General features: G+C 59.4%; 116 protein-coding genes, 1 tRNA gene and 1 pseudogene (2 of these 118 cut by a window edge). 53 read left to right on the top strand and 65 right to left on the bottom strand.

The features are described from left to right. The 3 genes from RA26_RS14370 to RA26_RS14360 all read left to right on the top strand — a co-directional run. Positions 1-344 carry the final stretch of an argininosuccinate synthase gene (locus tag RA26_RS14370; protein WP_039184540.1) on the top strand. Its footprint begins 883 nt before the window's first position, so only the last 344 of its 1,227 coding nucleotides appear in the window; its start codon lies off the left edge, out of view; the stop codon is at positions 342-344. After that, positions 341-805, top strand: a complete 465-nt coding sequence (locus tag RA26_RS14365) for a DUF1810 domain-containing protein (RefSeq protein ID WP_039184539.1) — start codon at positions 341-343, stop codon at positions 803-805. The genes RA26_RS14370 and RA26_RS14365 overlap by 4 nt, the downstream gene beginning before the upstream one ends. A gap of 79 nt (positions 806-884) precedes the next feature. Beyond that, positions 885-1,169: an SCP2 sterol-binding domain-containing protein gene (locus RA26_RS14360; RefSeq protein WP_039184663.1), complete on the top strand. Its 285-nt coding sequence runs from the start codon at positions 885-887 to the stop codon at positions 1,167-1,169. A 69-nt stretch (positions 1,170-1,238) separates the two neighbouring features. Here RA26_RS14360 and RA26_RS14355 read toward each other — a convergent pair whose 3' ends face one another. Next, positions 1,239-1,952 (bottom strand): sulfotransferase-like domain-containing protein, encoded by a 714-nt coding sequence (locus tag RA26_RS14355; RefSeq protein WP_039184537.1) that lies wholly within the window; start codon positions 1,950-1,952, stop codon positions 1,239-1,241. Continuing rightward, positions 1,952-2,860 (bottom strand): D-amino acid aminotransferase, encoded by a 909-nt coding sequence (locus RA26_RS14350; protein ID WP_039184536.1) that lies wholly within the window; start codon positions 2,858-2,860, stop codon positions 1,952-1,954. Before RA26_RS14350 ends, RA26_RS14355 begins: the two co-directional genes overlap by 1 nt. A gap of 148 nt (positions 2,861-3,008) precedes the next feature. On the opposite strand from RA26_RS14350, the gene msrA reads away from it, so the two are divergent. Then, a complete protein-coding gene (msrA, locus tag RA26_RS14345) occupies positions 3,009-3,674 on the top strand; it encodes a peptide-methionine (S)-S-oxide reductase MsrA (RefSeq protein WP_039184661.1) in 666 nt (221 codons plus the stop codon). A 17-nt stretch (positions 3,675-3,691) separates the two neighbouring features. Here the strand turns inward: msrA and RA26_RS14340 are convergent, their stop codons facing one another. Together RA26_RS14340 and RA26_RS14335 are read right to left on the bottom strand one after the other, a co-directional pair. Then, complete coding sequence (locus RA26_RS14340) at positions 3,692-4,564, bottom strand: ribokinase (RefSeq protein ID WP_039184535.1); 873 nt, start codon at positions 4,562-4,564, stop codon at positions 3,692-3,694. 6 nt (positions 4,565-4,570) lie between these two features. Further along, a complete protein-coding gene (locus RA26_RS14335) occupies positions 4,571-6,826 on the bottom strand; it encodes an NADP-dependent malic enzyme (protein ID WP_039184534.1) in 2,256 nt (751 codons plus the stop codon). A gap of 297 nt (positions 6,827-7,123) precedes the next feature. Between RA26_RS14335 and RA26_RS14330 the strand changes: the two genes are divergently transcribed. Together RA26_RS14330 and mutS are read left to right on the top strand one after the other, a co-directional pair. After that, positions 7,124-7,957: a flagellin gene (locus RA26_RS14330; RefSeq protein ID WP_039184533.1), complete on the top strand. Its 834-nt coding sequence runs from the start codon at positions 7,124-7,126 to the stop codon at positions 7,955-7,957. A 101-nt stretch (positions 7,958-8,058) separates the two neighbouring features. Beyond that, complete coding sequence (mutS, locus tag RA26_RS14325) at positions 8,059-10,689, top strand: DNA mismatch repair protein MutS (protein ID WP_039184531.1); 2,631 nt, start codon at positions 8,059-8,061, stop codon at positions 10,687-10,689. An 87-nt stretch (positions 10,690-10,776) separates the two neighbouring features. On the opposite strand, the gene RA26_RS14320 is transcribed toward mutS, so the two are convergent. After that, the gene (locus RA26_RS14320; protein WP_039184530.1) at positions 10,777-11,340 is read right to left on the bottom strand and encodes a nucleotide exchange factor GrpE; all 564 of its coding nucleotides are present in this window, start codon (positions 11,338-11,340) and stop codon (positions 10,777-10,779) included. Positions 11,341-11,349: 9 nt separating this feature from the next. Continuing rightward, positions 11,350-12,414 carry a heat-inducible transcriptional repressor HrcA gene (gene hrcA / locus RA26_RS14315; RefSeq protein WP_039184529.1) on the bottom strand — a complete coding sequence of 355 codons (1,065 nt, stop codon included), beginning with the start codon at positions 12,412-12,414 and terminating at the stop codon, positions 11,350-11,352. Positions 12,415-12,557: 143 nt separating this feature from the next. On the opposite strand from hrcA, the gene rph reads away from it, so the two are divergent. Genes rph through RA26_RS14295 form a run of 4 tightly spaced genes read left to right on the top strand, consistent with a single transcriptional unit; the run spans position 12,558 to position 15,387 of the window. Continuing rightward, the gene (gene rph / locus RA26_RS14310; protein ID WP_039184528.1) at positions 12,558-13,271 is read left to right on the top strand and encodes a ribonuclease PH; all 714 of its coding nucleotides are present in this window, start codon (positions 12,558-12,560) and stop codon (positions 13,269-13,271) included. After that, on the top strand, positions 13,268-13,882 hold the full coding sequence (gene rdgB, locus RA26_RS14305) for an RdgB/HAM1 family non-canonical purine NTP pyrophosphatase (protein ID WP_039184527.1): 615 nt from the start codon (positions 13,268-13,270) through the stop codon (positions 13,880-13,882). Before rph ends, rdgB begins: the two co-directional genes overlap by 4 nt. Further along, the gene (gene hemW / locus RA26_RS14300) at positions 13,875-15,029 is read left to right on the top strand and encodes a radical SAM family heme chaperone HemW (protein ID WP_039184526.1); all 1,155 of its coding nucleotides are present in this window, start codon (positions 13,875-13,877) and stop codon (positions 15,027-15,029) included. Before rdgB ends, hemW begins: the two co-directional genes overlap by 8 nt. A gap of 4 nt (positions 15,030-15,033) precedes the next feature. Further along, positions 15,034-15,387, top strand: a complete 354-nt coding sequence (locus RA26_RS14295; RefSeq protein WP_039184525.1) for a YbaN family protein — start codon at positions 15,034-15,036, stop codon at positions 15,385-15,387. Here RA26_RS14295 and RA26_RS14290 read toward each other — a convergent pair. The 7 genes from RA26_RS14290 to RA26_RS14260 all read right to left on the bottom strand — a co-directional run bounded on the left by RA26_RS14290 (position 15,377) and on the right by RA26_RS14260 (position 22,818). After that, on the bottom strand, positions 15,377-16,270 hold the full coding sequence (locus RA26_RS14290; protein WP_039184524.1) for a ParB/RepB/Spo0J family partition protein: 894 nt from the start codon (positions 16,268-16,270) through the stop codon (positions 15,377-15,379). The two genes, RA26_RS14295 and RA26_RS14290, sit on opposite strands and share 11 nt — an antisense overlap. Before the next feature lie 26 nt (positions 16,271-16,296). Continuing rightward, positions 16,297-17,106, bottom strand: a complete 810-nt coding sequence (locus RA26_RS14285; RefSeq protein WP_039184523.1) for a ParA family protein — start codon at positions 17,104-17,106, stop codon at positions 16,297-16,299. After that, positions 17,099-17,716, bottom strand: a complete 618-nt coding sequence (gene rsmG / locus RA26_RS14280) for a 16S rRNA (guanine(527)-N(7))-methyltransferase RsmG (RefSeq protein ID WP_039184522.1) — start codon at positions 17,714-17,716, stop codon at positions 17,099-17,101. Before rsmG ends, RA26_RS14285 begins: the two co-directional genes overlap by 8 nt. Beyond that, complete coding sequence (gene mnmG / locus RA26_RS14275; RefSeq protein WP_039184660.1) at positions 17,713-19,587, bottom strand: tRNA uridine-5-carboxymethylaminomethyl(34) synthesis enzyme MnmG; 1,875 nt, start codon at positions 19,585-19,587, stop codon at positions 17,713-17,715. The genes rsmG and mnmG overlap by 4 nt, the downstream gene beginning before the upstream one ends. 13 nt (positions 19,588-19,600) lie before the next feature. Next, positions 19,601-20,887 carry a tRNA uridine-5-carboxymethylaminomethyl(34) synthesis GTPase MnmE gene (gene mnmE / locus RA26_RS14270; protein WP_039184521.1) on the bottom strand — a complete coding sequence of 429 codons (1,287 nt, stop codon included), beginning with the start codon at positions 20,885-20,887 and terminating at the stop codon, positions 19,601-19,603. A gap of 30 nt (positions 20,888-20,917) precedes the next feature. Then, positions 20,918-22,189, bottom strand: a complete 1,272-nt coding sequence (rho, locus tag RA26_RS14265; protein ID WP_039184518.1) for a transcription termination factor Rho — start codon at positions 22,187-22,189, stop codon at positions 20,918-20,920. Between the two features lie 173 nt (positions 22,190-22,362). After that, positions 22,363-22,818: a CopD family protein gene (locus tag RA26_RS14260; protein ID WP_039184516.1), complete on the bottom strand. Its 456-nt coding sequence runs from the start codon at positions 22,816-22,818 to the stop codon at positions 22,363-22,365. Between the two features lie 410 nt (positions 22,819-23,228). Between RA26_RS14260 and RA26_RS14255 the strand changes: the two genes are divergently transcribed. From RA26_RS14255 to dnaQ, 4 genes are read left to right on the top strand one after another with little or no spacing between them, the layout of a single operon-like run. After that, positions 23,229-23,828 carry a Maf family protein gene (locus tag RA26_RS14255; RefSeq protein ID WP_039184514.1) on the top strand — a complete coding sequence of 200 codons (600 nt, stop codon included), beginning with the start codon at positions 23,229-23,231 and terminating at the stop codon, positions 23,826-23,828. Continuing rightward, positions 23,825-24,658 (top strand): shikimate dehydrogenase, encoded by an 834-nt coding sequence (locus RA26_RS14250; protein ID WP_039184512.1) that lies wholly within the window; start codon positions 23,825-23,827, stop codon positions 24,656-24,658. Before RA26_RS14255 ends, RA26_RS14250 begins: the two co-directional genes overlap by 4 nt. After that, complete coding sequence (coaE, locus tag RA26_RS14245; RefSeq protein ID WP_039184511.1) at positions 24,655-25,248, top strand: dephospho-CoA kinase; 594 nt, start codon at positions 24,655-24,657, stop codon at positions 25,246-25,248. The genes RA26_RS14250 and coaE overlap by 4 nt, the downstream gene beginning before the upstream one ends. Further along, the gene (gene dnaQ / locus RA26_RS14240; RefSeq protein ID WP_039184509.1) at positions 25,241-25,969 is read left to right on the top strand and encodes a DNA polymerase III subunit epsilon; all 729 of its coding nucleotides are present in this window, start codon (positions 25,241-25,243) and stop codon (positions 25,967-25,969) included. Before coaE ends, dnaQ begins: the two co-directional genes overlap by 8 nt. Positions 25,970-26,039: 70 nt before the next feature. On the opposite strand, the gene secB is transcribed toward dnaQ, so the two are convergent. After that, positions 26,040-26,528, bottom strand: coding sequence for a protein-export chaperone SecB (gene secB / locus RA26_RS14235; protein ID WP_039184507.1), 489 nt, complete (start codon positions 26,526-26,528; stop codon positions 26,040-26,042). A gap of 56 nt (positions 26,529-26,584) precedes the next feature. Next, complete coding sequence (locus tag RA26_RS14230) at positions 26,585-27,085, bottom strand: FxsA family protein (RefSeq protein ID WP_039184505.1); 501 nt, start codon at positions 27,083-27,085, stop codon at positions 26,585-26,587. Positions 27,086-27,199: 114 nt separating this feature from the next. Between RA26_RS14230 and RA26_RS14225 the strand changes: the two genes are divergently transcribed. The 3 genes from RA26_RS14225 to RA26_RS14215 are packed head-to-tail and all read left to right on the top strand — an operon-like array spanning position 27,200 to position 29,493. Further along, positions 27,200-27,856 carry a Tim44/TimA family putative adaptor protein gene (locus tag RA26_RS14225; RefSeq protein WP_039184504.1) on the top strand — a complete coding sequence of 219 codons (657 nt, stop codon included), beginning with the start codon at positions 27,200-27,202 and terminating at the stop codon, positions 27,854-27,856. Then, positions 27,853-28,905: a murein transglycosylase A gene (gene mltA, locus RA26_RS14220; protein ID WP_039184502.1), complete on the top strand. Its 1,053-nt coding sequence runs from the start codon at positions 27,853-27,855 to the stop codon at positions 28,903-28,905. Before RA26_RS14225 ends, mltA begins: the two co-directional genes overlap by 4 nt. After that, positions 28,906-29,493: a Smr/MutS family protein gene (locus RA26_RS14215; RefSeq protein ID WP_039184501.1), complete on the top strand. Its 588-nt coding sequence runs from the start codon at positions 28,906-28,908 to the stop codon at positions 29,491-29,493. Positions 29,494-29,499: 6 nt separating this feature from the next. Here the strand turns inward: RA26_RS14215 and RA26_RS14210 are convergent, their stop codons facing one another. From RA26_RS14210 to hslV, 4 genes are all read right to left on the bottom strand, one after another. Further along, a complete protein-coding gene (locus tag RA26_RS14210; RefSeq protein WP_039184499.1) occupies positions 29,500-30,615 on the bottom strand; it encodes an alpha/beta hydrolase in 1,116 nt (371 codons plus the stop codon). A gap of 81 nt (positions 30,616-30,696) precedes the next feature. Then, a complete protein-coding gene (gene hslU / locus RA26_RS14205) occupies positions 30,697-32,007 on the bottom strand; it encodes an ATP-dependent protease ATPase subunit HslU (RefSeq protein WP_039184497.1) in 1,311 nt (436 codons plus the stop codon). Between the two features lie 13 nt (positions 32,008-32,020). Next, positions 32,021-33,091 carry a hypothetical protein gene (locus tag RA26_RS14200; protein WP_039184495.1) on the bottom strand — a complete coding sequence of 357 codons (1,071 nt, stop codon included), beginning with the start codon at positions 33,089-33,091 and terminating at the stop codon, positions 32,021-32,023. 1 nt (position 33,092) lies between these two features. Next, positions 33,093-33,656 carry an ATP-dependent protease subunit HslV gene (hslV, locus tag RA26_RS14195; protein WP_039184493.1) on the bottom strand — a complete coding sequence of 188 codons (564 nt, stop codon included), beginning with the start codon at positions 33,654-33,656 and terminating at the stop codon, positions 33,093-33,095. Positions 33,657-33,877: 221 nt separating this feature from the next. On the opposite strand from hslV, the gene RA26_RS14190 reads away from it, so the two are divergent. Next, positions 33,878-34,069: a DUF1127 domain-containing protein gene (locus RA26_RS14190; protein WP_039184491.1), complete on the top strand. Its 192-nt coding sequence runs from the start codon at positions 33,878-33,880 to the stop codon at positions 34,067-34,069. Between the two features lie 53 nt (positions 34,070-34,122). On the opposite strand, the gene RA26_RS14185 is transcribed toward RA26_RS14190, so the two are convergent. The 10 genes from RA26_RS14185 to regB form a co-directional block, all read right to left on the bottom strand. Then, positions 34,123-34,494, bottom strand: coding sequence for a Lin0512 family protein (locus RA26_RS14185; RefSeq protein ID WP_039184490.1), 372 nt, complete (start codon positions 34,492-34,494; stop codon positions 34,123-34,125). Continuing rightward, positions 34,491-34,838: a Lin0512 family protein gene (locus RA26_RS14180; RefSeq protein ID WP_039184488.1), complete on the bottom strand. Its 348-nt coding sequence runs from the start codon at positions 34,836-34,838 to the stop codon at positions 34,491-34,493. The genes RA26_RS14185 and RA26_RS14180 overlap by 4 nt, the downstream gene beginning before the upstream one ends. 151 nt (positions 34,839-34,989) lie before the next feature. Continuing rightward, positions 34,990-35,310 (bottom strand): thioredoxin, encoded by a 321-nt coding sequence (trxA, locus tag RA26_RS14175; protein ID WP_019295334.1) that lies wholly within the window; start codon positions 35,308-35,310, stop codon positions 34,990-34,992. A 62-nt stretch (positions 35,311-35,372) separates the two neighbouring features. Continuing rightward, positions 35,373-38,726 (bottom strand): double-strand break repair helicase AddA, encoded by a 3,354-nt coding sequence (gene addA, locus RA26_RS14170; protein WP_039184485.1) that lies wholly within the window; start codon positions 38,724-38,726, stop codon positions 35,373-35,375. Then, positions 38,723-41,656, bottom strand: coding sequence for a double-strand break repair protein AddB (gene addB / locus RA26_RS14165; RefSeq protein WP_193747621.1), 2,934 nt, complete (start codon positions 41,654-41,656; stop codon positions 38,723-38,725). The genes addA and addB overlap by 4 nt, the downstream gene beginning before the upstream one ends. Next, complete coding sequence (locus RA26_RS14160) at positions 41,646-42,338, bottom strand: nucleotidyltransferase family protein (RefSeq protein ID WP_241482653.1); 693 nt, start codon at positions 42,336-42,338, stop codon at positions 41,646-41,648. The genes addB and RA26_RS14160 overlap by 11 nt, the downstream gene beginning before the upstream one ends. Further along, positions 42,338-43,336: an aminoglycoside phosphotransferase family protein gene (locus tag RA26_RS14155; protein ID WP_039184481.1), complete on the bottom strand. Its 999-nt coding sequence runs from the start codon at positions 43,334-43,336 to the stop codon at positions 42,338-42,340. The genes RA26_RS14160 and RA26_RS14155 overlap by 1 nt, the downstream gene beginning before the upstream one ends. Further along, positions 43,333-43,809, bottom strand: coding sequence for a tRNA (adenosine(37)-N6)-threonylcarbamoyltransferase complex ATPase subunit type 1 TsaE (tsaE, locus tag RA26_RS14150; RefSeq protein WP_039184479.1), 477 nt, complete (start codon positions 43,807-43,809; stop codon positions 43,333-43,335). Before tsaE ends, RA26_RS14155 begins: the two co-directional genes overlap by 4 nt. Before the next feature lie 49 nt (positions 43,810-43,858). Continuing rightward, positions 43,859-45,406: a PAS-domain containing protein gene (locus RA26_RS14145; protein WP_039184478.1), complete on the bottom strand. Its 1,548-nt coding sequence runs from the start codon at positions 45,404-45,406 to the stop codon at positions 43,859-43,861. Between the two features lie 89 nt (positions 45,407-45,495). After that, positions 45,496-46,890: a sensor histidine kinase RegB gene (regB, locus tag RA26_RS14140; protein WP_039184475.1), complete on the bottom strand. Its 1,395-nt coding sequence runs from the start codon at positions 46,888-46,890 to the stop codon at positions 45,496-45,498. 116 nt (positions 46,891-47,006) lie between these two features. Between regB and RA26_RS14135 the strand changes: the two genes are divergently transcribed. Together RA26_RS14135 and RA26_RS14130 are read left to right on the top strand one after the other, a co-directional pair. Next, positions 47,007-47,627, top strand: coding sequence for an SCO family protein (locus RA26_RS14135; protein ID WP_039184472.1), 621 nt, complete (start codon positions 47,007-47,009; stop codon positions 47,625-47,627). 79 nt (positions 47,628-47,706) lie between these two features. Further along, complete coding sequence (locus RA26_RS14130) at positions 47,707-48,261, top strand: ActR/PrrA/RegA family redox response regulator transcription factor (protein ID WP_039184470.1); 555 nt, start codon at positions 47,707-47,709, stop codon at positions 48,259-48,261. Between the two features lie 336 nt (positions 48,262-48,597). On the opposite strand, the gene RA26_RS14125 is transcribed toward RA26_RS14130, so the two are convergent. Then, the gene (locus RA26_RS14125; protein ID WP_039184468.1) at positions 48,598-49,194 is read right to left on the bottom strand and encodes an HD domain-containing protein; all 597 of its coding nucleotides are present in this window, start codon (positions 49,192-49,194) and stop codon (positions 48,598-48,600) included. A gap of 229 nt (positions 49,195-49,423) precedes the next feature. Here RA26_RS14125 and RA26_RS14120 point away from each other — a divergent pair, with 229 nt between their 5' ends. Together RA26_RS14120 and ahcY are read left to right on the top strand one after the other, a co-directional pair. Next, positions 49,424-49,738, top strand: a complete 315-nt coding sequence (locus tag RA26_RS14120; protein ID WP_039184465.1) for a hypothetical protein — start codon at positions 49,424-49,426, stop codon at positions 49,736-49,738. A 150-nt stretch (positions 49,739-49,888) separates the two neighbouring features. Beyond that, a complete protein-coding gene (ahcY, locus tag RA26_RS14115) occupies positions 49,889-51,277 on the top strand; it encodes an adenosylhomocysteinase (RefSeq protein ID WP_039184464.1) in 1,389 nt (462 codons plus the stop codon). Between the two features lie 68 nt (positions 51,278-51,345). Here ahcY and RA26_RS14110 read toward each other — a convergent pair whose 3' ends face one another. The 6 genes from RA26_RS14110 to tsaD form a co-directional block, all read right to left on the bottom strand. After that, the gene (locus RA26_RS14110; protein WP_039184460.1) at positions 51,346-51,618 is read right to left on the bottom strand and encodes a DUF4242 domain-containing protein; all 273 of its coding nucleotides are present in this window, start codon (positions 51,616-51,618) and stop codon (positions 51,346-51,348) included. A gap of 384 nt (positions 51,619-52,002) precedes the next feature. Continuing rightward, positions 52,003-52,392, bottom strand: a complete 390-nt coding sequence (locus RA26_RS14105; RefSeq protein WP_039184459.1) for a DUF1761 domain-containing protein — start codon at positions 52,390-52,392, stop codon at positions 52,003-52,005. A gap of 46 nt (positions 52,393-52,438) precedes the next feature. Beyond that, on the bottom strand, positions 52,439-52,861 hold the full coding sequence (locus RA26_RS14100; RefSeq protein WP_039184457.1) for an EVE domain-containing protein: 423 nt from the start codon (positions 52,859-52,861) through the stop codon (positions 52,439-52,441). Then, positions 52,861-53,133 (bottom strand): YciI family protein, encoded by a 273-nt coding sequence (locus tag RA26_RS14095; RefSeq protein ID WP_039184456.1) that lies wholly within the window; start codon positions 53,131-53,133, stop codon positions 52,861-52,863. Before RA26_RS14095 ends, RA26_RS14100 begins: the two co-directional genes overlap by 1 nt. Position 53,134: 1 nt before the next feature. Continuing rightward, positions 53,135-54,097 carry an NAD(P)H-dependent glycerol-3-phosphate dehydrogenase gene (locus RA26_RS14090; RefSeq protein WP_039184455.1) on the bottom strand — a complete coding sequence of 321 codons (963 nt, stop codon included), beginning with the start codon at positions 54,095-54,097 and terminating at the stop codon, positions 53,135-53,137. Beyond that, positions 54,094-55,191, bottom strand: coding sequence for a tRNA (adenosine(37)-N6)-threonylcarbamoyltransferase complex transferase subunit TsaD (tsaD, locus tag RA26_RS14085; protein ID WP_039184452.1), 1,098 nt, complete (start codon positions 55,189-55,191; stop codon positions 54,094-54,096). The genes RA26_RS14090 and tsaD overlap by 4 nt, the downstream gene beginning before the upstream one ends. Before the next feature lie 74 nt (positions 55,192-55,265). Between tsaD and RA26_RS14080 the strand changes: the two genes are divergently transcribed. The 3 genes from RA26_RS14080 to RA26_RS14070 are packed head-to-tail and all read left to right on the top strand — an operon-like array spanning position 55,266 to position 58,821. Then, positions 55,266-55,991: a uroporphyrinogen-III synthase gene (locus RA26_RS14080; protein WP_039184451.1), complete on the top strand. Its 726-nt coding sequence runs from the start codon at positions 55,266-55,268 to the stop codon at positions 55,989-55,991. A 51-nt stretch (positions 55,992-56,042) separates the two neighbouring features. Further along, positions 56,043-57,335 (top strand): COG4223 family protein, encoded by a 1,293-nt coding sequence (locus RA26_RS14075; RefSeq protein WP_039184449.1) that lies wholly within the window; start codon positions 56,043-56,045, stop codon positions 57,333-57,335. Positions 57,336-57,345: 10 nt separating this feature from the next. Next, the gene (locus RA26_RS14070) at positions 57,346-58,821 is read left to right on the top strand and encodes a heme biosynthesis protein HemY (RefSeq protein ID WP_039184655.1); all 1,476 of its coding nucleotides are present in this window, start codon (positions 57,346-57,348) and stop codon (positions 58,819-58,821) included. Positions 58,822-58,964: 143 nt separating this feature from the next. On the opposite strand, the gene RA26_RS14065 is transcribed toward RA26_RS14070, so the two are convergent. Continuing rightward, positions 58,965-59,051 (bottom strand) — tRNA-Leu (locus RA26_RS14065). 217 nt (positions 59,052-59,268) lie between these two features. Between RA26_RS14065 and hemN the strand changes: the two genes are divergently transcribed. Continuing rightward, entirely contained in the window at positions 59,269-60,624 is a 1,356-nt protein-coding gene (gene hemN, locus RA26_RS14060; protein ID WP_039184445.1) for an oxygen-independent coproporphyrinogen III oxidase, read from the top strand. Between the two features lie 145 nt (positions 60,625-60,769). Here the strand turns inward: hemN and RA26_RS14055 are convergent, their stop codons facing one another. Both RA26_RS14055 and nirK read right to left on the bottom strand, forming a co-directional pair. Then, entirely contained in the window at positions 60,770-61,564 is a 795-nt protein-coding gene (locus RA26_RS14055) for an SUMF1/EgtB/PvdO family nonheme iron enzyme (protein ID WP_039184443.1), read from the bottom strand. 75 nt (positions 61,565-61,639) lie between these two features. Continuing rightward, a complete protein-coding gene (nirK, locus tag RA26_RS14050; RefSeq protein WP_039184442.1) occupies positions 61,640-62,764 on the bottom strand; it encodes a copper-containing nitrite reductase in 1,125 nt (374 codons plus the stop codon). A gap of 295 nt (positions 62,765-63,059) precedes the next feature. Between nirK and RA26_RS14045 the strand changes: the two genes are divergently transcribed. From RA26_RS14045 to RA26_RS14025, 5 genes are all read left to right on the top strand, one after another. Beyond that, the gene (locus RA26_RS14045) at positions 63,060-63,896 is read left to right on the top strand and encodes a flagellar motor protein MotB (protein ID WP_039184441.1); all 837 of its coding nucleotides are present in this window, start codon (positions 63,060-63,062) and stop codon (positions 63,894-63,896) included. A gap of 124 nt (positions 63,897-64,020) precedes the next feature. Continuing rightward, positions 64,021-65,328: a flagellar hook protein FlgE gene (locus RA26_RS14040; protein WP_039184440.1), complete on the top strand. Its 1,308-nt coding sequence runs from the start codon at positions 64,021-64,023 to the stop codon at positions 65,326-65,328. Between the two features lie 47 nt (positions 65,329-65,375). Then, on the top strand, positions 65,376-66,824 hold the full coding sequence (gene flgK / locus RA26_RS14035; protein WP_039184438.1) for a flagellar hook-associated protein FlgK: 1,449 nt from the start codon (positions 65,376-65,378) through the stop codon (positions 66,822-66,824). Positions 66,825-66,827: 3 nt separating this feature from the next. Then, complete coding sequence (locus RA26_RS14030; RefSeq protein WP_039184436.1) at positions 66,828-67,835, top strand: flagellin; 1,008 nt, start codon at positions 66,828-66,830, stop codon at positions 67,833-67,835. Next, positions 67,832-68,938, top strand: coding sequence for a flagellar basal body P-ring protein FlgI (locus tag RA26_RS14025; protein ID WP_039184433.1), 1,107 nt, complete (start codon positions 67,832-67,834; stop codon positions 68,936-68,938). The genes RA26_RS14030 and RA26_RS14025 overlap by 4 nt, the downstream gene beginning before the upstream one ends. Before the next feature lie 408 nt (positions 68,939-69,346). On the opposite strand, the gene fliP is transcribed toward RA26_RS14025, so the two are convergent. The 4 genes from fliP to fliF are packed head-to-tail and all read right to left on the bottom strand — an operon-like array spanning position 69,347 to position 72,651. Continuing rightward, a complete protein-coding gene (fliP, locus tag RA26_RS14020) occupies positions 69,347-70,090 on the bottom strand; it encodes a flagellar type III secretion system pore protein FliP (RefSeq protein WP_039184432.1) in 744 nt (247 codons plus the stop codon). Next, positions 70,087-70,383 (bottom strand): FliM/FliN family flagellar motor switch protein, encoded by a 297-nt coding sequence (locus tag RA26_RS14015; protein WP_019295234.1) that lies wholly within the window; start codon positions 70,381-70,383, stop codon positions 70,087-70,089. Before RA26_RS14015 ends, fliP begins: the two co-directional genes overlap by 4 nt. Beyond that, positions 70,376-70,975: a hypothetical protein gene (locus RA26_RS14010; protein ID WP_039184431.1), complete on the bottom strand. Its 600-nt coding sequence runs from the start codon at positions 70,973-70,975 to the stop codon at positions 70,376-70,378. The genes RA26_RS14015 and RA26_RS14010 overlap by 8 nt, the downstream gene beginning before the upstream one ends. Continuing rightward, entirely contained in the window at positions 70,975-72,651 is a 1,677-nt protein-coding gene (gene fliF / locus RA26_RS14005; protein WP_039184653.1) for a flagellar basal-body MS-ring/collar protein FliF, read from the bottom strand. Before fliF ends, RA26_RS14010 begins: the two co-directional genes overlap by 1 nt. 119 nt (positions 72,652-72,770) lie before the next feature. Here fliF and RA26_RS14000 point away from each other — a divergent pair, with 119 nt between their 5' ends. The 10 genes from RA26_RS14000 to RA26_RS13955 all read left to right on the top strand — a co-directional run bounded on the left by RA26_RS14000 (position 72,771) and on the right by RA26_RS13955 (position 82,589). Next, complete coding sequence (locus RA26_RS14000) at positions 72,771-73,295, top strand: flagellar basal body-associated FliL family protein (RefSeq protein ID WP_039184429.1); 525 nt, start codon at positions 72,771-72,773, stop codon at positions 73,293-73,295. A 9-nt stretch (positions 73,296-73,304) separates the two neighbouring features. After that, a complete protein-coding gene (locus RA26_RS13995) occupies positions 73,305-73,754 on the top strand; it encodes a hypothetical protein (RefSeq protein WP_039184427.1) in 450 nt (149 codons plus the stop codon). After that, positions 73,754-74,359, top strand: a complete 606-nt coding sequence (locus RA26_RS13990) for a MotE family protein (protein ID WP_039184426.1) — start codon at positions 73,754-73,756, stop codon at positions 74,357-74,359. Before RA26_RS13995 ends, RA26_RS13990 begins: the two co-directional genes overlap by 1 nt. 78 nt (positions 74,360-74,437) lie before the next feature. Next, on the top strand, positions 74,438-75,307 hold the full coding sequence (motA, locus tag RA26_RS13985; RefSeq protein ID WP_039184425.1) for a flagellar motor stator protein MotA: 870 nt from the start codon (positions 74,438-74,440) through the stop codon (positions 75,305-75,307). After that, positions 75,304-77,793: a hypothetical protein gene (locus RA26_RS13980; protein ID WP_193747620.1), complete on the top strand. Its 2,490-nt coding sequence runs from the start codon at positions 75,304-75,306 to the stop codon at positions 77,791-77,793. Before motA ends, RA26_RS13980 begins: the two co-directional genes overlap by 4 nt. A 130-nt stretch (positions 77,794-77,923) precedes the next feature. Beyond that, positions 77,924-78,244: a hypothetical protein gene (locus RA26_RS13975; RefSeq protein WP_039184424.1), complete on the top strand. Its 321-nt coding sequence runs from the start codon at positions 77,924-77,926 to the stop codon at positions 78,242-78,244. A 52-nt stretch (positions 78,245-78,296) separates the two neighbouring features. Further along, positions 78,297-80,330, top strand: coding sequence for a flagellar biosynthesis protein FlhA (gene flhA, locus RA26_RS13970; RefSeq protein WP_446720177.1), 2,034 nt, complete (start codon positions 78,297-78,299; stop codon positions 80,328-80,330). Then, positions 80,327-81,106: a flagellar biosynthetic protein FliR gene (locus RA26_RS13965; protein ID WP_039184421.1), complete on the top strand. Its 780-nt coding sequence runs from the start codon at positions 80,327-80,329 to the stop codon at positions 81,104-81,106. The genes flhA and RA26_RS13965 overlap by 4 nt, the downstream gene beginning before the upstream one ends. After that, on the top strand, positions 81,103-82,194 hold the full coding sequence (locus RA26_RS13960; RefSeq protein ID WP_039184420.1) for an EscU/YscU/HrcU family type III secretion system export apparatus switch protein: 1,092 nt from the start codon (positions 81,103-81,105) through the stop codon (positions 82,192-82,194). Before RA26_RS13965 ends, RA26_RS13960 begins: the two co-directional genes overlap by 4 nt. Further along, positions 82,191-82,589, top strand: coding sequence for a hypothetical protein (locus RA26_RS13955; RefSeq protein WP_039184418.1), 399 nt, complete (start codon positions 82,191-82,193; stop codon positions 82,587-82,589). The genes RA26_RS13960 and RA26_RS13955 overlap by 4 nt, the downstream gene beginning before the upstream one ends. 77 nt (positions 82,590-82,666) lie before the next feature. On the opposite strand, the gene RA26_RS13950 is transcribed toward RA26_RS13955, so the two are convergent. Genes RA26_RS13950 through RA26_RS13910 form a run of 9 tightly spaced genes read right to left on the bottom strand, consistent with a single transcriptional unit; the run spans position 82,667 to position 87,234 of the window. After that, a complete protein-coding gene (locus RA26_RS13950) occupies positions 82,667-83,161 on the bottom strand; it encodes a flagellar basal body-associated FliL family protein (RefSeq protein ID WP_039184417.1) in 495 nt (164 codons plus the stop codon). 8 nt (positions 83,162-83,169) lie between these two features. Further along, positions 83,170-83,910, bottom strand: coding sequence for a flagellar basal body L-ring protein FlgH (gene flgH / locus RA26_RS13945; protein WP_052272432.1), 741 nt, complete (start codon positions 83,908-83,910; stop codon positions 83,170-83,172). Beyond that, positions 83,910-84,332: a flagellar basal body P-ring formation chaperone FlgA gene (gene flgA, locus RA26_RS13940; RefSeq protein WP_039184416.1), complete on the bottom strand. Its 423-nt coding sequence runs from the start codon at positions 84,330-84,332 to the stop codon at positions 83,910-83,912. The genes flgH and flgA overlap by 1 nt, the downstream gene beginning before the upstream one ends. Further along, positions 84,332-85,117 (bottom strand): flagellar basal-body rod protein FlgG, encoded by a 786-nt coding sequence (gene flgG, locus RA26_RS13935; protein WP_039184415.1) that lies wholly within the window; start codon positions 85,115-85,117, stop codon positions 84,332-84,334. Before flgG ends, flgA begins: the two co-directional genes overlap by 1 nt. 10 nt (positions 85,118-85,127) lie before the next feature. Next, positions 85,128-85,844, bottom strand: a complete 717-nt coding sequence (locus RA26_RS13930; RefSeq protein ID WP_039184414.1) for a flagellar hook-basal body complex protein — start codon at positions 85,842-85,844, stop codon at positions 85,128-85,130. Continuing rightward, a complete protein-coding gene (locus RA26_RS13925; protein WP_039184413.1) occupies positions 85,844-86,116 on the bottom strand; it encodes a flagellar biosynthetic protein FliQ in 273 nt (90 codons plus the stop codon). The genes RA26_RS13930 and RA26_RS13925 overlap by 1 nt, the downstream gene beginning before the upstream one ends. Positions 86,117-86,119: 3 nt before the next feature. Next, entirely contained in the window at positions 86,120-86,416 is a 297-nt protein-coding gene (gene fliE / locus RA26_RS13920; protein ID WP_039184412.1) for a flagellar hook-basal body complex protein FliE, read from the bottom strand. 23 nt (positions 86,417-86,439) lie between these two features. Continuing rightward, positions 86,440-86,832, bottom strand: coding sequence for a flagellar basal body rod protein FlgC (gene flgC / locus RA26_RS13915; RefSeq protein ID WP_039184410.1), 393 nt, complete (start codon positions 86,830-86,832; stop codon positions 86,440-86,442). A gap of 12 nt (positions 86,833-86,844) precedes the next feature. Further along, positions 86,845-87,234 (bottom strand): FlgB family protein, encoded by a 390-nt coding sequence (locus tag RA26_RS13910; RefSeq protein WP_039184648.1) that lies wholly within the window; start codon positions 87,232-87,234, stop codon positions 86,845-86,847. A gap of 88 nt (positions 87,235-87,322) precedes the next feature. Between RA26_RS13910 and RA26_RS13905 the strand changes: the two genes are divergently transcribed. Further along, positions 87,323-88,651: a FliI/YscN family ATPase gene (locus RA26_RS13905; RefSeq protein WP_039184409.1), complete on the top strand. Its 1,329-nt coding sequence runs from the start codon at positions 87,323-87,325 to the stop codon at positions 88,649-88,651. 723 nt (positions 88,652-89,374) lie between these two features. Here RA26_RS13905 and flbT read toward each other — a convergent pair. The 5 genes from flbT to RA26_RS23180 form a co-directional block, all read right to left on the bottom strand. Next, positions 89,375-89,779, bottom strand: coding sequence for a flagellar biosynthesis repressor FlbT (flbT, locus tag RA26_RS13895; protein WP_019295212.1), 405 nt, complete (start codon positions 89,777-89,779; stop codon positions 89,375-89,377). A 2-nt stretch (positions 89,780-89,781) separates the two neighbouring features. Continuing rightward, the gene (gene flaF, locus RA26_RS13890; RefSeq protein WP_019295211.1) at positions 89,782-90,153 is read right to left on the bottom strand and encodes a flagellar biosynthesis regulator FlaF; all 372 of its coding nucleotides are present in this window, start codon (positions 90,151-90,153) and stop codon (positions 89,782-89,784) included. 78 nt (positions 90,154-90,231) lie between these two features. Further along, on the bottom strand, positions 90,232-91,041 hold the full coding sequence (locus RA26_RS13885) for a flagellin N-terminal helical domain-containing protein (protein ID WP_039184407.1): 810 nt from the start codon (positions 91,039-91,041) through the stop codon (positions 90,232-90,234). A gap of 203 nt (positions 91,042-91,244) precedes the next feature. Continuing rightward, positions 91,245-91,604 carry a flagellar export chaperone FlgN gene (locus RA26_RS13880; RefSeq protein ID WP_039184405.1) on the bottom strand — a complete coding sequence of 120 codons (360 nt, stop codon included), beginning with the start codon at positions 91,602-91,604 and terminating at the stop codon, positions 91,245-91,247. Next, on the bottom strand, positions 91,597-91,890 hold the full coding sequence (locus tag RA26_RS23180) for a rod-binding protein (RefSeq protein ID WP_241482652.1): 294 nt from the start codon (positions 91,888-91,890) through the stop codon (positions 91,597-91,599). The genes RA26_RS13880 and RA26_RS23180 overlap by 8 nt, the downstream gene beginning before the upstream one ends. 127 nt (positions 91,891-92,017) lie before the next feature. Between RA26_RS23180 and RA26_RS22445 the strand changes: the two genes are divergently transcribed. The 3 genes from RA26_RS22445 (at position 92,018) to RA26_RS13860 (ending at position 95,349) form a co-directional block, all read left to right on the top strand. After that, the gene (locus RA26_RS22445; protein WP_082015834.1) at positions 92,018-93,742 is read left to right on the top strand and encodes a flagellar hook-length control protein FliK; all 1,725 of its coding nucleotides are present in this window, start codon (positions 92,018-92,020) and stop codon (positions 93,740-93,742) included. 4 nt (positions 93,743-93,746) lie between these two features. Further along, entirely contained in the window at positions 93,747-94,424 is a 678-nt protein-coding gene (locus tag RA26_RS13865; RefSeq protein ID WP_039184404.1) for a FlgD immunoglobulin-like domain containing protein, read from the top strand. A 109-nt stretch (positions 94,425-94,533) separates the two neighbouring features. Further along, entirely contained in the window at positions 94,534-95,349 is an 816-nt protein-coding gene (locus RA26_RS13860; protein ID WP_241482651.1) for a phosphotransferase, read from the top strand. Here the strand turns inward: RA26_RS13860 and RA26_RS13855 are convergent. The 5 genes from RA26_RS13855 to RA26_RS13835 form a co-directional block, all read right to left on the bottom strand. Next, on the bottom strand, positions 95,322-96,641 hold the full coding sequence (locus RA26_RS13855; protein ID WP_193747619.1) for an NAD(P)/FAD-dependent oxidoreductase: 1,320 nt from the start codon (positions 96,639-96,641) through the stop codon (positions 95,322-95,324). The genes RA26_RS13860 and RA26_RS13855 overlap by 28 nt on opposite strands. After that, positions 96,641-97,456 (bottom strand): ABC transporter permease, encoded by an 816-nt coding sequence (locus RA26_RS13850; protein WP_039184401.1) that lies wholly within the window; start codon positions 97,454-97,456, stop codon positions 96,641-96,643. The genes RA26_RS13855 and RA26_RS13850 overlap by 1 nt, the downstream gene beginning before the upstream one ends. Next, entirely contained in the window at positions 97,456-98,334 is an 879-nt protein-coding gene (locus RA26_RS13845) for an ABC transporter permease subunit (protein WP_039184640.1), read from the bottom strand. The genes RA26_RS13850 and RA26_RS13845 overlap by 1 nt, the downstream gene beginning before the upstream one ends. Beyond that, entirely contained in the window at positions 98,334-99,461 is a 1,128-nt protein-coding gene (locus tag RA26_RS13840) for an ABC transporter ATP-binding protein (RefSeq protein WP_039184400.1), read from the bottom strand. The genes RA26_RS13845 and RA26_RS13840 overlap by 1 nt, the downstream gene beginning before the upstream one ends. Positions 99,462-99,579: 118 nt before the next feature. After that, complete coding sequence (locus RA26_RS13835; RefSeq protein ID WP_039184638.1) at positions 99,580-100,668, bottom strand: polyamine ABC transporter substrate-binding protein; 1,089 nt, start codon at positions 100,666-100,668, stop codon at positions 99,580-99,582. Positions 100,669-100,810: 142 nt separating this feature from the next. On the opposite strand from RA26_RS13835, the gene RA26_RS13830 reads away from it, so the two are divergent. The 6 genes and pseudogenes from RA26_RS13830 to RA26_RS13805 form a co-directional block, all read left to right on the top strand. Next, a complete protein-coding gene (locus RA26_RS13830; RefSeq protein ID WP_193747618.1) occupies positions 100,811-101,497 on the top strand; it encodes a GntR family transcriptional regulator in 687 nt (228 codons plus the stop codon). A gap of 66 nt (positions 101,498-101,563) precedes the next feature. Beyond that, positions 101,564-102,958, top strand: coding sequence for an aspartate aminotransferase family protein (locus RA26_RS13825; protein WP_039184399.1), 1,395 nt, complete (start codon positions 101,564-101,566; stop codon positions 102,956-102,958). A 354-nt stretch (positions 102,959-103,312) separates the two neighbouring features. Beyond that, positions 103,313-104,413: an ABC transporter ATP-binding protein gene (locus RA26_RS13820; protein ID WP_019295197.1), complete on the top strand. Its 1,101-nt coding sequence runs from the start codon at positions 103,313-103,315 to the stop codon at positions 104,411-104,413. An 80-nt stretch (positions 104,414-104,493) separates the two neighbouring features. Then, positions 104,494-105,594 (top strand): extracellular solute-binding protein, encoded by a 1,101-nt coding sequence (locus tag RA26_RS13815; protein WP_039184397.1) that lies wholly within the window; start codon positions 104,494-104,496, stop codon positions 105,592-105,594. Positions 105,595-105,674: 80 nt separating this feature from the next. Further along, the gene (locus RA26_RS13810) at positions 105,675-106,946 is read left to right on the top strand and encodes an ABC transporter permease (protein WP_039184395.1); all 1,272 of its coding nucleotides are present in this window, start codon (positions 105,675-105,677) and stop codon (positions 106,944-106,946) included. A 14-nt stretch (positions 106,947-106,960) separates the two neighbouring features. Next, positions 106,961-107,806, top strand: a pseudogene (locus RA26_RS13805) (ABC transporter permease); the annotation flags it as partial. A 116-nt stretch (positions 107,807-107,922) separates the two neighbouring features. On the opposite strand, the gene RA26_RS13800 reads toward RA26_RS13805, so the two are convergent. Together RA26_RS13800 and RA26_RS13795 are read right to left on the bottom strand one after the other, a co-directional pair. After that, entirely contained in the window at positions 107,923-109,251 is a 1,329-nt protein-coding gene (locus RA26_RS13800; protein WP_039184392.1) for a lytic murein transglycosylase, read from the bottom strand. A 98-nt stretch (positions 109,252-109,349) separates the two neighbouring features. Next, the gene (locus RA26_RS13795; protein WP_039184391.1) at positions 109,350-110,054 is read right to left on the bottom strand and encodes a helix-turn-helix transcriptional regulator; all 705 of its coding nucleotides are present in this window, start codon (positions 110,052-110,054) and stop codon (positions 109,350-109,352) included. Between the two features lie 133 nt (positions 110,055-110,187). Between RA26_RS13795 and RA26_RS13790 the strand changes: the two genes are divergently transcribed. After that, positions 110,188-110,841 (top strand): glutathione S-transferase family protein, encoded by a 654-nt coding sequence (locus tag RA26_RS13790; RefSeq protein WP_241482650.1) that lies wholly within the window; start codon positions 110,188-110,190, stop codon positions 110,839-110,841. After that, positions 110,838-111,260 carry a DUF1801 domain-containing protein gene (locus RA26_RS13785; RefSeq protein ID WP_039184389.1) on the top strand — a complete coding sequence of 141 codons (423 nt, stop codon included), beginning with the start codon at positions 110,838-110,840 and terminating at the stop codon, positions 111,258-111,260. Before RA26_RS13790 ends, RA26_RS13785 begins: the two co-directional genes overlap by 4 nt. Positions 111,261-111,292: 32 nt before the next feature. Here the strand turns inward: RA26_RS13785 and rnr are convergent, their stop codons facing one another. Further along, positions 111,293-111,668, bottom strand: partial view of a ribonuclease R gene (gene rnr, locus RA26_RS13780; protein WP_039184388.1) — the final stretch only. Its footprint extends 1,898 nt past the window's final position; only the last 376 of its 2,274 coding nucleotides appear in the window; its start codon lies beyond the right edge, outside the window — the gene reads right to left on this strand; its stop codon occupies positions 111,293-111,295.

Genomic DNA, 111,668 nt, shown 5'->3' with positions numbered 1-111,668 from the left:
CCATCACAATGGACCGCGGTGCAATGCACCTGAAGGACCAGCTGATGCCGCAATACGCGGAGCTTATCTACAACGGCTTCTGGTACAGCCCCGAGCGTGAGATGCTGCAGGCCGCCATCGACGCAAGCCAGAAACATGTCTCCGGCACCGTCCGCGTCAAGCTTTACAAAGGCTCAGCGAACACCGTTGGCCGCTGGTCCGAAAACTCGCTCTACTCCGAGGCACATGTGACCTTTGAGGAAGACGCCGGCGCTTACGATCAGAAGGACGCCGCAGGTTTCATTCAGCTCAACGCCCTGCGTCTCAAACTGCTGGCCGCCCGCGAACGCCGTATCAAGAAGTGAGTGACCACGACGACATGGACGGCGAGTTCGAGGACGACTTCGCGGAAGAGCTGGACATGTTCGTCGAAGCTCAGGACACAGTTTGGGCTGCTGTCCTGAGCGAACTCTCTGCAGGTCAGAAGACGAGCCACTGGATGTGGTTCGTCTTTCCCCAGCTGGCTGAACTTGGCCGGTCACATATGGCGCAGCTTTACGGGATCGAAGATCTGGCCGAAGCCACAGCATATTTGAACCACGAGGTACTGCGAGCCCGACTGGTCGAGGTCAGTCGGCTCATACTTTCTCATCAGGGCAAGGATGCCGCGCAAATCCTTGGCGGCATCGACGCAAAGAAACTGCGCTCCTCGATGACGTTGTTTGCCGCCGTACCTGGCGCGCCGACGGAATTCCAAAAGGTTCTGAGTGCATTCTACGGCGGCCAGCCATGCCCGATGACGAAGGCCGCACTTGCCGCTGCGTAATCTACCAGCCTTTCCCTTAGTCAATCTTGTCCGTTATCATGCCTCTGCCTAACCCTCTTGCAAAATGCAGGAGGACAAGATGGCACTGGACGAAATAGCAGCTGGGATCCGGGATGGCTTGGCCGGGAAAAGTTTCGACGGATCGCTGAAATTCGATTGCGGAACGGACGGTGTAATTGTTCTGTCGAATGGAAGTGCCAGCACCAGCGATTGCGAAACAGACTGCACATTGCGGTTGTCTGCTGAGAACTTGAAAAAACTGCTCACCGGAAACCTCAACCCAATGACCGCAGTCATGATGGGCAAGATCAAGATTTCCGGCGACATGGGCGTCGCCATGAAGCTGAGCAAACTGATCGGCTGATCCGTTTCTCTACGCTCGTGGAACTACTTTGCGTGGACGCATGCGCAGTGAACAAAGCCACTCTGCACTTCAGATTTTGGCGTCCTTTAACTGTTCATAATAGGGCATCGCCGCTCGCAAGACGGGCTGCAACTCCTCCGGCACGTCCGGCAACGGTCCTTCGGGACCCGCAAATCCGGTGGAAGTCCAGACAGCGCCGTACCAATGCGCCGCCCAGACGCCGTCGTCCTTGTGGCCGCCTTTGGGCCAGCTCAGCATCTTCGGTGAATAAGGCATCCCGATCATCTCACACAGCTGCTCCAGCTTGGCCGCCGGATCCTCGCGGATGTCATGGCTGTCCACCACTACCGGCACCTGCCCCCAGCTGCGCACCAGATCAAACAGCTCCGCCTGCTGGCGGAAGCCGATGTCCTCCAGCACCGGGCTCTCCCGTTTCGCTGCATAAGACGCGATCACCCGCGCCGGATGGCGGATCAGAAAGACGTTGGTGACATCCCGCATCCAATCCTGCGGCACGCCCGGGATCATATGCTGGGTCATATGCTTCTGATAAAAAAACGGCTTGGCTGCCGGCACCGGCCCCAGCAGCGCTTGCGCCACGGTCTCGGGATCCTCCGGCTGACTTTCCAGAATATCCGCACGCATCGGGTGATCGAGCCCGGTCATCGCGAGATAGGCGGCGTAAAACGGCTCATCCACTACGGCGCAATCGCCGCGGTTGCCAAAAGCGTACATCATTGCCGTCGAGAGATTCCGGGGACCCGACCACATGGCAATCCGCATCAGGCGCACTCCTTCCCGATCAGCGCTTTGTAGAGACCGCGGATGCGCTCTGTCACCGGACCCATTTGCCCCTCGCCGATCTGACGGCCATCAATGCTGCCCACCGGCGTCTGCGCGCCAAAGGTCCCGGTGAGAAAGGCCTCGTCCGCGCCATATGTGTCCACCAGAGAGTAATTCCTCTCGTAAACCGGGATCCCGTTTTCACGGCAGAGATCGATCACCTTTTGCCGGGTAATCCCATTCATGCAGTAATCGCCGGTGGAGGTCCAAACCTCCCCCTTGCGTACGATGAAGAAGTTGCAGGCGTTGGTGGTATTCACAAAGCCATTCATGTCCAGCATCAGCGCCTCATCTGCGCCGGCCTTCTCCGCCGCGATGCAGGCAAGGATGCAGTTCAGCTTGGAATGAGAGTTGAGCTTGGGATCCTGCGTCATCGGCAGTCCGCGAATATGCGGCACTGTCGCCAGCTTGATGGGGCGCGGCAGATTGGGGCGGGAATGCTCCATGATAATGGTTATCGTCGGCCCCTGGCGCGACAGCGAAGGATGCTGGAACGGCCGGGTTTTCACACCGCGCGTCACCATCAGCCGGGCATGGGCATCGGTCGTCATCCCATTGGCATTTTGCGTCTCAAACAAAGCATTTTTTACACCGTTTCGGTCCAGGCCAATGTCCAGATCTATTGCCTTGGCAGCCTCAAACAGCCGGTCGAGATGCTCATCCATGAACGCCCAGGTGCCATTGTACAATCGCAGCCCCTCCCACACGCCGTCGCCCAGCATGAACCCGCTGTCATACACACTAACCTTGGCCTCGGTCTTGGGTACAATTTCACCATTCAGATAGATCAGGATCTCTTCGTTGCGCTGATCTTCCTCAGCCTGATGGGTGCTCATTTTATCGCTCATGGGATCCTCCTTGGCCGGCACGTTAGTAAGATTGGATCCGGAATCCAAACGATAACGTGCTGTCACCAGTCCGTGAAATCCTGACTTGCCGGGTTGAGAGAACCCTCTGCAGCCGGCAGGCTGTCAGCAAGGCAGCATGGAGTCGGAAATGCGAGTTCTGGAGAAACTGAAACCTTTTGTACTTACCAGTCTAATTGCCATCGGCCTTGTCGCGCACAGCAACCCGGCGCGCGCTCAGGCAACAGAAGTTCTGACCGTCGCCGGTGGCTGTTTCTGGTGCGTCGAAAGCGATTTCGAAAGTGTGCCCGGCGTCATCGAAGCCGTGTCTGGATACACCGGCGGCAAGACGCAGAACCCCACTTATATGGACGTTACCCGTGGTGGGACGGGTCATTATGAGGCCGTACAAATAGCATTCGACCCCGCCAAAGTCTCTCGCAAGCGGCTGCTGGAATTGTTTTTCCGATCTGTTGATCCGACAGACGCAGGTGGCCAATTCTGTGACCGCGGGGACAGTTACCGCACCGCAATCTTTGTCTCCAACTCGGAAGAAAAAGCACTGGCGAAAGAGGTAAAGGCCGAAGCACAGCACGCCTTGGGGCAGAACATCGTTACCCCGGTTCTGGAAACCCGAACGTTCTATAAGGCGGAAGACTACCACCAAGACTATTACAAGGGTCAAAGCCTGGTGTTTACGCGGTTCGGCCCCAAACGGCAGGCAGAAGCTTACAAGCGTTACCGCCAAGCCTGCGGGCGGGACGCCAGGGTCGCGAAGCTTTGGGGCAGCGCGGCCCCGTTTGCCAAGGGCCACTGAGTCTAAGCCGTCCTGAATTAGAACGCGGCGGCTTGAACTTCGTCCAAAGTTGGAATGACATCAGCCGTGCCCCGGCGCGTAACCATAAGCGCCCCGGCGCAGCTGGCCTGTTCCATTGCTTCCGCAATGTTAAGACCCAAGTCCAAGCCTGACAGGACAAAGCCTGTGAACGTATCGCCTGCACCGGTTGTATCTACTGGCTTGACCGGCAAGGCAGGAACATCACGGACTGTGCCTGTAACCCCGTCAATGTGCCGCGCGCCCCTGGAACCCAAGGTAATGATCACGTCCTTAATGCCCAACTCCCCGGGCTCCTTTCCCGTGGCCTGCTGAAGCTGTTGGGCCTCGACCTCATTCAGGATCAGAAAGTCCAAATAGGGCAGAACCGCCTGTACGGCATCTGCATCAAACGGGGCAGCGGCGTAACAAACGCGCATGCCCTTTTGCCGGCCCTGCTGCGCAGCCTCTGCCTGCATGCTTGTTTCGTTCTGCAAGACCAGGATGTCTCCGGAATCAGCTTGGGACAGAGCCTCAGCCACCTGCTCTTGGCTCAAAGCCCGATTGGCGCCAGGGAACAGGATGATCTGGTTCTCCCCTTCCGGTTCCACCGCGATAATCGCATGTCCGGTTGGCACCTCAACCTGTGCGATGTGGTCCGTCCCGACACCATACGCGCTCAGACGGTCAATTGCCCATGCACCATCTGGCCCTACGGCGCCGATATGATGCACTCCGCTGCCTGCGCGGGTCGCAGCCACCGACATGTTTGCGCCCTTGCCGCCAAGAAAGCGGTCAAGACTCAGAGCGGCCAGGGTTTCCCCCGCCGCCGGCAGATGCGGCATAGCGTAGACCATGTCCGCATTGATCGAGCCGAGATTCCAGATTGCCATATCAGATCACCCGATGTTGCATGCCGCCAGCACCGCCATATTCAGAATGTCATTGGTGGTAGAAGTGGTCGAGCAGATCTGGATTGGCTTGTCGATGCCGGACAGGATCGGACCGATCACCGTGGCGCCGCCCATTTCCTGCATCAGTTTTACTGAAATGGAAGCAGAGTGGCGGGCCGGCACGATCAGGATGTTGGCCGGGCCGGTCAGACGCTGGAACGGGTAGTACCGCTGCGCACGCTCATTCAAGGCAACATCGACGGTCATCTCGCCTTCATACTCAAAATCCACACCGCGCTTATCCAGAACGGTTGGCGCGACGTGCATCTTTTCAGCACGCTCCGATACCGGATAACCGAAAGTTGAGAAGCTGACAAAGGCCACTCGCGGCTCAAGCCCCATGTGGCGGGCAACCACGGCGGCGCGCTCTGCGATGTTCGCCAGGTGGTTTTCATCCGGCCATTCGTGCACCAGCGTGTCACCAATCAGCACGATCCGGCCCTTGTGCAGCAGTGCAGTCACACCTGCCACACCGTGGTCGGCATCGGCGTCAAACACATGGTTGATCCGGTCCAGCACATGCGCCGACTTCCGGGTTGCACCGGTGACCAGACCATCGCCATGACCATGCGCCAGCATCAAGCTGGAGAACACATGCCTGTCACGGCCTACCAGGCGGTGGATGTCCTTTCGGTCAAAACCTTTGCGCTGCAGGCGGTTGTACAGAAAATCCTTATACATCTCGAAATGCGGCGTGTTGGCTGCGTTAACAATTTCCAGCTCGCGCACCGCATCTCCAAGGCCGGCTTTCTCCAGCTTGACCCGCACGTCTTCCTGACGGCCAACAACCAGCGATTTGCCAAAGCCGGAGCGCTGGTACATCACTGCGGCACGCAGCGCTCTGGGATCGTCACCCTCGGCAAAGATCATCCGTGACTGGGCGGAGCGCGCCCGGGCGTTCAGGCCGCGCAGGATCGACGCCGTCGGATCCATCCGGGATTTCAAGCCAACCTCATAGGCATCCATGTCCACTATGGGGCGCCGCGCCGCACCGGTATCCATACCCGCCTTGGCCACGGCCGGCGGGATCCGGTGGATCAAACGCGGATCAAACGGGGTCGGAATGATGTAATCACGGCCAAAGGTCAGCGACTTGCCATAGGCCAGCGCCACCTCATCCGGCACATCCTCGCGCGCCAGCGCCGCCAGTGCATGGGCGCAGGCAATCTTCATCTCGTCATTGATGGCCCGGGCATGAATGTCCAGCGCACCCCGGAACAGATAGGGAAAGCCCAACACGTTGTTGACCTGGTTCGGGTAATCCGACCGGCCAGTGGCAACAATGGCATCCACCCGCACTTCGTGCGCCTCTTCCGGAGTGATTTCCGGATCAGGGTTGGCCATGGCAAAGATCACCGGATTATCGGCCATGGAGGCGACCATATCCTGGGTCACCGCACCTTTGACCGAAACGCCCAGGAACACATCGGCACCGCGCATCGCTTCCTCCAGGGTACGCAGATCGGTGCTGATTGCATGCGCCGATTTCCACTGGTTCATCCCCTCGGTGCGGCCCTGGTAGATTACGCCCTTGGTGTCGCAGACGATACAGTTCTCATGCCGTGCGCCCATCGCCTTCAGCAGTTCGATACAGGCGATACCTGCCGCGCCGGCACCATTGAGGACAATCTTCACGTCCTCGATTTTCTTGCCAGACAAATGCAGCGCGTTGATCAGACCCGCGGCACAGATTACCGCCGTACCGTGCTGGTCATCGTGGAACACCGGAATGTCCATCTCTTCCTTGAGCTTCTGCTCAATGATGAAACACTCGGGCGCCTTGATATCTTCCAGGTTGATGCCGCCAAAGGTCGGCCCCATCAGCTTGACCGCTTCTATGAACTTGTCCGGGTCTTCTGTGTCCAGCTCGATGTCGATCGAATTGACGTCAGCGAACCGTTTGAACAGAACGGACTTGCCTTCCATGACCGGCTTGGAGCCAAGCGCGCCGAGGTTGCCCAGCCCCAGAACAGCCGTCCCGTTGGAGATCACCGCAACAAGGTTGCCCTTGTTGGTATAGTCATAAGCGGTTTCGGGATTTTCCGCGATTGCCTCACAAGGCACTGCAACACCCGGAGAATACGCCAGCGACAGATCCCGCTGTGTGGTCATCGGGACGGTCGCATTGATCTCCCATTTGCCCGGAGACGGCTCCAGGTGGAACGCCAGGGCTTCTTCATCGGTGATCTTGTTCTTGGGCATTTAATCTCGTGTCCTCTCCTCGTCGCGGACCGTCTTAGCCCAGCCCACGACGCCCCTCAATCCGCGGTTTCAAGAATCTGTATCGCCAGATTTTAGAAAAAAACGGCTAAAAGACGATAGATTCCGTCAGGTTTTCGCCTCAAAGCAGACCGCGGAATGCTGTATTTTCTTAATAGTTATTAATGCGCACCTGTCTTTCAGGTGGCGCTGAGGCCGGGAAATCAGGGGCCTGCAAGCAATGGTCAGAATGGCAACTGTCCGCCCGGTAAGGGCATAGGATCAAAGGAAAAGTGAGGAATGATAAGCTTCCACAACAATTCCGGTGCAATGGTGGCCTTGCAGACATTGGGCGGAGTCAATTCTCAGCTCAGCCAAACGCAAGACAGCATTTCCACCGGTCAGAACATTAATACCGCACAAGACAATGCGGCCCTCTGGGCGATTTCCGAACTGATGAATTCGGATATTTCCGGTTTGCGCTCGGTGTCGGACTCATTGTCGCTGGGCGAGGCCACCGTGGCGGTTGCCTCCGCTGGAGCAGAGCAGATCACCGAAACCCTGACTGAAATGCGGTCACTTGCAATCATGGCCAGCAGCGGCATGGGTGACTTCAGTAAATATGAAGCTGCCATGGCAAAGAAGACCGAGCAGATCAATTCGATCATCTCGTCTTCCGGCTTTAACGGGGTCAACTTGCTGAAGACCGATGTCGACGGTGCCGGCGGCACCGGGCTGACAGTGCCGTCTGCGATTTCCAGCGACGGCAGCCTCAGCACCCTCAGCGTTGACGGTGTGGACTTTGAAAGCAGCCCGCAATTCGATCTCGGCAACCGGACCGCGATCACCGACGGTGCCAGCGCCTTGACCGCCTTGGGCGAAATCGAGGGCTTTCTGGCCTACGCAATCGAAGGATCGGCCGCCCTGGGCTCCAGCGCCAATCAGCTTGCCGGCCAAGGGGACTATGTCAGCAGGCAGTCGGATGCGCTCACACGGGGTGTCAGCTCGATGATCGACACCAGCATGGAGGAAGCTGCGACAAAGCTGTTGGCCCTGCAGGCACAACAGCAGCTGAGCACCCTGTCGCTCTCCATCGTCAACACGATGCCTGACACGCTGCGCAACCTCTACTGACAGCAGGCTGCCGCCGGCTCTCTGGCGGCAGCCATATCCGGGTTTTCCTCGCTCCGCCCCCATTGTAGATGTCTTGCAAAGACGACCCCGGGGGACCTCCAATGACCGTAACGCCCATGATGGCGCAGTATCTTGAGATCAAAGAAGCGCACGCCGATGCGCTGCTGTTTTACCGGATGGGCGATTTCTACGAGATGTTCTTTGAGGACGCCGTCAACGCGGCTGAGGCGCTGGATATCGCACTGACCAAACGCGGCAAGCACAACGGCGAGGACATTCCGATGTGCGGCGTGCCGGTTCATGCCGCCGAAGGCTATTTGCTGACGCTGATCCGCAAGGGTTTCCGCGTCGCGGTCGGGGAACAGCTGGAAAGCCCGGCAGAAGCCAAGAAACGCGGATCGAAATCGGTTGTGAAGCGCGACGTGGTGCGGCTGGTGACCCCAGGGACTCTGACTGAGGATTCCCTGCTGGAGGCGCGCCGCCACAACTTCCTGGTTTCCTATTCTGAGCTGCGGGATGACGCAGCACTGGCTTGGGCCGATATCTCAACCGGTGCGTTCCACGTGATGCCCGTAGCGCGGGTACGACTATCACCGGAGCTGGCCCGCCTGGCACCTTCCGAACTGATTGTTGCCGACGGACCTGCCTATGACGCAGCCCGTCCGTTAGCCGATGAATACAAGATCCCGCTGACCCCGTTGGGCAAGGCAAGCTTTGACAGCACTGCTGCTGAAAAACGTATCTGCACCCTGTTCAACGTCAGCGCACTGGATGGTTTCGGTACTTTCACCCGCGCAGAAGTCTCCGCCATGGGTGCACTGATCGACTATCTGGAGATAACTCAAAAGGGCAAACTGCCACTGCTGCAGCCACCGCAGCAAGAATCGCAGGACCGGGTGGTGCAAATCGATGCCGCCACCCGCCGAAATCTGGAGCTGACGCGTTCGTTGTCCGGCGGCCGTGCAGGCTCCTTGCTAGCGGTCGTGGACCGGACCGTAACTCCTGGCGGCGCCCGCCTTCTGGAACAGCGTCTGTCCAGCCCGTCGCGCAATCTGGAAACCATCCACCAGCGGCTAGCCGCCCTGGATTTTGCCGTCAAAAACACTCGAACCGCTGAGGACCTGCGCACGGCACTGCGCAAGACGCCGGACCTCGACCGCGCCCTTTCGCGCCTCGCGCTAGATCGCGGTGGCCCCCGCGATCTGGCCGCCGTCCGCAACGGTCTGTCTCAGGCAGAGGTGATCGCCAGCCTCTGCGAAGGTCAGGATCTGCCAGAACTGATGTCTGGCGCATTGTCAGATCTTCTGGGCTTTGATGATCTGCTATCTCTGCTGGACGCCGCGCTTGTGGCAGAACCGCCGCTGATGGCCCGCGATGGCGGCTTCATTGCAACTGGCTATGATCCCGAATTGGACGAAGCCCGCACACTGCGCGACGAAGGCCGTTCTGTCATTGCTTCAATGCAGAAAGGGTATGCTGAACACACTGGCGTCGCCTCCCTGAAGATCAAACACAATAATGTGTTGGGTTACTTCATCGAAACCACCGCGACGCACGCGGATAAGATGATGTCACCGCCGCTGAACGAGACCTACATCCACCGTCAGACCACTGCTAATCAGGTGCGGTTCACCACTGTAGAGCTGAGCGAGATTGAAACCCGCATTCTGAACGCAGGAAACCTCGCGCTGGAGATTGAAAAAAGGCTCTATGCAAGGCTTTCTGGCGCAATTCTGGACAATGCCGCACGTCTCAACACTGCTGCCCGGGGACTGGCAGGGCTGGACCTGGTGACTGGCCTAGCCGATTTGGCCCGCGGCGAAAATTGGACCCGGCCCAAGGTCGACAGCAGCCGTGCGTTCCATGTCGAAGGCGGCCGCCACCCGGTCGTGGAACAGGCCCTGCGCCAGCAAGGCGGAGAAGCTTTCGTCGCCAACGACTGCGATCTGACCGCGCAGGACGGCGCTGCAGTCTGGCTGCTGACCGGCCCCAACATGGCCGGTAAATCGACTTTTCTGCGCCAGAATGCATTGATTGCTTTGCTCGCTCAGATGGGCAGCTATGTCCCGGCTGAAGCAGCGCATATCGGCCTTGTCAGCCAGCTGTTCAGCCGCGTCGGCGCCTCAGACGATCTGGCCCGGGGCCGCTCGACCTTCATGGTGGAAATGGTCGAAACCGCCGCCATCCTGAACCAGGCGGATGACCGCGCGTTGGTGATCCTCGACGAGATTGGCCGCGGCACCGCTACCTACGACGGGCTCTCGATCGCCTGGGCAACGCTGGAGCATCTACACGAGGTGAACCGCTCCCGCGCGCTGTTTGCCACCCACTACCACGAACTGACCCAGCTTGCCGCCAAGCTGGAGGGAGTCGACAACGCCACCGTGGCGGTCAAAGAATGGGAAGGTGAGGTCATCTTCCTGCACGAGGTCCGCAAGGGGGCCGCCGATCGCTCCTATGGTGTCCAGGTGGCTCAGCTTGCCGGTCTGCCTGCCTCGGTTGTTGCACGTGCGCGCGACGTGCTCGACATGCTGGAACAGGGCAGCCGCGAAGGCGGTTCCAAGATCCAGATCGACGACCTGCCTCTCTTCGCAGCAGCACCGCCGCCGCAGCCCAAAGCGCCGACGGGCCCTTCTCCGACCGAAGAACTCCTTGCCGGCATCCATCCCGACGACCTCTCCCCGCGGGAAGCGCTGGAGATGCTCTACAAGCTCAAAGAAGCGGCAGGCTAGAAAAAAGGCAGGCCCAAACCGGACCTGCCTTTTCATCTTTCAGAAAATACTCCCGCCGGAGCACAAGCCCGGCAGGGTCTTTCCAAATCAGCTGGACGGCGTCGAGGACACGCCCACCTGCGCCGCGCGCAACAGGCGGTCATGCAGCATGAAGCCTTCCGCAGAAACCTGGATGATGTCGCCCGCCTTGGTGCCCGGCACCGGCGCCTCGAACATCGCCTCGTGCACCTGCGGATCAAACTTGTCGCCCACCTCGGGAGATACAATCCGGATGCCGTGCTTTTCAAACACGCCCAGCAGCGAGCGCATGGTCAGTTCGACACCTTCAATCAGCGCAGCCGAGACCTCACGCTGCTCGTCGGTGGCCGCTTCAATCGCGCGCTTCATGTTGTCATAGACCGGCAGCATGTCGCGGGCCAGTTTCGAGCCGCCATAGTTTTCTGCCTCGCGGCGTGCCTTATCGCCGCGCTTGCGGGCATTCTCAGCATCCGCCAGCGCCCGCATGAAGCGGTCCTTCAGCTCATCCCGTTCTGCCCGGAGCGCATCGATTTCAAGCGAGGCATCATCAAATTCCTCGGTCTGCGCTGCCAACTCTTCAGCCTCGGCGGCGGCGATGTCATCCAGAAAGTCTTCGTCCTTGAGCTCTGCCATGTTTCACCTCTAACTCCGGTCGGACAACAGTTTGCCGACCAGCTGTGCCGTGTAATCTACGATCGGCACAATCCGTCCGTAATTCAGGCGCGTCGGGCCAATCACCCCGACCGCACCGATGATCTTTCGATCCGCGTTCATATAGGGAGACACCACCAAAGAGGAACCCGAAAGTGAGAAAAGTTTGTTCTCCGACCCGATAAAAATGCGCACACCCTCGCCGTCCTCGGTCAGTTCCAGAAATTCGGCGATGTCCCGCTTGCGTTCCAGATCGTCAAACAGTGTGCGAATCCGCTCCAGTTCCTCGGCTGCGCCGGACTCCGCCAAAAGATTCGCGCGGCCCCGCACAATCAATCGCGCCTGTTCGCTGCCTTCCTCTTCCCAGACAGCCAGCCCGCTTTCAATCATTGCATGTGCAAGACTATCAATTTCCTGACGCCGGGCTGATATCTCCTTCTGGATCTGCCGCTGAACCTCGCTCAGCGTCTTTCCTTCGATCAGTGCATTCAGGAAGTTTGCCGCTTCGCGCATTGAACTGGGCGTCTGGCCTGGCGGTGGTGTAAACAGGCGGTTCTCCACATGACCATCAGAAAAAACCAAAACCACCAGCGCCCGGTCATGCGCCAAAGAGACGAACTCAATGTGCCGGATCTCCGCCTCGTGCTTGGGCGTCAGCACAAGAGAGGCGCCTTGCGTCACGCCGGACAGCGCAGCACCAACACGGTCGAGCATCCCGCCAACGTCACCTGCATTCCGGCCCAGTGTCGCATCAATCTTCTCGCGGTCCTTGACGTTGAGATCGCCAACTTCCAAAAGGCCATCAACAAACATCCTCAGGCCCATCTGCGTGGGTACCCTGCCCGCGCTGACGTGCGGGCTGTCCAGAAGCCCAAGATATTCGAGGTCCTGCATCACATTGCGTACGGTGGCTGCGCTGACCTTTTCGCTCAACGAGCGGGTCAGCGTTCTGCTGCCAACCGGATCGCCGCTCTCCAGATAGCTTTCCACCACCGCCCGGAACACATCCCGGGAGCGGTCATTCAGGTCCTTCAGAATGTTGTTCGGATCGCTCATCAGCCTGCCAGCACTTCTTCCGGTCTAAACATAGGAACCCGGCTCCAAAATGTCATTAAAGAGCACTTCGGGAAAAGGTCAATCGGGCTTGCATAGCCCCGCGTCCGGGGGATATCCCCAAGCCAACAGCAAAAGGATGTGCCATGCGACCCTCAGGACGAGAACTGAATGAAATGCGCCCTGTCTCGATTGAGACCGGTTTCACCAAACACGCCGAGGGCTCCTGCCTGATCAAGGCCGGCGACACCCATGTCCTGTGCACCGCCACCATCGAAGACCGCGTGCCGCCCTTTATCAAGGGTACCGGCCTTGGCTGGGTTACCGCCGAATACGGCATGCTGCCGCGCGCAACCAATACCCGCATGCGCCGCGAGGCTGCCTCTGGCAAGCAGGGTGGGCGCACCGTGGAAATCCAGCGCCTGATTGGCCGCGCGCTGCGGGCCGGTGTCGACCGCGTTGCCCTGGGCGAACGCCAGATCACTATCGACTGTGACGTGCTGCAAGCTGACGGCGGCACCCGCTGCGCCTCAATCACCGGCGGCTGGGTGGCCCTTCGCCTGGCAGTGAACAAGCTGATGAAGGCCGGCGATGTACAGATTGACCCGCTGATCGATCCGGTTTCCGCCGTGTCCTGCGGCATCTATGCCGGCCAGCCGGTGCTGGATCTGGACTACCCCGAGGACTCTGAGGCCGGCGTGGACGGCAACTTCATCATGACCGAATCCGGAAAACTGATCGAAGTACAGATGTCTGCCGAAGGCTCCGTCTTCTCCCGCGATCAGATGAACCAGCTGATGGACCTGGCCTCCAAAGGCACTACTGAGCTGGCAGAAATGCAGAAGGCCGCCTGCAAATGACCCGTAAATTGGAAGGCGGCAAGCTTCTTGTCGCCACCCACAACAAGGGCAAGCTGAACGAGATCACCGAGATCCTCGCGCCTTTTGGCGTGCAAGTGGTTGGCGCCGGCGAGATGAACCTGCCGGAACCCGAGGAAACCGAAGACACCTTTGTCGGTAATGCCCGCATCAAGGCACACGCTGCCGCTAAGGCAACCGGCCTGCCTGCCCTGTCCGATGATTCCGGCATCACAATAGATGCACTGAACGGCGCACCCGGCGTCTACACTGCCGACTGGGCGGAAACGCCGAACGGCCGCGACTTCAAACTGGCAATGACCCGCGCCAATGACGAGCTGATGACCGCCGGCGCGAACGCACCGCGCACTGCTCAGTTCCGCTGCACCCTGGTGATTGCCTGGCCCGACGGCCATGACGAAGTGTTCGAGGGCGTGATGCCGGGACAGCTGGTATGGCCGATCCGCGGTGAACACGGCTTTGGATACGATCCGATGTTCCAGCCGGATGGTTACGACATCACCTGCGCGGAGATGGATCCGGCAGATAAGAACAAGATCAGCCACCGCGGAAAAGCTCTCGCTCAATTCGTTCAGGGCTGTTTCGGTGGATGACTGGCGCAACGGGGGCTTTGGCCTTTATGTGCACTGGCCCTTTTGCCAGGCCAAATGCCCCTATTGCGATTTCAACAGCCATGTTTCTGCAACAATCGACCAAAAGATATGGGTTAGAGCCTACCTTAGCGAACTGGACAGACTCTCAGAACAGCTTTCTGGCCGCGTTCTGAACTCCATTTTCTTTGGCGGCGGCACCCCCTCCCTGATGCAGCCGGACACCGTGGCCGCCGTTATTGAGCGCGCACGTGAAATCTGGCCTTTTGCCAATGACATAGAGATCTCTCTTGAAGCGAACCCCGGGTCAGTCGAAGCCGGCCGCTTTGCAGGCTACCATGACGCAGGCGTGAACCGGGTTTCCATGGGCATTCAGGCCCTGAACGACGAAGACCTGCGCCGACTTGGCCGCATTCACAGCGTTGCAGAAGCCAAGGCAGCCTTCGACATTGCCCGTCATTGCTTTGACCGTGTGAGTTTTGACCTGATTTATGCCCGGCAGGGGCAAACACTGGAGGCTTGGCAAGCGGAGCTGCGCGAAGCGCTCTCCATGGCAATCGACCACCTGTCTCTCTACCAGCTCACCATCGAGGAAGGCACCGCCTTCGGCGACCGTTACGCCCGCGGAAAACTGCGCGGTCTGCCGGAAGACGACACCGCCGCAGACATGTACCAGGCCACCCAAGACACCTGCGCCGGCTTCGGGATGGCCGGCTACGAAGTCTCAAACCACGCCAAACCAGGTGCGGAATCCCGACACAATCTGATTTACTGGCGCTATGGAGACTATGCGGGTATTGGCCCCGGCGCCCATGGGCGGCTGACTTTGAATGGCCACCGTTATGCCACTGAAACCTATCTGGCGCCCGGAGCCTGGCTGAATGCGGTGAGCAAAGGCAGCGGAGAATCCCTCCGGGAGCTGCTGAACAGGGAAGATGCGGCGGCTGAATACCTCATGATGGGGATGCGCCTTACCGAAGGTCTGGATATGGCACGATACGACCAGCTTTCAGGTCACAAACTGCCAGAAGACCGGCTGGATGACCTTGCACGAATGGGTATGGTGACTATCTCTGACCAGAGGCTTCGCGCGACCAACCAAGGCCGCGCGGTATTGAATGCGGTACTCCGCGAACTTTTGATGGATTGAAGCAATGCGTTTCCTCTACGCCGGCCTGGGACTGTTTTGCGTCGCGCTGGCCGTCATTGGCATTGTTCTCCCCTTGCTCCCCACGGTTCCATTTTTACTTCTTGCGGCGTTCTTCTTCGCCAATTCCTCGGAACGCCTGCACAATTGGATTGTCGATCACAACGTCTTTGGCCCCATGATCATAGACTGGCGCGATCATGGCGCCATACGGCCGGCTGCGAAAAAGGCGGCAACCGTCTCGATTGCCGCCGTCTTTGGTCTTTCTGTCCTGCTTGGCGCTCCTGGTCATATCCTAGGCATCCAGGCAGTGGTGCTATCCATCGTTCTCTTCTTTATCTGGACCCGTCCTAACGGCTAAGCAGATTGCACAACTCGTCCAGCTGGTCCAGATTTTCATAGGCTATTGTAACTGCACCCGCCTCGCCTCCGGGCTTATGATCAATTGAGACCTTCATCTTGAGCATTGCGGACAGATCACCCTCAAGTGCCCGGGTATCCGCGTCCTTTTCAGGCGCCTTGCGAGGTTTCTTGGCGCCGCCTGTGTGGATACCGGCCGCGTCCTTTTTCACCAAGGCTTCAGTTGCACGAACGGACAAACCGCCCTTCACAATCTTAACTGCCAGTTCAGAGGCATGGTCAGAAGTAATCAGGGCCCGGGCATGTCCCGCGGACAGTTTGCGTTCCTGAACCAGAATCTGGACGTCTTCCGGCAAGTGCAGAAGACGTACAAGATTGGCAATATGGCTGCGGCTTTTACCAAGCGCTTCCGCCATCTTCTCCTGAGTATGGCCAAACTTTTCCATAAGCTGCTTGTAGCTCTGCGCCTCTTCCATCGCATTCAGATCCGAACGCTGGATGTTTTCAATGATGGCCACTTCCATCATTTCCAGATCGGAGTAGTCCCGGATCAGAACCGGAACTTCATGCAGCTGAGCCGCCTGGGACGCCCGCCAACGACGTTCACCAGCGACAATTTCGTATTTTCCGCCAGCCCTGGGCCGGACGATCAACGGCTGCAGTACACCTTTTTCCTTAATGGACGCAGTCAGGTCATCAAGGTCTTCCTGAAGGAACTGCCGGCGAGGCTGATTGGGATTGGCAACGACATTCTCGATTGGCACCAGTATTTCCGCGTTCCGCGGAGCCTCCGCTTGCGTGCTCACTGGCGCGGGGTTCACATCCGCCATCAATGCCGACAATCCCCGGCCAAGCCCGCGTGGTTTTGTTTTTTTGTCTGCCATGAAAGCCTCCGGTTCGTATTCTTCATTTACGCCGCTATCTTGTGATGTTTATTCAGGATTTCTTCTGCCAATGCGCGATAGGCCTGTGCACCCTGGGAGTTACTGTCATAGTTCAATACGGGCTGAGCGTAAGAGGGCGCCTCACTCACGCGCACATTGCGTGGAATCTTCGTTTGAAACACAAGATCACCCAGATTGTCGCGTGCATCCTGTTCGACCTGCTGAGACAAGTTGTTGCGCCGATCAAACATAGTCAGAACGATTCCTTCAATCCGCAGGTTAGGATTCGCTGACTGCCTCACTTCACGAATCGTCAGCATCAGCTGTGTCACCCCTTCCAGTGCAAAGAACTCGCTTTGCAACGGAACTAAAACAGAATGTGCTGCGACCATTGCATTTACCGTCAGCAGATTCAAAGAAGGTGGGCAATCTATCAGAACATAGTCCCAGTCGTATTCGTCCATTGCAGTTTGGCGAAGCGCATCGTGTAAAAGAAAGCTACGCTTCTCATTGGTGAACAATTCGATGTCCGCAGAACTCAGGTCAACGGTCGCAGGAATTATACACAGGTCCTCAATCTCGGTTTGTCGGATGACATCAGCCAGGGATGCGTCCTCCACCAATAGATCATAGGTGGTCAGATCCCGGTCTGAAGGTTCAATACCAAGGCCGGTTGAGGCATTCCCTTGCGGATCCAGGTCAACGACCAGTACGCGAAGGCCGCACTCAACCATCGCCGCAGCGAGATTGATGGCCGTTGTTGTCTTCCCTACCCCGCCTTTCTGATTTGCGACCGCGATGATACGAGGCCCCTCCGGGCGGGAAAAATCAGACACGTTCCACTCCCCTGATTTTCAGGATAACTGCTTCTGGCTCAGTCAAACTTTTAGCGGTTTCCATCTCAAACCGCCATCGCTGCCGCGCCTTATCCACTTCTTTTTTCCAGTTCTCCCCTTTCGGGAAAACAGCAATACCATCCACTGTCAGATGACGCTCTGCGAATCCGAGAAGATCATCCAAGCTGGCCAGCGCCCGGGCAGAAAGCACATTCGCCTTTTGAGGATCGACCTGCTCAATCCGGTCACTTATCACTGTAAGTGACGCCCCGCACTCTCTTGCCGCTGTACGCAGAAACGCGGATTTTCGCTGGTCACTCTCGATCAGCGTAATTCTCATCTGCGGAGCCTCGTCTGCCGCCAGGATAGCCACGACAAGTCCCGGAAACCCTCCGCCGCTGCCGATATCCACCCAATGACACGGTGTTTCGACACAACGGAATACTTGGACCGAATCCGCTATATGACGTGTCCAAAGCAGATCTAAGCTGGAACGGGAGACCAAGTTGATCTTTGGGTTCCACTTGCGAATGACCGTGTCGAAAATTTCCAGGCGCTGCATTGTTTCACGTGAAACATTGAGCGTGCCGAGAAGGTCTTTACTGCTCATCCAGTTTTCTCCCGTCGCACCTTTTCTTTGCGAATCCTTGCGAGAATTAAAGCGAGCGCAGCCGGTGTCATACCATCAATTCGAGCTGCCTGAGCCAGAGTTTCCGGGCTGGCGCGCTTGAGCTTTTGCTGAAGCTCCTTGGAAAGCCCCTCGATACCCTCATAGTCAAAGGTTGCTGGAATAGAATGACCTTCATCGCGCTTCATAGCGGAAATTTCCCGCTCTTGTCGCGCGATGTAGTTGGCGTACAGCGCGTCCCGTTCCATTTGCCGCCGGATCTCTTGATCCACCTTCTCCAACTCGGGCATCAGTTGTATCACATCCTCGAAACTGACATCCGGAAAGGCGAGAACATCCAGACTAGTTCGTTTATTTCCATCCTGGTTAACCCGGATCCCGGCAGACGCGACCTGCTTAGGCGTAAAGCTATGCGCTTCGAGCAGTTGACGAGCTGAAACCAGCTTTTCGCATTTACTTTCGAACGCCGTTCGGCGCGTCTCACCAACGCATCCCAATTCTATTGCAAGCGGCGTAAGTCTTTGGTCTGCGTTGTCTGCCCGCAAAGACAGTCTGAACTCGGCCCTGGATGTGAACATCCGGTATGGCTCAGTGACTCCGTTTGTCGTCAGATCGTCGATCATCACACCTATATAACTGCTGGACCGACTGAAATTCACCGCCTCTTCACCCATGGCCCGGCGCGCCGCATTCAATCCCGCGACAAGACCCTGTGCAGCCGCTTCCTCGTAGCCGGTTGTGCCGTTTATTTGTCCAGCAAGATAAAGTCCTGGCACCTCCTTCAGAGAAAGATCGAGCTGAAGCGCGCGCGGGTCCACATAATCATACTCAATGGCGTATCCCGGTTGGAGAATTACAGCCTGTTCGAGACCAACAATTGAGCGGACATAATCCTCCTGAACGTCCAGTGGCAGGCTAGTAGAAATGCCGTTAGGGTAAACCGTTTGGTCGGTAACACCTTCTGGTTCGAGGAAAATCTGGTGTGATTCCTTGTCTGCAAACCGGACAATTTTGTCTTCAATCGAGGGGCAATATCGTGGGCCTACGCCTTCAATGTGCCCGCCGTACATTGCCGAGCGGTCCAGGTTCTGGCGAATGATGTCGTGAGTCTTTGGGTTCGTGTGGGTAATACCGCAGGAAATCTGCTTTGCATTCAGCGCCTTTGTAAGAAAGGAAAAGAAGACAGGGTCATCATCACCTGGCTGTGCGTCCAGGATGTCCCAGTTTATGGTTTTCCCGTCCAATCGGGGCGGCGTGCCTGTCTTCAGGCGGCCAAGAGGCAGCTCGAAACTATCAAGGCGCTTCGCCAGTTTAACTGATGGCTTGTCCCCCATCCGGCCACCAGGTTTCGAGACATCACCAATATGTATTACACCGCGAAGAAAAGTGCCCGAAGTCAGAACCACTGACTTCGCCGGAATTTCGCTTCCGTCACCAAGTATCACGCCGGACACAGTTTGCCCGGACATCAGAAAGTCTGTCACTTCACCTTCAACGATATCCAAGTTTTCTTGTGCTTCTGTCAAACGAAGCATCTCCTGACGGTAAATTCTGCGATCTGATTGGGCACGCGGTCCTTGTACAGCTGGCCCCTTCCGGCGGTTCAGCAAGCGGAATTGAATACCTGCCAGATCAGCAACCTGCCCCATGACGCCATCCATCGCGTCAATTTCCCGAACAAGGTGCCCCTTCCCCAAACCGCCGATGGCGGGATTGCATGACATCACCCCGATTCCACTACGGTCCAGAGTTACCAGAGCGGTTGAAGCGCCCATCCGTGCTGAGGCATGGGCGGCTTCGGTGCCGGCGTGGCCGCCGCCGACCACGATTACGTCATACGATGAATGTTTCACGTGAAACACTCCTTCACTTTCCCAGACAAAAACTGGAGAAAATCTCATCCAAGAGATCTTCAACCCCGATCCGGCCAACAAGCATTTCCAATGCCCGGATAGAAGACCGCATTTCCTCAGCAGCTATATCATAAAACTCAGGACCTCGCTGCAGGGTATCCTGGGCTTCTTTAAGCGATACAAGGGCTGATAGCATCGCATCCCGGTGCCGAGCACGGGTCGCAATCCCAGCCTGTGCTGATCGGTTGCGCAGAACTTCCGAAACATGTCCGACAAGACGGTCTATCCCCTGCCCGGATCGGCCGGAAATTGCATCGCCTGCGTCATCCCTTAGATCGGCCTTTGGGCGCAGACGAATGTCGCCGGCCCGCATTTCAACATCAAGGATCTCATGATCGTCAGCCAGGAAAACGCGAAGGTCCGCATCTTCCGCCCGCTTGCGTGCCAAGGCAATGCCAATACCTTCAACATGGTCTTCAGTATCGCGCAGGCCGGCGGTGTCCAGCAGGGTAACCGGAAAGCCGGCAAGATCCATACGGACTTCGATAATATCACGGGTGGTGCCAGCATATTCGGACGTGATCGCCGCTTCGCGGCCGGCAAGCGCATTCAGCAGTGTAGACTTCCCAACGTTCGGCGCACCGATGATGGCCACCTCAAAACCGCTGCGGATCCGTTCAGCAATTTTGACTCCGGCGGTCTCCTGCTCCAAGCCGACCTGGACACCCGCCAGCAACGCAGCAACCTCGGGCGTGACATCAACCGGCACTTCTTCGTCGGCAAAATCGATTGTGACTTCAATCAGTGACGCAGCGCGGATCAGGTTTGCGCGCCATTTTTCGGCCAGTTCGCCCAATCCACCAGCCAAGATCACTTGCGCTTGTTTGCGCTGCGCTTCGGTTTCCGCGTCGATCAAATCTGCCAAGCCTTCAACCTGAGCCAAGTCCAGATTGCCGTTTTCCAGTGCCCGACGGGTAAACTCACCGGGTTCGGCCATTCTCAAACCATTGATTCGCCCAAGCGACTCAAGCACCGCAGTAATTACTGCAGTGCTTCCATGTGTTTGAAATTCAACGGTATTTTCAGCTGTGAAGCTCTTGGGCGCGGAAAAAGTCAGCACCAGCGCTTCATCCAGCCGTTCCCCTGATTCGTCCCGCAATACACGCAGGCTGGCGCGTCGCGTCGGCAAGTCGCCGCCGCAGAGCTGCGCGCCGGCTTCAAGCGCCAACGGACCGGAGACGCGGATCACCGCGACCCCGGCCTTCCCTTGGGCAGAGGCCAGCGCAAAGATCGTGTCCATGGGGTGGCCTTTCTCGCTTCCCGGCCTTGGTCAGGTGTTCATCGAGTCGAAGAACTCGGAGTTTGACTTGGTCTGCTTCAGTTTGGACAGCAGGAACTCAATAGCGTCGGTTGTGCCCATCGGGTTCAGGATCCTGCGCAGAACAAAGGTCTTGGCCAGATCTCCCTTGTCGACCAGCAGATCCTCTTTCCGGGTGCCTGATTTGAGGATGTCGATCGCCGGGAACACGCGTTTGTCGGCAATCTTGCGGTCCAGCACGATCTCCGAGTTACCGGTGCCTTTGAATTCCTCAAAGATCACCTCATCCATGCGCGAGCCTGTGTCGATCAGCGCGGTGGCGATGATGGTCAACGAGCCGCCTTCTTCGATGTTCCGGGCCGCACCAAAGAAGCGTTTCGGCCGCTGCAGGGCGTTTGCATCAACACCACCAGTCAAAACCTTGCCCGAGGACGGCACGACGGTGTTGAAGGCCCTACCAAGTCTTGTGATAGAATCCAAAAGAATCACAACATCTCGCTTATGCTCAACAAGGCGCTTAGCCTTTTCAATAACCATTTCGGAGACTGCAACATGGCGGGTCGCGGGCTCATCAAAGGTGGAGGACACAACCTCGCCTTTCACAGAGCGCTGCATGTCTGTCACTTCTTCAGGGCGTTCGTCGATCAGAAGAACGATCAGATAGCACTCAGGATGGTTCTTTTCGATGGAGTGCGCGATGTTTTGCAGGATCACCGTTTTGCCGGTCCGGGGCGGCGCCACGATCAGCGAACGCTGGCCCTTGCCGATGGGTGCAACCAGATCGATCACCCGGGCGGAGCGGTCCTTGATGGTGGGATCTTCGATCTCCATCTTCAGGCGCTCATCGGGGTAAAGCGGGGTCAGGTTGTCAAAAGCGATCTTGTGGCGGGCCTTCTCGGGCTCTTCGAAGTTGATCATGGTGACATTGGTCAGCGCAAAGTAGCGCTCCGTCTCCAGCGGCGCCTTGATCTGCCCCTCGACAGTGTCACCAGTGCGCAGCGAGTACTGCCGGATCATGTCGGGTGAGACATAGATATCGTCCGGACCCGGAAGGTAGTTCGCCTCAGGCGAGCGAAGGAATCCAAAGCCGTCCTGAAGCACTTCCAGCACGCCGTCGCCGCCAATGTCCCAGCCTTCATCCGCGCGTTCCCGCAGGATCTGGAACATCATCTCGCCCTTGCGCATGGTCGAGGCGTTTTCGATCTCCAGCTCCTCGGCCATCGCCAGCAGCGCTTTGGGGCTCTTAGCCTTGAGATCGGACAGATTCAGGGATTGCACGGTCATATAGATACGGCCTCTACTCCCCGCTCACCCGGGGGTCGGTCACACGACAGGATTGGAAAACACGGCTGCCCGGACGGGCCCGCTGAGAGCCATACATAGGGACTCGCTTCAGATAAGTCAAACGCCGGCTGCAAACGTTTCGCGGCCACAGCCCGCGCCTCAGCGCCGCTGCGTTAAAATTTGAAGATCACCGAGATCACAATCACCATCATCAGAACTGTTGGCACCTCATTCATCAGCCTGAATTGCCGTCCGGTCAGGGTGTTCCGGCCTTCTTTGAAATCACGGTAGCGAAACAGAAGCCAGTGATGGAACCAGCTCATGCCGATCACGGATACTCCCTTGATCCAGGGCCACAGATAGCTCCAGTCGACAATGCCCGGTGTCAGAACAATGAACAGGCCAGCAGCCCAGGACACATACATTGCAGGCCGCATGATGATCCGGAGAAGCTTTTCTTCCATGGTAAGGAAAATGGGCACTGCGTCCTGCACCTTCTCTGCTTGTTCTACGTGATACACAAACAGACGGGGGAGATAGAAGAGACCGGCCATCCAGCTCAGCACTGCCATGATGTGCAGGGATTTTGCATATGGGTAGAGTGTGAACATCAGATCGGTCAGGTCCATGGTCAGTTCTCCCCGGTTTGATTGGACCACCCTAATAATTAAAGAAATATTAGAAGGATGATGTTTTTGTAGTGTGCGTGGATTCCAGTGGATAAGTGAATCTTCCTCCGCTTATCCCCAGCAGGGATAAGATTCCAGCGTGGTTGGGACAGGATTCGTGGAAAATTCCTTAACGCCTATAAAATATGGCCAGTTAAGGATCAGTTTACCTTTCTTGCCTTGGGGATAACAGCGGGATGAACCGGGGAGAGCCGGCATATCCACGATCTCAAAGTTATCCTGACTCACAAAGGACGACTCAGCCGGCAGAATCCTGAGATTTGCGTCAACCCCTGGAGTCTTTACTTAACCGCGGAAAACCATACAAAACGTCCTGAAACGATCAGCGTCTTTCCCACGGGGTTTTCCACATGACTGCCCACATTGTGCTAGCTTCCGGTTCCGAAATCCGGGCGCATCTGCTGCGTCAAGCAGGTATTGACTTCGAATGCGATGCACCCCGCGTGGATGAGTATGCGATTAAATCCTCCTTATTGGCTGAGCAGGCTCCGCCGCGCGATATTGCGGATGCGCTGGCAGAGGCAAAGGCGCGCAAAATCAGCGGAAAGCACTTTGGAAAACTGGTTCTGGGCTGTGATCAGGTTCTTGATTTTGAGGGAATCCTACTTTCCAAGCCTGTCAGTTCGGAGGAGGCACTGCACCAGCTCAAAGAAATGCGGGGCAAGCGCCATATGCTGCTGTCTGCTGCCGTAATCTACCGGGATGGAGAACCGATCTGGCGGCATGTGGGCCAGGTCCGGCTGGTCATGCGCAAGTGTTCAGACCGTTACCTTGAGGACTATGTCGCCCGCAATTGGGACAGCATCCGCCATGCGGTCGGGGCTTACAAGCTGGAAGAAGAGGGTGTGCGGCTGTTTGCCAGTATCGATGGCAGCTACTTTAATGTCTTGGGACTACCGCTGATGGAACTTATCAGTTACTTGGGACTTCAGGGGGTGATCGAGCAATGACAGACGCAAGAATCCCGCTTGCCGGCGTGATCGGCAGTCCGGTGGCGCATTCCAAGTCGCCTCAACTCCACGGTCACTGGCTGAAGGCGCATGGTATCTCCGGTCACTACGTTCCCATACATGTAGAGCCGGAAGACCTTGCCGAAACCCTTCGGGTTATGCCGAAAATGGGGTTTGTCGGGGCAAATGTCACCATCCCGCACAAGGAAGCGGTGATGGCGATCGCCGACAAGGTGACGGACCGGGCTCGGCTGATCGGTGCAGCCAATACGCTGACTTTCCGCTCTGACGGCACCATCATGGCAGACAACACAGATGGTTACGGGTTCATTACGAACCTGCATAAGGGGGCGCCGGATTGGAATCCTCAATCCGGACCTGCGGTTGTATTGGGGGCTGGCGGTGCTTGCCGGGCGGTTGTTGCGTCCTTGATGGAAGCAGGCGTTCCGGAAATCCTGCTAAGCAACCGCACCCGGGACCGTGCAGACAAGCTGCAGAAGGATTTCGGAAACCGAATAAAAGTGGTGGAGTGGCTTCAGGCAGGCAATATCATTGAAGAAGGCGCGCTGATCGTGAATACCACCTCGCTTGGCATGGTGGGCAAGCCGCGTCTTCGGGTGCCGTTTGATGGCTTGCAAGCTATTGCGGTTGTGACTGACCTTATCTACTCGCCTCTGAAAACTGATCTCTTGCAAACGGCAGAGGACGCGGGTTGCACCGTGGTCGACGGACTAGGCATGCTTCTGCACCAGGCGGTGCCGGGGTTTGAGCGCTGGTTCGGCCACCGTCCTGAGGTTGACGCTGCCACGCGGGATGCGGTGCTCGAATGAGTTTCTGCCTTGGCCTCACTGGCTCCATCGGCATGGGAAAAAGCACCACGGCCCAGCTGTTCGCGGCACAGGGTTGTGCGGTTTGGGACGCGGATGCAGCGGTTCACCGGCTTTATGGCAACGGAGGCGCTGCCGTTAAGCCTATGCAGGCTGCCTTTCCAGAAGCTGTGGAGAAGGGCGAGGTCAGCCGAACCGCTCTGAAGCGGATTATCGGCAGCGAGCCCGAAGCGCTGACGCGTATTGAGGCCATTGTGCATCCGCTAGTCGCGCAGGATCGGGCGGCGTTCCGGGCAGCGGCGCAAAGCGACATACTGGTGTTCGACATCCCCCTTCTGTTTGAGACCGGTGGCAATGCGGAAATGGATGCGGTGGCTTGCGTGACTGTGGATTCACAGACCCAGCAAGAGCGGGTTCTTGCCCGGGGCACGATGACGGTTGAGCAATTCCGGCATATTCTGCAGAAACAGATGCCGATTGAGGAAAAGATGGCCCGCGCTGATTATGTGATCGAGACAGACACGCTCGAGCACGCTGCCGCTCAAGTTGTGGAAATCCTCTCAGAAATCAGGAGCAAGCTGGGCCATGCGTGAAATCGTTCTCGATACCGAAACCACCGGGTTTGATCCGTTCTCGGGGGACCGGATTGTTGAGATAGGCGCGGTGGAGCTGTTCAATCACATGCCGACCGGGGAAACGTTTCACGTTTACATCAACCCGGAACGCTCGATGCCGGCGGAGGCGTTTTCGGTCCATGGCATCGGTCCGGACCTGCTGGAGCCGCCGCAGAAACCTGAACCTGGCGCGGTCACGCTGCGAGACAAGCCGGTTTTTTCCAAGGTTGGTCAGAAATTTCTGGATTTTGTGAAAGACTCCAAACTGGTCATTCACAATGCCAGCTTTGACATGAAGTTCCTGAATGCAGAACTTGGCTGGATGGGGCTGCCAAAGCTGCCGATGGATCAGGCGGTTGACACATTGGCAATGGCGCGCCAGCGGTTTCCGGGTTCGCCGGCGACTCTGGATGCGCTGTGCCGACGTTTCAGCATCGACAATTCCAACCGGACGCTGCACGGGGCACTTCTCGACTCGGAAATTCTTGCAGATGTCTACCTGGAGCTGATTGGCGGCCGGCAGCCGGATTTTGGTCTTTCCACGCAAGCCAGCTCTTCCGCCACTGCGAAAGCAGAGGACGACTGGCGCCCTGCCCCCCGGCAATCATCGCTGCCACCGCGGATCACGGCTGAGGAACTGGAAGCGCATGAGGCGTTTATCGGCAAGATGGGTGATGATGCCCTGTGGAAGTCGGCTTAGGCCAGCCGGCAGCAGAAATAAAAAACGCCGCTGACTGTCAGCGGCGTTTTCTGGTCTCAACTAAAATTGCTTACTGCGTGGGCGCCGCAGCTGCAGCTTCGGACTGGCGGCGGGCCAGCTCGTTGCGGTAGATCGCCACAAAGTCGATGTTGTCGAGGTTCAGCGGCGGGAAGCCGCCGTCGCGGGTCACGTCGGACACGATGCGGCGCAGGAACGGGAAAGTCATGCGCGGGCATTCGATCAGCAGGAACGGGTGCAGCTGGTCTTCCGGAATTCCGACGATGTTGAAGACACCAACATATTCCAGCTCCAGCACGAACAGGACGTTGCCGCCCTCCTTGTTCTTGGACTCGACGGTCAGCTTGGTGATCACCTCGTACTGGTTCTCAACCGAACGCTTTTTCGCATCCAGGTTCACCTGCACGCTGACGTCGGGCTGAACCTCGCCACCAGTGCCTTTTTGCGCCATCACGTTTTCAAACGACATGTCGCGGATGAACTGGGCCAGAACATTCATCTGGACTTGCGGCTGCTGCTGGGCTTCGCCGTTTTCGGCCATCGGGATACTCCTGAAAATATGCTTTGGACAGTGCTTAACAGCTTGGTTCAGGCAGCTCAACGGGGGCCGTCAACCCAGCCTGAGGTGCCGCTTGGGCGACGACCTGGGGTCACATCTTCGTAATCACCATCGATGACATCATCCGGCCTGTCGGCGGCGCCGGGATAGTGGCGGCCCTGCATGCTGCCCGGCCCCATCTGGAACTGTGTCACAGTGATACGGGCGCGCAGATAGCGGTAGACCGCCAGCCGCACAGGCGGCATCAGAAGGGCAAATCCAGCAGCATCGGTAAAGAAGCCGGGTGTCAGCAGCAAAGCGCCTGCAAACAGGATCATTGCTCCATGCGCCAGCGGTTCAGCCGGATCGGACAATTGCTGAAAGGATGACCGCAGCTGCCCCATTGCCATCCGCCCCTGGGTCTTCACCAGCCAGGTGCCCAGCACGGCGGTCAGTACCACGATGGCCAGGGTCGGCCAAAGGCCGATGGCACCGCCAACCTGAATAAACAATGCAATTTCAATGATGGGAACCATCAGAAAGGCCAGGAAGAGATACATGGGGTTTCCTTGCGATCATACGTCCGGGCGGTAGACTTGCTCCCGCCCGTCACCTACATAAGGTCTGATCGCTTTGGTTTCAAACAAAGCACGAACGCCTAGCATGAGGTATCCATGGAGTCGCCTGTGATTCAGCTTTTGGTTCTGGCCGGTATTGCTGTGTTTCTGATCCTGCGCTTGAAAAGCGTACTGGGAACACGCGAAGGGTTTGAAAAACCGCCGCTGCCAAAATCCGAAGCCAAAAGCCGCCGCCCGGATCTGGAAGTGATCGAAGGCGGCCCGGACCGAGATATTACCGATTACGTGGCAGAGGATAGCCCGCAAGCCCAATCCTTGGCTGCGATGAAACGTGTTGAGCCGTCGTTTCAGGTGCAGGATTTCGTTCAAGGTGCCCGCGGCGCCTATGAGATGATCCTGATGGGTTTCGAGCACGGAAATTTGGATGACATCCAGCCGTTCTTGGCAGAAGACGTGTTCGACAGCTTTGTTGAAGCCGTCGCACATCGCGAGGACCAAGGGTACAAAATTGAAGCTGAATTCATCGGTGTCCGTGAAACCACTCTGGCCAACGCGCAATTTGATGCTCAGTCGGGCCGCGCGGAGATTACCATGCGTTTCGTAGGTGAGTTGACTTCCGTTGTGCGCGACCGTGGCGGAGATATCGTTGAGGGTGATCCCAAGGCTGTGAAACGCCAGAAGGACACCTGGGTCTTTGCCCGCAACATGGGTAGCGATGATCCCAATTGGCAGCTTGTTGCGACGGACGCATGATTGCGGCGCTTCGGGGGGCACTTGGGGCAGCTGCAATTGCAGGTGCCGCGATGACCGCCTCCGGGGCGCAATCTGAAACCGTGTCCAGCATCTTGGATTTTGCCCAGCTGGACGGCTGGGCACAGGATGATCACGCAGCCGCGCTGGAGGTTTTTCTGGGGACTTGCAAGGATCTAAAGGATCCGGATTGGGCTGCACTGTGCAAGGTCGCCCACTCCCAGTCACCTGATGGCGCCCGCGCATTTTTCGAGCTGTTTTTCCGCCCAGTACTGATTGAGGACGGAAGCCCTGCCCTGTTCACCGGATATTTTGAGCCAGAACTGAACGGGTCACGCTACCCTACAGGCCGCTTCCGTTATCCGGTTTATAAAATCCCGCCAGAGGCACGGGGCGCAGGCCTTTGGCTGCCACGGCGGGATATTCTGACCAGCGATGTAATGCAGGGCCGCGGGCTGGAAATTGCTTGGGTCGATGACCCGGTGGAGCTGTTCTTTCTGCAAATCCAAGGATCCGGGCGGATCCGTTTGCCGGATGGCTCGATTATCCGCGTGGGTTATGGCGGGGCCAACGGTCATCCCTACAAATCCATCGGCAAGGAATTGGTGCGCCGCGGCGTCTACAACGCCCATCAGGTAAGTGCCCAAGTGATTAAATCCTGGGTGCGCCGCAACCCGACCGATGGCAAGGAGCTGTTGTTCCACAATCCGTCCTATGTGTTTTTCCGGGAGGTGCGCAGGGTTGCAGCCTCCAAGGGGCCGCTCGGGGCAATGAACCGGTCTGTCACGCCAATGCGCACCATTGCCGCCGATCCTGCCTATACCCCGCTGGGTGCGCCGGTCTGGGTGGAGAAGGACGGGCACATGCCGCTGCGGCGGTTGATGGTGGCGCAGGATACTGGCTCTGCCATCAAGGGTGCACAACGGGCTGACATCTTTGTCGGAACAGGTGATGCAGCGGGCGAGACTGCTGGAACCATGAAAGACCCGGGACGGATGGTGGTTCTGCTGCCGATCCAGCGGGCCTATGCGATGCTGCCGGAAGACATTTGAATGACACGGCGCAAACTGACAGGCGACGAAATCGACCTTTGGCACAAGGTCGTGAAGCACACAGAGCGGTTGCACCCGGGTGCGCATTCTTCGCCGCCAGCCCCGCCGATGCCCAAACCTAAACCGGTCAAGCAGCCGGAACCGCGACTGGCGGCATTCAAGGTTGGAAGCAATGCTAAACCCAAGCCGGTGAAACACGATTTGAAGCCGTCGATTGCCCGCAGCCTCGCCTGTGATCCGCTGCAGATGGACGAAAAGGCTTTCCGCCGCATGAAACGCGGCAAGATCAGGCCTGAAGGGAAGCTTGACCTGCATGGCATGCGGATCGACACCGCGCATCCTGCTCTCACACGCTTTATCTTGTCGGCTCAGGCATCAGGAAAGCGGCTGGTGCTGGTGGTAACCGGCAAGGGCAAGGACCGGGATGAGCCGGGCCCGATGCCGGTGCCGCGCGGTGTACTGCGTCACAAGGTGCCGCAATGGCTGGCCCTGCCGCCCTTGTCACAGGCGATCTTGCAGGTCACGCCGGCGCATATCAGCCATGGCGGTGAAGGCGCCTACTACGTTTATCTCAGGCGCAGCCGATAAGGGGCGTCACCTATTGTCTGACGGAGGGCCATCCAGGGCGATTTCAATTGCGTTGTCGCGGATAACGATCTGGCCAGGTAAAAGCCTGCGCAGACGGTCCTGATCGCGATCAAAGGTTTGCGCCGTTTCACGCGCACCATTCAGCAGCGCCAGCAGCGCCGGCGAGGTGGCGGCAACAAAATGCTGTGATTCCGCCTCATCTGCAAAGGCTGTAGTATCAATAACCTCCACCGGCAGGTCACTGATCTCCTCGGCATTGTTGAGGTTGCCAAGCCTTGCACGCCCATCCAACCCGCGCAGCCGCTGCGACAGGGTCAGGATATTGTCCTTTTGCGAAACGAAGATCGCAAACGGCTGCGGGACTTCTGCAAAGCGGGTCATTTGCGATTTGAAAACATCGACGTCCAGATCCGGTGACATCAGCACCACGCCGCCCAGGTGGCGAGCGGTCCATCCTGGCGACTTGATCTCAATCTGCCGCAGCGCCTCCATGGTCAGCAGCCCGCCCATGGAATGTGCAACAACAACAATCCGGTCGGCGCCGGACGTGCGCAGCTTGCGCAGCAGAGCTTCCAGACCGTCACGGGCAAACAGAACGCTGTCGCCGTCGTAGGCATAGCCAAGTGCCTTGCCCTTGCTGGGCCAGGAATAGATGACAGTTGCGCCGGGAACATTGAGGTCATGTGTCAGCTGGGCGGCCCTGAATGCAGTCTCCGCTTGGGTTGAATTGAAGCCGTGCACGAAAACGGTCACGTCCCTCTCATTGGCTGGAAACTTGGCCAATTCTTGACGCAGCCTGGACGAAAAAGCTGCTTCAGTTTGGAATTTCCTGCGTCCCGCCATAGTGAACTCAGCTGAGGGGTCCGGGTTTGCATAACCGAATTTCAGTGTGCCAGGTTTATGTTCGGGTGGAATTGAAACTGTGAGTTCCAGCAAACTTATGCCGTCGGTCCTATCAGGCCCGAATGTGCCATCGGGCAACGGTTCCCGGTTTGTGGCTGCAAAGACAGTTGCTGGTTTGCCAACGTTCAAGGCTTCAGGGACTGTGGGTGAGTAGGATCGGTCCGTACAGCCTGCCAGCCCGATTAGTAGAAAAACGCAAACCGTGCGCAGAACCTGCATTGTGCCTGTCCCCAATTTCAAATGGCGGCAGGCTATCCGACCTGCCGCCATTGTCCAGTAGCTGAGCCCTATGATCGCGATTTACAGCACGTAACGGCTGACATCCGCAGACCGGCCAAGCTCGCCCAGGTTTTTGGTCACAAAAGCCGCGTCAACCGTGACAGCCTCACCGGAGCGGTCTGGTGCCGTAAAGGAGAGTTCCTCGAAGACCCGTTCCATCACGGTATAAAGCCGGCGGGCACCAATGTTTTCGACTGTCTGGTTCACCTCGGCCGCAATCTTGGCAAGCGCGGCAATGCCATCTTCGGTAAAGGTTACCTCGACTTCCTCTGTGCCCATAAGTGCGGTGTACTGACGTGTCAGCGCGTTGTCGGTCTCGGTCAGGATGCGGACAAAGTCCTTCTCGGTCAGCGCCCGCAGGTTCACCCGGATCGGCAGCCGGCCCTGCAGTTCCGGCAGCAGATCCGACGGTTTGGCGATGTGGAAGGCACCGGAGGCGATGAACAGGATGTGGTCCGTTTTTACCGGCCCGTGTTTGGTGCTGACGGTGGTGCCTTCGATTAGTGGCAGCAGGTCGCGCTGCACGCCTTCCCGGCTGACGTCGCCGCCGCGGGTTTCCTGGCGCGCACAAACCTTGTCGATCTCGTCCAGGAAGACGATGCCGTTCTGCTCCACCGATTCCAGAGCGGAACGGGTGACGGATTCGTCATCCAGCAGCTTGTCAGCCTCCTCGCTGATCAGCACCTCATAACTTTCGGCAACGGTCATTTTTTTGCGGGTGGTGCGCCCGCCCATCGCCTTGCCGAACAGGTCGCCCAGGTTCAGCATGCCCATATTGCCGCCACCGGGCTGGCCGGGGATCTCGAACATGCCCATCGGGTTGGAGGTGTCGGCCACATCCAACTCGATAACCGTGTCGTCGAGTTCGCCCGCCTTCAGCTTCTTTCGGAACATCTCGCGGGTGGCTTCACGGGCATCTGTGCCGGCGATGGCCTCAACAACCCGGTCCTCTGCAGCCTTGTGGGCGTTGGCCTTCACTTCCTCGCGCATGTACTCGCGGGTCTGAGCAATGGCGCTGTCCACCAGATCGCGGATGATCTGCTCCACATCGCGGCCGACATAACCAACCTCGGTGAACTTGGTGGCTTCCACCTTTATAAACGGCGCACGGGCCAGCTTAGCCAGACGGCGGGAAATCTCTGTCTTGCCGACACCGGTGGGGCCGATCATCAGGATGTTTTTGGGGTACACCTCGTCGCGGAGGTCGTCATCCAGCTGCTTGCGCCGCCAGCGGCTGCGCAGCGCTACTGCCACGGCCCGTTTGGCTTCCTTTTGGCCGATGATAAAGCGGTCCAGTTCGGAAACGATTTCGCGCGGGGTCAGATCAGTCATGGGTCTTTCCGTTTCAGTGTGAGGGCGGCAGCCGGTCAAGTGGCAGCACACCGGACAAGGGGGTAAGCATGGCCGCTCGGATGCGGCTCCAGAAGGCGCCGAGGGCAACCAGAAACACGCCAAGCGCCAGTATTGTGATGGCGGTGCCTTCGCCGTTAAACACGGTGCCGGCCAGGGTGACGCTGTAGCCGATGGCGGCAATCAGGAAGGAGCGGCGGTCGATGATGATTGCGATGAGGGCAAACAGCACAAGGACGGCAAACAAGAGAAGGTTTGAACTGGAGGTTCCACTGTCCAGAAGGCTGAGAGCAATGGTGTTGACCAGGGCTGGCGCGGCAACGACGTGCAGCCAGAACCCCTGCGCTGACCGTCTGGTGACGCGATGCGGATCGCTGAGGTCAAACCCCATGGCAACGGCAAACACCGCCAACCCGACCGCGAGGGTGATCCAGGCAAACGAACCGGTGGCTGACAACAGGAAAAGATCGCCAATCCCTGCCGGGCTGCCGGCCTGAATGGCGCCGGACAGCAGCGCAAAGGCAAAGACCCCCAGCGCAATCAAAGCCATGGCAAATGGCACCCGGAAGCGCAGCCAAAAGAGCGCGATGGCCGCTGTTGTCAACGCCAGGGGCAGCGGCAGGCTGCCATAATCGTTCTGGGCAATCATGAAGGGCTGGCTGAACTGGGCATTCAAACCGGTGCCCGCATTGATGGCCCAAAGCAGCGACAGCGCAATCGCCGGCGCCACCATGCGGCGACGGCGGATGAAGTACCCGGACAGACCCCATAATACGACGGCGCCGACGATGGCGGCCGTTACGGCTTTTCTTTGATAGTCGCTCGGAGATCCGCTCAGATCAATTGCGATGAAACCTACCCAGCCCGAGGTCAGGATCAGCAGGCCGATGACGATGAAAATCTCGTTGAAACCTTTGAACAGCTCAAAAGGCTCATCTCCGGGGGCGAGGTTTTCACGTGCCCCCCGCCGGCTGTCTGCCAGCGCCAGTAATGACGCCGCCTGTGCCTCGCTTACCAAACCTGACCCAACAGCGGCCCGCAGGTCATCCTGACCTATCCGGCTCATCTCAGCCGTCCTGGCCGATGGTTTCCACCGTCAGCCTGCCATTGGTATAGACGCAGATGTCGGCAGCAATTGCCATCGCATCGCGGGCAACGTCTTCTGCGGATTTATCGCTGTCCATCATGCCGCGGGCTGCTGCCAGGGCAAAATTGCCGCCAGAACCGATGGCTGCCACGTCATGTTCGGGCTCCAGCACATCGCCGGCACCGGTGATCACAAACATGTCGGTGCCGTCGGTGACGATCAGCATCGCCTCCAGCTTCTGCAGGTATTTGTCGGTGCGCCAATCCTTGGCCAGCTCCACACTGGCGCGGGCCAGCTGGCCCGGGGTTGCTTCCAGCTTGGCTTCCAGCCGTTCCAGCAGGGTAAATGCATCCGCGGTCGAGCCGGCAAAACCCGCCACCACATCAAAACCGCCAGGCGACAGGCGGCGCACTTTGCGGGCGGTTCCCTTGATCACTGTTTGCCCCAGCGACACCTGACCATCGCCGGCAATGACCACCTGGCCGTCCTTCTTGACGCCGATGATGGTGGTGCCGTGCCAGCCGGGGAATTGATCGTCTGCCATTTATGCCTCCGTTAAGTTGCCCCCTATATGGAACCATCCCCCCGCCGGCACAAGAGAGCGGGCGGGATCACAGGCATTGCTACGGTCGCTAGGCCTTTCGCTGCTATGCAGAAAGTGCAAGGCGGGGCTGTTGAACCGGCAATTGCGGGACTCAGCTACGCATCCTACATGAGGCTCACAACCGGCACAGGGTCGGCTGTTTCTTAGAAGGATATGCGCAAATGACGACCGCAAACATTCATGCGCCGCTCGGAGCAGTCACCGTTCTCCGCGTGGTCGACACTATGACCAGTGTGAAAAGCTCCATCGTTGAGTGGTACGAAGCCCGCGAAACCCGCAAGGCTTTGTCCCGGCTGACCGATGCTCAGCTCGATGACATCGGCATGAGCCGCGCTGACATCGCCAAAATCTGAGACTGCAATGGTCGAAGACTTTGAATGAGCCGCCCTGACACGGGCGGCTTTGTTCATTTTGGGGCGGTGATTTTGTATTTCCCAGCCTGATCCGGCAGCCAGGCCTCGACCGCCGCAGTGGCCACAACATGACGGCTGCCTGCGTCTGCATCTTCTACATCCAACCCGCCTTTGACGGCACGCACGCTGGCCCTCCCCCGCGGCAAGTCCTGCGCCACCAGATCGCAATCGACGGCATCCGGCTGCTGCACCCCGATGGTCACCTCCACCCGCATTTCGCTGTGATCGATCCCGAGCTTGGCAAACAGGGTGATCGAAGAATGGTGCAATGCATCCTGAACTGCGCGGCGGGCAGCCTTGGTGTAATCCTGGCCGTAAAGGTCGTTGCCTGTGCCCATTTCCAGGATGATGCGTTTCTCACTCATTCCGCTGCCTCCATGTCAAAGGAAACTACCACCGCCGCATTGGCAATCACCGTGCGCCCGCCATGCGGTTTCTCAATGTTGAGACCGCCTTCCACAACACGGATGCTGGGTTTGCCGTAGGGGAAGATTTCAAGCAGCGCGTCCCTGTCGACGGCGTCCGGTTTCTGCACTCCGATCTCCGCTTCGATGATCATGTCTTCCTTACGGAAATCAAAAAGCTCCGCCATGCTGACGGAGTTGTGCCATAGCGCGTCCTTGATCGCGCGGCGGGCGGCCTCGGTATAATCCTCGCGTCTCAGCGATGTGCCCATACCGAATTCCACCAATACCCGTGTCTTGGCCATTTTGCCTCCATTACCTGTCTCCTGGCGAACCGTTGCAGGACATCAGCGCAAAGAACAGTGCCAGTTTGCTGCCGGCCGGTACGCCAGCGCTCAGAATGAAAAAAGGGCCGCCCCGGCGGGGACAGCCCTTCGAAATCCGTTTGGATCCGGCTTAGATCGACTCTTCGATCCAGCTCTGCAGCGCGGCCTTGGGGGCGGCGCCGGCACGGTTGGAGATCACCTGACCGTCCTTGAAGATGAACAGCGCCGGAATGCCGCGCACGCCCATGGCAGCGGCGGAGTTCGGGTTGCTGTCAACGTCGACCTTGGCGATTTTCACCTTGCCGCCGAATTCCGCGGCAAGCTCTTCGAGAGCCGGGCCAATCTGTTTGCAGGGACCGCACCACTCGGCCCAGAAATCCACCACAACGGGGATATCGGAGTTCTTGACTTCGGCGTCAAAGGTGGCGTCGGTGACGGCTACGGTGGACATATGCATGTCTCCATGAGTGTGTGGCAACTGGATTTGGAACCTATGTACGGGTTAACGGATCGTCAAGGTTCCAGACGCCGCATCAGCGCCGCTGTCACAAGTTCGTGCGGCAGCGGCATCAGGGTGGCTGTTCGGGTCCAGAGCAGCGCGGTTTCGACGGTGCGGCCGGGGTAGATCTGCGCCAGCGCTTGGGCATAGGCACCCATCTGGCGCAGCAGGCCTTCGGGGCATTGAGCGGGCGTTGCAGGCACGGTGGCATTGGATTTGAAATCGACTGCCAGAACATTGTCCGCTGTGACGATAAGCCGGTCGATGATGCCGTGCAGACGGGTTCCATTCAGGTCTGCGGTTACCGGAACCTCAGCCAAACTTTCCGCGGCGAAAATATGAGCTAAACCCGTGTTGCTCAGAACACTGGACGCTTCGGCGAGCAGGTCTTCAGTGTCACCGGCATTCTGCAGCAAGTTGCCGGCGAGCTTTGGCCAGAGACCTTCAGGCCGGCCTGGCAGATGCTCGAGTAAGAGGTGCAGCCGGCCGCCGCGCGCCTTGGCGGCATCTTCGTCCTGGCCCACTTCACCCGGCAGGGCCTTGGCCCCGCCAAGATCAGAGGGGCTAAGCGCCGGTACCGGCGCCTCGTAGGGTCTGGCAGGCCTGTTGAAAACCTCAGGCAGACTGTGTTCCACAACTTTCTCGACTGGCGTTTCAACCAAAGGCAGCCCGTCCCAATCCCCGTGCTGCAGGCGTAAACCTGTCCCGCCAGGACTGTCAAACTCCACTGCACCGCCTTCGTGCAAGGCGTTCTCTGTCATGCGGTACCAGCTGTCCCCTTGCTCGCCTGCGTCGCCGGCCGCAGCGACAATCAGCCACTTTTCGGCTCGGGTTAGAGCCACATAGAGCAGCCGCAGACGTTCATTCTGCAGCTTTTCCTGCGCAGCTTCACGCGCTTCCAGCATGGCAGGCGGCATCTGGTCCTTAGGCAGCTTCCAGACCGGGGTACCCTCAGCAACCATAATCTCCGCGTCCCGCGGCGCTTGGCGTTTCGCGGTGTCCGGCAGGATCACAATCGGCGCCTCCAGGCCCTTGGATCCATGTACAGACATTACCCGGATCATGTTCCCGGCAGCGCCCATCTGGCGTTTGATTTCCAGATCGTCCGTCTGCATCCAAACCAGAAACCCGGTGAGGCTGGGCACATCTGTGCGCTCGTAGGCCAGCGCCTGCGAAAGCAGCGCATTAATGCCGTCCTCTGCTTCTGGCCCCAGCCTGCCCAGCAGTTTCTGGCGGCCGCCGTGACGGGTCAGGATGCGTTCAATCAGGTCAAAGGGGCGCAGGAAATCGGCATTGGCGCGCAGGTCATCCAGCACCGCCATGGTCTCAGGAAACTCCCCTGCCCGCTCCCGCAGCGCTGGCCACAGGTACATCGCTTCCCGCCGGTGCGCGAGGTCGAACAGCGCCTGCTCCCCCCAGCCAAACAACGGCGATTTCAAAGCCTCCGCCAGAGACAGAGAGTCTTCTGGCAGCGCCAGAAACCGCAGCAGCGCGGCGATGTCCTTCACCGCCAGTTCCGCGCCGACTTTCAGCCGGTCAGCGCCGGCAATCGGCAGTTCAGCCTTCTTGCACGCGCGGATGATTTCCGAAAACAACTCCGAACGCCGTTGTACCAGGATCAGAAAGTCGCCGGCCTGCACCGGACGGCGCTGAAACGTGCCGCGTTCCGGGCCATCCTCGGGGATGGTGACACCTGTTTCGATCATCTGCTTGATCGACGCCGCAATCCGTTCTGCCAGGATCACCGTGTGGTGGCGGCTGCTGGGGCGGTCGACAGGGCTTGTCCAGTCTGGATCCTCGTCATCCTCCACCTTTTCGACCACCGGCCACAAGTCCACCCTGCCCGGCAGGTCCGATTTAAAGGCACGGTGCAGCGCGTCCTTGCGAAAGCCGGCGCGCGGGCTGTCCTTGAACACCAGATCGACCAGCTTCAGGATCGCTGCAGAGGAGCGGAAGGAGAAATCAAGTGAGGCATCCTGCAGCCCTGCCCCGGTTTCCGCCAGCCGGTTGCTGAACTCCTGCTGCATCCGGTCAAACGCATCCGGGTCAGCGCCCTGGAAAGAATAGATCGACTGCTTCTTGTCACCGACAACAAAGATCGTGCGCTCCACATCAGAGCGCGCGCCCTCGCCGGCAGTGAATTCCTGCGCCAGCTTCTCGATCACGTCCCATTGCACCGGGCTGGTGTCCTGCGCCTCGTCCACCAGGATGTGATCGATGCCGCCGTCCAGCCGGTACAATACCCAGGTGGCAACACCCGGATCGTTCAGCAGCTGGCGGGCCTTCAGGATCAAGTCGTCAAAGTCGAGCCAGCCGCGCAGCTGCTTGCGGCGCTCATACTCTGGCAGAAAGGCGGCGGCAAACCGGTGCAGGTCGTGGCTCTTGCGCGCGGCGGACAGCGCCAAACGTTTGGCACGGGCATCCTCGACCCGCCGCATCAGCGGTTCCAGCTGATCCATCAGGGGCAGATGGGCTTCGCGCAGTTTCTTGGTTGGGAACTTGTCAATTTTGGCAGTAAACGGCTCCTTGGCGCTGGCGCCGGTCAGGAAAACACTTTCCAATGTGCCCAGATCTGCGAGTGTTGGCTTGGTGATCCCTGCCAGCTTGCCGGCCGCTTTCTGGTCGGTCGAACCGCCCTTCCCCAGCATCTCACGCGTGCGCTGCAGCAATTCTTCCTCGCCGCCCAGGAATACCAGCGTTTCCAGTGCTGTTTCGTCGAACCCTTCAGGCAGTTCGAACAAGTCCAGCAGCCCGGCCCAGCTCAGCGGTTCTCCGAAATCGGCCCGGCGCTGGCAAATCGCGGAGGTCAGTGTCTCAAAGTCGCTGTCGCTTACATGCCGCGCCAGGGCATCGACCAGCGGGGCCTCATCGCCTCGGGCAAAATCCTCCATGATCTCCGCCCGCAGCAGCTGTCCTGCCCGGTCGTCCATTTCGGAAAACTGCGGGCTGACACCAGCCTCCAGCGGGAAGCGGCGCAGCAGCGACGAGCAGAAGGAGTGGATGGTCTGGATCTTCAGCCCGCCCGGCGTCTCGATCGCGCGGGCAAACAGAGTGCGCGCTTGGGCCAGATCCTCAGGCGCGGTGCTGACCTCCCCAAGTTCGGTCAATGCAGCGATCAATGCGGGGTCATCCAGCATCGCCCATTCACCCAGCCGTTTGAACAGACGGTTCTGCATCTCGCTGGCCGCCGCCTTGGTATAAGTGAGGCACAGGATGTGCTGAGGCTGCACACCCTTCAGCAGCAGCCGGGCCACCCGGTCGGTCAGCACCTTGGTCTTGCCGGAGCCGGCATTTGCCGCCAGCCAGGTGGAAGCATCAGGGCGCGCAGCGCGGAACTGCGCCTCGGAGGCGGCGTCGCGGATGGTCATGCCAGATCCTCCGGCTGCGGTTCGGCGCTACGGTCCCATTCGCCGTAGCGCGCCAGGTGGTCATAGTCGCCGGCAATGTCGTCCCTATACACCATGCGGCGGCTCGAATAACCTTGTTCAGGCTCGAAATAAGCTCCAATCAGGGTCTTCAGCTCATCCCAGACCTTGGCCGGCGGCTCTTCCTCAAGCGGTGCGCGCACCTCTTTCATACTGGACCCAAGACCAATGAACAGGGCGCGTGCAACCTCCGCCGGGCCAAGATCGTCAAAGGCGCCCTCTTCTGCCATGGCGGCCTCGATCAGCAGTTGTTTCTCGAACTTCTTCTGCTGGGACTCGCTGGGCGGTGTGCCGGTCTTGTAGTCATAAAGATGCAGGAAACCGCGCTCATCCATGTCGATCCGGTCAGCGCGGCAGGCGATGGTGAAATCCAGCGGATCCAGCCGGGCGCTGCCCTTGGCTTCAAAGGCAACCGGTTTGGCGCGGGATTGCCGCTCCTGTTCTGCCAATACAAAATCGCTGGCAATCTTGCGGATGCGGCTGTGCCACAGGATGCGCGCAACCGGCCAGGGCACGTGGGTTTCCAGCAATTCCCGGGTCTTCTCAATCAGCTGGCTTGCGGTCAGCAGGTCAGGATCCGCCTGTGCTTCCTTGATGAAACGTTCGAACACCTCATGCACCACGATCCCGCGCAGCAGGGCGTCGGGCTCCTGCACCAGCGGGTTCAGCGGCTTCAGCCGCAGCACATGTTTGGCGTAGATCGCATAGGGGTCCCGGATCAGCCGCGGAATCTCTGTGATGGTCAGGCGGCGCGGGCGGGCCGCAACCGGCGGCCGCGGCGACGGGCGCGGCATCTGCGGAATGGACGCGGGTTCCTCCAGTGCGTCTGCCCAGCCCAGCCATTTCTGGCCCCTCGCGCGCATCGCGTTCAGCGCATCGCGGCCGCCCTGATCCGGCAGCCCGGACAGCAGGTTTGTCAGCCGGTTCAACCAGCGCGACGGCACGGTGTCGGCTTCTTCTGACCTCTCAGCGCGGGTCAGCCAGACCTCAGGCGCGGCAATCGCCTGCTGGAAGTCATGCGCCGACAGACCGATACGGCGTTCAGGCAGCAACAGCCCCGCCTGGTTGCGCAGCTGGCGGTTCAGCCAGGGATCAGGGCTGGCGGCCTCCGGCCAGCTGCCTTCGTTCAAACCGCCCAGAATGACCAGATCGGCGCCCTGCACCCGGGCTTCCAGCGTGCCCCAGATCATGATCGAGCCATAGGGCGCATCGCGGTCGCGCACCTCGCCCTGGCTCAGCAGCGCGCCCAGCAGGTCGGCAAAATCACGGGCGCTCATTTCTCCGCCAAAGGGGGCTTCGGCTTCCAGGTTTTCGATGCAGGCGAGGGCGGCTTGCCCGGCTTTCTTGTCCCAAAGTGTCCCTGCGCCATCAGCCTTGCTGCCGGCGGCGATGCGCTCGGCCAGCTGCCGCAGCCGTTCGGCCCAATCGGTCAGGGGCAGGGTGCCGGCGATCTCCTGACCCGCGAAACAGGCGGACAGCCATTCTGTCCAACCGGGGATCAGGTTGCGTCCCTTTTCAAAGCCGGCAAAAGCCGCGGCATCGGGGAAGGGCGGTCCATTGCGGCGCAGCGACAGCTCCAGCTCACGGGTCTGGCGCAAGTGGTTGCCGCGATCAGCGCCGTCATGGGTGAGCGGGTGTTTCAGCAGCGTCAGCAGGCTGTCGCAGGCCAGCAGTTTGCAAAACAGCCCGGCGACATGGCGCAGGAACCGGCCCGGCGGCGACAGCTGAAGTGGCTGGCCGGCGGAATCATCCGGCAGGATGTCCCAGCGGTCCAACGCGGCGGAGACTTGGCGCGTCAGCATCCGGTCGGGCGTGATCAGAGCAGCGGTCTGACCGTCCTCTGCCGCCTGGCGCAGGCGCAGCGCGATGGCCAGTGCCTCGGAACGGGGGCTTGGGGCTTCAACAAGCGTGACGTTTTCCGTGGCTTTGTCCAACCTGGTCAGCTTGGGGCCTTCGCTCATCCAGGCGTCAGTTACCGGAGCAGGGCGCAAGGCGAGGGAGACCAGACGGTTGCGCTCGGGAGAGACCGGTGGTGTTCTAGTCCAAGACACTACATCACCTGGGGCCAGCTCCAAATGTTTCATCAGCTTGTGGAACCGGTACTGCGGATGATCTTCCGAGATCATCGGGTCATCCAGACCACCCCAAACGTGGTCCGGCTGGTCGAAATCGAATCCGGGCAGCACCACCGCACCCTGCGGCAGGCGGGCGATGGCCTGCATCAGCATCAATGTGGTGCCGCGGGAGCCGGTTGAACCGGCCAGGATGACGGGATGCGGCGGCGGGTTTTCCTGCCACTCTCCAATCAGGTTCAGCACCACCTGCCGCTGCCGTGCTTGGGCGTCCATTGCGCCCTCATGCAGACCGGTGAACTCATCTGCGATACCAATGAAGGCCTGCGCCCGCGCCCAATGGCCGGACATGTCAGAGACGTCCAGATCCCGGATGGCATCGGTGCTGACACCTTCCCCCTGCATCTCGTCAATCAGCGCTGCAAGGCTGTCAGACAGATCATAGAGAGAGGCGCGGGAGGCAAGGTCAGGCTGTGCGTCCAGCAGCTTGGCTATCAGCTGCGACAGTTCCAGCCGGCGCCGCAGCGGGGGCAGGGCGGGTGGCAATCCGTCCAATGCAGCCCTCTGCGCCAGATCGGTCAGCATCAGCATGCGTGGCAGCAGCATCGCTGGGCCGTTGTCAAACAGGCTGCGGATGCGCCGTGCCATGCGGGAAGTGTTGACGATCAGCTCAGCCCGCGCCAGTGCCTCCGGCGGCAAGTTTCGGGCCCGCTCCCGCAGCCCTTCGACCAGCGCATGCGGAAAGTCCACGCCGCAGGGCACGGCAAAAACACGCGGTTTGGCGGACGGTTCAAACATCATCTGCGGCAATCAGGTCCTCGGCCAGCGTAATCCCCTCGGGATGGCCCACATCGCACCAGCGGCCTGGATATTCCAGAGCAAACAGCCGGCCGGCTTGGGCAATTCGGTTCCACAGGACATTGAGAGAGAATACCTGTTCCTCGACGTCGTGCAGCCCCTCCGTTTTCAGGATCTGCACCCCGCCATAGACCAGATTCCCGCCGCGGCTGATGCGGCCCTCGGCATCGGCTGAGAAATCCCCATTGCCAGTGCGCCCTGCCGCGCGCTCCAGCGGCACGCAGACCAAAAGCGCATCCATCCGGTCAGGATCCCAGGCCTCTTGCGCCAACAGCAGCGGGTTCGGGCCTTTCCAGATGGCATCCGTGTTCATCGTGAAAACCGGGCCGCTGCCCAGCAGGGGCAGGGCATGCCGCAACCCGCCACCGGTATCGAGAATCTCGGGCGCCTCATGGCTGATCAGCACCTTTTTAGGCTCTAAAAAGGCCTTCAGCGGTTCCGGTTTGTAATGCACATTGGCTGCAATCCGGGCCGGCTGCACCGCTTGGGCCAGGTCCAGTGCGTGGGCAATCAGCGGTCGGCCGGCGACTTCAATCATTGGTTTGGGCTTGTCGCGGGTCAGCTCTCGCATCCGGGTGCCAAAACCCGCGGCAAACAGCATCAAGGCGTTGGGAGCGCGCTGCATCAGGGCCTCAGCTTTTCCAGATTTTCCGGCCTCGGTGCGGGCAGGCTGTCACGCAGAAGACCCGCCACCGGGGCCAGCGCCGGGTGGTCCAGCCCGCGGATGAAATGATCCCAGACCCGTGGAATCAAATCCACATAGTGCGGTTTTCCATGATCAAGGCTGAGCCGGGCAAAGACACCCAGGATGCGTAGGTTCCGCTGCACGCCTAAAACAGTATAGGCGGTACGGAATCCGGATTCATACGCGCCAGCGGCCGCGATGTAACGGCTGATCATCTGCATCTCGATACCCGCCGGCACGTCACGGCGGGCGTCCTGCAGCAGCGACACAAGATCATAGGCAGGGTGGCCGGCGCGCGCGTCCTGGAAATCCAGCAGGCCAACCCGGGCCACACCGTCGCGGTCCGGCAGCCACAGCAGGTTTTCTGCGTGGTAGTCCCGCTGGACCAGAACCGGATCGCCCTTGACCGTTTCACGCAGGATGTCTTCGAACTGGTCTTCGAACCGGGCCTGCAGATCCGGGTCGACCTCGCCAACAATGCCGGCTCGGTATTTCGAAAAGGCCAGCCCGGCCATTTCCGCCATCAGCCGCGGGCCATAGGGCTCCAATTCCGGCATCGGCGCCCGGTGGAGCGCGACCAGCGCGTCGGTCGCCGCCTCATAGAGCTTTTTCTCCAGCGCGGGCTCGCGTTCGATGATGCGGGCATAGAGATCGTCGCCCAGATCCTCCAAAAGCAAAAAACCGTTTTCGCAATCCTGCGCCAGAATTTCAGGAGCACTCAGTCCTTGGGCGCGCAGGTAGCCGGCAATACGGACAAAGGGGCGGACGTCCTCGCCTTTTTCCGGCGGCGCGTCCATCAGCACAATGGTCTGGCCTTCGCTGCCGGTCAGCCGCTCATAGCGCCGGTTGGAGGCGTCGCCGGCCAGCGGTCCGCGCTGCCAGCTGGCATAAGTAGTTTGTAAAAGGAAACTCTCGCACAATGCGTTTCGTTCGGTCATGCGCAAATGCGCTCCATTAGGGGCTGCCATTTTGCATCGCTCCAGCGAAGTGTCAGATGGCGGCGGTCTTCATGTTCCGGGTCCAGGGCCAGCGTCAGATGCAACGCATGCGTCGGTGTCAGCTCCTGCAGCCGGTCAGGCCACTCGACCAGACAGATCGCGTTCTCGAAGGCCTCGGTCAGGCCTAGCTCCTCCAGCTCATCCAAGGATGACAGCCGGTAAAGGTCGGTGTGCCACAGCTCGCCGGCGGGCACCTCATAGGTCTGCACCAATGTGAAGGTGGGCGAAGGCACGTCTTCGGGCACCTCCATCAGCGACTGGATCAGGTGACGGGCGAAATGGGTCTTTCCGGCACCGATTACGCCCTCCAGCAACAAGCAATCGCCGGGGCGCAGGGCTCCGGCGACTCGGGCGGCCAGCTCGGCCGTTTCCTCAGGTGAATTCAGCGTGCAAGCCGCGGTGATTGTCGTCATGGCGGTACAATGACGCCGCCGCGTTACCGCTGCAAGCTGGATTCAAGTTTCAGTCTTGCGGGTTGGCGGCAAAGCGTTCCTGGCCCGCCGGAAGGGCAGCTGCGTCCGGCTTTCGGAAGCTGACCATTGTGGCGCCGTTCTGGATTGCTGTTACCTTGCAGACCATTCTGGTGCCATTGCGCAGCTGAACATGGGACCACCAGGCCTCGCGCCCTTCGCAGCCCGCAACGAAGTCGCGGATCTCGCCCCAGACCGGGGTCGGCGCGCAGGTGTCCTGCCAGATCCGGCTGGCATCCATGATGGACACTTTGGCAAAGCTGGAGTCCGGATCCATCTGCCAGAGGGTGTCATACGCGCTGTTTGAAAAGCTCATGCTGCCGTCATTGGCGAACACCGCGATGGCTTCGTCCATCTGGTCAAGGATCGACTGCCCCATTTCCAGCTCAGAGCGGAACTGGCGGGTAAGGGTGACTTCGGCGGTGATATCCTCGAACAGGAAGGCGATGGCGCCATCCGGATGGGGCCGGCCGGATACTTTGTAGACAGAGCCGGACGGCAGCGACCAGGTTTCCTGGTAACGGCCCTCGGCAGCTGCTTCCAGAAGGTCCGCCATCTGATGGCGCCAGCTGGAATAGCTCTTGGGTTCCGGCATCATACGCTGGTCGCGCAACCGGTCGAAGAAGGTCAGCAGGTTGGGCCGCGAGCTGAGGAAGTTTGCGGGCAGCGCGGTCAGGTCGATCAGCACTGGATTGAACAGCACCAGCTGGCGGTTGCGGTCAAAGATCGCCAGGCCGATTGACAGCTGGGCAAAGGTCTTGGCCAGAGTCTGCACAAAGTTGCGCTGGGCAACCTCGGCGTCGACCACTGCGTTCACATCTACCGCATGGCACAGCCAGCCGGCCTCTGTCTCAGTTGTTGAAACATTGTACCAAAGCTTCTTGCCGCTGTCCGGCATTGGAATATGGATCCGTTCAGGCTTGCCGCTGGTCATTGGATCGTGGAGATCCGTGAACAACGGATCGGCAAAGTCTGAACTGCGACCGCGAATCTTCTGGTTAAGATTATCGTAAGCGAGATTAGACCAGGTGACGTTTCCCTCCTCCGACTGCAGCCAGACCGGGTAGGGGGCCTGATGCACGGCAGCGCGCAGGGTGGTCAGTTCCTGATCCAGGGACTTGTTCTGTTCCTCCAATGTGCTGCGGCGCAGTTGCACGCGGGTGACACCGTCAATCCACTCGCAATGCGCCTCACGGCTCTCAGCAGCGGCAGTGCCTGACAGCACAAGCGGCCCCACATCCTTGAGAAAACCGGGCGATTGCGGCAGGCCAGGATAGCTGCGGGCCAACTGGTCGCGCAGCATGCTCCAATCAAAATTCTCAGCTTGGTCACCGATAAACTTGCGGGCGCCGGAGGACCAGCCGATCAGGCTGCTGTCATCAAACAGAAAGACAGCGTCGGTTCGGCCGTCGGCGGCAAGCAGGTCATGTTCCATGCCATTGCGCCGTGGTGAGGGCGACAGCCACCAGACTGCGGCTGCAGCCGTGGCGGCACAAAGTGCGGCCAGTACAAACCATTCGATCGAAGCGAAATCCTGCATGTCTTCCTGCCTAGCTCAGCTCTCGTTGGCTCTCATGGTTCCCTAAAAATGGTTAAATGAAGTTTAATTGGTTTCCCAAAAGTGAATAGTTAAATTTCTAAAGGCAAATTTTTGCCGGTAACAGGGCCTCCTGCTTCTATGGCGTCGATTTTTTCGCGCGGCCAGACCACTTCAACGATGGCACCGCGCCCTTCGGGCGCATGTGCTGCACTATGGATCTGGTCCCAGTCATTGGCGAACTTCAGCCGCGCCCCGGTGCGCTGGAGCAGTGTCTTGGCAATGAAAAGCCCCAACCCCATGCCCTCATACTCCGGACGCTGCTTCAGTTCGCTTTCCCCCCGGCGGCGGCGCACAAACGGGTCTCCGATGCGGCCGAGCAGATGCGGCGGAAAGCCTTGGCCATCGTCGCTGATCAGAAGAACGATACGCTCGTCGTTCCAGGCTGCATTGATCCAAACGGTGGATTTCGAGAAATCCACCGCGTTCTGGACCAGATTGCGCAGCCCGTGAATGATCTCTGGCTTGCGCAGGACAGTGGGCTGCTGAAAATCACCGCCTTCCAGCGGTTCCTCGTGATAAAGGACAGCCTTGCCGCGATGCATGTGCGGCTCTGCGGCTTCGGTCACTAGGGTTGAAAGAGGAGCCTGGCGCAGGTGCAGGTCGTCTTTGCCTGCCCGCCCCATGCTGCGCAGGATATCCCGGCAGCGGTCAGCCTGTTCGCGGATCAGGGCAGCATCCTCGCGCAGGTCCGGGCGGTCGTCCAGTTCTTCGATCAGCTCGGCGCTGGTCAGTTTAATGGTGGCCAGCGGTGTTCCCAGCTCATGCGCTGCTGCGGCCACCACACCACCCAGATCAGTCAGTTTCTGTTCGCGTGACAAGGCCAGTTGGGTGGCGCTTAGTGCGTCCGACATCAGCCGCATCTCGTTACTGACGCGGAAGGAATAGGCACCGATAAAAAGAATCGCGATGACGATGGCGATCCAGTTGCCGAAAATGAACACATCCGGGATCCGCAGGATAAACCCCTGCTCAGTCCGCAACGGCAGGTGGAATTCAGCCATCAGGGTGACCAGGATGATGGCTGTTGCCCCGATGATCAGGGTGGAGCGCAAGCCCATCACCGCCGCGGAAATTGTCACCGGTCCCAGCACAAGCAGGGCAAAGGGGTTGTTCAGCCCGCCGGTCAGATACACCAGAAAGGCGAGCTGCAGCAGGTCGAACAGAACCATCAGGAAGTTTTCAAACTCGCTGAGGCGCTTGTTTTCCGGGAAGGCGAAGATGGCAATTAGGTTGCCGGCCGCGGAGATGCCGATCGCCAGGTAACACAAACCCAGTTCCAGTTGCAGGTTGAACCGGTGCTGTGCCACCGCAATAGCGGTGATCTGCCCGGCAATGGCCACCCACCGCAGCAAAATCAGTGTCCGCAGCCGGACCCAATGACTGTGATCGTGGCTGCTTGCCAGCATGAAACGTCGATCGTTCATCCGGTTCGGTGCTCCCGCAGATGTGACGCCGTGCGCCAGTTGCATCGGCTGTATTTCTTGATAGGTCTGGCGCCGCAAACGATCAACAACCCTTCCCTGACGAAAAGTGTGATCCCATGACCCGCATCTATGCTCTTCTAGCTGTTGCTTTTGTCGCTGCCCTAGTAGGCGGCGCCTGGTTTCTGACCCGTGGGGGCAGCGGGGGTGACAAATTCGCGCAGTGCCGCAGCAGCCAGATCGCAGGCGGAACGGAAACCATCGGCGGGCCGTTCGAACTGGTCAATGCCAAGGGTGAAACCGTCACCGACAAGGATGTGATTACCGAGCCGTCCATCGTCTATTTCGGCTACACATTCTGCCCCGATGTCTGCCCGATGGATGCCGCCCGCAACGCGGATGCCATCGACGTTCTGGCAGAGCGCGGCATCAGCGTGACGCCGGTGTTCATTTCCATCGACCCGGACCGGGATACCCCTGAAGCCGTTGGTGATTTTGCCGCCAACCTGCATGAAAAGATGATCGGGCTGACAGGTTCGATAGAGCAGGTGAAGGCTGCCAGCCAGGCCTACAAAACCTACTTCAAGAAGAACGAGGGGGATGAGGATTACTACCTCGTCGACCATTCCACCTTCTCCTATCTGGTGATGCCGGATGAAGGCTTCGTTGAGTTCTTCCGCCGCGATGAAACCGCAGAGCAGATGGCAGATAAAACCGCCTGTTTTGTCGGGAAAATCTGAAGCAGGATAGCTGTTTGACCTTTTCCCCTGCCCGGACATATTCTTGCGCCAATAGATAAAACCGCGCGGAGGACCGGGCATGGCCGAAACTGCTCTTCAGGAAATTGGACCTGACAAGACATTGCTGCTCGTAGATGATGACGAGCCGTTTCTGCGGCGCTTGGCCAAGGCAATGGAGAAACGCGGTTTTGAGGTGGAGACCGCAGGCTCTGTCGCCGCAGGCAGCGCCATCGCAACCGCTCGCCCGCCGGCCTATGCGGTGGTTGATCTGCGACTGGAGGACGGCAACGGCCTGGATGTTGTCGAGGTGCTGCGCGAGAAACGCCCCGACAGCCGGGTTGTAGTGCTGACCGGCTATGGCGCAATCGCCACGGCCGTTGCAGCGGTCAAGATTGGCGCGACGGATTACCTGTCCAAGCCGGCCGATGCCACCGACATCATGAACGCGCTGCTGTCCACCGGAGATGAGCTGCCGCCGCCGCCGGAAAACCCGATGAGCGCTGACCGGGTGCGCTGGGAACATATCCAGCGGATCTATGAGCTCTGCGACCGCAATGTTTCGGAAACCGCCCGTCGGCTGAACATGCACCGCCGCACCCTGCAGCGGATCCTCGCCAAGCGCAGCCCGCGCTGAGTATTTCAGATCGGGCAAGGGATAACACCTTGCACCACAGGGTGTTGCGCACCCTGAGTACGCTGGTCTCACCGGATCTTAAGCGGTGTGCGGCATAGTCCCAATTGATCGCGGTCAACCGCCGGGCCTGACACCTCCGGCACTTTGGAACAGGGTTCTGTGGCAGGGGCACGCACTGACGACGTTTCGCGTGCGGGGGGAAACTCCCGTCCCGCCTCCGCCCCTTGGCGGCGCCGCCATCCTTAACTTGCACAGGCTCCTACGCAGCACATGCAGCAGGACAACGAATGAAAACACCGGCAGGGCATCGCCTTGGCTGGGTAAACCCCGTTCCGGTCACATCTGCCGCAAAAGCGCCTCGTGCCGGGCAATGAAATCCTGCCGCACTTCGACCGGCGGGCGCAGGCGGATGTGCAGGCCGTCGGCAATCTCGGCATTCGGGCGGCCAAAGAACTTGCCGGCTTCTTTCTCTGAAAACCCCGCGATCTGCACCGCTTCCATCCAGGCGCTGACCTTGTCCGCCCGCTTGATCTGCGTCTTCACCGTTTTGGGCAGCGCCGCCGGCAGCCCGAACCGCAGGTGGATGGCAGCAGTCAGCCGCTGATCCAGATCCCCGTAACCGGGACCGACTGCGGCCTTCACAGGAGAGATCATGTCGCCGATCACATATTCCGGCGCATCATGCAGCAGCGCTGCCAGCCGCCATTTGATCGGTGCGTTGGGCTGCATCCGCGAAAAAATGTCCTCGACCAGCAGCGAATGCTCAGCCACCGAATAGGCAAAATCCCCCATCGTCTGGCCGTTCCAGCGCGCCACAAAGGCCAGCCCGTGCGCAATATCTTCTATCTCGATATCGACGGGCGTTGGATCCAGCAGGTCCAGTCGGCGGCCGGATAGCATACGCTGCCAGGCGCGGGCGGGTTTGGAGGGCATGGGGTTGTCCTGTCACTGTATTCCCCCATTGACTACCTTCTGGGGCATTAGCGGGCAATGCTTGCCGTCCTTTGAGTGTTTGCGCGAACACGGATGAAAACGGGCAGTTTATGCCGCGTGAGTTTGAAAAAGGTGCCTCCCGAACCAATATTAAAGGGACAAGGGGCACCGCCCCCTCCCTGCGGCAAACCCCTTTTGCGAACTGACACGCAACAGAAAGGAGTTTGTCATGTTCAAGCGTTTACTTGGTCTTTCCCTGTTGTTCGGCATGGCAGCGACAGCGCCGCCGGCCTTGGCAGCCAGCTGCGGCGACCGTGAGGTCATGACGCAAAAACTGGAAAGCGGATACTCCGAGCGGCTGACTGCCGGCGGATTGCAGAAAAGCCGCCCGGAAGCGACAGTGATTGAAGTTTGGTCTTCGGATGAAACCGGTACATTCACGGTTCTGGTCACACATGCAAACGGGATCAGCTGCGTTGTCGCAACTGGATCCTCCTTTTTCCACATTGCGGAAAAAGCGCCTGACCTGGGCACGCCAAGCTGAAAGAGGCCGCCTGACAGGCTTCCCCTCCTACCTGACACAAGTCGAAAAGCCTGAGCCATCGGCTCCGGCTGCGGGTATCTTCGTTGAATATCAACTATTGCAGTGCTAGGCCCTGCACCAAGTGTACTCGTAACCGGAATGGAGCAGACTATGGCCGGGGATTATATCGTCAAGGACATCGCGCTGGCAGGCTTTGGCCGCAAAGAGCTGGACATCGCCGAAACCGAAATGCCGGGCCTGATGGCCCTGCGCGAGGAATACGGCGAAAGCAAACCGCTGAAAGGTGCGCGTATCGTCGGCTCGCTGCACATGACCATTCAGACCGCGGTTCTGATCGAGACGCTGGTGGCGCTGGGTGCGGATGTGCGCTGGGCCTCCTGCAACATCTTCTCGACCCAGGACCACGCCGCCGCGGCAATTGCCGAGGCCGGCATTCCGGTCTTTGCGATCAAGGGCCAGACCCTGGAAGAGCACTGGGATTACCTCGACAAATCCTTCATGTTCCCCGAAGGTGCCAACCTGATCCTGGATGATGGCGGCGACGCCACCCTTTACGTGCTGCTGGGCGCCCGCGCCGAAGCGGGCGAGGAGATCATCCCGGTGCCGCAGTCCGAGGAAGAAGCGGTCATCAAGGCGCAGATTATGAAGCGCATGGAAGCATCGCCCGGCTGGTTCACCAAGACCCGCGACGCAATCCTCGGCGTGTCCGAGGAAACCACCACCGGCGTTCACCGCCTGTATGATCTGCAGAAAAACGGCCAGCTGCCGTTCCCGGCGATCAACGTGAACGACTCTGTCACCAAGTCGAAATTCGATAACAAATACGGCTGCAAGGAATCGCTGGTCGACGGCATCCGCCGGGCCACCGACACCATGATGGCCGGCAAGGTTGCCGTGGTCTGTGGCTATGGCGACGTCGGCAAAGGTTCGGCGGCGTCCCTGCGCGGCGCCGGTGCCCGCGTGAAAGTCACCGAAGCCGATCCGATCTGCGCTCTGCAGGCCGCCATGGATGGTTTCGAAGTCACCTTGCTGGAAGATGAGGTCGCCACCGCTGACGTGTTCATCACCACCACTGGCAACAAGGACGTGATCCGCATCGAGCACATGCGCGAGATGAAGGACATGGCGATTGTCGGCAACATCGGCCACTTCGATAACGAGATCCAGGTCGCCGCGCTGAAGAACCACAAATGGACCAACATCAAGGATCAGGTCGATATGATCGAGATGCCCTCGGGCAACCGTCTGATCCTGCTGTCCGAAGGCCGTCTGCTGAACCTCGGCAACGCCACCGGCCACCCGTCTTTTGTGATGTCTGCGTCCTTCACCAACCAGGTGCTGGCCCAGATCGAACTTTGGACCCGCGGCGACCACTACGAAAACGACGTCTACATCCTGCCCAAGCACCTGGACGAAAAAGTCGCCCGCCTGCACCTGGGCCGCATCGGCGTCAAGCTGACCCAGCTGAGCTCTGAACAGGCCGCCTATATCGGCGTCAAACCGGAAGGCCCGTTCAAGCCGGAGCACTACCGCTACTAAGCGGTAAAAGCAGAACTTCCAGAGCGTCGCCGGGGAAATCCGGCGGCGCTTTTCTTTTGCTGGTTTGCCTATTTGCCGGTGGTGGGGTCGATGACAGTTTCGATTCTAGTGATTTTACTGGCTGGGAAGCCGCTCAGCTTCGCGTGTTCATGTATCGCGTCTTCGGAGTCGGCCAGGTAAATGCAGAATGTTTTGTCGCCGGCAACGTAGGAATGCTGCCATTGGACCCGCGGGGCCAGTTTGGCCAGCGCGTCATTGGAGGTGCGCGCAGCGCCGCCAAGTTCTTCACCGCTCATGCTGCCGACCTTCGGGATGTCCCGTTCGATGAGAAACCTTTGCATAGGATAACCTCCTCCGTGTCACTGGTACGCAGGCCTCAATATAGGTCCCTGGCCCGGAAAGGCATCCGCTCTGGTAGCGAATGGCGGCGGCAACGCGATTGAGGGATCTGGAACTGTGGACCCGGAGGAAGGACGCGGCTCAGCTGGCAATACCTCAAGATGAAACCTTCCGGTTTGCTTCCCGTCACTTCTGATTTAGCTCGCATTGTCCGGGTTATTGCTTTGCGGAATCGGCGCTGGGCGGCCTATACCTAAGAAACCGGCCAGGACGGCCAGGAACCAGATTTTCATACGCGTGTGGTGGATAGTGGAGCACGCGGGGTGGAAGGGAAGGTCCTGATTGTCCTCAGGTCCTTCCCTTTTTCATTTCAGATCCGTGTCAGCTTAGAACAGCGTCAGCACCAGACCGGCCGCCGCGCAGGCCAGCGTTGCATATCCGCCATCAATCAGCGTCAGTTTCACCGGCCGCATCCCGTACATATTATTGAGCGCAATCCAAGGGCTGATGAAAAACAGACCGACGCCGGCGCCGCCGACCAGCCCTGCACCCAGGGTTTCGATGCCTGACAGGCTGAACACATGGCGCATCATGCCAGCCACAATCAGCTGCAAGACAAAGGCCATGGCAAAGATCATCGGACTTTGCCCGCCCTTCGGTTTGCCGCTCTCGTCAATTTCAACGCCTGACGCTTCGATCCACGGCTTGGCCAATGCACCGTAGTAAACAGCGCCCAGCACAAACGCCGCCGCTGCTGCAACAATCACACTCAGCATAAAGCTCTCCTCAATGGTTTCAGCCACTTGAGAGCAGAGTGGCAGATCAGCCGGGGTCTGTCTCCCCCAGCGCGCAGATGGCGGCCCATTCGGCCTCGCTCACCGGCTGCACCGACAGGCGGGAGTTTTTCACCAGCACCATCTCCTCCAACCGCAGGTCGGCCTTGATCTGATCCAGACTGACCGGCTTGGCAAAGGGGCGCAGCGCCTTGATGTCCACGCATTCCCAACGGTCGTCCTCGGTGGTGCTGTCGGGATGCGCCTCCGCGCATACCTCAACAATGCCAACCACGGATTTCTCTTTCTGCGAATGATAGAAAAAGCCGCGGTCGCCAATTTTCATCTCGCGCATAAAGTTGCGCGCCTGGTAGTTGCGCACGCCGTCCCATTCCTCGCCTGCGTCCCCTTTGGCAACCTGGTTATCCCAGCTCCAGGTGGAGGGTTCGGATTTGAACAGCCAGTAGCGCATCAGCCGATGACCTTTTTCCATGTGATCAGTTCGACAGCTTCAAACAGGCCGGCTTTTTTGTAGGGGTCATTCGCCGCCCAGGCTTCGCCCGCTGCCATGTCTTCGACGTCCAGAATAATCAGGGAACCGGCCATATTGCCATCCTGATCCAGCAGCGGGCCCGCCTGTGCCACGGCGCCAGTGTCGTTGATATAGGCCAGATGGGCGTCACGGTTGTCGAGCCGGGTCTGCAGATGGCCGGGTTTGTCGCGGGCGATCAATGCGATGAGCATTTTATTCCTCTTTTAATGGTCTTTTAAGCAAATGTGCCGCTGCCTCGCTGATCGTCAAGCGCTGATCTACTAAATTGGTTACTGTGAGCGTGACCGGCATATCCAAGGCCATCCGCTGGGCCTGCGCGGCGACGGCCCTCGCGGTGGCGGCGCCTTCCACCGTTATGCTGGGGTCAAATTCCTCTCCGCGGCCAATGGACAGGCCCAGCCGGTAGTTGCGCGAGAGGTCAGAGGTGCAGGTCAGCGCGAGGTCGCCAAACCCCGACAGCCCGGCCAGGGTCTCCGCCTTGGCGCCGCAGGCGAGCGCCATCCGCTGCATCTCCGCATAGCCGCGGGTCATCAGCGCTGCACGGGCACTGTCGCCAAGGCCCGCACCGATTACGGCGCCGCAGGCAATAGCCATCACGTTTTTCAGTGCGCCGCCGATTTCCGCGCCGATGGTGTCCGTGGTCCGGTACAGGCGCAGATTGGCTGTGGTCAGCTGTTCCTGCAGGGACTTGCACAGATCGGCGTCGCCGCAGGCCAGCGTCAGCGCGGTTGGCAGCCCCCGGGCGATGTCAGCGGCAAAGCTCGGCCCGGTCAGCAGCGCGGCCTGCGCATCCGGCAGAACTTCGCGGATAACGGCCACCGGGCCGAGCCCGCTGTCCAGCTCAATTCCCTTGCAGCAGGCAACAAGCGTTTTTCCTACCAGGTACTCTTTGTACTCCTCAAGCACACTGCGCAGCGTTTGCATCGGCACCGCCAACAGCAGAACTTCGGACTGGCAGGCCCCGGCAATATCTGCGGTGACAGAGAGGTTCTCCGGCAGTTCCACACCGGGCAGGCGGGTGCCGTTGCGGCGGCTGTCCTGCATCGCCTGAGCCTTCATCGCGTTGCGCGCCCACAGGGTCACCGGGCCATTCCCAGCCAGAGAAATCGCCAAAGCTGTGCCGAAGGCGCCTGATCCCAATACCGAAATGCTCATGCTTTGGCTCCCTTGCGGCCTGATCCGATCAGTGCCGGGCTGCTTTGATCCAGCGGCCAGCGGGGACGGGCGGTCAGATCCAGCCCGTCGCGCGCGCCTGCCTTGAACCGCTCCAGCCCTGCATAGGCGATCATTGCCGCATTGTCGGTGCACAGCCGCAGCGGCGGGGCGGTAAAGGCAGCGCCAGCCTCTGCGCAGACTGTCTCTAAAGCAGAACGGATGGCGGTATTTGCTGCCACACCGCCAGCCACGGCAATGGCCGGCTGCGCTGGCTGCTCTTCCAGATACAGACGGATGGCGCGGCGGGTTTTCTCCGCCAAGGTATCAACCACGGCTGCCTGAAACCCTGCACACAGGTCGGCGCGGTCCTGACGGGTCAGGCCGCCCTTTTCCGCCACAATCTGATCGCGCATCCGCATCAGCGCGGTCTTCAGGCCGGAGAAAGACAGGTTGCAATCGGGCCGGTCCAGCAAGGGCCGGGGAAAGCGGAACCGCTTGGGGTCGCCCTTTTCCGCCTCAGCCTGCACCGACGGCCCGCCGGGCTGCGGCAGGCCCAGCAGGCGGGCGGTTTTGTCAAAGGCCTCGCCCGGTGCGTCATCGATGGTGCCGCCCAGCCGGGTGAAATCCTCAGACCCGCGCACCAGCAGATACTGGCAGTGGCCGCCGGAAACCAGCAGCATCAGATAAGGATAGGCGATCCCGTCCGTCAGCCGTGGTGTCAGTGCGTGGCCTGCCAGGTGGTTTACTCCGATCAGCGGCAGGCCGGTCGCGGCGGCAATCCCCTTGGCGCACATCACGCCGGACATCACGCCGCCGATCAGTCCGGGGCCGGCCGTGACGGCAACCGCATCCATGTCTCTCAGGCTCAGCCCGGCCTCTACCAGCGCATCACGGACGCAGATGTCCAGCTTTTCGGCGTGGGCGCGGGCGGCAATTTCCGGTACCACGCCGCCAAAGGCACTGTGCAGCTCGGTTTGGCCGAACACGACCGAGGACAGGACCTCTGGCTTGGTGCCCTCTGCCTGCCGCACCACGGCGGCGGCGGTGTCGTCGCAGCTGCTTTCCAGCCCCAGGATTGTCAGGGTCTTTGTCATAGCCTTACCGTTGCATCAAACTGCCGCCGGGGCTACCACCGAAGCGGGGTGCAAACAATCCCGGGAGCCTTTGGATGGTGCCATTGCTGATGACGCGCCCGCTGGCAGCGGCAAAGCGGTTTGCCGCCAGCCTGCCCGCAGAGGCGCTTGCCGGGCTGCAAGTGATCTATGCGCCGCTGATGGAGATCCAGCCGGTTCAGGCACCCGTCAGAACGCAGGGTGTAAAAGGGGTGATCTTCACCTCTGCCAACGGCGTTGAGGCCGCTTCACGTGAAACCACAGTTCGGTTGCCTGCCTATTGCGTCGGGAAACGCACGGCGCAGGCTGCGGCGGAACACGGGTGGCAGGCAGAGGCCCTGGGCCAGTGCGCCGACGAGCTGACGGTAACCTTGCTGCGGCAACGCCCGGATGCGCCGCTTTTGCATCTGCGTGGCGCCCATGCCCGGGGAAGCATTGCCCGGCGGCTGACGGAGGCAGGCCTCCCGTGCGATGAGCAAATCGTGTATGATCAGGCGCTTCTGCCGCTGACGGAGGAGGCGCAAACCGTGCTTGCTGCGCAAAACGGTGTGATCGTGCCGCTATTTTCACCCAGGACTGCGCGCCATTTTGCCAATCTGTGCGGGGACGCGTCGCATTTGCATCTGATTGCACTGAGCGAGGCTGTGGCGGAACCGTTGAAAGGCTTGAACTACAAGGCTTTCAGCGTAAGTAAAGCCCCGGATGCACCGGCCATGGCGGCAGCTGTCGTTGATGCCGCAGCGCAGCTGTCCCGGCTTGAGGGCCAGAGACGCGCGGAGTAGGGTCCAGCGTGTTCGCACGAATGTATTTTAGGAATCGAGGGGGAGGCCGGCGTGGCTGACAAGAAAAATCCGGAAGACGTGATTGAGCCCGGCCCCGGTGAAACCCAGCCGGCTGAAGATGCAGCAGAACCAACTGAACAGGATGCGGCGGAAGAATCCGGTACGGATTCTGTTGATTCCTCTGACACGGTAGAGCCTGCGGTTTCCGAGACCGAGACCGAGACCGAGACCGAGACCGAGACCGAGACCGAGACCGAGACCGAGACCGAGACCTTTGATCAGGACACCGCAGCGGATCGGGAAGAGGATTCGGTTGAACCGCTTGCCGCGGTTGAGGCTCCGCGTGAAATCGAACGCGTGGTGGAAAAGCGCGGCGGCTTCGGCTCTGCGGTGCTGGGCGGTGCCGTGGCGGCGTTGATCGGTTTTGTGGCCGGTCAGGGCGGCTGGCTCGACAGCGTTCTGCCCGCCTCCATGCGCGGCGGTGTTGATCTGACCGCGCTTGAGACTGGCCAGGCAAACCTGGAGGCAGTCCTTGCTGCATTGAAACAGCAGGTGGAGGCCACTCAGGCGCCCGACCTTGCGCCGCTTGCCTCCCGCATTGATGCCCTGGCCGCGGACATTGAACCGCTGAAAACCGCGCCGGCCCCGGATGCGGCTTTGCGGGCGGATCTGGATGCATTGGCGGCCCGTGTTGCCGCGCTGGAAACCCGGCCGCCCGAAGGCACCTCGCCGGAGGCTGTGGCCGCGTTTGAAGCTGAACTGGCCAAGCTGCAGGACAGCCTTGCCGCGCAGCGGTCCGAAGTTGAACAGATGCTGGCGGAGGCCCAGGCAATGGATGCCGCCAGCGCCGAGGCCGCGCGGATCGCCAGCGCCCAGACCCAGCTGGCGCAGCTGCGCTCTGCGCTGGACAGCGGCAACAGCTATGCCACCAATGTGCAGGAGCTTACAAACCTGGGTGTGGACGTGCCCGCAGCCCTGACCGGTCCGGCAGACAGCGGTGTTGCCACAATTTCCGCCTTGCGCGACAGCTTTGCCCCGGCGGCCCGGGATGCGCTGGCTGCGGCACGCGAGGAGACCAAAGGCAGCGGCGGTTTGCTGGACTACGTGAACCGGCACCTCGGTGCACGCTCGGTAACCCCGCAGGAGGGGGAGGGTCCGGACGCGGTCCTGTCCCGTGCGGAAGCCGCTGTGGCCGCAGGCAAGCTGCAGGATGCGCTGACCGAACTATCTGCATTGCCCGAAACGGCCCGTGCGGCCCTGTCCAACTGGGAAGCCGCGGCAAATGCGCGGGCGGCTGCTGTCACAGCAGCTGCTGAACTGGCCCAAAGCCTGCAAGCCAAATAAGGAAGCCGCCATGCTCTGGTCGTTGTTTAAGATCCTCGTATTTGTCGCAATTGTCGCGCTTCTTGCCTTTGGCGCCGGTCTGCTGATGGAAACAGCCGGCGGGGTGCAGATCACCGTTGCCGGCACGGAATACACCCTTGGCGCGCTGCAGTCCGTCATTGCGCTGGGCGTGCTGGTTGCTGGTCTGTGGCTGTTCCTGAAACTGCTGTCGCTGCTGGTCGCCACGCTGCGCTTCCTGAATGGCGATGAAACCGCGCTGTCGCGCTATTGGGACAAGGGCCGCGAGCGGAAAGGCTACCAGGCACTGTCCGATGGTCTGATGGCGCTGGCTTCCGGTGAAGGCCGCCTGGCGCTGGCCAAGGCGGCGCGGGCGGAGAAGTATCTGCAGAAGCCGGAGCTGACTGATCTTCTGGTCGCGCAAGCGGCGGAGATGAGCGGCGATACCCACAAGGCCGCGGAGGCCTACAAGCGTTTGCTCTCCAACCAGCCGACCCGCTTTGTCGGGGTGCGCGGGATCATGAAGCAGAAGCTCTCGGAAGGCGACACGGATACCGCCCGCCAGCTGGCCGAAAAGGCGCTGGCGCTGCGCCCCAAGCATGAGGAGGTGCAGGACACGCTGCTGCGTCTGCAGGCGCAGGCCGAAGACTGGGCCGGCGCGCGTAAGACGCTGTCGACCAAGCTCAAGACCGGCACCCTGCCGCGCGATGTGTACAAGCGCCGCGATGCAGTTCTGGCCTTGTCAGCCTCCAAGGGGGTGCTGGATGAGGGCGCAACCGTCGAGCAGCAGGAGCAGGCAATTGAGGCAAACCGCCTGTCGCCTGATCTGGTCCCGGCTGCGGCCATGGCTGCACGCGCCTATATTGCCAAGGGCAAGAAACGTCCGGCTGTCCGGCTGCTGAAGAAAGCCTGGGAAAGCCAGCCGCACCCGGATCTGGCGCATGCCTTTGCCGAAATCGAACCGGAGGAAACCGCCGCTGAACGCGTCAAGCGGTTCGATCAGCTGGCGCGTATAAAGCCGCTGAACGATGAGACCCGGCTGGTGATGGCAGAGCTGAACATCGTGGCCGAGGATTTCCCGGAAGCCCGCCGCTGGCTGCATGATCTGGCGAAACGGGCGCCGGACGCCCGCGCGCTGACGCTGATGGCTGCAATCGAACGCGGCGAAGGTGCCAGCGACAAGGTTGTGCAGGGCTGGCTGGCCAAGGCGCTGACCGCACCGCGCGGGCCCCAGTGGGTCTGCGACAGCTGCAACCACATACATGCCGAATGGGCGCCGGTCTGCGAGCATTGCTCCAGTTTTGACACCCTGTCCTGGAAGCGTCCGGAGACTCCGGAAGTGGCCAGTGTGGCTGCGGCCCACATGCTGCCGCTGATCACGGGCGCGCTTGAGGACAAAAGCGCGGAACCGGTCGAGGATGCGGAGATTGTCGAAGCCGCCGAGGATGCAGAGAGCGAGATTCAGGAAACGGTTAAACCGGTGAACTGAAGCCCGTTTCCATTCAAATGGCTATCCAAGAAAAAACGGCAGGCGCGTCCTGCCGTTTTTTTCAAGTCAGAGGTCTGCACAACACACGCCTGGGCTGGAACAGCAGCGATCTATGCGATCATAATTTAGAATATTCGGGGAGATGGTGCCCAGGAGGGGACTCGAACCTCCACGTCCATACGGACACTAGCACCTGAAGCTAGCGCGTCTACCAATTCCGCCACCTGGGCAGGTGTCGTGGAACCGGCGTATAAGCGGAGTCGCAAGCAGCGTCAAACGGAAAAATAGCCCTGCGGAAAAAATTTCCCATTTTTGGCCCTGGAAATATTTTATCATTTTAAACCAGTGCCTTGAGCAGAGTGTTTTGGGTTGCGCCCAATAAGGAATCCGGCCGCTGGTTTGATCCTGCGCAAAGTGGAGGATTCGGAAAAGGGGCATAGGAAAGTCATGATACAAGTTGACCGCCTCCAAGCCCTTGGGCTGTTTGACAGCCGGGTGCCCCGCTACACCTCTTATCCGACCGCGCCGGTGTTTTCCGCAGCCGTTGGCGCCGCGGAACAGGCCCGCGAACTTCAGGCGCTGGATCCGCAGGTGCCGGTTTCGGTGTACCTGCACATTCCGTTTTGCGAGCGGCTTTGCTGGTTTTGCGCCTGCCGCACGCAAGGAACCCAGACGCTGAGCCCGGTGGAAAGCTACATCGGCACGCTGGAGCAGGAACTGAAGCTGGTGGCACCGCTGTTGCCGGAGGGCTTGCGGATGGGGCGGATGCATTGGGGCGGGGGCACCCCGACCATTCTGCCGCCGCATCTGATTCACCGGTTGGCGCAGGCAGTGAAGGCAGTGTTCCAGCACACCGATGACTGGGAATTCTCGGTGGAAATCGATCCGACCATGGTAGACCGGGACAAGATCACCGCATTGGCGGCAGAAGGCATGAATCGGGCCAGCATAGGTATCCAGGATTTCGATCCATTGGTGCAGCAGGCGATCGGCCGGGAACAGCCGTTTGAGGTGACCAAGGCATGTGTCGAGGATCTGCGTGCGGCGGGGATCAATTCGCTGAATGCCGATCTGGTTTACGGCCTGCCGCACCAAACGCAGGCGCGGATGGCGGATACTGTGGAGAAGGTTCTGAGCCTCAGCCCTGACCGGCTGGCATTGTTCGGCTATGCGCATGTGCCCTGGGTGGCCAAACGGCAGAAACTGATCAAGGAAGAGACGCTGCCGGACGATCTTGCCCGCTATCATCTGGCCGCGCTGGCGGCGGAGAAGTTCGCCGAGGCGGGGTTCGCCGCCATCGGTATCGACCATTTTGCCAAACCTGGCGACGGACTGGAAACAGCTGCCCGCACTGGGCACCTGCGCCGGAACTTCCAAGGGTATACAGATGACACCTGCCCGACCCTGATCGGTTTTGGCGCGTCGTCGATCTCGCGCTTCGCAGGCGGATACATCCAGAACGCCGCGGCAACGCCTGCCTATGCGCAGCGGGTTGAGGCGGGGGTGCTTACTGGTGCGCGCGGCCATGTAGTGAGTCAGGAAGACCTGCTGCGGGGCCGTGCCATCGAGATGCTGATGTGCGAATTCCGGCTGGATCGGGCGGAATTGCGGCAGCGCTTCGGAGATCTGGCGGGAAGCCTGGATGCTGATCTGGCCCGGATTGCGGCCCGGTTCGGAGATCTGGTGTTCCTGGATGGGGACACGCTGGAAATACTGCCCGAGGGCCGGCCGCTGACCCGGATCATCGCCAGCTGCTTTGATGCCCACGTTCCTGAAGGCGTGCGCTACAGCCGGGCTTCCTGATCCGGTATCAAATTGCTACCTCCTGTTTCAGGACCTCCTGCGGGAGGTCCTTTTCAGTTAGGCGTGGCGCTGTGCTGCTGCACAGCGCGGCTGTCCGCATCACCGGATCCCGCTCGTTGGCACCGGGTCAAGGTCTGCGGCAATGTCATCCGTCCTTCACCAGCCGGAACCCCAGATAATCCGGCGGCAGTCCGACGGCGCAGCCGCCAACGCTGGCATCCCGGATGAAGTCGATCACCACTGCTCTGTGGCGGCCGCCGGTGATACGTGCGCTGCAGTATGGTTCGCCCAGATCAAGGCTGCCGTCTTTGGCGACTTCGCCGTTTTGCATGCAGCCGCCGGTCCATTCCCATATGTTGCCGCCAAGGCCGGTTAGCCCGTTACTGTTGGCTTCGGGTTCGCTTTTTGGATCCTGCGCGGGCCCCGGAAGTCCGCGCAACGTGACCCCGCGGGCATATTGGCGCAGCCAGCGCTGGGCGGGGTCGCCGCTGTCTGTTTCAACGGCCTCGTCGCCGAAAATTTCTGCTGCGGCCAGCTGCCATTCAGCCTCGTCCGGAAGACGCCAGCTGTGGCCGGTCTCCTGGGAGTACCACTGGGCATAGGCGGTCGCGTCGTGCCAGCTGACGTGTGTCTGCGCCTGTCCGCCGTCCGCCGGAACACTGTCTGCCTTTTTGCAGGCACCTGCTGCCACGCAAGCGGCGTATTCGCTGCCGGAAACTTGATGCTTCATGATCTCAAAAGCGGCCACTGGACGCAGCTGTTCCGGCGGCACCACGGTTTTGCCGTTGCGGTGAAAGTTCCCGATGGGGCGGTAGGCAATGGTATCCGCTGCGATGAATACGGTTTCCGTTCCCGGTGCCGGATCTTTGGCCGTTGAAAACCAAAAGCCCGGAACGCCAATAGCGGCGGCCAGTCCGGCGGCGATCAGCTCTATTTTCATGATAGCGTCCCTTCAAGCAAAAGCGGGCGGCCGCGTTGTGCAACCGCCCGGTCCAGTTTCATATCCAGCCGAAGGTCAGGAGCCAGAGTATTCGGTCGGGGCGACCACCTGTTCCATCAGGTCGTTGTTCCATTCGCCTTCGACCACCACGTGTGCGGTTGCACCAAGGTTCACAGCCTCGATCAGGTTGTGGTTCACATAGGCATAGACGCCTGGCTGCAGGAACTCATAGAGCGCTGCCCCGGCAGAGCCGCCGCGGATGAACCAGGTTTCCAGATCGCGGTCCGGCACGTTGTTGAACTTGCCGGCTTCCCAGACCAGGTCGCCGTGGCCGCCGATCAGGTGCGGACGGCTGTCGCGGTTTGCCTGGCTGTGCACGAACAGAACTTTCTCGCCCTGTTTCGCCTTCATGGCATTTTCGCCGGTAAGAGCGCCCACTGCGCCATTGAAAACAACATGGCTGGGGATCAGCCCGTTCATCACCTCAAGGGTGTCGGGATAGCTTTCGCCAACGTCCTCATAGCGGATGTAGTCGCCGTTCTCGTCCTTCGGAATGTAGAACTCGTTTTCACCGATGTAGTAAACGCGGTCGTATTTAACCGGATTGCCGTTGTGGTCCGACAGCCCTTCGCGCGGCAGCACCATGATGGTGCCAGCCATGCCCGAGGCGACGTGCCAGGGGATCATGGGGCCGCCCGGGGCGCAGTGATAGACAAAGGTGCCGGGGCGGGTGGCCTTGAAGCGCAGAACGGTCTTCTCGCCCGGGTTCACCAGGGTCAGCGCGCCGCCGCCCAAGGCGCCGGTTGCAGCGTGGAAGTCGATATTGTGCTGCAGCATGTTTTCCGGCGGGTTGACCAGGGTCAGTTCGACGTAATCGCCTTCATGCACCACCATCATCGGACCCGGGATGGAGCCGTCAAAGGTCATGCCCTGCAAGTAAGCGCCTTGGTCGACCTCGATCTCTTTCTCAACGATCTTCATCTCGAATTCGACGATGCGCGGTTCGCCCGGGGCGACCTGCTCGTGTTCATGTACGAAGGGCGGTGCGACCAGCTCGCGCTTGATGCGCTGGAGGCTGGACAGGTCCACAGGCGCGGCGGCCTCGTGAACAGTGGTGCTTTCGGCCTTGGCGGCTTTGGCAAGTACAGGCAGCGCTGCTACGCCGGCTGCCCCCATCAGTGCGGCTCTGCGGGTCAGCATGATATTCTCCTTTCGGTGTCTCATTTGCTGTGTTGCCCGGACTTTAGTTCCGTGGGCGGCGCCGGATATTGCTCTTGATCAACCTTCGATAAAATTCCTCGATGTCGAGATAAGAGGTTTTTAAGATGCAGGATTTAGGCCTGCCCAGTGGGAACAGGTCCTTGAGGCGAAGCGTAATAGGACCAGGTGGAATTTGGCGCGTCAGTCAGATGAACTGCCGGCAAATTTAATTGTTAAGTCCAGATTAACGGGCCGCCTGCTATCCCGGTGATGGGTGAAAATAGTGGTGGTGGATATGAGCGCACAGAGCAATGTGGCGCCCATTATCATCAAGAGGAAAAAAGTCAGTGGTGGCGATGGCCATCACGGCGGTGCATGGAAGGTGGCCTACGCCGACTTCGTGACCGCGATGATGGCCTTCTTCATGCTGATGTGGCTGCTTAACGCGACGACAGAGAAACAACGTAAAGGGCTGGCGGATTACTTCTCGCCGTCGATTCCGCTCAGCCGGATTTCCGGCGGCGGAAACGGTGCGTTCCAAGGGGACAGTATGTTCACTGAGGATATCCAGCCGAAATCCGGAACCGGGGCGACCGACATCAATCCGGCGAACGCTCAGAAGGCGCAGGGCGATACCGGTGTTGAATCTGACGACAAACGGGACCAGGAGGACGACAAGTTCCGCGCGATTGAGGAACAGTTGTCCGGGCGGGGCGGCGAGAGCATGGTGTCCACCGTGATGGCACGCCACATCGTGACACGGGTCACTGACGAAGGGTTGATAATTGAGCTGTTTGCCAGCGAGAACGCACCGCTGTTCGAAGAGGGCGGGGCAGACCCGACGGCCCTGTTCCGCGACCTGGTCAGAATGATTGCCCGTGTGTCTGGCGGTGTGACCAACCACATCGCAGTTGGCGGCCATATCCGGTCGCATCCTGTGGTGCTGGCAAAGAACCCGGTTTGGGAACTGTCTCATGACCGCGCGGATGAAACCCGCAAGCTTCTCGAATCAGGCGGGATGGCGGCGTCCCGAATTGAGCGCGTGACGGGCCACGCCGACCGCAAGCTGGCGGTCAGCAACCCCATGGCGGCGCGCAACGACAGGGTCGAAATCATCCTTTTGCGGGAATAAAACGCTGAAAACCAGAAAACCGGCGGCTGACGGATGAGTCATATTTTATCTGTTAGCCGCCCGTTAATCGCTCATGCGCTAGCTGTTGCATCCAGAATGATTAGATGCAGCAGAAAGGCGTGCTATGACCATTTCTTCGTCGCTGAACGCGGGCGTTTCAGGATTGAGCGCCAACGCCAGCCGGTTGGCTTCCATCTCCGACAACATCGCCAACTCCTCGACACGCGGTTACAAGCGGGTTGAGACAGATTTCCATTCCATGGTCCTGTCCGGCTCTGGCGGCACCTATTCGGCGGGCGGTGTACGCACCACCAATGTCCGCCTGATTGATGAGCGCGGGCCGCTGGTCTCCACCAATAACGCAACTGACCTCGCCGTCCGCGGCCGCGGCATGCTGCCGGTGGCTTCGATCACTGAAGTGGAGGCTGGAGGCAGCCCGACCATGCTGCTGACCTCAACCGGATCCTTCCGGACCGACTCGAACGGGTATCTCTCAACAGAGTCTGGTTTGGTTCTCATGGGCTTCCCGGCATCGGCAGATGGCACAATTCCGGATGTAGCGCGTGATACCAGCAACTCTCTGGAGCCGATCCACATCGATCTGAACCGACTGTCGGCGGAACCGACGACCGAGATCAGCCTGACCGCGAACCTGCCGGCTTCGGAAACTGACCCTGGCGCAAGCGGCGATCCGGTGGAGCATGTTGTTCAGTACTTTGACAACATGGGCCGGTCCGAGGAACTGGCGATCACCTATACACCGACGGTTGCAGTGGCACCTGCAACGACCGGCACCAATGAATGGACGATGCAGATCGTCGATTCGGCAACTGGCGCCACGGTGATCGGCGAATACACCCTGACGTTTGACGACAGTGCGTCCACTGCCGGCACGCTTCAAAGCGTGGCCACTGTGACCGGTGGCGCCTATGATGCCACGGCTGGCTCGGTCACCATCACCACCGCCAGCGGTCCGGTTGAGATCAATATCGGGGTTATCGGCGAACAGAACGGGATGAGCCAGCTGGGCGACGAGTTCGTTCCTGGCACCACCGTGAAGGACGGTACCGCGGTTGGCTCCTTTGTGTCCGTTGAAATCAACGAATCCGGGGAAGTTATTGCGAAGTATGACTCGGGCGACACCAAGGTCATCTACCAGGTACCGCTGGCCGATGTTTCGAACCTGAACGGCATGCAGTCTCTGGATTCCCAGACTTACAAGCCGACTGATGACTCCGGGGCGTTCTACCTGTGGGATGCCGGCGATGGCCCTACCGGTGAAATCCTGGGCTATGCCCAAGAGGAATCGGCAGTCGATGTCGCAACTGAGCTCACCGACATGATCCAGACCCAGCGTGCCTATTCGTCCAACGCCAAGGTCATCCAGACCGTTGACGAGATGCTGCAGGAAACCACCAACATCAAGCGCTAAGGCGCTTGATGGTCCCCTGACACTGGCTTCATGAAAGCAGGCTGAAAATGTCAATCTATTCCGCCCTTAACAGCGCGATGAGCGGTTTGTCTGCGGCCAGCCGGTCTTCGCAGATCGTTTCAGAGAACCTCGCAAACGCTCTAACGCCGGGCTACACGCGCCGGGTTCTGGATCTGAACAGCCCGGGCGCGGGCGTTCCCGGGGTCCGGATTGGCAATGTCGAGCGCTTGAATGACCCGGTCGTGATTTCCAATCGAAGGGTAGCCGAGGCTGAATACGGCGCGGCTAAGATTCAGGCCGATTTCTTCGATCGGATGTCGGATCTGGTCGGCACCGTCGATGACGAGATGTCGCTGGCGTCCCAGCTGTCGGAATTTGAATCTTCTCTGATCGAGGTTGTTTCCCGTCCGGACTCGCAGCCACGCCTCAATGACCTGTCGGTAAAGGCGGAGACCCTGGCAGATTCAATCTCCCGAACGGCAGAAGGGTTGCGCGACCTGCGGATCAACGCGGACAGTGCGATCAACAGCCAGGTCGACACCGTGAACCAGGCGTTGAAGGAAATCGAGAAGCTGAATGCGCGCATTATGGTCGTGGAAGCAGGCGGCATGGATGCCGTCTCGATGCACGACCAGCGGGACCAGCTGATCGACCAGGTGAACAACATCATTCCGGTCAATGTGGTCCGGCGCGATAATGGACAGGTGACGCTGTATTCAACCGGCGGAGTGAGGCTGCTGGATGGTAAAGCGTCTGAGCTGAGCTTTAACCCGTCGCGGGATATCATGCCGCATATGACGCTTGGCAATGGCATGCTGTCCGGGCTTGAGGTCGACGGAAGGGTTATTGACACCGGCCCTGACGGCCCGCTGCGGGGCGGCACACTGACCGCGCAATTCGAAATCCGGGATGTGACCGCGGTGGAAGCCCAGGAAGACCTGGATGCGATGGCGCGCGATCTGATCGAACGGTTCCAGGACCCGGCTTTGGACGGCACGATCGGGGTGACCGATGCAGGTATCTTTACTGACGATGGCGGCTTCTTTGATCCTGCCAACACCATCGGTATATCCAACCGGATCGAGTTGAACGATCTGGTGTCCCTGACAGGCAGCGCAGAGACATGGCGGTTCCGCGACGGGCTTTATGCCGCCACCCCAGGTGATCCTGGCGATTCGAGCCTGTTGCAGGCCTATTCCGACGCGCTGAACACCACCCGCACGGTGTCTTCGGTTGGTCTTGGAACATCGGACCTGACAGCAAGCACTCTAAGCGCGAACCTGTTGTCGCGTTTCGCACAGGACAATGAAACAGCTTCACGCGGTTCGGCCTTTGCGGCCACCAGCTTCAATGAGCTGAGTCAGGCGGAGCTTGCGCTCGGTGTCGATACCGATGCCGAGCTGCAGAACCTGATGCTGGTGGAAAAATACTATGCCGCCAATGCCCGGGTCATCTCCGTTGTTGATGAACTTATGGAAACGCTTTTGAGGATCTGACGCATGATTATTAATTCTTATGGCGATATGGCGCAGCACCTCTTTCTCCGCGGCCGGAATGCGGATCTCAAGGAAAACGTCACCATTCTTTCCGAGGAGTTTGCAACCGGGAAAACCTCGAACCTGACTGAGCGCCTGGGGGGAGATTTCACCTATCTGGCGGACCTGGAAAGCAATTTGAACCGGCTCGACAGCTACATGGTCACCAATAGCGAGGTGCAACTGTTTGCCACCACTATCCAGGGCAGTCTTGAAAAGGTTCAAGGCCAGGTTCAGGCGATGCGCAACGATATCCTGACACTGTCCCCAGCGATGGATGAGTACAATGCTGAACAGTTCGGCAGCCAGGCCCGGCAAAGAATGTCCAGTGCCATCAATATGATGAATACCTCTGTCGGCGGCCGGACTATCTTTGCCGGCACAGCAACGGATACTAAACCGCTCAACAATTCCGGGACGCTGATGAGTGCCATTCTGACGGAAGTGTCGGGGCTGACAACAGCCAACGACATTATTCAGGCGGTCAAGGACTGGTTTGATGATCCGGCAGGTTTTGACGCTGTCATGTACAATGGTTCTGCAACAGCTCTGCAGCCAGTGACTGTGGGGGAGGGCGAACAGGTCTCTCTGGGCCTCCAGGCCACAGATCCCAACCTCAAACACACACTGCAGAGCTATGTCATCACAGCGCTAGCAGATGAGCCGAGCCTGGGCTTAACTGAAGACGTTAAGATCGATCTGGTGATCGAAGCCAGCAGCGAGCTGACCGAAAGCGAAGACCGGTTGATCAAGGTTCAGGCCGATGTCGGTTTTATCGAGGGCCGCCTGGATGCAATAAGCACCCGCAACGAAGCGTCGAAAACGAGCCTGAGCATCGTCAAGAACAACTTGGTCTCAGCCGACCCGTATGAAACCTACACCCGGTTGCAGGAAGCACAGACACAGCTCGAAGGTATCTATACTATCACCGCGCGAAGCTCGCAGCTGTCCCTGCTGAAGTACATCTCATGATCAGAACTCTCCGCCTTCTCATCGCTTGCCTGTTTCTGCTGCCTGCAGTGGCCCAGGCCAATGCCATCCGGCTCAAGGATCTGGTCGAGTTTGATGGCGTCCGCGGCAATGATCTGGTCGGCTACGGTCTGGTTGTTGGCCTGGATGGCACCGGTGACGGTTTGCGCAACTCGCCCTTCACCGAAGAAATCATGTCCAACATCCTGGAACGTCTCGGCGTCAACGTGACCGGGGAGCAATTCCGGCCGAAGAATGTTGCGGCGGTCTTTGTGACTGCGACGCTGCCGCCGTTTGCGCGTGTCGGCAGCACAATCGATGTGACAGTGTCTGCAATCGGCGACTCCAAGAGCCTTCTGGGCGGTACCCTGATTATGACCCCGCTGAATGCGGCGGATGGGCAGATCTATGCCGTGGCTCAGGGAACGATCCTGGCTGGCGGCGCGGTAGCTGAAGGAGAAGCAGCAGTCGTTACCCAAGGGGTGCCGACTGCCGGGGTAATCCCGTCGGGTGCCCGGGTTGAGCGGGAAATTGACTTTGACCTGGCGTCGCTCAATTCCATGCGGCTGGCGCTGAGGGAACCGGATTTCACCACTGCAGGGCGCATAGAACGCGCAATCAACGCGGAATTTGGTGGCAACGTTGCCCTGATGCGGGATTCCGGCACGGTTGAGGTTGACATTCGCCGCACCAACACACGCTCGACCGCTCATGCTGTAGGACGGATCGAAAACATTCTGGTTGAGCCCCAGCGCAAGGCGCGCGTTGTGGTCGATCAGCGCTCCGGCACGATTGTGATGGGCAGTGATGTGCGGATTTCCCGCGTCGCCGTGGCTCAAGGCAATCTGACATTGCGGATCGAGGAGACACCGCTGGTCGTGCAGCCCAACCCCTTCTCTGATGGTGAGACAGTTGTTGTGCCGCGCACTGGCGCCGCAATCGAGGAAGAAGAAGGAATACAGCTGGCAGAAGTTCCTGAAACAACGTCGCTGTCCGAAGTTGTCGCCGGTCTGAATGCCCTAGGCGTATCGCCGCGGGACATGATCGACATTCTCAAAAGCCTGAAGGCGGCGGGAGCCTTGCACGCAGAGTTTGTGGTCCGCTGACCCTGGTCTTCTTACGACGCTTGCCCCGGCCTTTCTTGTAAGGGCCGGGTATTTTGCTGTCTGGTGATGCCGTCTGACGCAGTTTGGAAGAGAAAGCTGCTCAGCAAAGGCCGGTTTGCTCTCATCGTTCACTAGCGGCCGGATCTGCCTGTGGTGGCAGGTGTGTTCAACGGGAGCTGCGTAAACTGGCCGTCTTGGCCGAGCAACATGGGCGGTCCCGAACCAAGATGAATGTCCGAACTGGCACGTATTATTTCAAGAAGCGTAAGCGGCTGTGATTCCGGATACACATTTAAACACAGCCGGGCAGCAGCAGGTTCCATTTCTGGTGCGGTTTGCAGATGGCTCTGCCGCAGAAAAAAGCCGGACACAAAATGTGCCCGGCGTCTTCAGCTTGGATCGGAATGTTCAGGGATAGTAGCTGCGGACCAGTGCGGTGGCGATCAGGCTCCAGCCATCGGCGACAACAAAGAACGCCAGCTTGAAGGGCAGGGAGACGATGGCTGGAGGGACCATCATCATCCCCATCGACATCAGGATCGCGGCAACGACGAGATCAATCACAAGGAAGGGCAGGAACACCAGGAAACCGATTTGAAAAGCCCGGGCAATTTCCGACAGCAGAAAGCTTGGCACCAAAGCCGACAGAGGTGCCTCAGGCACCGGGTCCAGGCCCTGTGTCTCGGGTCTGAGATCTGCAATTGCATAAAACGTGTCCGGATCAAGCCTATTGGCCATGAATACCCGGAACGGCTCCAAGCTGCGCGTGATGGCTTCGCCGGGCTCCAGCCGCTCTTCCAGAAGCGGGTTGATTCCCGTGGACCAGGCTTCGGTGAAGACCGGTTCCATCACGAAATAGGTCAGAAACAGCGCGAGGCTGATCATCAGCATGTTGGGGGGCGCCTGCTGCAGCCCGATGCCCTGGCGGAGGATGGAAAGAACCGTCACCAGGAACGGGAAGCAGGTAATCATGATCAGCAGGCCCGGGGCTAGGCTGAGCACAGTAATCAGCAGGATCAGCTGGATAGAACGGGCGGATATCGACTGCCCGTCAGCCAGTGAGAGGCTCAATTCTTGAGCCAGGGCGGTGTGCGGCAGGGCCAGCAGCAGAACTGAGACCAGAGCCGCCCGCACAAATGTCGTATGTGTCATCCCAAACCGCTTTGCAGATCGGCAATTTCCGTCAGGCGCACGGCCAGCTGGCCCGCCTGGTCGCCTTCCAGTTCTTCCAATTGGCCGCGGGCCACAAGGCGGTCACCTACATACAGGTCCACCGGGTCCTCGACCCGCTTGTCCAAGGTCAGAATTGCGTTTTCACCGAGGCTGACCAGGTCGCGGATCAATGGCCGGGCCTTGCCGACCGAGACGACCACTTCGACTGGAACCGAAACGAAAGGGTTGCTCGCATCGGCAGATTTCATGTTCAGATCGGCCGCGTCATCCATAATGGCTGTCCTCATTTGCGTGATAGGTAAAGGCTTCGATCGAATCTTGGATGGACTCGAGAAGGGCGTCGCAGTTGATTTCGCACTCCGCTCCGCCCACGCTCAGATACGCTTGGCCCGGCGACAGAACGCTGTCTTCCCGAACTGTCACCGGTACGGAAAACTTCTCCGGCAGCAGACTGCGAACCGCAGCGCCTTCGCCTGGAGAAACCACGATTTGCATCGGCTGGTCGGTCTGCCCCTTGGCCATGCCTGCCAGCTGATCGACGATATGATGCCCGAAGGATGCCGCCATTGCGTCCGGTAGAACCGCACTGGTCAGCACCTTGAACATCGGATCCAGCGAGTCGAGCAGCTGGCTTTGCGCTTCCTGGTAGGTGAAATTCAGGTCCTCAAGCGAGCTGGCAAGCTCGGCTGAGATCCGGGTGTTCTCCTGATCCTTTGCCGTCACCGCGTCATCCCAGCCGGCACTATAACCGTTCTCAAAGGACGCCAGGCGCTGTTCTTCGATGAGCTCCTCGGAAATTGCAGGCAGAGCAGGCTCCACCGGTGTCTTCATACCGAAGTCTTCTAGCAAATGTGCAATCGTCATCAGGCCTGTTCCTTACTCTCTTCCAGCCAGCCGCGCAGGATTTGGACCGTTTCTTCCTGCCGTTCGCCGATGAGGCTGCGCAGGCGGTCGACGGGATCGCCCGTGCTGCCGCCCATGGAGGGCAGGCCAATGGCGCCCATCATATCCCCTGTGCCCATCTCAGGCAGGCCGCCCAGCGGCTCGAACTGTCCGGTTTCGTTGTTTTCAATTTCGCCATCCAGGGCCAGTCCGGCGCCCAGGTCAGGTGCGGTCATGAAGCCATCGCCGCCCATTCCGGGAAGCCCGGGCAGCGCATCAGCCCCGCCACCAGGTGCTGGAAGCGCAGTTGCCGAGGCTCCCTGGTTCGACAGGATCGGCCGCACAACAAACAGGCCCAGTATCAGGCTGACGATGGCGAGAGCGGCGATTTGGATCAGCGACATGGCGTCAAAATTGAGCTTGTCCATGAATGAAGAAGTCGCCACGACGCCCTGCGGTTCAACGGCCGGCAATTCCATGGATTTGAGCGTGATCACGTCTCCACGGTCTGCGTCAAAGCCGACCGCCGCTGAAATCAGCTCGCGCATTGCTGCCAGTTCTTCTTCAGGGCGGGGCTGGAAAACGGATTCTCCAGCTTCGTTGGTAGCGGCAGTTCCATTGATCAGGACCGCAACGGTCAGGCGCTTGATAGCACCCGGGCCACGAAGGATTTCTTTTTCAGTTTCCGAGATCTCATAGTTGATTCTCTCCCGGGTAGCGCTGGTGTTTGCCTTGGAACCTTGGCCAGAGGCTGCGTCGCCGTCAGGAATATTGGATGCAACTGTGACCTCGCCGGACTGGTTCGTGGAAGAATCAGCGCGTTCTTCGACATCGGTGCTCACAGCTACACGGCTTTTCGGGTCCACCAGCTTCTCGCGGATCGATTCGGTGTCAGTGATGGTTTCCACACTGACTTCGACGACGGCATTGCCCTGGCCCACGCGAGCCTCGACAAGCCGCAGCACGCGTTCCCGAATCGTTTGCGAGCGGTCATCGGTACCCGCAGCAGCTGCTGCTGAGGTATCAGAGGAGCCTATCAGGGCACCGTTGGCATCAATAACGGCCACGTTGTCCACAGCCAGTCCGGTAACAGCGGACGACACGAGAAAGCGGATTGCATTGGCCTGGGCCGGCGTGATCGGAGAACCCATCGGCACAATGGAGACTGAAGCTGTGGGTTCGACAGTCCGCTGAAAGGGATTTGACCCTGTATTTGCAATATGCACCCGTGCCTGGCTCACATGCGGGCTGGCGACGATAGTGCGGGCCAATTCGCCTTCCTTTGCGCGCCAGTATGCGGCATCAAACATCTGTGAGGTGGTGCCGAAACCGCTAAGCGAATCAAGGAGTTCGTATCCCTTACCGCCATTGGCAGGCAGGCCTTCGCTGGCCAGTGTCATACGAAGTTCATCGCGTTGCGTGGATGGCACATAAATCGAGCCGCCGCGCACTTCAAATTGGGTGCCGCGCTGTTCCAGCGCCCGTACCACATCTCCGGCCGAGCCGCTTTCCAGCCCGGCATAGAGCAGTGTCATTGTTGGCTTGCTTGCCACGTGGGACATCGCGATGACGCTGAGAATCATGATCACCGTGGCTCCCACGGCAATCAGACGCTTTCTCATGTCCATTTCTGCCCAGACATTCTTGATCTGCTGCACATTAACCTCCGTCGCACCGGCGTTCTCTCCGGCATGCAACCGTTTTGACGGATCGGCCTTAACATTCGGTTAGTTCCTCGCAGGTTATGAAGAAGCTGCACGACGTTTTAGGGATAGCCATGACAGACGCTGCAGTAGATATCGAAGCAGAGACCCCGGCCAAGAAAGGCAAACTGCCCCTGATCATTGGGGCAGTGCTGGCACTGGCAGGGGCAGGCGGTGGATTCTTTGCCGTACAGTCAGGCCTTCTTCCCTTTGGTCAGAAAGCGGCGCCAGAACCGGCGCCCGCGGCCGAAGTGGCGCCAGAAGGCGTGGACACAGGTGAGACGGCGAATGACATCGCCAACCTTGCTTTCATCGAAATGGACCCGATTCTGATTACCCTGCGCAAAGCCAGCGGTTTGAAGCATCTCAGGTTCCGCGCGCAACTAGAGGTCAGCCTGGCACACCAGGCTGAAGTCGAAAGAGTCCTCCCGCGGGTTGTCGATGTCCTGAACAGCTATCTGAGAGCATTGGAGCTGGAGGATCTTTCAGATCCGATGGCGCTGCCGAAACTGAGGGCACAGATGCTGCGGCGGATCAATATTGCCACCGGCCAGGGCCGGGTGCGTGATCTGCTGATTATGGATTTCGTACTGAACTAGGAGGACAGGATGGACATAATTGCTGATATCCTGCTTGCGGCCGGAGCGCTGGGCGCCGGATTCTATTGTCTGGTGCTGTCGCGCCGACTGAAGCGGTTCAATGACCTGGAAAAAGGTGTCGGCGGAGCGGTCGCCGTTCTGTCTGCACAGGTGGATGACCTGAACAAATCGCTGCAATCGGCCCAGCAGGTGTCTGACGGGTCCAGCAAGGCTCTGCAGCAGCTGACCGGCCGGGCCGAATCTGTGGCTCAGCGGCTGGAACTGATGATGGCGTCGATGCACGACCTGCCCGAGGCCGGTGCTGCAGCCCCTGCGCCAGCGGCATCCGCTGCCGAAGACGCGGCATTGGCAGCAGCCTATGAGTCTGACCCGCAGCCTGCTGCCGAGGCACAGGAAGAACCGAAGTCCGCCGGATTGATGTTTGTGCGCCACAACCGCAGCCAGAATCGGGTGGCGTGATGGCGAAGAAAACCAAACGATTCCGGCGCAGCGGCACCCTGATGATGCTGGCGCTGCTGCTGATGGGCTCTGCCGTGGTGCGGCTGGGGCTTGAAGCAGGGCCTGCAATTGCGCGTGAAGTGGCGAGCCTCAAGGAGGCGGGCCAGGAAGATGCCGCGCATAACGGGCAGCCGCAGCGTGACGCGATGCCGACATCGGCAGAGTTGCAGACAATGCTGGCTGCATTTCAGCAGAGGGAAGAGGTCTTGGCTGCCCGCGAGGCGGAGATCGAGGACCGGATGAAGGCGCTGGAAATTGCCGATCAGGCGATTGATATGAAACTGGCTGCGTTGGAGCAGGCGGAAGAGAATCTGCGTGCGACTCTCGCACTGGCTGACGGGGCAACGGAAGCGGATGTATCCCGGCTGACGACGGTTTATGAGCAGATGAAACCCAAGGAAGCCTCAGCATTGTTCGAGGAAATGGACCCGGCATTTGCCGCGGGTTTCCTGGCCCGGATGCAGCCAGAGGCGGCAGCAGGAATCATGGCAGGCCTCAGCCCCGAAGCAGCCTATACGATCAGCGTGGTCCTGGCCGGACGCAACGGATCCGTGCCCAAGGAATAACTTGGGCGCGGTGGCTTAGTCTTTCCTTAGGAAGACTCGCCTAAACTAATAAAAACCAACGGAATTCGGAGTGCACCTATGATCGGGATTGTAGGCATTGTGGTGATCTTTGCCATGGTGTTCGGCGGATACCTTCTGGCCGGCGGCAAGATGGCGATCATCCTTAAGTCGCTGCCGTTTGAAATGATGATGATTGGCGGGGCTGCGGTCGGTGCCTTCCTCATTGCCAATGACATGGGCGGCGTGAAGCACACGCTCAAGGACATTGGCAAGGTGTTCAAGGGCCCCAAATGGAAGCCGGATGATTACCGCGATCTTCTTTGCCTGCTGTTTGCGCTGATCCGCATCGCAAGGGCCAATCCGGTTGAAGTGGAGCAGCATATCGAGGATCCGGAAAACTCTTCTGTGTTCAACAAGTATCCCAAGATCCTGGGGGACAAGGAAGCAGTGAACCTGATTTGCGACACCATGCGCTCGGCCTCGATGAATTATGATGACCCGCACCAGGTCGAGGAGGTGCTGGAAAAGCGTATGGAGGCGAACCTGCATCACGCGCTGCACTCCAGCCACGCGCTGCAGACCATGGCTGATGGCCTGCCCGCGCTGGGGATTGTTGCGGCTGTTCTGGGTGTGATCAAGACCATGGGTTCGATCGACCAGCCGCCAGAAGTTCTGGGCAAGCTGATTGGCGGCGCGCTGGTTGGTACCTTCCTTGGTGTTTTCCTGTCCTATGGACTGGTTGCGCCTTTTGCGGGCAAGGTGAAGGCCGTGGTCGAAGAGGATTCCCACTTTTATCAGCTGATCCGCGAAGTGCTGGTAGCCAACCTGCATAATCACGCCGCGGCCATCTGCATCGAGGTCGGCCGCCAGAACACTCCGTCGCATTTCCGTCCAGGCTTTTCGGAACTTGAAGAAGCCCTCAAATCGGTGAAACAGGACGCAGCATGATCTGGCGAGCATTTGCCACCGCAGCTTTTCTGCTGACATCGGGTGCTGTCCACGCGCAGACGATAGTGACCCGATCAGGCGAGCACAAAGGGTTCACACGCCTAGTGATGCGGCTGCCAAACGGGGCAGACTGGTCGCTGACTCAAAGCGGTACCACCGCAACGGTGAATATTGCTGCGCCCGAAGCTGTTTTTGATACGTCGCGCGTCTTTAACCTGATTCCCCGGACACGGCTGCAATCATTGGCGCAAAACGGTCCGGGTCAGCCTCTTCGCCTGCAGCTGGGATGCGAATGCACCGTTACATCCTACGTCCAGAAAGACGGATATCTGGTGATCGACATCCGTGATGGCGGCAAACCGGCTGCGAAACCTCAGTTCAGATCGGCGGTATCCGTTCTGCCGCTCACGACCCCGGCTCCAGAAACGGGCTACCGGTTCGGGTTCTCCCAGCCGGCTGCAGCAGATGCCCGCCTGGCGCTTGAACTCGCAGCGGCGATTTCGGGACAACGGGAACGCCGGCAGGCAGCGCTGCCGGGCGAAGAGACGGGTCCGCCGCGGGCAAGCAAAGCTACCGATTCTGACGTTGCCGAGGGGGCCGCGCCGGACCTGAAAGACGTGGAACTGCCGCTTCTCGGCAGTCAGACCAGGGCAGAAAAAATGACCCCGGAACCTGACACGGAGGCCACGGAAGAGGCCGCACCAGCTAGGATCCCCGAAACAGGCTTGCTGCTCGATATGGACGAATCTGAGCGCGCGGCTGCGGTTGGCGAATCCGAACGCCGGTTGCTGCAGCAAATAGGACGTGCTGCAAACCAAGGTCTTTTGAATGTCACGCTTGATGGTCTTCCGCCCGGGGAAATGTCAGCAGGGTTGGATCCGCTTGGCGGGACTGGCAGGCCGCTTGATCCGCTGGACCATATCTCCGTTACCTCGGCAATTGACCGGGAAACCGGGCTGATCGCTGCCTTGATGGATGACAATGGTGAAGATTCGCATTGCCTGAAGGACCGGGATGTCGCCATTCAGGACTGGGGAGATGAAAGCCCGTTTTCAGACCAAGTGGCCCTGCTGCGCAGCGGGCTGGTTCGGGAATTTGATGATGTGAACCCGGAAACGGTTCAGGCGCTTGCGCGGCTCTACTTGTACTTTAGCTTTGGAGCCGAAGCCCGTTCGATCATGACGTTCCTGCCGCCAGAGCAGCAGGAAAGTGCAGAAGTGGCATTGCTGGATACATTGGCAATGCTGATGGACGGCACACCCCTGCCAGTCAACCACGCGCTTTCCGGGCAGCAGCGCTGTGACGGAGACAGTGCCTTGTGGGGGGCATTGGCTGATGGTGCTGTGAAGCGCAGTGCTAACTCGGATGCCATTCAGCAAGCGTTTTCCAAGCTTCCGGTGCACTTGAGGGTGCATCTTGGTCCAAGGGTCAGCAAAATGTTTGCCGAAGCTGGCAATCATCACGTTGCCGAGGCCGTGCTGCGATCGGTGGACCGGACTGGAGTGGAGGAAGTTCCCGAAATTAACCTGGCTGAAGCCGCAATTGCTGAACTGGAAGGCGATACCAAAACAATGGCTGAGGAGCTTACCAGCGAAGTCGCCGAGCGGACTGGTAACGCGCCTGCAGCATTGATTGACTTGGTTGCGCTCAGCGTCAAGGAACGTAAGGCTTTGTCACCGGATGTACCGGATCTGATTGCCTCCTATGAGCTGGAAAACCGGGAAACTGAGCTGGGGGCGGATTTGCGTCTCGCTCTGGTCGCGTCATTGGCGCTGATGGGGCAATTCCACGAAGCGTTCGAGGAACTGAAGAGCGTGTCAGACAGGGACGGGCCGATTGCGCGGGCCGAGGCGATGGAGCCGCTGATGCAGCTTCTGACAGAGCGTGCCGATGACGTGACTTTCCTTCAGTATTCCCTGGTGTTTTCCAAGCAGGCAACGCCGGCTGAGGCGGCGCCGGTGGCAGCGCAGGTGGCGCGCAGGCTGCTGAATCTTGGCTTTTCCAGCCAGGCTCAGGAATTGCTGACCAAACTCGCGTTGGAATCGGAGGACGAAACCCGCCGCCTGCTGATGGCTGAAGCTGCCTTAGACCTAGATAAACCGCACCGGGCTCTTGTGGAGCTGATGGGTCTTGACGGGGCCGAAGCCAACCGGATGCGGGCGCAAGCCCTGTGGCGAAATGGCGAATACGGACGGGCAGGGGAATATCTTTTGGCCGAAGATGAAGCAGATGCTGCCGCCCGTGGTTTCTGGCATTCTGAAAACTTGGGTGCAGTCGAAGCAATCGGAACAGACGCTGCGGAATCTTTCGGACCCGTTGCTTCGGTAACCTCGCAGATCGGCGAGACAGTTCAGGACCCTGTGGGCCTGGCGCCGCTGGCCCACGCCCGGGCGCTGGTTGAAAGCAGCGAAGGAACCCGGGGCGGTATTGCCGATCTTCTGAGCCAAATCGGCAAGGGTGTCGCGCAGCCTGCTGGTAATCAGTAAATCAAACACAGCACCAAAGCTTCACCGGCTGCCTCTTCCATGGGGCAGCCGGTGCTGGTTCTGATAACACTTTGTCAACCGCCTGCCGGTAACGTCACAAACGGGTGAATCCTGATTTGGAACGGGCAGAATGCCGGATAACTATATATTCTTTGGCCCGCTTGGGCTGTTTCAACGCGCGGCGGCCGCAGGCTGCAGAGACGAAGTAAACACGCGTGCGCTGGTCAAACTTCTTTCAACAGAAATCGTGCCGTTCTTCCGGCCGGCCGGAGGGAGGGAGTTTGATTTCAAAAAAATGCGAATGCTATCCAGTCTGATTCCCGCTCTGCTGCAGGTGTCACCGGAAAAATGCGGATCCGTCTATACACCTGCCTGGCAGCTTAAGAGGTTGTGCGGCTGGCACTGCAGCTCGAGCGTGAAATTCAACGAGCGAGGCGTGACCTGTGCCTAAGCTGACGACAGAGCAACTTTTCAGTCCGACCGTGCTTTTGGCTCTGGCTCTGATGGCGATCATTGTGATGATGATCCTGCCGATGCCAGCCTGGGTTCTGGATGTCGGCCTCGCAGCCTCTTTTGCACTGGCCATCCTGATCTTTACAATCACGCTTTTCATCGAACGGCCGTTGGATTTTTCTTCCTTTCCAACAATTCTCCTGGCGTCGCTGATGCTGCGGCTGTCGCTGAATGTGTCCTCGACCAAACTGATCATCGGGCAGGGTCATACTGGCACTGACGCGGCGGGAGGTGTGATTGAGGGCTTTGCCCAATTTGTCATGGGCGGCAGCGTTTTCCTGGGCCTTGTGGTGTTTGGCGTTCTTTTGATCGTCAACTTCATGGTAATCACCAAGGGTGCTGCACGGATGGCCGAAGTGGGCGCGCGCTTTGCCCTGGACGGGATGCCGGGCAAGCAGCTGGCAATTGACGCTGACATGTCGGCAGGCGCCATCGATCACCAGACTGCCAAGGAACGCCGGGAGCGCGATCAGCAGGAAACCACATTCTTCGGGTCGCTGGACGGTGCCTCGAAGTTCGTCAAGGGTGACGCGGTTGCAGGCCTGCTGATTACGCTGCTGAACCTGGTGATGGGGCTGATCATGGGCGTCCTTGTCCATGGCATGCCGGTCGGCAGCGCGTTTGAGACCTATGCCATCCTGACCGTGGGCGACGGTTTGGTATCTCAGATCCCTTCGGTGATCATTTCCATCGCGGCGGCATTGCTGCTGGCCCGCGGCGGCACCACCGGTTCAACAGATATTGCCCTGTTCGATCAGTTCGGCCGTCACCCGGCTGCGCTGATCACAGTTGCGGTATTGATGGTGCTGTTTGCCTTGGTTCCAGGTCTGCCGTTTCTGCCTTTCGTAACCGGCGGCGGTGTGCTGGGCTACACTGCCTTCCGGATGGCCAAGAAAAAAAGGGACGATGCGGAAGCCGATATCGAGGAAAAGATCGAAGAAGCCTCAGATCCGTCGGCATCCCGGCCGTTGGGCGATATTCTGGATCTTGATGATCTGCATCTGGAGTTCTCGCCAGATCTGGTCAGCATGGTACTGGATGCTGGTACCGGGCTGGATGCGCGGATTGCCAATATGCGGTCTCATATTGCCACCACATTTGGCCTGATCCTGCCCGAAATCCGGCTGACAGATCAGCATGAACTGGAGCGGGGTACTTACGTGATCAAGGTGCAAGGTGTCGAGCAAGTCCGCGGCACATTGCATCCGGAAATGGTTCTGGCACTGATGCCGGACAATCACGATGCGCTACCGCCCGGAACAGACGTCACTGAACCGGTTTACGGGGCTCCGGCCCGCTGGATTTCTGCCAAGTCGCAGGAACAGGCCGCGCTGGCCGGCGCAACAGTTGTCACGCCGCCGGAAATTCTGGCAACCCATCTTCTTGAAATCATCAAGCAGAACTTCTCCCGCCTGCTGACACTCAAGTCGCTGCGCCGTCTGCTGGATGAGATGACACAGCTCTCAGACGGTTTCCGGGCTGAGGCAAACCGCAAGCTGCTGGATGCGTTGGTGCCGGATAAAGTGCCGATGGATACCTTGCACGCGGTTCTGCGGTTGCTTCTGGAAGAGCGGGTTTCGATCCGCAACATGCCGCTGATCCTCGAATCGATTGCCGAAGCACGGATGCACACCACCCAGCCGGAGTTGATCTGCGAACATGTGCGGCAGCGCCTTGGATTCCAGCTGGTCGCCGAAATGAAGCGCGAAGATGGCACCATTCCTCTGATCCAGCTGGCACCGGAGTGGGAAGACAAGTTCTCGACATACCAAGTCGATTCACAAGGCGCCGGGCTGGATATCGCCTTGCCGCCCGATTTGTTCAACAGGCTTGCAGACGGGTTGAGCGACAAGCTGGGGACGATCACGGATCAGGGGGTGTTTGCTGCAGTGGTGACATCCACCCGCCGCCGCCGGTATCTGAAAACGATCCTGAAATCGCGCGGCATCACAAATCCAGTCCTGTCCTTCGAGGAAATCGGACTCGAAGCGCGGCCTGCCCTGGTTGGTATGGTTCAAGCATGAACCTGAATTTCCTGCCGCCGGAGCTGGTGCTGCTGTTAGGGGCAGGATTCTGGCATGCTGCAATCGTTTTCCTGCGGGTGTCGGCTATGGTTTCAGTGCTGCCCGCAATGGGGGAGCTTTATGTTCCCACCCGCGTCAAACTGGCGATTGCAGTCGCATTTACCTTTGTGGTGGCACCCGCACTGCCGCCCTTTCCTGAACCGGACGGGGTAATGGATTATGCGCGGTTTGCTGTGACTGAAGCGATCATCGGCTTGGCGATTGGCGTGGGTGCACGAATGTTTGTTCTGGCGCTCCAGACGGCTGGCACGATGGCTGCGCAAAGCACCTCTCTGTCTCAGGTTCTGGGCGGAATCGGTGCTGAACCTATGCCCGCCCTTGGGGCTGTGCTGATGATTTCAGGTGTGACCCTCGCGGTCATGATGGGGCTTCACGTCCGCATTGCGGAACTGTTGATCGGATCCTATCAAATGTTTCCCGCCGGCCAGTTCCCTGCCGCTGCCGGACTGACGGAATGGGGCGTGTTTCGTGTGTCGGAGAGCTTTTCCATGGCCTTCACGCTCGCAGCACCCTTTGTGATCACTGCCGTTATTTACAACCTAGCGCTTGGTGTAATTAACCGGGCGATGCCTCAGCTGATGGTGGCAATGGTCGGGGCACCGGTCATCACCTTCTTCGGGCTGTTTATCCTGATGGTTGGCAGTCCGATGATTTTAGATGTCTGGTCCCGTGCCTTGATGACTTTTCTTTCCAACCCAGGAGTTGGAATGCCATGAGCGGTGAAGACGACGACTCTGATAAGTCATTTGAGCCGACGGAACAAAAACTCCGAAAGGCTCGCGAGAAGGGCGAAGTTGCAAAGTCCACTGACCTTTCCGTGGCAGCTGCATATCTTGGACTGATTGTTGCCTTCTACGCGACAGGAAGTGCCAGCGTGGAGGGAATGGGAACCGCGCTGATGGCTTTTCTGGATCAGCCCGACCGGCTGGCGCCGCTGTTCTTTGACGGCGGGTCCGCAACTGCGCCATCAGGAGGCTTTGCAAGCAGTCTGCTAAGGCCAATTCTGCCGTGGTTCCTGGTGCCGTTTGCGTTGGTTCTGCTGTCAATCATCGGCCAGCGTGCCATGGTCTTTGCGCCCAGCAAGCTGGAACCGAAACTGTCGCGCCTGTCGATCATTTCCAATGCCAAAAACAAGCTTGGCCGCGCCGGGCTCTTTGAATTCCTGAAGAGCTTTGTGAAACTGGTGCTCTATTCCGTTTGCCTAGGTGTTTATTTGAGCCATCGGCTCCCGGACATGATTTCGTCCTCCGGCACCGGGCCGCAATCGGTCGTGCTGATGCTCTCGCAGCTGGCGCTGGAGTTTCTGTTCTTGGCCCTCGTCATATCACTGGCGATCGGGGTCGTTGACGCTGTCTTCCAGCACGCTGAACACCGACGCAAAAACATGATGTCGCGCAAGGAGATCCAGGATGAAATGAAGGATGCCGAGGGCGATCCGCATGTGAAAGGCAAGAGACGCCAGCGCGGCCAGGAAATCGCGATGGGCCAGATGCTGGCCGAGGTGCCGAATGCCGACGTGGTGATCGTCAACCCGACCCACTATGCGGTTGCTTTGAAATGGAGCCGCGAAAAGGGCGCCGCGCCGGTTTGCGTTGCCAAGGGGGTTGATGAAGTGGCTGCGGCGATCCGGCGTGTGGCCAATGAAAATGCGGTGCCGATACACAGCGACCCGCCCACTGCCCGGGCTTTGCATGCTGCAGTCGAAATCGGCGACGAGATTTTGGAAGAACACTATGCGCCGGTTGCGGCAGCAATCCGCTTTGCCGAGGAAATGCGAAAGCGCGCCAAGGGGAAAATAACATGAAGCAGAAGATGCTCGACCAGATGGCAGCTGTAACCGCTGCGCAGTACATGCAGGAGCACGCAAAAGTCCAACCTGCGCTGGCGCGGGAAGCGGAGCTGCGCGGCCAGCTGGCCAAACTCAATGAGCAAGTGCAGGCCGCGCGGGAACAGGCAAGCAGCGATCACGCGATGAAAGCTTTGGGTGCAGATCTTATGTGGGAGGGCTGGCACTCCCGCACCCGGCGCCAATTGAACATGGACCTGGCCAAGGCGACGGCTCAGAAGCTGAGGATGATGGATCAATTGCGCACGGCATTCGGCCGTAAGCACGCCGTGGAAACCATGGCGGCAACCGAGCGCAAGCGCCAGAAGGCTGCTCAGGCGAAAGCGTTTCTGGATAGACTGCTGGGTAGCTGAAACCACTGGGTACTTTTTAAACACAAAAGGGCCGGTCCAGCGGGACCGGCCCTTTTGTGCCGTGCGGTACAGACAGGTCAGACGTCCTGACGGGAGATTTCCATGATCAGGACGTCGTAGATCCCTTTGCCGACATGTTTCTGCGCGGCCTCACGCAGAGCGGTACGCAACGGCTCAAGAACGTCAGAGCGCGTGAAAGCCCCACGGAACCCGCCCATGTTTGCATGGTCAAACAAAACTTGCAGGAAGACATCCCGCAGTTTGGGTTCATAGGTCCGTATTTTTTCGCTGGTGCCTTTGGCCGTTTCCAGGCTGAGCGAGATCACCACAAGGGAGGTCAATTGGTCGCGATCAACAACCGGCACCACAAACTGGTTGTTGATTTTGACGTATTCGCGCAGATCCTCTTCGCTTTCCTCAGAGTGATCCTCTGCAGCGGCGGGTTCAGGCGCTGCTTCAGCGCCGGCGGCAGTGTGGTTTTCCTCAGGTGCCGGAGCCAGCATAATACCGGCGCCGATGCCGCCTGCGGTTCCGATGATCAGCAAAATTATTGGCAGAAGTTTGGACAGCATGGCAACCCTCAGAACGGCAGGACAACGTCAAGCAACTGCTGGCCGTAGCGGGGCTGCTGCACATCGGTGATTTGGCCGCGGCCCCCGTAGGAAACCCGGGCAGAGGCGATCTTGTCGTATGTGATTTCATTCTGGCGGCTGATGTCCTGAGGCCGGACATAGCCGGTGACCAGAAGCTCCCGCAGTTCGAAATTCACCCGCAACTCCTGGGAGCCGCTGATTGCCAGAACGCCATTGGGCAGCACGTCGACAACGGTTGCCGCGACCCGCAATTCCAGCTTCTCGCTGCGTTTGACGGATCCCTTGCCGCCTGAGGAACTGGAGCTGCCAAGCTCAACCGCGTCAGCGGATGACGCGCCGTCCGGGAGTTTCTCGTCCAGGCGTTGCGGCAGGCCAAGCAGGTGCGGCATGTTCATGCTTTCGGAGCCTGAGCGCGACCGCTGTGTGTCATTGGAAATTTCAGCTTCTTCGTCGATCTCGATCACCACGGTCAGGATGTCGCCGCGCTTGATGGCGCGGCGGTCTCCGAGCAGTGACTGCTGAGAACCGCTCCATAGCGAGGAGCCATCAACGGTGCGCCGGTTCTGGGTTTGCGCAGGCAGACCCTGGTAAAGCATTGCAACATGCTCCGGCGACTCATTTGCCGGGGTGAAGGAGGGCGCCTTACCCAAATGATCCATCCGGCCACAGGCCCCCAGCAGGGCGAGTCCGAAAAGCAGTGGTTTGACGGGAGAGAATTTCTTGGACATCAGTTTACCTCAACAGAGCCGTCTTGAGCGATACGGCCGGTGACGGTGGTGCGGGATGAAAGATTCATGACACGGACAGCCTCGCCGGCAGCTCCGCGGCCAAGTGCACGGCCTTCTGCGGCGATGGAAAGTCCGCCCTGGCGGAAAATCAGTGTCACAAGGTCGTTGCGTTCAACGATAGCGGGCGGGCCAATATCACCCGCGCGCAAGGGCCTGCCTGCATAAAGAGCCACGCGCGCTTCCATACCGATAACCTCTGAAGGTTCCGATAGCGCGCCAAGGATTTCACCTTTTTTCAGCGCCAGATCTTCAGCGTTTACAATTGCTTTGGCGCGGATCGTGCGAGTCGGTACGAGGTAATCCGCCCAGGCAGGCGGGGCACAGAGCGCGGCGGCAGTCAGGCAGGCAAGGACAAGTTTCATCAGCGCACCTGTGTGGTTGCGCCCATCATCTGGTCGACAGCGGAGATGACTTTTGCGTTCATTTCGTAGCCGCGCTGGGCTTCGATCAGTTCGGTGACTTCCCTTACTGCATCAACTGAACTGGCCTCCAAGTAGCCCTGGCGGAAGGTGCCCAGCCCGTCTTCGCCTGCGGTGGACACACTGGCCGAGCCGGAGGCTTCGGTTTCGGTGAACAGGTTGCTGCCAATAGCTTCAAGACCTTTGGGGTTGGTGAAGCTTGCAAGTGAAAGCTGGCCGAGAAGCTGGCCTTCGGTGGTTTCATTGAAATATCCGTAGACCTCACCCTCGGCATTGATCGAGATACTGGTGGCGTCGTCAGGAATCGTGATTTCTGGAGAAACTGCAAACCCGTCGGAGGTTACAATCAAGCCCTCAGCGGTGCGTTTCAGCGCACCATCCCGGGTGTAGGCGCTCTGGCCGGAGGGAAGGGTCACTTCCAGGTAGCCTTTGCCGTCGATGGCGACATCCAGGTCGTTGTTGGTCTGCTGCAGCGCACCTTGTGCCAAATGCACCGATACCGCCGCCGCACGCACACCAAGCCCCACCTGCACGCCGGTTGGCAGAACGGTGCCGTCGGAGGCATTTACCGTGCCGGCCCGCGAAATTTGCTGATAGTGCAGGTCGGCGAACTCGGCGCGCCGCGCGTTGTAGGCGGTGGTGTTCATGTTTGCGAGGTTGTTGGAGATTGTCTCCACCCGCAGCTGCTGGGCGCTCATGCCGGTCGCGGCGATCTTCAAGGCACGCATCTGGATTCTCCTAGGTCTTGATCAGGTTCTTGATGGCATTGCGGATGCGCTCATCTTCCGATTCCAGGAAGCTTTGGCCCATCTCATAGGCGCGCTGTACTTCGATCATCCGGGTTACCTCGGAAATCGCGTTCACGTTGGAACCTTCAAGGAAGCCTTGCAGGACACTCGCTTCGAGTGTTTCCTCGATTTCGCCTTCAACGCGGAACATCACCCCATCTTCGCGCACCAGCGCGTGGCTTTCCATCGGCTTGAACAGCCCGAGCTGTCCCAGCAGGCGGCCGTTTGCACTGATCGACCCGTCGGCGCCCACTTCGATCTTGCCCGCATCTGGAGGCACGAAAACCGGTGCGCGGCCTGCGTCCAGGACCCGGTAACCATCCATGGTCACAAGATCGCCGGCAGAGTTCGGGGAGAAGGCGCCGGAACGCGTCAGGCGCTCGCCCTGAGGTGTTTCGACCATGAAGAAACCGTCGCCTTCCACAGCGAAATCGAAAGTGCCGCCGGTCTTGGTAAGCTGACCCTGCTCCATGGAGGTGTTGAAGATGTTCGCGCGTGACATCGACAGCGACTCCTGGCCAGGAGCGGACTGTACAAATTCCGAGAAAATCAGCCCCTCCTGGCGGTAGCCAGTGGTAGCGGAGTTCGCGATGTTGTTCGCGATGACACGCATTTCGCGCATCAGCCCCGATTGCCGGGAAAGTGTGGCGTAACCTGCGGCTTCCATTAAAAACCTCCGGCAATCATCGGAACAATGTGGCCATTGAAAAAAGCCACAAGGGTTTGTGTCATGAAGCCCATCGTCATCCAGAACACGACAATGATGGCTGTCAGCTTGGGCACAAAGGTCAGTGTCATTTCCTGCACGGAAGTCAGAGCCTGAAACAGGCCGATGGACAGGCCAACGGTCAGGGCGACAACCAGAATCGGTGTCGACATTGTGACGGCTGCCCACATGGCCTGGCGCAGGGTGTCATAGAAGAGGCTTTCGCTCATCATGGCTCAGACCGGCATTCTCAGGATTTCCTGGTAGGCTTCGACCACCTTGTTGCGCACGGTAACAGCGGTCTCAACCGCCAGTTCAGTCTGTGCAAGTGCCTGCACGAGGGCGTGCGGGTCTGCCTGAGAGGTCATAGCCTGGACGGAAACCTGCTCGCTGCTCTGCAAGGTCGTTGCAAAGCTCTCGAAACTCTCCTTAAGTCGTGCGCCTGCACTTGCGGCCTCATGGTTCGGGTCGGCCTTGGTGGCAGGGCGGGCGGCGGCGTAGCCGCTGGCGGCGGAAAGACTGCGAATATCCATTCTGGATCTCCAAAAAATTTCGGTTATCGTCTCAAAAGGTCCATAAGCGAGGCTGACATCGAGCGGGTTTGCTCGAACATCTTAAGGTTGGCCTCGTAGCTGCGCTGGGCTTCCCGGGCGTCGGCGATCTCGATCATCAGATCGACGTTCGAGCTCTTGTAGTGCCCGCTTTCGTCTGCCAGCGGATGCGAGGGATCATACACCTCCTCCAAATCGCGGCGGTCCAAGGTAACCCGGCCTGTGCGAACGTGCTCCACATCGGTTTGAAGCTCGCGAACAGCTTCAAACGGCACGGTTTTGCGGCGGTAGCCCGGAGTGTCAGCGTTGGAAATGTTTTCGGATACATGCCGCAGCCGCGAGGCCTGAGCCTTGAGGCCGCTGGCGGTGACGGAGAGAGCTCTGGAAAATTCACTCATCGGTTATTCCCCTCAAGTCTTGCCCAGGCTGGCGCGCAGAATGTTCATGGAGGATTTGTAGATCGCCATGGCGCGCTTATGCTGGCGTGCTGTTTCAACCCCCTTCAGCAATTCAGTTTCGACTGATACCGAATTGTCATTGGGGTCACTGCCTGCGTCGGTTGAGGTGACAGCCCAATCCAGACCGCTGCCTGAAGTGCCATTCAAATGGCTGCCTCGGGATGCGATCATGCTGGCCGGGCGGGCGCCTGCGGCAAAAACTTCTTTGAAAGGTTTGATATCCTTGGCGTGGTAACCCGGGGTATCGGCATTGGCGATATTCTGTGAAACCAACGCCTGGCGTGTGCCGGCATGGGTCGCCATGGAATAGGCGATTTTGAATACGTTCAATTCTGTGAACACCAGGGCTTCTCCCTTGATCGATTTCAATCAAGGCTTAACCCCGATTCCTTTAGAAATTGTTTTCAGGACATCAAGGGAGGCCGCTGCGATGAAAGCAGAGCTGCAAGCACTAACCCGTCAGATTGCCGGCAAACGACTGGTAACCCAAGTCGGGCGGGTGACAGGGATTTCCGGTGGGGAAATCGAGATCGCAGGGCTCGCGGCTGTGGCACGCATTGGCGACCGGCTGGTGTTGCGCCGCGGTCCTCAGGATTCGCTGAATGGCGAAGTTCTGAAAATTAGTGGCAGTAATATCAGTATGTTGCCTGATCGCGCGCCGGATGGTGCTGCCATCGGTGATCCGGTTTTGCTGCATCCGTCACCGGAGTTTTCCCCCAGTGATCATTGGATTGGCCGGGTCATTGATCCCTTTGGAGAACCGCTGGATGGCCGTCCTATGCTGCCTGGTTCCACGGCCCGCGACCTGATGGCTCCTCCGCCCAAGGCAGCTGGCCGGCGCTCGATGGGGGAGCGGCTGGCCACTGGCCAGGCGGTACTCAATACGATTCTCCCGATCGTGCAGGGGCAGAGGGTAGGCCTTTTTGCGGGTTCCGGTGTCGGTAAATCCTCCCTGCTGGCCAAATTGGCTCAGAGCATGGAGGCCGATGTCGTAGTGATGGCACTGATCGGGGAGCGCGGGCGCGAGGTGAACCACTTTGTCGAACAAGTGCTGGGACCAGAGGGAATGCGCCGCGCCATTGTGGTGGCAGCAACATCCGATCAATCTGCCTTGGTACGCCGCCGCTGTGCCTGGGCTGCCATGACCGTGGCGGAGCATTTCCGGGACCAAGGCAAAAACGTCCTGTTTCTGGCTGACTCGGTCACCCGTTTTGCAGAAGCGCACCGGGAAATCTCCGCAGCTTCGGGCGAAGCTCCCGCGCTGCGTGGATACCCGCCGTCGGTGACCCCGTTGATAACCGGTCTTTGCGAACGCGCCGGACCGGGCGGGGACGGTCAGGGTGATATCACTGCTGTGTTCAGTGTCCTTGTGGCTGGTTCGGATATGGATGAGCCGATTGCTGATATCCTGCGCGGTGTTCTGGACGGGCATATCGTTTTGAACCGCGAGATTGCCGAACGCGGGCGGTTTCCGGCGATCGATGTCTCCCGCTCTGTCTCGCGCAGCCTGCCTGCCGCGGCCTCCGCCGATGAGAATACAGTCATTCAGGATGTGCGGAAATTCCTGGGGGCCTACGAGCAGTCCGAGGTCATGATTCGTGCCGGACTTTACGCCGAAGGCAATGATGCTGTGCTGGACCAGGCAGTGAAACTGTGGCCTGAACTGGATGCGTTCTTTGGCCGCGAGGATCCTGAGGGAATCACCAGCAGCTTCAACCGGCTTACGCTTTTGCTACGCCGCGCCAAGGCCGGGCGCTGAACATCGGCTATGTCAGTAAAGAGATGACTGGAAGCCAGGCTCAGGACCCGTTCACGTGGCGTGTATCCTGCCAAGCCAGCGATCTGCACTCGATTTACCATCCGGAGGTGAACTGGTCCTGCGGTGTGCTAGGGTCTGCGAAGGCCGTTCAGGGACCAGGAGGTGACAGATGCCGTCTTTTTCAATCGCCTTCAGCTGTTCTGGCGGTAGCAGGCGTGCAGCGGCAGCCGGAACGCCTAAAGCTATCTAATCAGTGCAGCAAATGCAGCTCTGCCAACTGCGGCGATTTCCTGAGGAAGCGGCGGCATCTCACAAGCAAACTTCGTAAGATCGTTTTTGTCTGGCCTGAAACTTTGTGATGCGTTGCCAGGAGTATTGGCAGCTGCAGGAAAATTTGATTGGCAGCGGGTTCGGAACCCTGAATCCTGCGCCAAATGTCCGCCTCAAATGTTGCTCACCAAATTCGGATGCGCTGTGCGGCTGGCCAGAGCAGTATGCCTCTGGCAGGACTGCCGCCGGACTGAAGGCACCGGTCCAAGATGTCAGCTTAGCCGAAGGCTGCAAGCTGCTGAATTTTGCTGAGTGTCAGGTGTGGCTTTAGGCACCAATTCTGCCTGTGCCCTTGCCAAGCAACGTTTTCTTGCGGCGTGAAACTGCCTTCAGAATGGGACAAGCAGGGAGGTTTAAACCCGCCCTGGCATCGATTGCCGGGGCGGGCGGGATTTAGGACGGCCGGACTGCAAACAGACGGTCTTCACGCGGCAGCAATGTGCGAAGCGCTTTCAGGCAGCGGTAATGGTTGTTGCTGATCAAAGCGTCAGTAGCCTCGGCGATGGATGAGCGGCTGTCTGGGTCAGTAAAGACTTGGCTCAGTTCCTCGATCCGGCGCAGCATCGGCAGGCGTTCTTCTTCGGGGTCTGCATCACCTGACAGTATCAGCTGTGCCGCGTAGCACACCCGGCGCACCGGTGTGTTGGCTTCTTCCGGATGGATTGCGTCGCGAAGACGCAGGATATTGGCGTCTGGAGTGACAATGGAAAGGCGGCTGCGGCGGTCGCCGTTTTCAATCACCGCACCATTTACCAGGACGCGCTCCTTTGGGGCTAGTTTCAGGACAAGTCCGCTCATATTCAGGATGCTCCGCTGCGGAGGCCACGCATGATGGCCGTATTGATTTCCACCAGCGGCCGGACATCGGCCTTGCGCTGAAGCACTTTGGTGGTGTGTTGTCTCGTGAATTCTCCCAGTTCGAACAAGTTCTGTTTGAGATCATCCGGCAGGGGATTGCCCTTCGAAGCGATGTCTACTGTGAAAATGGACCAGAGTTTCCGGTTGTCGTTCAGGGCTGTCGCAAGCTCATTGAACCCGCCGCGGCCTTTTTGCGTCGCCGTGATCATCCTGCGGGTGATACGGGCAATCACTTCATACTCGAAATTCTTAGCTGTCCGGGTCGGGGTCTTTGCCGCCGAATAGGCACTCTTCGCCTTCAGAAGGGCATTCACGTGTTTTCCTAACGTATTATTCTTCAGGTTCTCTGAGAGGGGAAGACCGGGGCGCCATCAGCGCCCCGGTAAGGGCTGTTAACGGAACAGCTGCTGCAGGGTCTGCGGCGCCTGGTTGGCGATCGAAAGCGATTGCACCGCCAGCTGCTGCTGGGTCTGCAATGCTTTCAGCCGGGCCGACGCTTCTTCCATGTTGGTGTCTGCCATGGTGCTGACACCGGACTTCAGCGAGTCGGTCAGTTTCGACACGAAGTCGTTCTGGTCGGACAGACGGTTGCTGTCCGCACCCAGCTGGGCCGCGCTGTCGATCGCAAAGGTCAGCAGGGCTTCGATCTGGGTCAGAACGTCCGCAGCATTGGCGGAGGTCAGAGTGTCGATGTCGCTGGTATCCAGGGATGCACCGGTGTCGATTGCCGAAACGGTGATCACATCGCCGGACGCGCTGATGCCGCCGAGAACGTCGAGCTGCGAAGTCACAGCAGTGTCAAGCAGGTTGGCACCGTTGAAGCTTGCGGAGTCGATGATCGATTCGATCTGTTCCTTCTTCTTGGCCAGGTCAGCTTCGATCTTGTCGTGGTCAACGTTCTGCGAAACACCGGCAACGGCCAGTTCACGCATTTCCTTCAGGGTTTCAACGATCTGCTCCATGCCGGAGGAGGCGACAGCCACAGTTGCCTCGCCGAAGTTCAGGGCGTCGCCCACGGCTTCGTAGGCCTGAATGTCGGATTCCATGGTTTTGGAGATGGCCCAGACAGCGGAGTTGTCCTTCGCCATGCCGACCTCTTTACCGGTCGAGATCTGGTTCTGGGTTTCTTCCAGATTGTTGTTCACGGACTTCAGGGTCTGCAGAGCAACCATTGCGCCGTTGTTGGTCAGAATGCTGGTCATAGCTTTTTCCTTTAGCTGCGGGGCGCTTTGGCCCCTGAATTACTTGCCCCTCCGGGGCGCTGTGTGACGTCTTTCTGACTGTGCGTTCCACCGTCCGGTTTCCGCGCCACCCTTCATCAGGTGCAAGGCGACTTTGGCGCAGGATTTGCTAAGGGAGTGCTAATGGCGGAATTTGGTTTTTTAGAATTTTCCCCAAATTGCTCTCAGGCCCGTTTTTCCAGTTTGGCACCGCTGCGGGTGCCGTAGCGGGTTCTGCGCCCAGACTGATCGTAGACGTCCAACCCTTTGCGGATACGGCGCAATTCGGCCATCCGTGCTGCAACAGACCGGATTCCGTTCATGGCGCTGTCCAGGAGATCCTGGTTGCGTGTCAGCTTGGTTTGAACCTGCTCCAGCGATTCTCTCTCGAGTTCAGAAACCGAGTTCAGCTTGCCGATGATCTTTTCTTTTTTTGCGAGCAGACCTTCCAGTTTGGCCAGGTCGCCTGCCATGAGGGCAGCCCGTTCCTGATCCAGGATCTGATCCAGATCATCAATGAGTTGTTGCGGGTCCGGGTTACTCACCTTGGGTCTCCTTCAATGCGTGATAAAGTGATTCGGCCAGGCCGATGCCGCCAGAGCGGGCAATCTGGTTGGCTTGTTCGCGGATCAGAAAGCTGGAGAATTGCTCTTCGCCTGCACCGCCGCCAAAGGCTTCACTGGCTTCGCCGAGACCGGCAGACTTCAGCATTTCTGCAAGAAACGAGGCTTCCAGTTCCATTGCAGCCTCGCGGAGCGGATCGTTATTTACGGGCCGCACCGGGGCAGTAGAAGCCGCGCTTTGCAGCGGGATAGGCAACAAGTCTGTCATGTCCGGTTCTCCGGTTTGATCTCGAATTCCATCGATTTTTTCGAGACTGCACTGCAACCGGTTAAAATTGCCGTAACTGCTTTGGGCTAAGTCTTTGCGAGTCGAGATAGAATGTCTGGAACAAAACATGATGATGAATTCGATCCTTGGTATTGAACCTTCTGCCGGCAGGAAAGTGGCGTCTACTGCAACAGGAAATTCAACAAAATCAGATGGTTCCAGTGATTTTTCAAATTACATGACGGCTGAACCGGCGCCGAGCGAAGAGGCCGGCAAAGTCCGTTTGCCCGAAGGCGAATCTGCTGAGTCGGAACCAGCGGAAAGGGCGGAAGCGAAGCCCGTTGACTCGGCTGGCAACGAAGAGAGTTCTTCTGAAGGTGAAGAAACGGCAGGCTTGCCCGCAGCTTCTGAAGCGTCCCCCGAAATTGCTGCTCCTGTGCCAGAGCAGGCTTCTACCAGTGCTTCAGGCGTGACAGAATTGGCGGGCCAAGCCCAAGCGGAGCGCACAGCCAGTGCCGCACAAAAGGCTGAAAGCGCAGATGCTATTGACGTTGCGAGCACTAGGGGTAGCCAACCCTCACAGGAGAAAGTGACTCAGCAGGCAGCCCCTTTCACTGGCGAAGCAGAGACCGAAACGGCAAAATCAGATGCGCAAGGTGACGCGAAACAAGTACAGGCAGGACGGTTGGCCGGAGACAGCCAGCCTGCCGATTCGCCGAAGCCTGACATGAGGTCTGAAACCGCCCGGGCTCAGAAAACTGAGCGCGCCGACGGTAACAGGCCCCCCCCGCATGACCTTCAATCGGATAAGGGTAAGGCTGCTGCCCCTGGCAGTGCAGCGGCAATTCCGGGAACTGTTGATGCCCAGAAAGTGACCGCTGCGGAAAGTGCTGGCAGCCGTTCTCAGATGGACGTTGCAGGACAGAAGGGCATCAGAGCCCCTAGCGGCGGTGTGCCTGTCAGTGAGGCCGTTGAGGGAGCCTTGGCGGCCAAAGCAGTTTCCGGAAAGCCAAATGAGCAGGCCGTTGAACAAATGCCGGTCCGGCAGCCCGAAGGCGTAACCCGGGCCGTTGCCGCTGGCGCGCAAGGAGCGGTGCAGGCACTTGCCGCCGGATTGTCTTCGTCACGGGACGCATCGCGCAATTCGGAACTTGGCTCCGTCAGCATCAAGGTTTCTGAGGATATTTCGGCGGAAGCTCTAGCAGAGAGAAAACCGGGTTCAGCGACGTTCCTTACCGGCCAGGTCAACAAGGTGCCCGCAGTTCAGGCAACCCCGCAAGCTTCGATCATGTTTCAGCCGCTGCTGGCTGCTGGATTGACAGAGACACTCGGCGAGTCTGATTTGCCGTTTCATGCGCTTGGGCTTTCGGGAGAGGCCCCGGGGCTGAGCCAGCTTCTGACCGAAGCTTCGTTCGGCTCGCACTCCGTGCACCGGCCGGAAATGCCCCGGTTGATTGCAGCCCAGATCGCCGAAGCTTTCGCAGCCAAAGGCGAACAGAAGGTAGAGGTGAGCCTGAATCCTCAGGAGCTCGGGCACGTCAAGATGCGCGTGGTGACCAGTGAAACCGGCATTACCATGATCATCCAGACAGAGCGCCCTGAGACCGGCGATTTGATGCGCCGCCACATCAATGAGCTGGCCGAGGAATTCCGCCGCATGGGCTATGAGGACATTTCGTTCGAATTCAGCGGCGGCCAGGCGGGCAGCGGCGGAGAAGGCGACGGTTCTGACGAAGGTGCCGGTCAAGCTGGCGGAGCAGCGGGTTCACGGACCGATAGCGCTGAGACCGCCGGCGAGCAAACAACACAAAACCTCCGGCTTGGATCGGCCGGCGTGGATATGAGGGTTTGACCACATGACAACAGCAGTTACTTCCGCGGGCAGCACCGCGGCGCAATCGAATCCGCTGCCGGCGGCATCGCAGAAAACCTCCGGGCTGTCGTCGGACTTCGAGACATTCGTAAAGATGCTGACGGCGCAGGCGACAAACCAGGACCCCTTGGAGCCGCTTGATTCGACCGAATATGCCGCGCAGCTTGCGCAGTTCTCGATGGTCGAGCAGCAAACCAAGAGCAATACACTTCTGGAAGGTCTGCAATCGCAGCTGGGACTGGCTAACATGGCAGCTCTCTCGGGTTGGGTCGGGATGGAGGCGCGCGCAGTTGCGCCAGGCCATTTCGACGGTAGCAACTCGGTCACTATTGCACCTAACCCGGCGGCAGCCGCGGATTCGGTTACACTTGTAGTGAAGAACTCAAACGGCACTGAAGTGCAGCGTGTCACACTTCCGGTCTCGGCCGAGCCCTATGAGTGGAATGGGCTGGACGATGACGGAAATGCGTTGGAAGCAGGCGAATACACTTTTGTTGTTGAAAGCCGCAAAGGCGATGATCTGCTGCTTGCGGAACATGCTGAAGTCTACTTCAAGGTGAATGAAACCCGGATGCAAGGTGGTGACGTGGGTCTGATCACTCCGGGCGGTTCCGTGGTTCTGGCCTCTTCGGTCAGCGCGTTGCGCGAACCTGCCGGGTAATCCGGGAGTAGGCGCTGGCGGAAAAACTGTCTAAGAACAGGGCGGCCAAACTCCGGAGACCGCCCTGCAACCGCTGACAGCCCAGTTCCAATCCAGTTTCTTTGCGCATTTGTCCGCAATCGGGCTGCATGTTCCCGCCCCCCGGCGTCTGACCGGCGGGCGGTCGAACCATGTCTGGCGGGCCGGGGCGCTGGTTATCAAGCTGTATGCGGAAGGCGGAGCCAATCCGCTGTTCTCCAATGATCCAGCGCGGGAAGGGGTAATCCTGGCGGCGCTTTCCGGTACCGGAATGGTGCCGCCGCTGGTTCAGACCGGGACCTTCGAAGGGCAAAAGTGGCTGTGTTACGCTCATGTCAACGGCAGCCCGTGGCAAGAAAACACAGCCCATGTGGCTCGATTTCTGGGGCGGGTGCATGATTTGGCCGCGCCGCCCGGGCTGCCTGACGGCGTCAATGGCAGCGCTTCTCTGGAGCGGCAGACCCAGGGTATTCTGAAAAAATGCACGAACGTGAAGGCGCTGACTGAGTTGCGTCCGCTAGGAAGGGTTCCGCCTTTGCAGCAAACGCAGCTGATTCACGGGGATCCGGTGCCTGGCAACCTTCTGGCGCATGACGGTACGCTCACGCTGATTGATTGGCAGTGCCCGCAAGTTGGTGATCCGGCGGAAGATCTTGCGTTGTTCCTGTCTCCGGCAATGCAGCTGATGTACCGGGGGGAGCCGCTGACGAAATCGCAGGAAGACAGATTCCTGCAGGCCTACCCGGATCCTCGGGTCGCGGGCAGAACACTGGCCCTGAAGCCGTGGTTTCACTGGCGGATGGCGGCCTATTGCCTGTGGCGCGCAGAACGCGGCGGGGCGCGGGACTGGCATGCCTATGAACTGGAGCGTGCAGCGCTTCAATCCATCAGGCCCAGAACCGCATAGGCTGGCGGCATCAGGACCCGGCGGGCGCGGCCAAATGGAAACCGCGGCAACTTTTGCACCGCCGGAGAATAAGGCAGCTCCGGTTGAATACCTTGCACCAGATCACTGAGCAGGCGTCCGGCATAGCTGCCCATTGCAACGCCGTTGCCGTGATAGCAGAGACCGGCAAATAGGCCGGAATGGCCGGGCACCGGCCCGATGAAGGGCACCAGATTGCGTGACAGGCAGACCATTCCGGACCAGCAATGGGTGGTTTCCACATTCCGCCACTCCGGGAACGTCGCCTCGAAATCCTGACGCAGCTTAGCCCGGATTCCGGCTTCGGCGCGGGGCGAGGCCAGTAGCCCGCCGCGCATCCCGAACAGAAATCTGTTGTCCGGCATCAGGCGGAAGTAGTGCAGCAGATTGCGGGTGTCATAGGCCATTTGACGCGAAAACCAGCCTTGCGCCCTCAGCTCCTTTTCCGTCAGAACGCGAGTCACCATCACCGTGGATTGCGCGGGCATGTAACGGCCAGCTAGCCATTTTGGCAGGTCTTCCGAGGAATAGCCATTGGTGGCGATGACAACCTTGGATGCCAGCAGTCTTCCCTTGTTAGTCTTTATTTCATAGCCGCTGCCTGCTTGCTTAACAGACTGAGCCGGGCTGTTCTGAAATAGTCTGGCGCCTGCTTCTTCGGCTGCAGCTGCCAGGCCGAACAGATACTTGCGAGGGTTCAGGGCAAAACCTGCCGACGTTGTCAGCGCTGCATGAAAACTGCCGTTCAACCCATGCTCAGCCAGTTGATGACGGGAGAGGAAATCCGTCTCCTCGCCAGCCCTTCGCATCTCCTCTGCCCGGGCAGACAGACGGCGGGCGGCCTTCTCATTGTGTGCAAGCTGGGTTTCCCCGTGCGAATGGGTGTCTGCGTCAATGGCGTGTGCTTCCAGCAGCTCCTTCACAAGGTTTACAGCAGCCACTTCGCTGGCGTCATAGGTGTCAGCGGCGGGTTTGCCGAAAACCCTGCGCATCGTGCCGCTGGACAGTTTCGAGCCGCCAAGGCAGCAGAACCCGCCATTTCGACCAGAGGCGCCCCAGCCGGGAGTTTCTGCCTCCAGCAAAACAACTGAGGCACCGCTTTCGGTCAGATGCAGGGCTGCGGATATGCCGGTGAAACCGCCGCCGATGATAGCCACATCGGCGGCAGTTTCCCCTTCCAGCACAGGCCAGTCCGGCGCCGGGATGGTCTCGTCCCACCAGCAGTTGCTGCGCGGGCCGGGACCATAGGCGTAGCCGGAGAAGATCCGGCGCATCAGGCCCGCTCCGCGGCCTGTTCCTCGCGCTTTTGGCGGGCCACCTGGTGTTTGGTCACCAGCGAGGCAGTGATGACGCCGACAGTGACAATCGAGATCATGATCGTCGACAGCGCGTTGATTTCAGGGCTGACGCCCAGGCGCACCGCTGAGAAGATCTTGATCGGCAGGGTGGTGGCTGAGGGGCCGGAGGTGAAGGAGGCGATCACCAGATCATCCAGCGACAGGGTGAAGGCCAGCAGCCAGCCGGAAATCACCGCAGGCGCAATGATCGGCAGGGTTACCAGCCGGAATGCCTCCGCTGGCGAACAGCCGAGGTCCAGCGCTGCTTCCTCCAGCGAGCGGTCGAAGGTCACCAGGCGGGAGGACACCACTACCGAGACATAGCACATCGCGAATGTCGTATGCGCCAGCACGATAGTGAACACCCCGCGGTCCAGACCGATGCCGATAAACAGCAAGAGCAGCGACAGGCCGGTGATCACTTCGGGCATCACCAGCGGCGCATAGATCATGCCGGAAAACAGCGTCCGCCCCATGAATCGCCCGCCGCGCACCAGAACATAGGCAGCAATGGTGCCCAGCACAGTCGCCATCGTGGAAGAGAACACCGCCACCTTGATGGTCACCCAAGCAGCGTTCAGGAACGCCTCGTTCTCCAGAAGTTCTCCGTACCATTTGGTTGAGAATCCGGCCCAGACGGTGACCAGCTTGCTTTCATTGAAGCTGAAGATCACCAGGATCACCATCGGGATGTAGAGGAAGGCAAAGCCCAGGGTCAGCGATACGGCGTTAAACCAGCTCATACGGTTCATTACTCTGCCTCCTGCTGTTTTTGCTGGTTGCGCTGGAACAGCACGATCGGGATCACCAGGAGCAGCAGCAGCACCACCGCAACCGCAGATGCCACCGGCCAGTCGCGGTTGGAGAAGAACTCTTCCCACAAAACCTTGCCGATCATCAGGGTATCGGATCCACCCAGCAAGGACGGGATCACAAACTCGCCCAGCACCGGGATGAAGACTAGAAAACTGCCGGCGATAATGCCTGTCTTGGACAGCGGAATGGTCACCAGCCAGAAGGCGGTGAGGCGCGAGCAGCCAAGGTCCTCGGCAGCCTCGATCAGAGAGCCGTCCAGCCGCTCCAGCGCCGAATAGACCGGCAGGATCATAAACGGCAGGTAGGTATAGACGATGCCGATATAGACCGCGGAGTTTGTGTTGAGGATGGTCAGCGGTTCAGAGATCACCCCGATCCACATCAGGAACTGGTTCAGGAACCCCTCGTTCGACAGGATGCCCATCCACGCATAGACGCGGATCAGGAAGGACGTCCAGAAGGGCAGAATCACCAGCATCATCAGGGTGGGGCGCCACTCCTCGGGCGCGCGCGCCATGCCATAGGCGATGGGGTAGCCTGCTAGCAGAGTGAAGAAGGTCGAGATAACCGCGATTTTCAGGGAACTGAGATAGGCCTTCCAATAAAGGTCGTCTTCGGTCAGCCAGACGAAGTTCTCAAAGTCCAGCTCAGCGATGAAGGCAGCGATGCCTTCGGCCCAGTCAAACTGCGGGAAGTAGGGCGGCCGGGCCACCGCGGCATCCGACAGAGCGATTTTCAAGACAATGGCAAACGGCACTAGAAACAGCGCCAGCAGCCAGACATAGGGGATGGCAATCAGGACAAAGCGGCGCATCAGTCGGCCAGCAGAACGCCTGCGGTGGCGGTCCATGACAGCCATACAGTGTCTTCCCAGGTAAAGGCGCGGCGGGCGATACGGCGGGTGTTGGCGGTCTGCGCCTTGATCACCGCGCCGGTTGGCAGTTCCACGTGATAGGTGGAGATATTGCCGAGATATGCGATGTCCAGGATGCGGCCCTGAACGGCATTGTCTGCCTCTGCCGGCTGGTCGGCGCTGATCGCCACTTTTTCAGGCCGGATCGCCAGATGGCACTTCTGGCCGTCAGAAAACGCATTCGGCGACTTTATGGACAGCGGCGCGTGGCCTTCATGCCAGGACATCGCATAGGAATCGCTGCCGTTGAGCTTGGCGGTGCCTTCAATCAAGTTCACGTCGCCAATGAAGTCAGCAACGTAGACTGAGTTCGGGTTTTCGTAAATCCGGTCAGGTGTCGACACCTGAATGATCTTGCCGTGGTCCATCACTGCCACGCGGGAAGCCACGGTCATCGCCTCTTCCTGGTCGTGGGTTACGATCACAAAAGTGGTGCCGGTCTTCTCCTGGATATCCATCAGTTCGAATTGGGTATCCTGGCGCAGTTTCTTGTCCAGCGCGCCCAGCGGCTCGTCGAGCAGCAGCAGCTTCGGGTGTTTCGCGAGCGAACGGGCAAGGGCAACGCGCTGGCGCTGGCCGCCGGAAATCTGATGCGGCTTGCGGCGCGCGAACTTCTCCAGCCGGGTCAGCCGCAGCATCTCTTCAACGCGGTCGTTGATGTCATGCTTGGGCATCTTCTCGCGCTTCAGGCCAAAAGCGATGTTTTCCCAGATCGAAAGATGCGGGAACAGCGCGTAGGACTGGAACATCATGTTCACGGCGCGTTTGTTCGGCGGTACCGGCGCGATATCCTGCCCGGCCAGGAAAATCTTGCCCTCGGTCGGGGTTTCGAACCCGGCAAGCATCCGCATCAGCGTGGTCTTGCCGCAGCCGGAGGGGCCTAGAAGCGCGTAGAACTCCCGTTCGTAGATGTCGATGGTCAGGTTGTCGATGGCGGTGAACTCACCATAGCGTTTGGTGACGTTCTGGAAGTGGATCAAGGGCTTAGCCTCAGGATCGTTCCAAGGTTCGAATACGGAAGCAGTCAAGCCGGGCCTCTTCTGCGAAGTTTCACGCGGATGTATGGGATGGTCGCGCTTGGAAGCCCCAGGCGCGCTGCGATTTGCGGGGCGGCTGAAGTGCGCCCCGCAGGTCAGATGCGGCTGATCAGGTGCCGGATTTAACCTTGGTCCACAGGCGGGTGGCCTTGCGCTGTACTTTCGGCGGGTAGCCTTCCTTAATGTACAGGTTCTGGACAGTTTCTTCGTTCGGATAGATAGCAGGATCGCCGATCACATCCTCTTCGAGGAATTCCTGGGAGGCCTTGTTGCCGTTGGCGTAATAGACGTAGTTGGACGCAGCGGCCATGTTTTGCGCGTCCATGATGAAGTTCAGAAACTTGTGGGCGCCTTCAGGATTAGGGGCGTCCACCGGAATGGTCATCTGGTCAAACCACATCAGCGCGCCTTCCTTGGGCGCGTTGTATTCGATCTCTACACCGTTCTCCGCTTCCGCAGCACGGTCACGCGCCTGCAGAATGTCGCCGGACCAGCCAAAGGCCACGCAGATGTCACCGTTGGCAAGGGCGTTGATGTATTCGGAGCTGTGAAACTTGGTGATGTAGGGGCGCACGGCCATCAGAACCGGTTCAGCCTTGGCGACGACGTCTGCATCCATGCTGTTGGGGTCTTCGCCGATGTATTTCAGGGCAGCCGGGATCATTTCATCCGGAGCGTCCAGGAAATGCACGCCGCAGCTTGCGAGCTTTTCCATGTTGGCCGGGTTGAACACCAGTTCCAGGGAGTCGATCGGCGCGTCCTCACCCAGGACTTCTTTTACCTTGCCGGCGTTCACACCGATGCCTGTGGTGCCCCACATGTAGTTGATGGAATATTCATTGCCGGGGTCATATTTTGAAGTGCGCTCCTCGATAGCGCCCCACATGTTGCCCTTGTTCGGCAATTTTGACGGGTCCAGTTTCTGGAAAGCGCCGGCCTGGATCTGGCGTGCCATGAAGGAGCCGGTGGGCACCACCACGTCATAGCCGGAACCGCCTGCCAGCATTTTGGTTTCCAAAACCTCGTTGCTGTCGAAGACGTCATAGATCAGGTCGATGCCGGTTTCTTTCTCAAATTTCTCCAGCAGGCCTTCGTCGATATAGTCCGACCAGTTATAGACGCGCACTTCTTCCGCGGTTGCGGCCGCAGCGGTGCCAAGAGCGACGACAGCGGTCATGGTCATCGTTTTAAGTGTCATGAATTTCTCCCTGTGGGTGCCGGCTTCCAGGTCCGGCTGCAAATGGATTTGATCAAGTTTTGAGGCGTTCGGCAATACTCTTTATGTTTTCACTTGGCTCAGGATGGTGCAAGCTGGCCAAAATCGAGGAGGAAAACCCCAGGTGACAGAGACCACTTCGCCCCCCGCAGCGGCGCAGGAGAACCCCGCAAAACTGCCTGCGCATGAGATCGTTTACCAGAAGCTGAGAGCACAGGTTCTGTTCGGCGAACTGGTGCCCGGGCAGGCGGTAACCATCCAGGGCTTGGTCGAAACGCTGGAGGCCGGTATGACGCCGGTGCGCGAGGCGATCCGGCGGCTGATTTCAGATGGGGCCCTGATGTTTCAGGGCAATCGTCGCGTGTCAGTTCCTCTGCTGGGCCCTCAGGATCTGGAGGAGCTTATTTTTGCAAGAAAAACAATTGAATGCGAGCTTGCTAGCAGGGCCACACTGCGAATTTCCACGGAGGATATTGAAGAGCTGGTGACCATCGATAACGCACTGGACAAGGCGATTGCGACCGGCGATGTCGCAGGCTACCTGGTGCAGAATTACAGCTTCCACACCGCGCTCTATTCACACGCAAACGCGCCCATACTGAGCGACATTGCCGACCGGCTTTGGCTGCGTTTCGGGCCCTCGCTGCGGGTGGTCAGCGGCCGCCTGGGCACGCAAAGCTTCCCGGACCGCCACAAAGACATCCTTGATGCGCTGCGGCGGAAGGACCCGGAGATGGCTGCTTTGGCGATGGAGCGGGATGTTTTTGAGGGTATGGAACATGTGGTTCAGGGATTGCAGGCTGCGAACTGATTCGATTGACACCTGAGAATTTGATCATATTCTGGTGCCAATCAGTCATTCTCAGGAGCGAGTCTCATGACCGTTATCACCAATCATATGCCGACAGCCGAGCTGCAGGCTCTGGACGCCGCCCACCACATGCATCCGTTCACTGCCAATGGTGAGCTGTCGCAAAAGGGCGCGCGTATCATCACCCGCGCTGATGGCGTGCACCTGACCGACAGCGAAGGCCATCAGATCCTTGATGCGATGGCAGGCCTTTGGTGCGTCAACATCGGCTATGGCCGCGAGGAGCTTGCAGAAGTGGCGGCCCGCCAGATGCGCGAGCTGCCGTATTACAACACTTTCTTTCAGACTACCCATGTGCCGGCCATCGCACTGGCTGCCAAGATTGCTGAACTGGCGCCGGGTGACCTGAACAATGTGTTCTTTGCAGGCTCCGGCTCAGAGGCCAACGATACTAACATCCGCATGGTGCGCCATTACTGGGCGTTGAAGGGCAAGCCCTCGAAATCCGTGATCATCAGCCGCAAGAATGCCTATCATGGATCCTCTGTCGGCAGTGGCTCTTTGGGCGGCATGAGCGGGATGCACGCCCAAGGCGGTATGCCGATCCCGGATATCCACCATATCAATCAGCCGAACTGGTGGGCCGAAGGCGGCGACATGCCGCCGGAAGAATTTGGCCTGCAGCGTGCGCGCGAACTGGAAGAGGCAATCCTGGAGCTCGGCGAAGACCGTGTCGCAGCCTTCATAGCAGAGCCGGTGCAGGGTGCTGGCGGCGTCATTGTGGCGCCGGACAGCTATTGGCCGGAAATCCAGCGGATCTGTGACAAGTACGAAATCCTGCTGATTGCGGACGAGGTGATCTGCGGCTTCGGGCGCACAGGCAACTGGTTTGGCTGCGAAACCTTGAACATCCGCCCTGACATCATGACCATCGCCAAAGGTCTCAGCTCCGGCTATGCGCCGATCGGCGGCTCGATTGTCAGCGATGAGATTGCGTCAGTGATCGCGGGAGATGAGTTCAATCACGGTTACACCTACTCCGGCCACCCGGTAGCAGCGGCTGTTGCGCTGGAAAACCTGCGTATCCTGGAGGAGGAGAACATCCTTGGCCATGTGCGCGACGTGGCGGCCCCTTATCTGAAGCAGAAATGGGAAGCGCTAGCCGATCACCCGCTGGTGGGCGAGGCCAAGATCGTCGGCATGATGGGCTCGATTGCGCTGACCCCGAACAAGGAAACCCGCGCCGCGTTTGCATCTGACGCCGGCACTGTCGGTTACATCTGCCGTGAGCGCTGCTTTGCCAATAATCTGGTGATGCGCCACGTTGGCGACCGGATGATCATCTCACCGCCCCTGGTGATCACGCCGGAGCAGATCGATGTGCTTATCGAGCGGGCCGTGAAATCGCTGGATGAATGCTACGCAGAACTGAAGAAACAGGACCTGCTGCACTGCGCCTGATTCCCTTCTGAGCCTCGCGGACACTGCGACTCACATAGGCCCGGCAACATTTTTGCCGGGCCCTTTTTCTTCGGTTTCAGGTGTAAATGGGTCGGTTTTCAGCCGGAGTTTTGCCAAATGTGGCGCAAAATATCATAAGGGCGTCGCAATAAGTTCGATCAGGAGCCGTGGAACGGGACTAGGCTTCCGTTAGGGTATTCTTCTCCATTTGAAGGCGGCCGAGGTATGAATTTCGTACTCTCACCAGTGAAAGAATATTTTTTTCATATCTAGCGCTTGGTAGCGTTGGTGTGATTAACTTCGAATAAGTGCAGAGCAAATCTGCCGGAATGACAAAACTACGGGGAGCCTGCTTTGGCTGATGCGTCAAACGTTGATGCGTTCGTTGAATTCGAACGTGTCCAAAAGAGCTATGATGGCGAAAATCTCGTTGTCAAAGATCTCAACCTCACCATGCCCAAAGGTGAATTCCTGACAATGCTTGGCCCGTCCGGGTCCGGGAAAACCACCTGCTTGATGATGCTGGCTGGTTTTGAAACCGCAACCCACGGCGACATCCGCCTGGACGGAACCTCAATCAACAACATCCCGCCGCACAAGCGCGGCATTGGCATGGTGTTCCAGAACTACGCGCTGTTTCCGCATATGACGATTGCGGAAAACCTCTCTTTCCCGCTGGAAGTCCGCAAGATGGGCAAGTCCGAGCGCGAGGAAAAGGTCAAGCGCGCATTGGACATGGTGGAAATGGGCGCCTTCGGCGGCCGCCGCCCGGCACAGCTTTCTGGCGGCCAGCAGCAGCGGATCGCCTTGGCACGCGCTCTGGTTTTCGAACCTGAACTGGTTCTGATGGATGAACCGCTGGGCGCGCTGGACAAACAGCTTCGTGAGAAGATGCAGTTCGAGATCACCCATCTCGCCCACCGTCTGGGGATCACCGTGGTCTATGTGACCCACGACCAGACCGAGGCGCTGACCATGTCCGACCGCGTTGCCGTGTTCGACGATGGCCGCATCCAGCAGATCGCGCCGCCGGACCAGCTCTATGAAAGCCCGGAAAACAGCTTCGTGGCTCAGTTCATCGGTGAAAACAACACGCTGGAAGGCACCGTTAAGGAAATTAACAACGGTATCGCGCTGGTGCAGCTGGACGATGGCGAGCTGATTGATTGCAAGCCGGTGAATGTCTCGCAGCCTGGCGAGCGCACCCGCGTATCGATCCGCCCCGAACGGGTGGAATACAATAAGGACCGTCTGCAGGCAGGCGTTCATACGCTCAAGGCGGAAGTGCTGGAGTTCATTTACATGGGCGACATCTTCCGCACCCGTCTGCGGGTGGCCGGCAATGATGAGTTTATCATCAAGACCCGGAACGCCCCTGACCAAGTCCGTCTTCAGCCCGGTCAGCAGATCGAAATCGGCTGGCTGCCGGAAGACTGCCGCGCGCTGGACGCCTGATCCGCGCGCGCCGAACCCCCGGCAGAATAACGACCGGGGGGAACCTCACATCAGTGAATTTCAACAAGGAGAGACTCTCTATGAAACTCAGCAAACTGTCTGCACTGGCGATGACCACCGCCCTTTGCGCCCCTTCGGCCTTCGCCGAAGAAATGGCCAATGAGCTGACTTTGGTGTCCTGGGGCGGTGCCTACCAGGCTAGCCAGCAAAAAGCCTATGTGGAACCCTATCTGGCTGCAAATCCCGACGTTAAGGTGATCTGGGACGAAAGCTCCGCCGAAGCTGTGGCCAAAATCCGCGCCATGAACGAAGCCGGCAACGTGACCTGGGATCTGGTGGATGCCGTGGCCTCTGACTCCATGCGCCTGTGCGACGAAGGCCTGGCGGAAGAGATCAACCATGACGAGGATCTGGCTGCTGCACCCGATGGCACCCCGGCGTCCGAAGACTTCGGCGACCTGATCGTCAGCGACTGCTTCGTTCCGCAGATCGTCTATTCAACCACCTTCGGTTACCGCACCGACTTGATCGACACGCCGGACACTGTCTGCGCAATCTTCGACACCGAGAAATACCCGGGCAAGCGCTCGCTGCAAAAGCGTCCGATCGACAACATGGAATGGGCACTGTACTGCGACGGCGTGGCCAAGGATGACATCTACGACGTGCTGAGCACCGACGAAGGTGTTGAACAGGCTCTGGCCAAACTCGACACCATCAAAGACCAAGTGGTCTGGTGGACCGCGGGCGCGGAAACCCCGCAGCTGCTGGCTGACGGCGAAGTGGTGATGGGCTCAACCTTCAACGGCCGCCTGTTCTCGGCGATTGCCGAACAGGGCCAGCCGATCGGCATGCTCTGGGACATGCAGTCCTTTGACCTCGACGGCTGGGTTGTTCCGGCAGGCCTGCCGGCGGACCGCAAGGCCCGCGTAATGGACTTCCTGAAGTTCGCCACCGACACTCAGCGTCTGGCTGACCAGGCTGCCTACATCTCCTACGGCCCGGCCCGTGCCTCCTCGGCACCGCTGGTTGGCAAGCACGCCGAACTGGGCATCGACATGGCACCGCACATGCCGACCGACCCGGCAAACTCCGCCAATGTCCACGTCTATGACTACGAGTGGTGGGCGGACAACCGCGATGACCTGAACGCCAAGTTCCAGGCATGGCTGGCCAAGTAATCTGACCTTTCCAAGACCGCGGGGGGCCTGCTGCATTCAGGCCCCCTGCCCAAAAAAATAAAGACCCGACGGGGAACCCTATGACTGACATTAGCCACTCCGGCCCGGTACTGGCCGCGGACGGCACACCGCTGAAGCGGAGCCTGGCGCGGGCACTGCGGATGCAGAAACTGCGCGCGCTGATGCTGATTGCGCCGCTTCTGCTGTTCATCCTTGTGACATTCATCCTGCCAGTGGCCGACATGCTGTTCCGCTCGGTGGAGAACCGGATCGTCCAGGACACGCTGCCCCAAACGGTAGAAGCGCTGGCAGATTGGGATCCGGCGTCAGGCCAGTTGCCTAATGAGGCCGTGTTTGCTGCAATGGCTGCTGACCTCCAGGTCGCCGCCGAACAGAAAACCCATACCAAGGTCGCAAAGCGCCTGAACTATGAAAACCCGGGGCTGTCTTCTGTGTTCCGCAAGTCCGGGCGCAAGGTCAAGAAATGGGATCTCGCTACTGACGGCCCGTTCCGGGAAAAGCTTATCGGCATTGACGACGGCTGGGGCGACATTGAGCTGTGGCGCACCATCAAGACCTATTCCGGCACCTTCACCTCTGGCTACTTCCTGAATGCTGTCGATATGCAGCTGGGCGCGGAAGGCCCGGAAATCCGCCCCGAGAATGAGCGGATCTACAACACCATGCTGGTCCGCACGATGCGGATGTCCCTGATCATCACCTTCAGCTGTATTGTGCTTGGGTATCCGGTGGCTTGGATCCTGGCCAACCTGCCTGCACGCAAGGCAAACCTGTTGCTGATCCTGGTTCTGCTGCCCTTCTGGACCTCTCTCCTGGTGCGGACCTCCGCCTGGAAGATCCTGCTGCAGCAGCAGGGCGTGATCAATGACACGCTGGTATGGATCGGGCTGGTGGATGATGCCAACCGATTGGTTCTGATCAACAACGAGCTCGGCACCATCATCGCGATGACGCACATCCTGCTTCCGTTCATGATCCTGCCAATGTACTCGGTGATGCAGACCATCAACCCGTCCTACCTGCGCGCCGCCAAATCGCTGGGCGCCACCGACTGGACCGCCTTCTGGCGGGTCTACTTCCCTCAGACCGTGCCGGGCATCGGTGCCGGCTCGATCCTCGTCTTCATCCTGGCTGTGGGCTACTACATCACCCCGGCTCTGGTCGGCGGCACTAAAGGCACCTTTATCTCCAACCTGATTGCCTACCACATCTCGACGTCCGGCAACTGGGGCCTGGGTGCGGCGCTGGGCGCCATTCTTCTGGCGGTCGTCCTGCTCCTGTACTGGGTCTACGACAAGGTCGTCGGCATCGACAACGTTAAGCTGGGATAACCGATATGAGCGCACTTCCTCCTTATGCGACCGCCGGCCAGCGCACCTGGCACTACACTTTCCGGGTGATCTGCGGTCTGGTCTTCTTCTTCCTGATCGCACCGATCGTGGTGATTATCCCGCTCAGCTTCAACGCGCAGGACTTCTTCACCTTCACGCCGGAAATGCTGCGGCTGGACCCGGAAGGCTACTCGCTGAAGCACTACCGCGATTTCTTCAACAATGACTCCTGGCAGTCTGCGATGTGGAACTCGCTGAAGATCGCGCCGATGGCCACCATCGTTTCGGTCACCTTCGGCACGCTGGCCGCCATCGGCCTCAGCCAGCCGCATGTGCCGTTCCGCCGGGCGATCATGGCGATCCTGATCTCGCCGATGATTGTTCCGCTGATCATCTCCGCGGCCGGCATGTACTTCTTCTACAGCCGCATCGGCCTGCAGGGGACCTACATCGGCGTGGTTCTGGCGCATGCCGCACTGGGCATCCCCTTCGTGATCATCACGGTGACGGCGACGCTGGTGGGCTTTGACCGCTCGCTGACCCGTGCTGCGGCCAACATGGGGGCCGATCCGGTGACCACCTTCTTCCGGGTGCAGATGCCGCTGATCTTGCCGGGGGTGATTTCGGGCGGTCTGTTTGCCTTCATCACTTCTTTCGACGAAGTGGTTGTGGTGCTGTTTGTCGGCTCGGCCGGGCAAAAGACTCTGCCCTGGCAGATGTTCATCGGCCTGCGCGAGCAGATTTCGCCGACGATCCTGGCAGTTGCGACGATCCTGGTGGCTATCTCCATCATGCTTCTGGCGACGGTGGAAATGCTGCGCCGCCGCTCCGAGCGCCTGCGCGGGATGTCTCCTAGCTGATCACCGCAAAGACCATTCCAAGAAGAAGGCCCCGCTGTGTGGGGCCTTCTTTTTTGATGCCAATTCGCGTGCAAATGGTCCCTGTCTGAAGACGGGGGAAGGCGGCTCCGCCGCTGTTACCGCAGCCGCTGCAACAGATGCAGCGAGGCATAGCCATCCGGCGTCAGTCCGTTTGCCACTTGATAGGCGCGCACTGCTCCAGTGGTTTTCGGACCGATCTTGCCGTCGATACCGTCTGTGTCGAAACCGGCGCTTGTCAGCCGCTCCTGCATCTCTTCCCGTTCAGACAGTGTCAGCGCCCGGTCACCGCGCGGCCAATTCGCCTTGATCGGCGCACCGCCCTTGATCCGGTCCGCCAAATGCCCGACCCCGATCACATAGGCATCCGCTGTGTTGTAGCGCTCCAGCACAGCGAAGTTTTGGAAGATCATAAAGGCCGCGCCCTCGCTGCCTGCAGGCAGCAGGATTGAGGCAGGCCCGTGATCCTTCACCGAACGCCCATCGAGCCCTTTGATGCCCAGCGCCGCCCAGTCTGAGGGCGTTTTCTCAATGTCGCGATCAGCCAAGGTGTAGTCAAACCCTTTGGGCAGGGTCACTTCCACCCCCCAAGGCTGGCCCTTCACCCAGCCGAATTGCTTCAGATACGCGGCAGTAGACGCCAGCGCATCTGCCGGGTTGTCCGACCAGATATCCCGCTTGCCGTCACCGGTGAAATCCACCGCATAGTCCAGATAGGACGTAGGGATGAACTGGGTATGCCCCATCGCCCCGGCCCAGCTGCCGGTCATCTTGCGGGCGGCAACATCGCCTGCCTGCAGGATCTTCAGCGCGGCAACCAGCTGCCCTTCAAAGAACGCGCCGCGCCGCCCGTCAAAGGCCAGGGTTGCAAGGGACCGGATCACATCCATCTTGCCGCGGAATGTTCCAAAGCTGCTTTCAAGCCCCCAGATTGCAACCACAATCTCTTTTTCGACGCCGTATTTGGCCTCGATCTGATCCAGCCGTGCCAGCTGATCGCGCAGCGCCGCCTTGCCGTTTTTCACACGCAAGTCCGAAGCCGCGCTGTCCAGGTAGTCCCAGATCGTCTTGGTGAACTCCGACTGGTTGCGGTCGCGGCGGATCACTTCGGGGTCATAGCTCACACCGTCAAAGGCACTGTCCAGCACCGGCGCGCTGATCCCTTGTGTCCCTGCGCGGTCTTTGAATTCCGTGATCCAGTTTTTGAAGCTGACTTCAGCTGCAGCCTGTTCAACCGCGGCTTGCTGGAGCGCGGCTGGCCTGGCTGCAGGTCTCAAGGATGTGGCAGACGCCAGCCGATAGCCTTCATCCTGCCCCTCCTGCGTTACGGCCCCTGGCTGCTCGCCGGCACTCAGGGACTTGTTTGGTGCGGCTTCTGCCGCCATTGCTCCGCCTGCCACCAGTGACACGGCAACCCATTTGCGCATGATGCACCTCGTTATTCACTGCTCAGCCCCAGTCTAGCGGCAGCGCGGTCCGGGTAAAGAGGCCAGTCACGGCGTGTGCGGGGCGCCGCCTGCTATCCCTATTGCCGCTGTTCCTGCCCGTGTTCCTGGCGCAGCTGTTCCAGGGCGTCCCGCAGCATCGGCACCCGGTGCGGACGGAAGCTTTGATCTGTCACTTCCAGGCCGCGCATCCGGTCCAGCCGGAACACCCGCACCGCCTGGCGCAGGCAGCACCAGGCGATCAGCACTGTCGAGCGGTCGAAATAAACCACACTCAGCGGTTTCACCTGCCGTTCGGTGACCGCGCCATACCCGTCTGTATAACCGAAACGCACCTCAACCTCGTCCCAGGCAGCCTGGCGCAGATCCTGCGCCGATATTGCTGGCGGAATCGGGCGCTCAAACCGGTAAGGTGCTAGCACCGCGTGGCGCAGCCGGTGTGCCTGCCTTGGCGGAAGCCGCGCCTGCAGCTTGCGCAACGCTTCAGAGGCCGCAGTGGCCAATTCAGGGTCGCCGATCAGCTCTACCTCGCGCAGACCTAGAACCAGCGCTTCCAGTTCGGTGTCGCGAAAACCCATCGGCGGCAGTGCATTGTCTTCAATCAGGGTAAATCCGTATCCCGCCTCGCCATCGATCACAGCGCCCATCTCGCGGAGGGTGGCGATATCGCGATGAATGCTGCGGGCCGACACGCCCAGTTCCTCCCCCAGCCGCGCCGCGGTATGCGGGCCTGGCCCTAGGCGCAGGGCCTGCATCAGCTGGAAGAGGCGGTGAGTTCGGGACATGCCTGATCATCCTATGCGCTAATGACATTAATTGTCATTAGGCGGGCGTAGAGAAAGGAGAGCAAACACAACAAACAGGATTTTAGCAATGCTTTCCCTCCTCACATTCCCCAGCGGATTCGGTTTGTTCAGCATGAGCCCCTTCTGCATCAAATCCGCCTTGATGCTGGAGCTGTCCGGCCAGCCCTGGCAGCGCAGCGACATGCTGGACCCAACCGAAATGCCGCACCGGAAGCTGCCGGTTCTTGCGACGCCTGACGGACAGATCGCCGACAGTGACGGCATCCGCGACTGGCTTGAAGAGCAGGGGGCCGATTTCGACGCAGGTCTGAACACCACAGAGCGCGCCCACGCCCGCGCCTGGGTCCGGCTGGCGGAATACCACATGGGTCTGCACCTTCTGCAAATGCGCTGGAATGACGATACGGTATGGCCCGAGGTTCGGGATCAGATCTTCCAGCCCGTTCCCGAACCCATGCGCGAAGAGATCAGCGCTCCAGTCAGGAAGGAAATCCAGAACGGGCTGCAGTGGCAGGGCCTCGCCCGTTTTAGTGAAGCGGAGCGTATGCACCGGCTTGAACAGGATTTGGAACCGATTGCCGCACTCGCCGCGGGCAGCCCGTTCCTGATGGGCGAGCAGATTACCTCAGCGGACCTGAGCGTCGCGCCGTTCCTGGCCTCCATGCTGCACACTTCTGAGGCCTCAGTCGTCAGCAAACGCTTGCGGGATGACAAGGTTCTGTGTGCTTATCTGAGCCGTGTGTTCGAAACGGTGCCTCTGCCATGACGACTGCCTTTGCTTCTCCAGAGATCGAGGCCGCCTTTGCGATCTCTGATCCGCTGGCGCGGGAAGGGCTGCTGCGGCTCCGCCAGCTGGTGTTTGAGATCGCTGCCGCAACGCCAGAGGCCGGGCGGGTGGAGGAAGTGCTCCGCTGGGGACAGCCGTCTTACGTTACGCCTGAGACCAAGACGGGTTCCACCGTCCGGCTGGGGGTGCCGAAGGGCGCGCGCTTTGCGCTCTTTGTGCATTGCCAAAGCCGCTTGATTCCGGAGTTTGCATCGGCATTCCCTGCCTGGGACCGGTTTGAGGGGACCCGCGCCGTGCTGTTTGACGACCCGCAGGACGTTGAGCCGCTGCGTCACGGCTGGCTGATCAAGCGGGCGCTGACCTGCAAGATCCGCGCACCGCTGGATATCCCGGCGTAGACCCGGTCAGGTCTGCCCCATCAGGGCAGACTCTATTTGCGCCGCTTGCGCTCCACTTTACGCTTCACCTTGGCAGCCTTGTGCTTGGACTTGGCCGCCTTCCGCTTCACTGTGCGTCCTGCCGGGCTGCGGCGGCCGCGCTGGCCTCCGCCAGCGGGCATCGGGACCTCTTCCAGCGCCAGCAGTTCCAGCTCCAGCCCGCCGGTGACAGGCGCCGCCTGGGTCAGCCGCACGGTTACCCGCTGACCTATGGCCAGGGTCATACCAGTGTCAGCTCCGGTCAGCGTTCCGGACTGAGCGTCAAAATGGAAGAACTCCCGCCCGATGGAGCGTACCGGCACCAAGCCGTCGGCGCCGGTCTCGTCCAGCTTCACAAAGGCGCCAAAGCGGGCAATGCCGCTGATCCGG

Origin of the sequence: Leisingera sp. ANG-M7, assembly GCF_000813965.1 — a bacterium.
GTDB lineage: Bacteria > Pseudomonadota > Alphaproteobacteria > Rhodobacterales > Rhodobacteraceae > Leisingera.
Note: the sequence above shows the minus strand (reverse complement) of the source record. Positions and strands in the feature narration are given on the sequence as shown.

Excerpts from the sequence above, each read along its gene's own strand:
- RA26_RS14360 (WP_039184663.1), top strand. The coding sequence starts at position 885 with ATGGCACTGGACGAAATAGCAGCTGGGATCCGGGATGGCTTGGCCGGG.
- RA26_RS14355 (WP_039184537.1), bottom strand. The coding sequence starts at position 1,952 with ATGCGGATTGCCATGTGGTCGGGTCCCCGGAATCTCTCGACGGCAATG.
- RA26_RS14350 (WP_039184536.1), bottom strand. The coding sequence starts at position 2,860 with ATGAGCGATAAAATGAGCACCCATCAGGCTGAGGAAGATCAGCGCAAC.
- msrA (WP_039184661.1), top strand. The coding sequence starts at position 3,009 with ATGCGAGTTCTGGAGAAACTGAAACCTTTTGTACTTACCAGTCTAATT.
- RA26_RS14340 (WP_039184535.1), bottom strand. The coding sequence starts at position 4,564 with ATGGCAATCTGGAATCTCGGCTCGATCAATGCGGACATGGTCTACGCT.
- RA26_RS14335 (WP_039184534.1), bottom strand. The coding sequence starts at position 6,826 with ATGCCCAAGAACAAGATCACCGATGAAGAAGCCCTGGCGTTCCACCTG.
- RA26_RS14330 (WP_039184533.1), top strand. The coding sequence starts at position 7,124 with ATGATAAGCTTCCACAACAATTCCGGTGCAATGGTGGCCTTGCAGACA.
- mutS (WP_039184531.1), top strand. The coding sequence starts at position 8,059 with ATGACCGTAACGCCCATGATGGCGCAGTATCTTGAGATCAAAGAAGCG.
- RA26_RS14320 (WP_039184530.1), bottom strand. The coding sequence starts at position 11,340 with ATGGCAGAGCTCAAGGACGAAGACTTTCTGGATGACATCGCCGCCGCC.
- hrcA (WP_039184529.1), bottom strand. The coding sequence starts at position 12,414 with ATGAGCGATCCGAACAACATTCTGAAGGACCTGAATGACCGCTCCCGG.
- rph (WP_039184528.1), top strand. The coding sequence starts at position 12,558 with ATGCGACCCTCAGGACGAGAACTGAATGAAATGCGCCCTGTCTCGATT.
- rdgB (WP_039184527.1), top strand. The coding sequence starts at position 13,268 with ATGACCCGTAAATTGGAAGGCGGCAAGCTTCTTGTCGCCACCCACAAC.
- RA26_RS14295 (WP_039184525.1), top strand. The coding sequence starts at position 15,034 with ATGCGTTTCCTCTACGCCGGCCTGGGACTGTTTTGCGTCGCGCTGGCC.
- RA26_RS14290 (WP_039184524.1), bottom strand. The coding sequence starts at position 16,270 with ATGGCAGACAAAAAAACAAAACCACGCGGGCTTGGCCGGGGATTGTCG.
- rsmG (WP_039184522.1), bottom strand. The coding sequence starts at position 17,716 with ATGAGCAGTAAAGACCTTCTCGGCACGCTCAATGTTTCACGTGAAACA.
- mnmE (WP_039184521.1), bottom strand. The coding sequence starts at position 20,887 with ATGGACACGATCTTTGCGCTGGCCTCTGCCCAAGGGAAGGCCGGGGTC.
- rho (WP_039184518.1), bottom strand. The coding sequence starts at position 22,189 with ATGACCGTGCAATCCCTGAATCTGTCCGATCTCAAGGCTAAGAGCCCC.
- RA26_RS14260 (WP_039184516.1), bottom strand. The coding sequence starts at position 22,818 with ATGGACCTGACCGATCTGATGTTCACACTCTACCCATATGCAAAATCC.
- RA26_RS14255 (WP_039184514.1), top strand. The coding sequence starts at position 23,229 with ATGACTGCCCACATTGTGCTAGCTTCCGGTTCCGAAATCCGGGCGCAT.
- RA26_RS14250 (WP_039184512.1), top strand. The coding sequence starts at position 23,825 with ATGACAGACGCAAGAATCCCGCTTGCCGGCGTGATCGGCAGTCCGGTG.
- coaE (WP_039184511.1), top strand. The coding sequence starts at position 24,655 with ATGAGTTTCTGCCTTGGCCTCACTGGCTCCATCGGCATGGGAAAAAGC.
- dnaQ (WP_039184509.1), top strand. The coding sequence starts at position 25,241 with ATGCGTGAAATCGTTCTCGATACCGAAACCACCGGGTTTGATCCGTTC.
- secB (WP_039184507.1), bottom strand. The coding sequence starts at position 26,528 with ATGGCCGAAAACGGCGAAGCCCAGCAGCAGCCGCAAGTCCAGATGAAT.
- RA26_RS14230 (WP_039184505.1), bottom strand. The coding sequence starts at position 27,085 with ATGTATCTCTTCCTGGCCTTTCTGATGGTTCCCATCATTGAAATTGCA.
- RA26_RS14225 (WP_039184504.1), top strand. The coding sequence starts at position 27,200 with ATGGAGTCGCCTGTGATTCAGCTTTTGGTTCTGGCCGGTATTGCTGTG.
- mltA (WP_039184502.1), top strand. The coding sequence starts at position 27,853 with ATGATTGCGGCGCTTCGGGGGGCACTTGGGGCAGCTGCAATTGCAGGT.
- RA26_RS14215 (WP_039184501.1), top strand. The coding sequence starts at position 28,906 with ATGACACGGCGCAAACTGACAGGCGACGAAATCGACCTTTGGCACAAG.
- RA26_RS14210 (WP_039184499.1), bottom strand. The coding sequence starts at position 30,615 with ATGCAGGTTCTGCGCACGGTTTGCGTTTTTCTACTAATCGGGCTGGCA.
- hslU (WP_039184497.1), bottom strand. The coding sequence starts at position 32,007 with ATGACTGATCTGACCCCGCGCGAAATCGTTTCCGAACTGGACCGCTTT.
- RA26_RS14200 (WP_039184495.1), bottom strand. The coding sequence starts at position 33,091 with ATGAGCCGGATAGGTCAGGATGACCTGCGGGCCGCTGTTGGGTCAGGT.
- hslV (WP_039184493.1), bottom strand. The coding sequence starts at position 33,656 with ATGGCAGACGATCAATTCCCCGGCTGGCACGGCACCACCATCATCGGC.
- RA26_RS14190 (WP_039184491.1), top strand. The coding sequence starts at position 33,878 with ATGACGACCGCAAACATTCATGCGCCGCTCGGAGCAGTCACCGTTCTC.
- RA26_RS14185 (WP_039184490.1), bottom strand. The coding sequence starts at position 34,494 with ATGAGTGAGAAACGCATCATCCTGGAAATGGGCACAGGCAACGACCTT.
- RA26_RS14180 (WP_039184488.1), bottom strand. The coding sequence starts at position 34,838 with ATGGCCAAGACACGGGTATTGGTGGAATTCGGTATGGGCACATCGCTG.
- trxA (WP_019295334.1), bottom strand. The coding sequence starts at position 35,310 with ATGTCCACCGTAGCCGTCACCGACGCCACCTTTGACGCCGAAGTCAAG.
- addA (WP_039184485.1), bottom strand. The coding sequence starts at position 38,726 with ATGACCATCCGCGACGCCGCCTCCGAGGCGCAGTTCCGCGCTGCGCGC.
- addB (WP_193747621.1), bottom strand. The coding sequence starts at position 41,656 with ATGATGTTTGAACCGTCCGCCAAACCGCGTGTTTTTGCCGTGCCCTGC.
- RA26_RS14160 (WP_241482653.1), bottom strand. The coding sequence starts at position 42,338 with ATGCAGCGCGCTCCCAACGCCTTGATGCTGTTTGCCGCGGGTTTTGGC.
- RA26_RS14155 (WP_039184481.1), bottom strand. The coding sequence starts at position 43,336 with ATGACCGAACGAAACGCATTGTGCGAGAGTTTCCTTTTACAAACTACT.
- tsaE (WP_039184479.1), bottom strand. The coding sequence starts at position 43,809 with ATGACGACAATCACCGCGGCTTGCACGCTGAATTCACCTGAGGAAACG.
- RA26_RS14145 (WP_039184478.1), bottom strand. The coding sequence starts at position 45,406 with ATGCAGGATTTCGCTTCGATCGAATGGTTTGTACTGGCCGCACTTTGT.
- regB (WP_039184475.1), bottom strand. The coding sequence starts at position 46,890 with ATGAACGATCGACGTTTCATGCTGGCAAGCAGCCACGATCACAGTCAT.
- RA26_RS14135 (WP_039184472.1), top strand. The coding sequence starts at position 47,007 with ATGACCCGCATCTATGCTCTTCTAGCTGTTGCTTTTGTCGCTGCCCTA.
- RA26_RS14130 (WP_039184470.1), top strand. The coding sequence starts at position 47,707 with ATGGCCGAAACTGCTCTTCAGGAAATTGGACCTGACAAGACATTGCTG.
- RA26_RS14125 (WP_039184468.1), bottom strand. The coding sequence starts at position 49,194 with ATGCCCTCCAAACCCGCCCGCGCCTGGCAGCGTATGCTATCCGGCCGC.
- RA26_RS14120 (WP_039184465.1), top strand. The coding sequence starts at position 49,424 with ATGTTCAAGCGTTTACTTGGTCTTTCCCTGTTGTTCGGCATGGCAGCG.
- ahcY (WP_039184464.1), top strand. The coding sequence starts at position 49,889 with ATGGCCGGGGATTATATCGTCAAGGACATCGCGCTGGCAGGCTTTGGC.
- RA26_RS14110 (WP_039184460.1), bottom strand. The coding sequence starts at position 51,618 with ATGCAAAGGTTTCTCATCGAACGGGACATCCCGAAGGTCGGCAGCATG.
- RA26_RS14105 (WP_039184459.1), bottom strand. The coding sequence starts at position 52,392 with ATGCTGAGTGTGATTGTTGCAGCAGCGGCGGCGTTTGTGCTGGGCGCT.
- RA26_RS14100 (WP_039184457.1), bottom strand. The coding sequence starts at position 52,861 with ATGCGCTACTGGCTGTTCAAATCCGAACCCTCCACCTGGAGCTGGGAT.
- RA26_RS14095 (WP_039184456.1), bottom strand. The coding sequence starts at position 53,133 with ATGCTCATCGCATTGATCGCCCGCGACAAACCCGGCCATCTGCAGACC.
- RA26_RS14090 (WP_039184455.1), bottom strand. The coding sequence starts at position 54,097 with ATGAGCATTTCGGTATTGGGATCAGGCGCCTTCGGCACAGCTTTGGCG.
- tsaD (WP_039184452.1), bottom strand. The coding sequence starts at position 55,191 with ATGACAAAGACCCTGACAATCCTGGGGCTGGAAAGCAGCTGCGACGAC.
- RA26_RS14080 (WP_039184451.1), top strand. The coding sequence starts at position 55,266 with ATGGTGCCATTGCTGATGACGCGCCCGCTGGCAGCGGCAAAGCGGTTT.
- RA26_RS14070 (WP_039184655.1), top strand. The coding sequence starts at position 57,346 with ATGCTCTGGTCGTTGTTTAAGATCCTCGTATTTGTCGCAATTGTCGCG.
- hemN (WP_039184445.1), top strand. The coding sequence starts at position 59,269 with ATGATACAAGTTGACCGCCTCCAAGCCCTTGGGCTGTTTGACAGCCGG.
- RA26_RS14055 (WP_039184443.1), bottom strand. The coding sequence starts at position 61,564 with ATGAAAATAGAGCTGATCGCCGCCGGACTGGCCGCCGCTATTGGCGTT.
- nirK (WP_039184442.1), bottom strand. The coding sequence starts at position 62,764 with ATGCTGACCCGCAGAGCCGCACTGATGGGGGCAGCCGGCGTAGCAGCG.
- RA26_RS14045 (WP_039184441.1), top strand. The coding sequence starts at position 63,060 with ATGAGCGCACAGAGCAATGTGGCGCCCATTATCATCAAGAGGAAAAAA.
- RA26_RS14040 (WP_039184440.1), top strand. The coding sequence starts at position 64,021 with ATGACCATTTCTTCGTCGCTGAACGCGGGCGTTTCAGGATTGAGCGCC.
- flgK (WP_039184438.1), top strand. The coding sequence starts at position 65,376 with ATGTCAATCTATTCCGCCCTTAACAGCGCGATGAGCGGTTTGTCTGCG.
- RA26_RS14030 (WP_039184436.1), top strand. The coding sequence starts at position 66,828 with ATGATTATTAATTCTTATGGCGATATGGCGCAGCACCTCTTTCTCCGC.
- RA26_RS14025 (WP_039184433.1), top strand. The coding sequence starts at position 67,832 with ATGATCAGAACTCTCCGCCTTCTCATCGCTTGCCTGTTTCTGCTGCCT.
- fliP (WP_039184432.1), bottom strand. The coding sequence starts at position 70,090 with ATGACACATACGACATTTGTGCGGGCGGCTCTGGTCTCAGTTCTGCTG.
- RA26_RS14015 (WP_019295234.1), bottom strand. The coding sequence starts at position 70,383 with ATGGATGACGCGGCCGATCTGAACATGAAATCTGCCGATGCGAGCAAC.
- RA26_RS14010 (WP_039184431.1), bottom strand. The coding sequence starts at position 70,975 with ATGACGATTGCACATTTGCTAGAAGACTTCGGTATGAAGACACCGGTG.
- RA26_RS14000 (WP_039184429.1), top strand. The coding sequence starts at position 72,771 with ATGACAGACGCTGCAGTAGATATCGAAGCAGAGACCCCGGCCAAGAAA.
- RA26_RS13995 (WP_039184427.1), top strand. The coding sequence starts at position 73,305 with ATGGACATAATTGCTGATATCCTGCTTGCGGCCGGAGCGCTGGGCGCC.
- RA26_RS13990 (WP_039184426.1), top strand. The coding sequence starts at position 73,754 with ATGGCGAAGAAAACCAAACGATTCCGGCGCAGCGGCACCCTGATGATG.
- motA (WP_039184425.1), top strand. The coding sequence starts at position 74,438 with ATGATCGGGATTGTAGGCATTGTGGTGATCTTTGCCATGGTGTTCGGC.
- RA26_RS13980 (WP_193747620.1), top strand. The coding sequence starts at position 75,304 with ATGATCTGGCGAGCATTTGCCACCGCAGCTTTTCTGCTGACATCGGGT.
- RA26_RS13975 (WP_039184424.1), top strand. The coding sequence starts at position 77,924 with ATGCCGGATAACTATATATTCTTTGGCCCGCTTGGGCTGTTTCAACGC.
- flhA (WP_446720177.1), top strand. The coding sequence starts at position 78,297 with ATGGCGATCATTGTGATGATGATCCTGCCGATGCCAGCCTGGGTTCTG.
- RA26_RS13965 (WP_039184421.1), top strand. The coding sequence starts at position 80,327 with ATGAACCTGAATTTCCTGCCGCCGGAGCTGGTGCTGCTGTTAGGGGCA.
- RA26_RS13960 (WP_039184420.1), top strand. The coding sequence starts at position 81,103 with ATGAGCGGTGAAGACGACGACTCTGATAAGTCATTTGAGCCGACGGAA.
- RA26_RS13955 (WP_039184418.1), top strand. The coding sequence starts at position 82,191 with ATGAAGCAGAAGATGCTCGACCAGATGGCAGCTGTAACCGCTGCGCAG.
- RA26_RS13950 (WP_039184417.1), bottom strand. The coding sequence starts at position 83,161 with ATGCTGTCCAAACTTCTGCCAATAATTTTGCTGATCATCGGAACCGCA.
- flgH (WP_052272432.1), bottom strand. The coding sequence starts at position 83,910 with ATGTCCAAGAAATTCTCTCCCGTCAAACCACTGCTTTTCGGACTCGCC.
- flgA (WP_039184416.1), bottom strand. The coding sequence starts at position 84,332 with ATGAAACTTGTCCTTGCCTGCCTGACTGCCGCCGCGCTCTGTGCCCCG.
- flgG (WP_039184415.1), bottom strand. The coding sequence starts at position 85,117 with ATGCGTGCCTTGAAGATCGCCGCGACCGGCATGAGCGCCCAGCAGCTG.
- RA26_RS13930 (WP_039184414.1), bottom strand. The coding sequence starts at position 85,844 with ATGGAAGCCGCAGGTTACGCCACACTTTCCCGGCAATCGGGGCTGATG.
- RA26_RS13925 (WP_039184413.1), bottom strand. The coding sequence starts at position 86,116 with ATGATGAGCGAAAGCCTCTTCTATGACACCCTGCGCCAGGCCATGTGG.
- fliE (WP_039184412.1), bottom strand. The coding sequence starts at position 86,416 with ATGGATATTCGCAGTCTTTCCGCCGCCAGCGGCTACGCCGCCGCCCGC.
- flgC (WP_039184410.1), bottom strand. The coding sequence starts at position 86,832 with ATGAGTGAATTTTCCAGAGCTCTCTCCGTCACCGCCAGCGGCCTCAAG.
- RA26_RS13905 (WP_039184409.1), top strand. The coding sequence starts at position 87,323 with ATGAAAGCAGAGCTGCAAGCACTAACCCGTCAGATTGCCGGCAAACGA.
- flbT (WP_019295212.1), bottom strand. The coding sequence starts at position 89,779 with ATGAGCGGACTTGTCCTGAAACTAGCCCCAAAGGAGCGCGTCCTGGTA.
- RA26_RS13885 (WP_039184407.1), bottom strand. The coding sequence starts at position 91,041 with ATGACCAGCATTCTGACCAACAACGGCGCAATGGTTGCTCTGCAGACC.
- RA26_RS23180 (WP_241482652.1), bottom strand. The coding sequence starts at position 91,890 with ATGACAGACTTGTTGCCTATCCCGCTGCAAAGCGCGGCTTCTACTGCC.
- RA26_RS22445 (WP_082015834.1), top strand. The coding sequence starts at position 92,018 with ATGATGATGAATTCGATCCTTGGTATTGAACCTTCTGCCGGCAGGAAA.
- RA26_RS13865 (WP_039184404.1), top strand. The coding sequence starts at position 93,747 with ATGACAACAGCAGTTACTTCCGCGGGCAGCACCGCGGCGCAATCGAAT.
- RA26_RS13855 (WP_193747619.1), bottom strand. The coding sequence starts at position 96,641 with ATGCGCCGGATCTTCTCCGGCTACGCCTATGGTCCCGGCCCGCGCAGC.
- RA26_RS13850 (WP_039184401.1), bottom strand. The coding sequence starts at position 97,456 with ATGAACCGTATGAGCTGGTTTAACGCCGTATCGCTGACCCTGGGCTTT.
- RA26_RS13845 (WP_039184640.1), bottom strand. The coding sequence starts at position 98,334 with ATGCGCCGCTTTGTCCTGATTGCCATCCCCTATGTCTGGCTGCTGGCG.
- RA26_RS13835 (WP_039184638.1), bottom strand. The coding sequence starts at position 100,668 with ATGACACTTAAAACGATGACCATGACCGCTGTCGTCGCTCTTGGCACC.
- RA26_RS13825 (WP_039184399.1), top strand. The coding sequence starts at position 101,564 with ATGACCGTTATCACCAATCATATGCCGACAGCCGAGCTGCAGGCTCTG.
- RA26_RS13815 (WP_039184397.1), top strand. The coding sequence starts at position 104,494 with ATGAAACTCAGCAAACTGTCTGCACTGGCGATGACCACCGCCCTTTGC.
- RA26_RS13810 (WP_039184395.1), top strand. The coding sequence starts at position 105,675 with ATGACTGACATTAGCCACTCCGGCCCGGTACTGGCCGCGGACGGCACA.
- RA26_RS13800 (WP_039184392.1), bottom strand. The coding sequence starts at position 109,251 with ATGCGCAAATGGGTTGCCGTGTCACTGGTGGCAGGCGGAGCAATGGCG.
- RA26_RS13795 (WP_039184391.1), bottom strand. The coding sequence starts at position 110,054 with ATGTCCCGAACTCACCGCCTCTTCCAGCTGATGCAGGCCCTGCGCCTA.
- RA26_RS13790 (WP_241482650.1), top strand. The coding sequence starts at position 110,188 with ATGAGCCCCTTCTGCATCAAATCCGCCTTGATGCTGGAGCTGTCCGGC.
- RA26_RS13785 (WP_039184389.1), top strand. The coding sequence starts at position 110,838 with ATGACGACTGCCTTTGCTTCTCCAGAGATCGAGGCCGCCTTTGCGATC.